Raw genomic sequence first — 112,462 nt, forward strand, 5'->3', positions numbered from 1 at the left:
TCAGCGGCACCAGGTCGGCCGGGTCGAGGTGGTAGCGCGGGTCGGCCAGGTGGGTCTTGGCCGCGGCGACGGGGTCACCGGCGGCGGCGGGCTCGGCCAGCCCGCTCACCTCGGCGGGGGCCAGGGTGCCGGCCCGTGACTCCACCTGCGGTTGCGGCGGATCGTCGGCCGCCGCGACTCCGGGAACGGCCAGCGCGAGGGATAAGGCTGTGGCCGTGAGAACGAAGGGACGCCAGGACACGACACCTCCAGGTGTGGCGTAGGGGTTCTGGCGTCCACGATCATCACAGCATTTTTGACAATCAGACAAATCACAATTTAATAACCGGAAATTGAAATTCCCGATTACCAATGAAATTTCGGGAATGAATGGCTTCCGTCAGGTGATGTCACGCCGCAGAGTGGTGAACGACGCCACCGCCGAGAACACCAGCGCGTACCCGAGCAGCACCAGCCCGCCCGCCCACGCCGGCAGCAGGTACGTCGTGTCCAGCCCCAGCGTGTTGCCCGTGTTGGTCAGCGCCGAGGCCGCGCCGGCCGGCGTCCACCTGGCCACCGGGTGCAGCACCGGGATCGCGTTGACGACGGAGTCGACGACGTAGACCCAGACCACGACCGCGATGACCGCCGCGACCTGGTTCCTGACCAGTGCCCCGAGCCCCAGCCCGAACAGCGTGTAGAGGGCCAGGGCCACCAGCACCCCGGCGACGATCCGCACGATCGTGCCCGTGAAGATCAGATCGGTGCCCGCCACCACGACGCTGCCGACCACGGCCAGCGCGGTCAGCGCCAGCACCGCCAGCCCGAGCAGCGCGCCCACCACCAGCGTGGCGAGGAGCTTGGCGGCCACCACCCGCACCCGGCGCGGGGTGACGAGGAAGGTCGTCGTGATCGTCTGGTAGCGGTACTCCGCCGTCATCATGACGACGCCGAGCACGGCCGCGAACAGCACGCCGCCCTGGCCCAGGCCCCACATGGTCTCCTGGAACGGCGGGGTGCCACGGTCCGGGAAACCCTGCTGCCCGGCGAAGGCGATGGTGAAGCCGATCGGGAGCGCGGTGTAGGCCAGCATGACGATCAGCATGATCCACCAGAGCCTGGTGGTGGTCACCTTGAGCAGCTCGGCCCGGACGATCGCGATCATGCCTGTCCCTCCCCCGTCAGCTCCAGGAAGACACGCTGCAGGTCACCGCGCTCCTGGGTGATCTCGGTCAGCACGACCCGCTCGTCCAGCGCGATGCCGCCGATGCGGTCGACGTCGAGGCCGCGCACCCGCAGCACCTCGCCGTCGGCCTCCACGACGCCGCCGTGCCGCTCGAGCGCGGGCCGCAGCGCGTCGGGCTTGGCCGTACGGACCCTGATGACCGGGGTCTCCCCGTTGGCGACCAGGTCGGCGAGGCTGCCCTGGCGTACCAGGCGGCCCTTGGCGATGATCACGACGTTGTCGACGATCTGCTCGACCTCGGCCAGCACGTGGCTGGAGACCAGCACCGCGGCCCCCTTGTCGTGGGCGAGGTGGCGCATGAACCCGCGCAGCCACTGGATGCCGGCCGGGTCGAGGCCGTTGGCGGGCTCGTCGAGAATGTACACCCTGGGCTCGCCGATCAGCGCCGTGGCCAGCGCGAGCCGCTGCCGCATGCCGAGCGAGAAGCCCTGTACGCGCTTGCCGGCCACGTCGCTCAGGCCGACGTGCTCCAGCGCCTCGTCGGCGCGGCGGCGGGGCAGGCCGGCGGCCGTGCACAACACGCGCAGGTGGTTGTAGGCCGTACGGCCCGGGTGGAAGTTGGTGGCTTCGAGCACGGCGCCCACCTCGCTGAGCGGGTGGGTGAGCTCGACGTAGCGCCGGCCGTTGACCAGCGCGCTGCCGGAGTCGGCGGTGACCAGCCCTAACAGGCTGCGCAGGGTTGTCGTCTTGCCCGCCCCGTTCGGGCCGAGACAGCCCGTGATCGTGCCGGAATCGACTGTGAAGGACACCCCGTCCACCGCGCGTACCGGACCGAAGGACTTGGAGAGGTCTCGGATCTCGATAGCACTCATGGTGCCGCGATTATCCTCGACGAGACCTGGATCACACCTCCTCCTCGCGGAGGAGATGTCACAGGCGGTACACGCGGCGGGCGTTGCCCGAGCCGATCATGTGGGCGACCCGGGCCGCGTCGGCGGCGCTCCACTCCCCCGCCTCCAGCCTGGCCAGCAGCGCCGCGCCCAGCGCCTGCCGGTAGTACAGGGCGCCGAGGTAGCCGGTCTCGGCCACGCCGTGGCAGTCGGAGCTGAACAACTGCTTGTGGAACGGCGCCAGCTCCAGCAGCTCGTCCATGACGCGGGCCGAGGCGGCGGCCGTGTGCGGGAGGGCGAGGCCGACGTCGACGTAGACGTGGGGGTAGACGCCGGCCAGGTAGGCGGCGGCGCGGTGGTAGGGGTAGCAGTGGAGCAGGATGACCGGCACGCCGAGGGGTTGCAGCGCGTCCATGAGCTCGCTGAGCCGGGCCGGGTCCGTACGGTGCAGGCCGGGGCCGCGGCCGCCGAACCCGGCCTGGAACTGCACCGGCAGCCCCCGCTCGCGGGCCACGTCGATCGCGCTCCACAGCAGGTGGCGCAGCAGCACGGGGTCGGTCAGCGGCGGCTTGGGATCGGACAGGCGGCGGTTGGCCCCGGCGATCACCGAGCCGGTGCTCGGCCTGGCCGGGTCGAAGTCGAGCCCGCAGCGCCCGCCGATGACCGTCTTCAGCCCGACCGCCCTGGCGGCCCTGGCCGACAGCTCCTCGGCCAGGCCGTCGAGGTAGTCGACGGCGATGTGCGCCGTCGCGGCGACGTCCTGCTCGATCTGCTCGATCCGGACGATCTCGTCGGCGGCGGCGCCGCCGTGGCGGCCCATCTCGGCCGCCGACAGCAGGTCGATGTCCTCGTCGCCGGTGTCCACCAGGAACGCCACCACCCCCGCCCCGGCCAGCAGGCGCCGGTTGACCTCGCCCGCGCCCAGCTCGGCCCGCCGGGCGAGGTAGACGGCCGGGGGCGCGTGCGGCTCGAGGTCGAGCAGCGGCGCGCACCAGCGGCGCAGGCCCATGCCGAACGGCGAGTCGAAGTGGGTGGTGCCGGGCGGGGCCGGGACGCCGCCGGCGTTGATCAGCGGCTCGAACTGGGACCGGGTCAGGTCGTCCCGGCGCACCCCGTGACAGTGGTGATCGACGAGCGGGGCGAGCAGCGCGTCACGCACCGTGTCGGGCAGGGCTACGGGGAGCATGCGGAGACTCTAGGGGAGCCCCGCACGCGCCCGCGGACGTTTTAACCTACGACAGGAACACCCTGCCCGTTCCCAGACGAACCCGGCCCCTCAGCGGCGGCGGACTCAGCGGCGGGTCAGGCGAAGCACGTTGGCGATGACCTTCGCGCCCGCGCCGCCCTCCTGGGTGAGGATCGACTCGGGGTGGAACTGCACGGCGAAGCGCCGCCGTTCGACGTCCTCGATGGCCATGACGTTGCCGTCGGGCGTGAGCGCGGTCGGGGTGAAGCCGACCACGCCGGGCCGCTTGGCGTGCAGCGAGTGGTAGCGGGCCGCGGTGAACTCCTCGGGCAGCCCGTCCAGCAGCGCGCCGCCGCCGAGCCGGGCGACCTGGCCGCGCTTGCCGTGCTCGGGGTAGTCGAGCAGCTCCAGCGAGCCGCCGGCGTGCTCGACCATGGCCTGCAGACCCAGGCACACGCCGAAGACCGGCAGGTCGCGGGCGTAGATCTCGTCGATGAGCGCCGCCATGCCGAAGTCGGACGGCCAGCCGGGGCCGGGCGAGAGCACGACGAGGTCGGGGGCGATCTCGTCGATCATCTGGGCCGGGAAGCCGTGGCGCAGCGTCACCACGTCGGCCCCCTCCTGGCGGAAGTAGTCGGCCAGCGTGTTGACGAAGGAGTCCTCGTGGTCGACGAGCAGCACCTTCATGCCCGCGCCCGGCTGCTCCCTGACCACGACGGGCGGGACGGCGTCGGGCTGGTTGACCGCGGCCAGGGCGCCGAGCAGGGCGCTGGCCTTCAGCTCGGTCTCGCGCTCCTCGGCCTCGGGGTCGGAGTCGAACAGCAGGGTCGCCCCGGCCCGGACGGTGGCCACGCCGTTCTTGATCTGGGCGGTACGCAGGGTCAGGCCGGTGTTCATGGAGCCGTCGAAGCCGATGAAGCCGATCGCGCCGCCGTACCAGCGGCGGGTGGTGGCCTCGTGGTCCTCGATGAACTGCATGGCCCACGTCTTGGGCGCGCCGGTGACGGTGACGGCCCACATGTGGGTGAGGAAGGCGTCGAGGGCGTCGAACTCGGGACGCAGGCGGCCCTCGATGTGGTCGACGGTGTGGATCAGGCGGGAGTAGAGCTCGATCTGGCGGCGGCCGATGACCTTGACCGTGCCGGGGACGCAGATGCGCGACTTGTCGTTGCGGTCGACGTCGGTGCACATGGTCAGCTCCGACTCCTCCTTGACGCTGCTCAGGAGGGTGCGGATGGCCTCGGCGTCCTCGACCGGGTTGCTGCCGCGGGCGATGGTGCCGGAGATCGGGCAGGTCTCGACGCGGTCGCCGTTGACCCGGACGTACATCTCCGGCGAGGCGCCCACGAGGTGCTCGCCGTCGCCGAGGCTGATGATGAACTCGTACGGCGCCGGGTTGCTCTGGCGCAGGCCGCGGTAGAAGGCCGACGGGTCGGTGCAGGCGGCGTGGAAGACCTGGCCGGGCACGACCTCGAACAGGTCGCCGCGCTTGAACCGCTCCTTGGCGGCGGCCACGACCTTGGCGTATTCGCCGCGCACGGGGTCCTTCGGCAGCTCGCCCGGGACGACCTGCGGCACGGAGGAGCCGGTGCGCTCGAGGCCGCGAGTGGTGGCGCCATCGACGGTGAACTCGTAGCGGTACTCGATGCTGGACTCGCGCTGGCGGTCGATCACCACGATCCGGTCGGGAAGGTGGAGCACCAGGTCGCGCTGGTCGTCGGGACGGGCCAGCTCCTGCCGGATGGGCTCGAACTGGAAGGCCAGGTCGTAGCCGAAGGAGCCGTAGAGGCCGAGGTGAGGGTCGTCGCCGGCGAAGGCGGCGATGACCTCGCGGATCGCGGTGAACACGGTGGGCCGGCGGCTGCGCAGCTCCTCCGGCAGCAGGTCCGCCGACTCGGCGACGTAGACCTCGACGCGGTCGGGCGTGGGCTCGGTGACCGGCTTGCCCGCGGCCAGCAGGCACGAGGCCACGGCGGGCAGCACGACCCGGCCCCGCTCGTTGAGCGCGGTCGCCGAGATGACCCGCCCCCTGGCGACCAGCTCCAGGCAGGGGTCTACGTAGCCGAACGCCCATCGGCTGTAGCGGCCCGGATAGTCCATGCCGGACGAGAAGGCGCCACCGCGCCGCTCGCCGAGCGCGGTCACGATCTCTTCGAGTGACTCTTCGCCGACCTCGCGCGCCTCGCGCTCGACGCCCACGCCCCCGGCGGTGGTATATCCGCTGCTCTCCACTTGCTGCCCCTTACCCGTCAATCATGAGGCCCCGGGGGCGGACACGCGAAAGGCCGCCATCCGGGGCGGCCGTCCTTTGAGAGGAATGCGAAACACGCGCCGCCTAGAAGCGGCGCCACCACTGGATCTGAGGGCGATTTCGCATGCCCACAGGTTAACCGCCCGTCCAAGATCGCGCAACGCGACACCCCGGTACGGACACATTTCAATACAGTGCTGTACTGTATTGAAATAGAAGGCAGCCCTCAGAAGGAGTCATGACATGGCAGGCAAGGTGTGTCTGGTCACCGGCGCGTCGGCCGGCATCGGCCAGGCCATCGCCCTGGAGCTGCTGCGCGCCGGCCACACCGTGTACGGCCTGGCCCGCCGCGTCGAGCGCATGGACGTCATCGCCCGCGCCGGCGGCCACCCGATCGGCGCGGACGTCACCAGCGAGGCCGACCTCGTCCGGGCCGTGACCACCGTCCTGGACGCCCACGGCCGCCTCGACGTGCTGGTCAACAACGCGGGCGGCGTGGTGCACGGCGCCGCCGAGGACGTGCCGGTCGAGCTGGCCAGGCAGGTGTTCGAGGTCAATCTGTTCGGCCCGGCCCGGCTGGCGCAGCTCGTCCTGCCGGGCATGCGCGAGCGGCGTTCGGGCACGATCGTGAACATCTCCTCCATCGGCGGCGAGATCGCCCTGCCGCTCGGGTCCTGGTACTACGCCTCCAAGCACGCGCTGGAGGCGTACTCCGACAGCCTGCGGCAGGAGACCGGGCCGTTCGGGGTGCGGGTGGTGGTGGTCCAGCCGGGCATCATCAGGACCGGCTTCGAGGACGGCACGCCGGGCGAGCTGCGCGAGATCTCCGGGCACGGCGCGTACGCCGGGACCGCGGAGTGGATGGCGCGGCGGGCCGAGCGGTCGCTCGGCGAGCGGGCCACCGGCTCCGACCCGCTGGTCGTGGCCCGGCTGGTCCGCCGGATCGCCGCGACGCCCGCCCCGAGACCCCGCTACGCCGTCGGCAAGTACGCGCGGCTGCTGCTGTGGCTCAATAGACTCCTGCCCGACCGCCTCTACGACAAGATGGTGACCAGGCAGGCATGACGCAGCGAGCTCCGGCGAGCGCCCGTACGGCGGGCCGCCCGCGCAGCCGGGAGGCCGACACGGCCATCCTCACGGCCGCGCTCGACCTGCTGATCGAGCTGGGCGCCGCGCAGACCAGCATCGAGCAGGTCGCCAGACGCGCCGGGGTGACCAGGGCGACGGTCTACCGCCGGTTCGCCGGCAAGACCGCGCTGCTGGTCGAGGCCCTGGAGTGGGCCAACCACGACCACGACCCCGGTTTCACCGGCTGGCGCGACCTCGGCCACATGTTCGCCGACTGGGCCGCCCACCTGGCCGAGCCGCGCAACCGCCGCCTGCTGCGCCGGGTCAACGCGCTGGTCGACGACTATCCCGAGCTGATCGGCACGTACCGGCGGCTCAACGGCGGGCGGCGGGCGGCCGTGGTGCGCGAGACGCTGGAGCGGGCCGCCGGGCGCGGGGAGCTGCCCGGCGGGCTCGACCTCGGCGTGGTGCAGGAGATGCTCACCGGGGCGGTGCTCAACCACCTCGGCTCCCACCCCGACGACGAGGGCCCGGACGAGATCAAGGCGTACTTCCTGGCCGTCGTGAAACAGATCGGTCACCGGCCGGCGGTGACAGACGGGGGCGGGAGCATCTAGCCTCGGCGTTCATGGAGCGGCCCTGGGCGTGGCGTCCGGTGACGGTGATCGCGGTCCTGACGGCCGGCGCGACGCTCGCGCTGAGCCCCTGGTACGGCTACCACCGCGACGAACTGTACTTCCGTGTCCTGGCCGGCCGTCCGGCCTGGGGTTATGTCGACCAGCCGCCGCTGACGCCGATGCTGGGCAAGGCCGCGCTCTGGCTGTTCGGCGACACGGTGACGGCGCTGCGGGTGTTCCCGGCGCTGGCCATGGCGGTCCTGGTCGTGCTGGCGGCGCTGTTCGCGCGGGAGCTGGGCGGCGACGGCCGCGCCCAGGCGATGGCCGCGGCGGGCGTGGCGACCGGGGCGTACACGCTGATCGCCGGGCACACGCTGCTGACGGTCAGCTTCGACCTGCCGTTCTGGACGGCGGCGATCCTGTTCGCGCTCAGGGCGCTGCTGCGTGATCAGCCGCGCTGGTGGGTCGCGGCGGGCGCGGTGATCGGCCTGGCGACCTACAACAAGCACCTCGTCGTGCTGCTGGTGCTGGGCCTGGCGGCCGGGCTGCTGATCGCTGGGCCGCGGCGGCCGTTCGCCGGCCCGTGGTTGTGGGCCGGGGCGCTGGTGGCGGCGGTGGCGGCCGCGCCGAACCTGCTCTACCAGGCCACCCACGGCTGGCCGCAGCTCACGATGGCCTCGGCGCTCAGCGCGGACGAGGGCGCCGAGCTGCGGGTGTTGTTCGTGCCGATGCAGCTCACGCTGTTCGGGCCGGTGGTGTCGGTGATCGCGGCGTACGGGTTCGCCCGGCTGTGGCGGGACCGGCGGGTGCGGGCGCTGGCGGTGGCCTATCCGGTGACGGCGGCGCTGACGCTGGTCAGCGGCGGGCGGTTCGACTACACCGCGGGGCTGATCGTGGCGCTGTTCGCGGCCGGGTGCGTCGGCCTGTCGCGGGCGCGGGCCGGGCGGGTGCGCCTGGCGTGGGCGTTCCTCGCGGTGAACGCGCTGGTCTCGGTGGTGCTGGCGCTGCCGGTCGTGCCGGTGGGCGAGCTGGCCCGTACGCCGGTGCCGGCGATCAACGAGGTGGCCCGCGAGTCGGTCGGCTGGCCGCGCTTCGCCGCCGCCGTCGGCGGCGTGCTGCGGGCGCTGCCGCCGGACGAGCGGGCCCGCGCGGTGATCGTGACGGGCAACTACGGCGAGTACGGCGCGCTCGACCGGGCGGGCCTGACCCGCGTGTACTCCGGCCACAACCAGCTCTGGGAGTACGGCCCGCCACCGGCGGACGGGACCGTGGCGATCCTGGTGAACGTGGGCCCGCGGGCCCGCGAGCTGTTCGCCGCCTGCGAGGAGAAGGCCCGGGTGGACAACGGCGTGGACATCGGCAACGAGGAGCAGGGCATGCCGGTGTGGGTCTGCCGGGACCCGGTGCGGCCCTGGTCCGCCACCTGGCCAATGTGGCGACATTTCAGCTGACCACATTACATTTCGGGATTTGTCAGGGCTTGTTAGCGTCAGCACCCTTGCTTTCCCGACAGGATCTCTTCACCCTTCTCGACAGAGGCGGAAAGATCACCTCTTCCTCACCGTCGTGAACGTCGTGAAGGAGAGCACGTGCGCAACACCCTCACCTGGCGTGCGATCCTGACCGGGATCGTCACCGCCGCCGCCCTGGCCGTACCCCAGGCCCCGGCACAGGCGGCGCCCGATCCCGGCAAGATCTCCCAGACTGTCCGGGCCGAGCTGGACAAGGACGGCAAGGCCACCTTCTGGGTCCGGATGAAGGGCACGGCCGACCTGGCCGCCGCCCGCCGGGCCGCCACCAAGCGGGCCAAGTCCGAGCTGGTCTACGAGGCCAAGACCGAACGGGCCAGGACGTCCCAGGCCGGGCTGGTCAAGCTGCTGGACTCCCAGGACGCCGACTACTCCTCCTACTGGATCGTCAACGCCGTACGGGTGACTGCCGACGCCAAGCTGGCGGCCGCGATCAGCGAACTGCCCGAGGTGGACCGGATCGACCCGGTCTCCGTCGTCTCGCTGCCCAAGCCCGTGGCCGGACGGGCCGAGGCCAAGGCCGGCGCCGTCGAGTGGAACGTCGACCGGATCGGCGCCCCGCGCGTGTGGAGCGAGCTGGGCGACCGGGGCGAGGGCATCGTGGTCGCCTCGATCGACTCCGGCGTCCAGTACGACCACCCGGACCTGGCCGCGAGCTACCGGGGCAGGAACCCCGACGGCTCCTACACCCACGACTACAACTGGTTCGACCCGGCGCGCGTCTGCCCGTCGGCGGCGCCGTGCGACAACAACGGCCACGGCACGCACGTCATGGGCACGATGGCGGGCGCGAACGGCATCGGCGTCGCGCCGGGCGTACGCTGGATCGCCGCCAAGGGCTGCGAGGTCAACACCTGCACGGACGCCTCGCTGCTGGCCGCGGGCCAGTGGGTGCTGGCCCCGACCGACCTGAACGGCCGCAACCCGCGCCCCGACCTCGCACCGGACATCGTCAACAACTCCTGGGGCGGCAACGGCTACGACCCCTGGTACGTCGAGACCGTCCAGGCGTGGATCGCCGCCGGCATCTTCCCCGCCTTCGCCAACGGCAACGAGGGCCCGGCCTGCCGGACGAGCGGTTCGCCCGGCCAGTACGCGATCAGCTACAGCGCCGGCGGCTTCGACGTGAACAACGTGCTGTACGCCAGGTCGAGCAAGGGCGAGGGCCAGGACGGCGAGATCAAGCCGAACATCGCGGCCCCCGCCGTGAACGTGCGCTCCTCGGTCCCCGGCGACGGCTACGACTCCTACACCGGCACCTCGATGGCCTCGCCGCACGTGGCGGCCACGGTGGCGCTGATCTGGTCGGCCGCGCCGCGGCTGCAGGGCGACGTGGCCGCCACCCGGCCGCTGCTGGACAGCACGGCGATCGACGTGTCCGACACGAGCTGCGGCGGCACCGCGGCCGACAACAACGTCTGGGGCGAGGGCCGGCTCGACGCCTACGCCGCCGTCCAGGCCGCGCCGGACGAGGGGCTGGGCGAGCTGCGCGGCACGGTCACCGCGGCGGGCGCGCCGGTGCCGGGCGTGACGGTCAAGGTCACCGGGCCGCTCGCGCGCTCGGTCGTCACCGGCCAGGACGGCACGTACACGATCCCGCGCCTGCTGCCCGGCGAGTACGCGCTCACGGCCGAGAAGTTCGGCTACGACCGGGCCACCGCCACGGCGGCCGTCACCGCCGAGCAGGTCACGACCGCCGACGTGACGCTCACCAGGCAACCGGCGGGAACGGTGTCGGGCACGGTCACCACGGCGGGCACGCCCGAGCCCGGCGCGACGGTGGCCGCCACGGGCACGCCGGTGAGCGCGGTCACCGACGCCGCCGGCCGGTACACGATGACGCTCCCGGCCGGGACGTACACGCTGACGGTCACCCCGGTCTCGCGCTGCTCCAGCGGGTCGAGCGTCCAGGTCACCGTGGACGGGGACGTGGTCAGGGACGTCGAGCTGCCGCTGCGCGGCGACGGCTTCGGCTACACCTGCCGGTCGGGCGCGCAGCCGTACGTGGCCGGCACCGAGAAGCTGGCGCTGACCGGCGACGACGAGGCCGTGCAGGTGACGCTGCCGTTCGCGGTCCCGTTCTACGGCACCGGGCAGGCCAAGGCGTGGATCAGCACGAACGGGTTCGTCAGCTTCGCCACCGACCGGATCGTCACCGGCAGCAACGGCGGCCTGCCCACCACCGGCACGCCGAACAACGCGGTCTACCCGTACTGGGACGACCTGAAGGTGGACGCCGAGGCGGGGGTCTACACCGGCGTGGTGGGCGCCGCCCCGCACCGCCAGTACGTCGTGGAGTGGCGCAACGTGAACTTCTACAGCGACACCGGCCAGCGGGTGTCGTTCTCGGCGCTGCTGGGCGAGGACGGCTCGGTCTCCTTCCGCTACAAGGACATCGAGAGCGAGCGCGACCAGGGCTCCAGCGCCACGGTCGGCATCGAGAACGCCGCCGGCACCGACGCGCTGCTCTACTCCTACGAGGAGGCGGCGCTCTCGACCGGGCAGGGCCTGACGTTCACCGCGAGCCGGCACGGGCTGGTGACCGGTGTGGTCACCGACGCCAACGACGGCCAGCCGCTGGCCGGGGCGTCGGTGAAGCTGGGCGACGTGGCCTCGTTCACGACCGGCGCGGACGGGTCGTTCTTCGGGCAGGTCCCGGCGGGCGACCACGACGTGGTGGTGTCCAAGGAGCACTACGGGACGTTCACCAGCCGGTCACGGTCGCGCCCGGCACGCTGACCAGGATCGACACCGCCCTGATCACCGGACGGGTGAGCGCCTCGGCCGGCGAGCTGACGGTCGTCCTGCCGGCCGAGTCCAGCCGGACGCGGACGCTGGAGCTGACGAACCTGGGCTCGCCGACGGCCTACACCGTGACCAGCGACGCGGCCTGGGCATCGGTCACGCCGCAGGCGGGCGAGCTGGCCAAGGGCCAGAAGGCCACGCTGCGGGTGACGCTCTCCAGCGCCGGGGTCACCGCCGGCGGGACGCGCACCGGCAAGCTGGTCGTCAAGTCCGCCAGCGGGCGGCAGCCGGCCATCGAGGTCAAGGTGACCGTGGTGGTGCCCAAGCTCCAGGTGGCGATCGACGCCGGCGGCTCCAAGGCGCTGACCGACGCCGACGGCGACGCCTGGACGCCGGACCGCCGCTACACCCAGGGCGGCTACGGCTACGTGGCGACCTCCAGCAAGACGCAGAGCACGTCCAGGACCATCGCGGGCACCGCCGACCAGGCGCTGTTCAGGACGGCCAGGGAGGGCATGCTGGAGTACCGGTTCGACGGCGTGCCGGCCGGGACGTACACGGTGGAGCTGGACTTCGCCGAGGTGAAGAGCACCCAGATGGGCAAGCGGGTGTTCGACGTGCTCGTCGAGGGGCAGCTCGCGATCCCGGCGCTGGACCTGGCGCTGGAGGCGGGCACGTACACGGCCGTGGCCAGGCAGTACACGGTGAAGGTGAGCGACGGTCAGCTCAACGTGCGCTTCGCCGCCCGGCAGGGGGCCACGCTGGTCAGCGGCGTGCGCATCTCCGAGCGCCCCGACAAGGCGCTGCCGTGACCACCCGGGGTCCCGCCGTCCCTGGTGCGGCGGGACCCCGGGTCATCCCGTACGGCGGGCCCCCGGCTCAGTGGTCGGCGGCCGTCAGCGGGGCGAGGTTCGGGCGTTTGGGCAGCGCCCCGTCGCCCGAGGAACGCCCGTTGATGCGCCTGCCGATCCACGGGCCGAGGTAGGTCCTGGCCCAGCGCAGGTCCTCGCGGCGGGCGGCCGTCCACACCGGCGGCCGCCTGACCGGGTACGGCTCCCGCCAGTCCGCGTCCACCGGAACGCCGAGCACCTCGGCGGCCCGCAGTGCCACCCTTCGGTGGCCGTCGGGGCTGAGGTGCAGGCGGTCGGCGTTCCAGGCGCGCGCGTCGCGGAAGACCGTCATCGGCCACAGGTCGACCAGCAGCGCGTCGTAGCGGCGGGCGATGTCGTGGATGTGCAGGTTGTAGACCTCGATCTTGGAGTGGGCCAGCCGCATGACCGGCACGTGCCGAAGGTCGAACCCGGTGAACATGAGCACCCTGGCGCCCGCCTCGGTCAGCGTCCTGACGCCCTGCTCCAGCCGCTTGGCCACGGACGCGGGCCCGCTGCCCGGCCGCAGGATGTCGTTGCCCCCGGCGCACAGCGAGACCAGGTCGGCGCCGAGCTCGACCGCCTTCGGCACCTGCTCGGACACGATGTCGTCGATCAGGCGGCCGCGGACGGCGAGGTTGGCGTACCGCAGGCCGGGTTGTCCGGCCTGGAGGCGGTCGGCCTCGATGTGCTCGGCCAGCCGGTCGGCCCAGCCGCGGAACCCGTACGCGGCCGGGTCCTCCAGTCCTTCGGTGAAACTGTCCCCTAGGGCGACGTAAGTAGTGATTCGTCCCATGACCGGATAGTTTGCCAAGGGGAATTCTCCTTACGCGACCGTAACCCCGGCTATCACCCGTCCCGTCGCATCTGTTACTGGTTAGGACATGAGACGCGTGCGGCTCCGGCGGAACATCCCCGTCCCCATGCCCGACGGCGTGACGCTGCTGGCCGACCACTACGCCCCGCCCCACGGGCGGCCGGCCCCGGCGGTCCTGATCCGCTCGCCGTACGGCCGGCGCGGCCTGTTCGGCTGGATGTACGGCCGCGGGTTCGCCAGGAACGGCTTCCACGTGCTGATCCAGAGCTGCCGCGGCGGCTTCGGCTCGGGCGGCAGCCTCGACCCGCTCGGCGACGAGCACGACGACGGCCTGGCCACGATCGCCTGGCTGCGCAAACAGCCCTGGTACGGCGGCTCGTTCGCCATGTTCGGCCCCTCCTACCTCGGCTACGCCCAGTGGGCCGTGGCGTCCGAGGCCGGGCCCGACCTCAAGGCCATGGCCACGCAGATCACCGCCTCCCAGTTCAGGGACGCCGCGTACGTGGGCGGCGCGTTCGCGCTGGAGTCGGCGCTGAGCTGGACCACGCTGACCGAGACCATGACGCGCCGGTTCGTGGGCGGGGCGGCGATGCTGACCGCGCCCAGGTCGACCCGGCGGGCGGTGTTGTCGGGGCGGCCGGTGGCCGAGCTGGACCTGGCCTCCGCGGGGCGGCCGCTGCGCTTCTTCCGCGACCTGCTGGCCCACCATGCCGACCCGGCCGTGCCGTACTGGGCCAAGCGTGACTTCTCCCCCAAGGTCGGCGAGGTGGAGGCCGCGGTCACCATGCTCGGCGGCTGGTACGACGTCTTCCTGCCCTGGCAGCTCAAGGACTACGCGGCGATGCGGGCGGCGGGACGGCGGCCGTACCTGACGATCGGGCCCTGGTACCACGTCGACTCCCGGCACGGGCGGCCCTCGATGACCGAGGCGCTGGCCTGGTTCCGCGCCCACCTGATGGGCGACCCGTCCGGGCTGCGTCCCGACCCGGTGCGGCTCTACGTGACCGGGGCCGGCGAGTGGCGCGACTACCCCGACTGGCCGGTGCCGGGCATGCGGGAGCAGCGCTGGCACCTCCAGGAGGGTGGCGGGCTGACGCCGGAGGTGCCGGCCGAGGCCGGGTCCGGCCGGTTCCGCTACCACCCCGCCCACCCGACGCCGGTGATCGGCGGGCCGGTGCTGCTGGCCGACTCCAGACCGCGTGACCAGCGGCGCCTGGAGGCCCGGCGCGACGTGCTGGTCCACAGCTCCGCGACGCTGGAGTCGGACATGGAGATGATCGGCCCGGTGCACGCCGACGTCTACCTGCGCTCCAGCACGCCGTACGTGGACGTGGTGGTCCGGGTGTGCGACGTGCACCCCGACGGGCGCTCGCTCAACCTGTGCGAGGGGGTGCGCCGGCTGGGCCCGGTGACCGGCGACGGCGACGGCGTGCGCCGCGTACGGGTGGAGTTGTGGCCGATCGGGCACCGGTTCCGCCGCGGCCACCGGATCCGGGTGCACGTGGCGGCCGGGGCGTACCCGACGATCGCCCGCAACCCGGGCACCGGCGAGCCGGTGGACGCGGCGGGCGGCCCGATGGTGCCCGCCGACGTCGAGGTGTTCCACTCCCCCGACCGCCCCTCGGCCGTGGTGTTGCCGCTGTGCGCGCCGCGCGGCTGATGTCCCTGGTCCTGCTGCTGCAGGGCCGGGGCGGGATGACGGCGGCCGAGCTGGCCAAGGAGCTGGAGGTCTCCGAGCGCACGGTGCACCGCGACGTGCTGGCGCTGTCGGAGGCGGGCGTGCCGGTCTACGCCGACCGCGGGCGCGGCGGCGGCTACCGGCTGCTGGACGGCTACCGCACCCGGCTGACCGGGCTGGACCGGGCCGAGGCCGAGGCGCTGTTCCTGTCGGGGGTGCCCGGGGCGCTGCGCGAGATGGGACTGCAGGAGGTGGCGGCGACGGCCCGGCTCAAGGCCGCCGCGGCGCTGTCCCCCGCGCTGCGCGACGCGCCCGCGACCGCCGCGCAGCGCTTCCACCTGGACGCGCCCGGCTGGTTCGCCGGCGACGTGCCGCCGCCCGCGGCGCTGGCCCCGCTGGCCAGGGCCGTGTGGAACGACCTGCCGGTCACGCTGGACTACAAGGAGCGCAGGCGGGACCTGGAGCCGTACGGGCTGGTGCTGAAGGCGGGCAACTGGTACCTGGCGGCCCGGCTGGGCACCCGGTTCCTGATCTTCCGGGTGGACCGGATCGGGGACGTCCTCCTGCGCGAGCCGCGTTTCGAGCGGGAGGCGGGCTTCGACCTGGCCGGGTTCTGGGCCGGGCAGGCGGCCGCGTTCAGCCGCTCGCTGCTCAGGGACGTGATCACGTTGCGGCTCAGCCCGGCGGGGCGGCGCATGCTGCGGTACGTCGCCGACCCCGCCGCCGTGGACGACGCGCTGGCCTCGCTCACGCCGGACGGGGTCGTACGCCTGGCCGTGGAGTCGGTGGAGGTGGCGTACTCGCAGGTGCTGAGGTTCGGGCCGGAGGCCGAGGTGCTCGAACCGGCGGAGCTGCGTGCCCTGGTCGCCCGCGCCGCCGCCCGCACGGCGGCGCTCTACGCGGGCGAGGAGCCACCCTCCTCCGCGGGTCAGCGATAGGCCTCCCAGCCGCCGTCGCCGCCCTTCTCGCCGGCCTTCTCGCCGACGTCGGCGAGGTAGCGCCACACCTGCGGGCGGCTGCCGTCCACGTCGGTGATCCCGTACGCCTCGGCCAGTTCGCCGCTGGTGACCGAGGCCCCCGACCAGCGCTTGCGGCCGGGGTCCTGGGCGAGGGCGGCCACGCCGCGACCGGCGTAGGCGGGGGTCTCGGAGACCATCCAGGCGCCGTCCGCCTTCGCCTCGCGCCAGTTCTCCTCGGTGACGCCGAAGCCCTCCAGCATCGCCTCCGAACGCAGGAACCCGGGTGTCACGGCCACCGCCGTCCCGCCGTACGGGCGCAGCTCGTGGGACCAGGCGAAGGCCAGCCGGTTGACCGACAGCTTGGCCAGGTCGTAGTAGACGTTCTCGCGGTAGCGGGTCCGGTTGAACTCCCAGGTGCCGTCGGTGACCTCCACGACCAGGCCGCCCTCGTGCCGGATCAGCAGCGGCAGCAGGTGGCGGGCGCTGATCAGGTGGGTGTCGATCGCCAGCCTGAGCAGGCGCAGCCCGTCGTCCAGGTCGTGCTCCCAGACGGGGGTCTCCCACTTCCACAGGCGGTCGGCGCCCCACACGTCGTTGACCAGCACGTCGAGCCGGCCCTGCTCACGTTCGACCCGCGCGGCCAGGTCCGCGACCTGGGCGGGGTCCAGGAAGTCGGCCGCGACCGCGATGCCCGTGCCACCGGCCGCGCTCACCAGCTCAGCGGTCTCCTCGATCGTCTCGGGACGGTCCATCTCCGAACGGCGCTCCCGAGTGCTCCGGCCGGCGCAGTAGACCGTCGCCCCGGCCGCCCCCAGAGCGACCGCCATGCCTCGTCCCGTACCGCGGGTCGCGCCCGCCACCACAACAATCATGGGCCGATCGTGTCCCGAATACCCGTCACCCCATGTCATGTTTTATGCCGAAACCCTGTGATAAGTAGTTGATTACTATGAACAGCGAATTCGAGCTCCGCGGGGTCAACCACATCGCCCTGGTCTGCTCGGACATGAAGCAGACCGTCGACTTCTACTCCGGCGTGCTGGGCATGCCGCTGATCAAGACGATCGAGCTGCCCTTCGGCTGGGGCCAGCACTTCTTCTTCGACTGCGGCGGCGGCAACGCGCTGGCCTTCTTCTGGTTCCCCGACGCGCCCGAGGGGGTGCCCGGGGTGTCGGCGCCGAAGAGCCTGCCCGACCGGGGCGAGCTGCTGTCGGCGGTCGGCTCGATGAACCACCTCGCCTTCGACGTGCCGCCCGAGCGCATCGAGGAGTACCGCGACCGGCTGGTCGCCAAGGGCATCGACGTGGGCGTACTGCTCAACCACGACGACAGCGAGTTCGGCGTGGCGGCGCAGATGCACGACGGCGTGTTCGTCAGGTCCATCTACTTCAAGGACCCCGACGGGATCCTGGTGGAGTTCGCTGCCTGGACGCGGCCCGTCGGGCAGCCCGGCGACGTACGGCACGAGCCCAAGACGGCCGCCGACAGGACCGTCTGATGCCGCGCCTGCGCCGGGTGCCGCCCGAGGAGGTGAGCGACCCGGTCGTCCGGTTCTTCCACGACCGGCTGCTGTCCCCCGACGGCACGGGGACCGCGACCGGCTCGCCGGGCGACTGGTGGACGGTCTTCGCCCTCGACCCCAAGATCTTCCGCCACTGCGTCAAGGGCTTCCAGATCTACCGGGAGTCCCGGCTCGACCCGGTGCTGCGCGAGCTGGGGCAGACCAGGGCGGGCTGGGCGCGGCAGAGCCAGTTCGTCTACTCCCAGCACTGCAAGCAGCTCCGGGCGCTCGGCGTGCCCGAGGAGAAGGTGGCGGCGGTCGCGTCCTGGCAGGTCAGCGACCGGTTCGGCGAGCTGGAACGGGCGGTGCTGGCCTACACCGACGGCCTGGTGCTCGACGGCGGCCGGGTGCACGACGAGGTGTTCGCCGTACTGCGCGCCCATCTGCCCGACGAGCAGATCCTCGAGCTGACCTACATCGTCTGCCTGTACGAGATGCACGCCACGATGGCACGGGCGCTGCGGCTGGAGTTCGACGACCGCCCCGACCCGATCACCGAGGTGCCCGCGCCCGAGGGGTACGGCACGAGGGACATCGCCGACGAGGTGACCGTTCGTCGCGAGTAGCCGACCATTCGCCGATCGGGCGGTTCCGCCCGGCGTGAGGGCGACTTAACGTGCCGGTGACGGAGGGGGCTTCACGTCTCACTTGTTGAGAGTTCATCTCGACATTTAGGCCAAACCGTAATACTCCGGACATTGGGTTCAATACCTCCGGAAAGCTAACCTCCCTCCATTGACGACATTGTCAGGAACCGGTCAACAAGCCGGTCCTGATCCCCAATCGGAGGGTCGATGACTACCGGGGATTCCGGGCAGCCACGTACCGACCGCAGCCCGTGGAACTGGCTGCTGGTCGTGCCGATCGTGCTCCCCCTGCTGACGTTCCTGTTCAACTCCGACGAGCCGCGCGTGCTCGGCTTCCCGCTGTTCTACTGGTTGCAGCTCGCCTTCATCGTGGTCGGCGTCGGCTGCACCACGATCGTCTACCGGATGACCAAATGAGCGGGCACGTGACCGAGCTGGTCGTCTTCGCGCTGCTGTTCATCCTGGTCAGCGGCATGGGCTTCGTGGCGGCCCGCTGGCGGCGGCCCACCGACCTGGCCAGCCTCAACGAGTGGGGGCTCGGCGGGCGCAGCTTCGGCTCCTGGGTCACCTGGTTCCTGGTCGGCGGCGACCTGTACACCGCCTACACGTTCGTGGCCGTGCCGGCGCTGGTGTTCAGCTCCGGCGCGCTCGGGTTCTACGCGCTGCCGTACACCGTGGTGGTCTACCCGCTGGTGTTCCTGGTGCTGGCGCGGATGTGGTCGGTCTCGCACGTGCACGGGTTCGTCACGCCCGCCGACTTCGTCCGGGCGCGCTTCGGGTCGCCGACGCTGGCGCTGCTGATCGCCATCACCGGGCTGGTGGCCACGATGCCGTACATCGCGCTGCAGCTCGTCGGCATCGAGGCGGTGCTGAAGTCGATGGGCATCACCGGGCACCTGCCGATCGTCATCGCCTTCGCGATCCTGGCCGCCTACACCTACCAGTCGGGCCTGCGCGCCCCCGCGCTGATCGCCTTCGTCAAGGACGCGCTGATCTACATCGTGATCCTGGCCGCGGTCATCTACATCCCGGCCAAGCTGGGCGGCTGGAGCCACATCTTCGACATGGCGCAGGCCAAGTTCGACAAGACCCCGGCCCCGGGCGACGGCATCCTGCTCAACGGCGCCAACCAGCTCCAGTACGTCACGCTGGCCTTCGGCTCGGCCCTGGCGCTGTTCCTCTACCCGCACAGCCTCACCGGCGTGCTGGCCTCCAAGAACCGCAACGTCATCAAGCGCAACATGTCGGCGCTGCCGGCCTACAGCTTCGTGCTCGGCCTGATCGCGCTGCTGGGCTTCATGGCCATCGCGGCCGGCACCAAGCCGATCGGCACCGACACGAACACGGTCGTGCCGATGCTCTTCGACCAGCTCTTCCCCGACTGGTTCACCGGTGTGGCGTTCGCGGCCATCGGCATCGGCGCGCTGGTCCCGGCGGCGATCATGTCGATCGCGGCGGCGAACCTGTTCACCCGCAACATCTACCGCGAGTACATCAACAAGCAGGCCACCGACGCCCAGGAGGCCAAGGTCTCCAAGGTGGTCTCGCTCGTGGTCAAGGTCGGCGCGGTGCTGTGCATCCTGCTGCTGGACCCGCAGTTCTCGATCGACCTCCAGCTCATCGGCGGCGTGATCATCCTGCAGACGCTGCCGTCGGTGGCGCTCGGCCTGTACACGCGCTGGTTCCACAAGGGCGGCCTGATGGCGGGCTGGGCGGCGGGCCTGGCGGCGGGCGTGTGGATGCTCTACCTCATCCCCAACCCGGCCAAGGGCAAGGCGCACTTCGGCGGCTCGGCCTTCAGCCTGGAGAACCTCGGCTTCGACACCAAGATGACCATCTACGCGGGCTTCCTCGCGCTGATCGTCAACCTGGTCGTCGCCGTGCTCGGCACGCTGATCTTCCGGGCGGCCAAGGTGGCCGACGGCGCCGACACGACGCAGCGCGGCGACTACTTCGCCGACGAGGGCGACCCCGACGTCAAGGACCTGGACCTGGCCGGCTCCCACTGACGCTCACGGCCGCTGGAGGTAGCCGGGATCGGCCACCTCCAGCTTGGCCCGTACGGCCTGGACCAGGGCCTCGGTGAGCGCGTCGTCGCCGTCGAAGCGGCCCGCGCGGACGGCGGCGGCCAGCTCGGCGTCGTCGGCCACGCCCAGCTCCGCCAGTCGCGCGGCGTGCTCGGCGGCCTGGTCCGGGCCCAGCTCGATCTCCCGCTCGACCATGCCGAGCACGTTGATCGCCACCCGGGTGTGGAAGCGCACCCGCCCCTCGACCGCGGGCAGCACGTCGTCCCGCAGGAACTCCCGTACGGCCGCGACGAGCTGCGCGGCGGTGGGCACGTCATGGGGCTGCGCCATCGGGGGCACTCCCGTCACCTCGCTCCGGAGCCGTACGCGCCGCGCACGGCCTGTCGTGAGCCCAGCCATAAGGATCATCGCCTCCCGTGTCAAGCCTCCGGCGCGCGGATGACCTTTCTCCACCCCGGGACGACAGACACTCGTCCGCGGTCGGCGTGTCTCTACCCGGCCGCCCGATCGCCCGCTGGCGGGCTCGCGGCGGCGATGACAGGCTTCCCGAGCGGCCCGGCCCCCGGGGTCACGCGGACGGCCCGGACGGCTGGGGAAGTCGCCCGGCGCAGCTTCCCGGACCACAGGTCTCCCGGGCCGCTCAGCCGCAGTCGACCCTAGGGAGCGCAGCATGAACGACGACGTACGCGTCAAGGCCTGCCGCATCAACGACCACGTGGAGCTCATCCACGACTCCGCGCCGGACGTGGTCCTGGAGATCCCGCGCCGCGACTGGCAGGACTTCCTGGAGGCGGTCAGGTCCGGCGCGTTCGAGCTGGAGATCCTGCCCCGCAAGGCCGAGGAGAACGCGGCCTGACCCGTTCCACGCCGAAGGGCCCGGCGGCCGCCGCCGGGCCCTTCCCCGTCCCCCGGCGGGTCGGCACGACCCCGGCGGGCGGACGCGGCACGATGGGAGCCGGTTCTGTCGGTCGGCGCGCGTACGGTCGACCCAACCGGACGGTGGGTGACATGTCGGTGACCAGGGAACAGTCCGCGGTGCTCGCCCTGACCAGGGCCACCGCCGGGCCGTGGCATCACACCGCGCGGGCCGTCGAGGCCCGGGGCAGCGCGCTGCGGCTGGCCGGCGGCGACTTCGCCGGGCTCGGCGAGCACGACCGGGCGCACGCGGCGGGGGTGGTCGCCCGGTTGCGGGCGGGCGACCTCGACCGGGCCGGGGAGCTCATCGACGCCTGCCCCGCGACGCTGGTGACCGTGCTCGACGACGACTACCCGGGCAACCTGGCCGGCGCCCACAACCTCCAGCCGTTCCTGTGGGTCTCCGGACGGCTGCGCGAGCAGGACCGGCGTTCGGTCGCGGTCGCGGACGGCGGCGACGCCCCCGCCGCGGCCCGCGCCCTGGCCGCCGCCGGCCTGACGGTCGTGTCCGGCACGCCGGCCGTCGCCGAGGCGGCCCTGACGGCGGGCGGACGGGCGATCGCGGTGACGCCGGGCGGCCTGCCGGAGGAGACACGGGGGCCGGGAGCCGCCGTGGAGGAGTGCCCCTTCCGGCCGGGAGCCGTGCGGGTGTGCCCCTTCTGGCCGGGCACCGCCGTCGGCGGCCGCACCCTGGCGGTGGCCGCCCTCGTGACCAGCGGGCTCGCCGCCGCCCTCTACGTCACGGGCGCCGCCGACGGCGACCGGGCGGCGATGGCGCTGTCCCAGGGCAGGCACGTCTTCGTCCCCTGCGGCCTGCCCTGGACGCCCCGGCTGGCCTACCGGGGAGGAGTCACTGTCGTACCGGGCATTGACGAGCTCGTAAGCCAGGCCGTCAATCTGGTAGATGTGACCCGGCCGACGACCGTCTTCTGACCATGGGCGACGCCCGTGCGGTGACCGAGCCCTACCTCCAGATCCTGCGCGAGGTCCCGCCCGCCGGCCCCGGCGTCTGCCGGATCTGCCACACCGGCACCGACGGGCCGTTCGAGCTCTGCGCCACCTGCCGGATCACCACCCAGGGCCTGCACCGCCACACCGAGCACGTCGTGCCCGTCTCGCTGTGCGTGCGCGACGGCGACGGCGCCCAGTTGCACGCGATCGTGACCCGCCGCAGGGACCCGCCGGGCAGCCTGCGGCGGGTGCCGTTCCTGGCCGCCACCTTGGCGCGCTTCCACCAGGCGCACGCCGCCTGCCTGACCCGGCTGGCCGGCGGGCCCTTCACGATGGTGACCACGCTGCCCGGCACCAGCCTCGACCGGCCCGTCGAGGTGTTCGCCCCGATGCCGCGGGTCGTCGACCTGGTGGGCGACCTGCGGCGGCTGCACCGGCCGGTGCTGTTGCCCGGGTCGGCCGCGGCGGCCGAGAACCTCGCCCGGCGGCGTCCGGACGAGCGGGCCTTCCAGGTGATGGGCCGGGTGGACGGCGCGCGGGTGCTGCTGGTGGACGACCTGTTCGTCTCGGGCGCGCACGTCCAGAGCGCGGCCTCGGCGCTCCACCTGGCCGGGGCGCGGTCCGTGGTCGCGCTGGTGATCGCGCGGCTGGTCTTCCCACGCGCCAACGGCAACACCGCCCGCATCTGGGGACGGGCCTCGGCCGAGCGGTTCAGCTTCGACCGCTGCTGCTGCTCCGGCGCGCCGACCGTTGACCGCGCAACGGATTTCGGTTGAGATCACCCCATGAGCTTCGCCGTACCCGACCAAGTCCGGCCGATCCGTGACGCCGTGCGCGCGTTCATGACCGAGCGCGTCGAACCGGCGGAGGAGATCCTGCACGAGGGCGGCCCGGAGGCCGCCGCCACCATGGCCCGGCTGCGGGACGAGGCCAGGAAGGAGGGCCTGTGGGCCCTCGGCCACCCCCGCGAGCTGGGCGGCGGCGGGCTGCCGTTCCTCGACTACGTCTACGTCAACGAGGTCCAGGGCCGCAGCGAGTACGGGCAGCTCGCCCTCGGCACGTTCACCCTCCAGGACTCGCTCATGCTGCACGAGCACGCCTCCCCCGAGCAGCGCGAACGCTACCTGGAGCCGCTGGTGCGCGGTGACATCTCGCCCAGCTTCGCGATGACCGAGCCGGCGGTCTCCAGCAGCGACCCCACCCAGATCACCACCGCCGCCGTGCTCGACGGCGACGAATGGGTGATCAACGGGCACAAGTGGTTCACCACGGGGGCGTCGGTGGCGGCGTACACGACCGTGATGTGCCGTACGGAGCCGGACGCGCCGACCCACCGGGCCTTCTCCATGATCCTCGTGCCGACGGACACGCCCGGCTACACGATCGTGCGCGAGACGCCCGTGCTGGGGCTCGACGGCGCGCACTGCGAGGTGCGCTACGAGGACGTACGGGTGCCCGCCGGGAACCTGCTCGGCGAGCGCGGGCACGGCTTCGTCATCGCCCAGCGGCGTCTCGGGCCCGGCCGGATCTTCCACTGCATGCGCTGGCTCGGACAGGCGCAGCGGGCCTTCGACCTGATGTGCCGCAGGCTGCACGCGCGCACCGCCTTCGGCGAGCCCCTGGCGGCCAAGCAGCTCATGCGCCAACACGTCTTCGACTCCTACACCGAGATCCAGGCCGCCCGCCTGCTCACGCTCCAGGCCGCCGAGGCCGTGGACGCGGGCTCGCAGGCCCGCGTCGAGATCGGCGCGATCAAGGTGGTCGGCGCGCGCATGCTGCACAACGTCATCGACCGCGCCATCCAGGTGTACGGCGCGGCCGGCCTGACCCCCGACACCCCGCTGGACCGCATGTACCGCCACGCCCGCGCCGCCCGCGTCTACGACGGGCCCGACGAGGTGCACATCGACGCCGTGGGCCGCCGCGTCCTCGGCGAGTACGCGGCCGGCGGCGCCTGGGAGTTCGGCCTGCGATGAACCGTCCCGAGTCGATCGCCCGCGAGGTGTACGGCCCCGGCGCGGCCGTCCCGTACGCGGTCAGGCTGCCCGGCGGGGCCTCCAGGGAGACCTGGGCCCTGGACGTGGTCGTCCCCGGCGGCGACCGGCACGAGCTGGTGCTCCGGCTCGACGGTCCGGGAGCCGCCCTGGAGGCGGGCCCTGGTCTGGCGGCCGAGGCGCGGCTGATGCGGGCGGCCGGCGACGCCGGGGTGCCGGTGCCGCGCGTGGTGGCCGCCGGCGCCTCCTACGTCCTGATGACCCGGATCCCCGGCCAGACCATCCCGCGCCGGATCCTGCGCGACGACGCCTACGAGCGGGCCCGGCCCAGGCTGGCCGCCCAGTGCGGCCGGGCGCTCGCGGCGGTGCACCACATGCCGCTGTCGTGCCTGCCGGAGAGCGAGCCGGCCGATCCGCTGCGCCGCTGGCGTGACGTGCTCGACCTGACCGGCGAGCCGCATCCGGTGTTCGAGCTGGCCCTGCGCAGACTGGAGGCCGACCGGCCGCCCGCCTCCCGGACGAGCGTGGTGCACGGCGACTTCCGCAACGGCAACCTGATCGTCGGCCCCGAGGGCATCAGGGCCGTGCTCGACTGGGAGCTGGCCCACGCCGGCGACCCGCTGGAGGACCTGGGCTGGTTGTGCGTCAAGGCGTGGCGGTTCGGCTCGCCGCTGCCCGTGGGCGGGTTCGGCGGCTACGCCGAGCTGGCCGCCGCCTACGAGGAGGCCGGCGGGCAGCACGTCGACCTGGACGCGCTGCGCTGGTGGGAGACGTTCGGGGTGCTGAAGTGGGGGGTCATCTGCGTCATGCAGACGATGCGGCACCTGCGCGGCGGCGCGTCCTCGGTGGAGCTGGCCGCCCTCGGCCGCCGCGTCTGCGAGACCGAGTGGGACCTGCTCGGCCTGCTGCGCTGAGCGGCCCTCCGCTCACCGGCGGCCGGGGGCCACGGCCGCCGCGATCACGTCGACCAGCCCCTCCACCACCTGCGAGCGGCCGACCTCCGGATGCTCCAGCCACCAGTCGCCCGTCGTCTGCACCATGCCGACGAAGGCGTGGCCGAGCACCTGCGCGCGCACCGGGTCGGGCACGACCCGCTCGTCGGCCAGCACCCGGCCCAGCTCCTCGCCCAGGCTGCTGACGAGCGAGGTCATGTGGGAGCGGATCCGGGTGTCCTCGCCGCTGGCCCGGTGGAACAGGAAACGGTAGAGGTTGAGGTTGGCCGAGACCAGGTCGAGGTAGACGTCGATGGTGGCGCGGGCGGCGGCGGGCAGGTCGGTGCCGGCCTCGGCGAAGCGGGGGCGCAGCAGGGCGATCACCGTGCGCACGTGGCGGTCGGCCAGCGCCTGGTAGAGGCCGCTGCGGTCGCCGAAGTGGCGGTAGAGGATGGGCTTGGTGATGCCCGCCTCGGCGGCGATGGCCGCCATCGACACCTCGGGGCCCTCGGCCAGGATGGCCCGGTCGGCGGCGTCGAGCAGCGCCCTGCGCCGGTCGGGGTCCCGTCCACTCATCTGCTCAGGATAGATCGCAGACGGCCCGGCAGCAGCGCCGAGAAGATCAATAACGCGCCGGTGTAGGCGTACAGGCCGGTCATCCCGGCCAGCGTGCCGGGCGGCTCGGCCCACGGCGGCTGCCACACCTCCGGCAGCGCCCCCGCCAGGCCGATCGCGGCCCGCAGGTCGAGGGCGAACAGCGCGCCGGCCACCACCAGCGGTAACCCGCAGGCCAGCGCCGCCGCGGGCCAGGCGGTCAGCAGGGCGACCAGCACGGCCGCCGCCGCCAGGAGGCCGGGCCCGGCCGGGGCCGGGGCGAACGCGGCCTGACCCGCCCGCAGCGCCCTGGCGCCCGCCTCGGTCAGGTAGAAGACGGGGGGAACGGCGATCAGGCCCGCGCCGACGCCGATCAGAGCTCGCACCTCACCGGTCACAGGGGCCATCGTCCCCCTTCGCGGGCGGCTCACGCGGCGATTACGTTCAAAAGATGAAGAACAGCGGAACAGGCCCAGGCGCCATCACCCCCGACGGATCCCCCGTGGAGTTCTACACCCTCCTCGAACCCGGCCGCGACGCCGAGCTCGTGATCCAGGAGAGCCCGCCCGGCGGCTCCGTCCTGGAGCTGGGCGCGGGCGTCGGCCGGGTCACCCACGCGCTCGTCGCCGCCGGCCTGGACGTCGTCGCCGTGGACGAGTCCGCCGAGATGCTCGCGCACGTGCGCGGGGCCGGGACCGTGCTGGCGCGGCTCCAGGACCTGCGGCTCGACCGGCGCTTCGACACGGTCACGCTGGGCTCCCAGCTCGTCAACGTCGTCGACGGCGAGGTCAGGCGGGCCTTCCTCGGCGCGTGCGCCCGGCACGTCGCGCCGGGCGGGGCGGTGCTGGTCCAGTGGATCCCCGGCGAGCGGCACGACGTGTGGCAGGCGGGCTCGGGCAGGGCCGACGGCGAGGTCACGATCACCATGGCGGAGGTCGAGGAGATCTCCCCCGGCGTGTACGCGGCGACCATGCGCTACACGCACGGCGAGCGGGTCTGGACGCAGTCGTTCACCTCGCGGCGGCTGAGCGACGAGGACGTGGCCGCCGACCTGGCCGCCGTGGGGTTGCGGTTGGACCGGTTCCTCACCGAGGACCGTACGTGGTTCGCGGCCCGGCCCTTTACAACGTAGATTTCACCATAAATACTGGTAAATACTGGAACTGTTGATACCCTCGCGCCATGAGTGACGGGCTGGACGATCTCGAACGGCGGATCGACGGGCTCCGGGCAGGCGTGCGCAAGGCCATGCGCGCCAGGGACGGCGCCACGGCCCGCGTCCTGCGCGCCGAGCTGCGTGCCGCCGAGCGCGCCTGGGACGCCCTGGTCAGCGGCGAGCAGCCCAAGGCCAGGGCGGAAGGGCCCCGGCTGGTCACCGTGCGCGAGCAGGTGCACCAGGCGCTCGCGCTGCTCGGGGCCGCCGCGCAACCCCGCCTGGTGGTGGCGGTCAGCGGCGCGTTCTTCGCCGGCACCATCCGCAGCGCCCAGCTCACCAGCCTGCGCAGGGACGAGGAACGCTCGTTCCGGTCCACGCCGCACGGCAGGCCGTACTATCTGTGCGCGGCGCTGACCGACCGCCTCTCCCCCGCCCGCGGCCTGCTCACGCTCAGCACGTGGCCGCTGGAGCGGCGCGTGGTCGGCCCGCTCAGCCCCCGCGTCGACTTCCTGACCTGCGCGATCGCCGTGGCCTCGGCAGGCTGCGCGGACGAGGGCGCCCTGCGCCTGCTGGCGCGCATGGCCAGGAACGTGCCCGGCGCCACGGCCGCCGACCTCGGCCCGCCCGACCCGCGGCGGATCGTCGAGGCGGCCACGGCCGAGCTGTCGGTGCACGCGGAACGCGACACGCGCGACCGCGCCGAGCTGGCACGACGCGCCACATCCCAGCTCGGTGACGTCGCCAGGCTGTTCGGCGCCGCTACGCTGGGCACGATCAAGGAGGAGACAGCGACGTGAGCGGCTTGAGACGCGAGGACGGCCCGGCCCACCGGCTTGACGCGCTGCGCGGCACGACACCGCCCAAGCCGCACGACGCCCGCGCGATCGCGGCCCTGGCGGCCAACCCCGGCTGCGCCCGCCGGGCCCTCATGGACGGCGCCGGGGTCGACAAGGACGCCGCCGCCCGCCACCTGGGCTTCCCCGCGCCGTTCGGCCAGTCGCCGTTCGCGATCACCCGCGGGAACGCGTTCGAGGCGCTGGTCAAGGCCGACGGGTGCGCCGAGCTGCTGCGCCTGCTGCGCGAGGTGCTCGGCCTGCCGGTCGCCGAGGTGGCCTACCACGACGTGGAGAACGTCGGCGCCCACCTGCGCCACACCCACACCCGCGCCCTGTTCGACCGGGCCGCGCGCGGCGACCAGGACGCCGGCACGCTGTTCGACCACCCGCTGCTCAGCCTGGAGATCGCCGGCCACGTCGCCTTCCTCGAACCCGACGTGGTGGCCTTCCAGCTCGGCGGCCGTTTCCACGTCGTGGAGATCAAGTCGTTCGCGGTGGTGGACGGGCAGGCCGACCCCGGCGCGGTGGCCGCCGCCGCCCGCCAGGCCGCGGTCTACGTGCTGGCGTTGCGCACGATGCTGGAGGAGCTCGGGCACGACCCGCTCACCGTCTCCCACGACGTGGTGCTGGTGTGCCCGGAGAACTTCGCCAACCGGCCCGTGGCGACCCTGGTCGACGTACGCAGGCAGCTCGCCGTGCTGCGCCGCCAGCTCACCCGGATGACCGGCCTCGACCGGCTGCTCGCGGCGCTGCCCGACGACCTCAGCTTCGACCTGCGCCCCGGCGAGGACGGCCGCCCCACCCGGCCGGTCGCCGAGCTGGCCGACGCGCTGCACCGGACCACCGCCCGCTACGCGCCCGACTGCCTGTCCACGTGCGACCTGTGCTTCTTCTGCCGCGACGAGGCCCGCCAGGAGGGCGCCTCCGACCTGCTCGGCCGCCAGGTGCGCGACGAGCTCGGCGGGGTCGCCTCCGTGGCCGAGGCGCTGGGCCTGGCCGACGGCCTGCGCGACCCGGCCGACGGCCAGGAGGAGATCGCCGGCCTGCTCCGCAACGCCGAACGCCTGCGCAGGGAGTGCCTCAGTTGAGCCTGCTCACCTCGCTCGCCCGGCTGCGCGCCCTGAACGAGGGCATCGCCCAGCCCGTCGCCACGGTCCGCCACTGCCACGTGGGTGACCGGCCGATGGTGTTCATCCCGCTGAAGTTGTCGGGCGAGGCCGCCGCGCCGCTGGCCGCCATGCTCGGCACCGACCGCGAACGGCCCCGCCTGCTCGTCGTCGCCCAGCCGCGCAACCGCGACCTGCGCTTCGCCTGGGCCGCCGAGCTGGCCGGGGTGCTGCTGCCGTACATCGAGTCGTTCACCGGCGACACCGAGACGGTGGAGCGCAAGAACGCCGACCCCTACGAGCGGGCGCTCGACGCGCCGCAGCTCGTCCTGCCGAACCAGGCGGGCATCGCCTTCGCCAGGCTGCTCGGCCGTTCCACGCGCTTCCGCCGGCCCGACGGGCCCTACCCGGTGCCCGCGGAGGTGCCGCTGCTCGGGCGGTGGCTGACCTACTTCGGGGAGCGGGCCGCCTATCCCGGCTCGTCGCTGACGCAGGCCGTGACCGAGGAGCTGGGCCGCCACTGGGCCAGCGGGCAGAGCGCGCTGGAGGACGCCAACCTGGCGGCGCTGCTGGCCTGGATCACCCTGGGCCCCTCCGACGACGCCGAGGACCCGCTGATCTGGCCGCCCGCCGGGCCCGCGACCGATCCGGGCTTCGACGCCGAGGTGCTGGCCCCGGCCATCGAGAGCGAGTCGGCCGAGCGGGTCGCCGAGGCGCTGCGCACCCAGCTCGAACCGACCTGGCGGCTGATGTGGCAGGCCCTCGACCTGCTGGCCGGGCTGGAGCCGGGCGCGAGCGTGGCCCAGCGGTGGGAGCAGGACCGCGGCTCGTTCAGCGCCATGGCCGCCCACCTCGCCGAAGGCGGGCCGCCGCAGGCCAGGCGCGACGGCGCGGTCGCCGCCGCGGCCAGGCTGGCCCGCATGGAACGTGCCCAGGCCGGCTACGACGTGCAGCGCGCCTACGACGACCCGCTGGTGATGGCCGAGTACCGGCTGACCGGCGAGGCGTTCGCCGGCGAGGTGGTCGAGACCGTGCCCGACAACGTCGAGGGCGAGGGCCGCTCGCGCAAGCTGCGCCCCCTGGTGGTGCTCAAGACCGACGACCCCGTACGCCTGCCGCCCGGCGCCTCGCTCGGCACCCCGCAGCGCCGCGGCCAGGGCGCCGAGCTGGTGGAGGCCGGCGACGGCCTGGTCACCCTGAAGATCACCAAGGGCATGGGCCGGGGGAAGACACCCGTTCCCGGCGCCGTGCCGGAGGTCGGCGAGCGGGTCTGCTACACCTCGCTGACCGACGACTTCCAGGGCTCGCCCGCGCTGCCCGACTCCGAGGCCACACCCTGGACACACGGCGGGCCGCCGCAGGAGTACGTACCCGACGACGAGGACGCGCAGGAGGAGTGGTCGTGAGCGAGAGCCCGGAGCAGGTGATCGCGAACGTCCTGGCCGACCTGCCCAGGAACCGCGGCGTCGTGGTCGACTCCCCGCCGGGCGCGGGCAAGTCCACCCTCGTCGTACGCGCCGCCGCGCACATCGCCGCCACCGGCGAGCCGCTGATGATCGTCGCCCAGACGAACGAGCAGGTCGACGACCTGGTCGCGCGCATCTCCGACAAACATCCCCACCTGAAGGTGGGCCGCCTGTCGGCCGGCGGATACGTGCCCCACCCGCGCATGCTGGAGCTGCCCGGCGTCACGATCGGCACCCGGATCCAGGACCTCGGCGACCCCGACATCGTCATCGCCACGGCCGACAAGTGGGCGTGGATCTCCGGCCGGGTGTGGCCGTGGGCGATCGTGGACGAGGCGTACCAGATGCGTTCGGACAAGCTGCTGCGCATCGCGGGGCTGTTCGAACGGGCGCTGTTCGTGGGCGACCCGGGACAGCTCGACCCGTTCTCGATCGTGGACGGCGACCGCTGGTCGGGGTTGTCGTGGGACCCGTTGCAGAGCGCGGTCGCGGTGCTGCTGCGGCACAACCCCGACCTGCCGGTGCACCGGCTGCCGGTGTCCGGGCGGCTGCCGGCCTCGGCCGCGCCGATGGTGTCGCGGGCTTTCTACCCGTTCACCGGGTTCAGGTCGGGCACGTCCGAGGGCGACCGGCGGCTGGAGCTGACGGCCGGCGGGATGGGCACGGTGCACGACCGCGCGCTGGAGGAGGCCGCCCGGTCGGGGTGGGCGCTGCTGGAGCTGCCCAACCGGCACACCGTGCGTACCGACGGCGAGGCCGTGCAGGCGGTGGCGCTGCTGGCGGCGCGGCTGCTGCAGCGCGGGGGCGTGGCCTCCTCCGAGCAGGGCGAACGGCCGGTGACCGCCGACCGGATCGCGGTCGGCGCGGCCCACCGCGACCAGGTGGCGGCGATCCGGAACGCCGGGCTGCCGCCGGAGATCACCGTCGACACCGCCAACCGCCTCCAGGGCCGCGAGTACGACGTGACGATCGTGTTGCACCCGCTGTCGGGCCGCCGGGACGCGACGGCCTTCCACCTGGAGTCGGGGCGGCTGTGCGTCCTGGCCTCGCGGCACCGGCACGCGTGCGTGGTGGTGGCGCGGGCGGGCATCGCCGAGCTGCTGGACGCCCATCCGTCGGCCGAGCCGGTGCAGCTCGGGGTGCCGGTGAAGTTCCCCGACGGCTGGGAGGCCAACCAGTCGGTGCTGGAGCATCTGGCCCGCCACCGGGTGTGAGGCAGGGGGCAGGTCAGAGGCGGCGGCGCCAGACGTCGATGGCCAGCACCCGCCGCATGCCCGCCGATTCGTACAGGCCGAGGGCGGGGGTGGTGTTGTTGGAGTCGACGTGCAGGATCGTGCCCGTACGGCCCCTCGCGGCGTCGGCGGCGAAGGCGTGGCGGAGCAGGAAACGGCCGAGGCCCCGACCGCGGAAGCCCGGGTGCACGGCGAGCGTGGCGACGTAGCCGCAGTTCTCGTCGGAGACGAACTGGTTGTTGCCGAACAGCACCCCGGCGGGCTCGCCGTCGATCCTGGCCAGGGTGAGCTGGCTCCAGTCGGTGATGCTCATGGCCTGGCGGCGCTCGTACCAGTGGTCGTAGTCGACCGGGACGAACCCGAAGTGCTCGGCGAAGCCGATCTGGTGCACGCCGTGCGCCGCGCGCCGGGTCTCCTCGTCCTCTCCCGTGTGCAGGGTGAGGCCGGGCAGCGGGGCCGGCGGTTCGACGGGGGCCGTGTGGTCGGCGCGCATGCGGTGGAAGCTGGTGCCCGGCTCGAAGCCCTGGCCCTTGGCGTAGGACTGTTTGGCCTGGTCCTCGCGGTAGACGCCGATGTCGACGGTGACGCCGTCGTGGCCGCGCTCATCGCCCAGCTCGCGGGCGCGGGCGGTGACGAGGCGCCACAACTCGTCCTGGAGGCCGCCGTCCATGCCGGGGCGGGTGACGACCTCGATGTTGACCAGGTCGCCGTCGCCCACGCGGCACGCCCACGCCCACCCGGTCAGCCGCCCGGTCTCGTCGTGGGCCAGCCAGCCGTCCCTGTCGAGGTCGAAGCCCGGCTCGGACAGCTCGTCGGCGACGTCTTCCGGCGTCATGTCGGGCGATCCGATGATCTCGGTGTCGTAGGCCGCGACCAGCTCGTGGATGGCCGCGGCGTCGTCCACCCGGGGGCGGCTGAAGGTGTGCATGAGCAGGATTGTGCCCATTCCCCCACCCCCGCGCCTCCCATTTTTCCCGCGGTGGCTAAGCTGAACGGGTGCTCGACAGGACGCCGCTGCACATCGAGGTCGCCACGCCCGACGCGACGACCGTCACACTCGCGCTCAGCGGCGACCTCGACTACGACTCCGTGACCCAGCTCGCCGGGCTGACCCTGCCCGCGGGCCACACCGCGATCGACGTCGACCTGTCCCGGCTGACCTTCATCGATTCCTCCGGCCTGGCCGCGCTCGTCCGCCTCCAGCAACAGGCCGCGGACGCCGGCGCCGTGGTACGCGTCGTGGCGCTGACGCCCCACCTGCGCAGCCTGTTCCTGATGACGGCGCTCGACCGGCTGTTCAGCCTGCCGCCGGGCTGACGACCTCCTGCCGGTCGGCGTCCACCGGGGCGCCGCCGCGCAGCGGGATCTCCTTGATGAGGGCCGCGAGCAGCGGCACCACGACGGCGAAGGCGATGGCCCACCAGAAGACGCCGGAGATCGAGGTCGCCAGCGACTCCAGGATCCCGGTGCGCATCTGCGGCGCCAGCTGTTCGAGCTGCTTGGGGTCCATCCTGGCGCCGCCGCCCGAGGTCATCCGCTCGGCCGCCTGGGCGCCGAACCGGTCGGTCAGCTCCGACAGGTAGTGGTTGTTGAAGATCGCGCCGAACAGCGAGACGCCGAACGAGCCGCCGATCGACCGGAAGAACGTGGTCGCGCTGCTGGAGACGCCGAGGTCCTTCTGCTCGACGCTGTTCTGCGCGATGAGCATGGTGGTCTGCATGAGGAAGCCCATGCCGAGGCCGAGCACCGCGATGTAGATGCCGGTCTGCCAGGACGCCGTGTGCACGTCCATGGTGGACAGCAGCCACATGCCGGCGGCCATGCCGGCGCCGCCGACGATCGGGTAGATCTTGTACTTGCCGGTGCTGGTGATGGCCTTGCCGACGAACAGCGACACGACCATGGCCGAGGCCATCATGGGCAGCAGCAGCAGGCCGGAGTTCGTGGCCGTGGCGCCCTGGACGGTCTGCTGGAACAGCGGCAGGAAGTTGATCGCGCCGAACATGGCGAAGCCGAGCAGGAAGCCGATGCCCGAGATCAGGGTGAAGTTGCGGTTGCGGAAGAGCTGCAGCGGCATGATGGGCTCGGCGACGCGGCGCTCGACCACGATGAAGCCGGCCAGGAACACCACGGCGACCGCGATCAGGGTGAGGATCTGCCAGGAGCCCCAGGCGTACTCGTTGCCGCCCCAGGTGGTGATGAGCACCATCGCGGTGATGCTGACCGACAGCAGGACCGCGCCCGCCCAGTCGATCCGCACCTTGGTGTGCGTCCTGGGGAGGTGGAGGTTCAGCACGAGCATGACCAGCGCGACCGCGCCGACCGGCAGGTTGACGTAGAAGGCCCAGCGCCAGTCGAGGTGGTCGGTGATGAAACCGCCGACCAGCGGGCCGGCGATCATCGCCAGCGACATGACGCCGGCCATGATGCCCTGGTACTGGCCGCGCTCGCGGGGCGGGACCAGGTCGCCGATGATGGCCATGACGTTGACCATGAGGCCGCCGGCGCCGAGGCCCTGGATCGCGCGGAAGGCGATCAGCTCGGTCATGCCGTCGGCGGGGCCGCCGAGCATCGAGGAGCCGGCCATGCCGCACAGCGCGGAGCCGATCATGAAGATGACGACGGACGTGATGAAGATGGCCTTGCGGCCGTACAGGTCGCCGATCTTGCCCCAGATCGGGGTCGAGACGGTCGTGCCGAGGACGTACGCCGTCACCACCCACGACAGATGGGTCAGCCCGCCTAACTCGCCCACGATGCGTGGCATGGCCGTGCCCACGATCATGTTGTCGAGCATGGCCAGGACCATGGCCAGCATCAGGCCCGGCAGGACGACCATGACCTCGCGGCGCCGTCCGACTGCCTCCGCCACTGCACACCCCCAGTGAGATCTTGCTTACTTGCCGACCGGCAAGCTTAGAATAAGCTAGATACTTACTTGCCGACCGTCAAGTCGAAATAGGTGCGAAGTGCGGGAAGACACGCGGACGCGGATCCAGGAGATCGCGCTGAGGCTCTTCACGGAGCAGGGTTACGAGGCGACCTCGCTGCGCGAGATCGCGGAAGAGCTGGGCGTGACCAAGGCCGCTCTGTACTACCACTTCAAGACGAAGGACGACATCGTCGGCAGCCTCGTCGATCTGCGGGTGGCCGAGGTCCAGGAGCTGCTCGAATGGGCCAAGAGCCGGCCGAAGACCCTGGAGACCCGCCGTGAGCTGCTGGAACGCTACGCCGAGCGGCTCCGGCAGCCCCGCTACCTGGCGGTCGCCCGCTTCCTGGAGAGCAACCAGACGGCGATGCGCAACCATCCGAAGCTCGCCAAGATGCGCGACACGATGATGGAGCTCACCGCCGAGATGAGCGACCCCGACGCCACGCCCACCGAGCGCATCAGCCGGTCGCTGGCGCTGTTCGCGCTGCACGCCGGGAAGTGGCTGACGAGGGCCGGCGAAGGGCTGACCGAGGAGGAAATCGACAAGGCGTGCATGGAGGTGGCGCTGCGGCTCGTCGAGGAGTAGCCGCCTTTTCCGAACTTTGCCGCCGGGACCGACGATTGCCGCAGCGGATCCGGGGCAGGATGCTCGCACGCATCCAGACGGGAGGAGACGCGGTGGAGGCCACGATAGCTCTCCGACTGCCCAGGGATGCGGCGAGCGTCCCGCTGATCAGGCAGATGCTGGACGGCACGCTGCGGTCGCTCGGCGTCGACCCCCAGGTACGCGACGACATCGAGCTCATGCTGACCGAGGCGTGCGCCAACGTCGTCAAGCACGCGACGCCCAGCGACGACTACACCGTCAGCGCCTGCGTACGTGACGACCTGTGCACCATCAAGGTCGTCGACACCGGGGGCGGCTTCGACCCGCACCGCGTGATCGAGCCGGGTCCCGAGGCCGAGCACGGCAGGGGCCTGCAGATCATGCGCGCGCTCGCCGACGACATCCGCTTCACCAACATCCGCGAGAACGGGGCGATGGTCTGCCTGGAGAAGAGACTGCGCTTCGCCCCCGGGGCGGCGGGGCAGCACCTCATCGCCAGGTGATCCGCATCCCACGGCCGGGGCCGCCGCTCACACGGCGGCCCCGGCCGTTCGCCGTTCCCTGAGCCCTTCCGTGACAGCCCTTCCGGGACAGCCCTTCCGGGACAGCCCTTCCGGGTCAGCCCTTCCGGGTCAGGGGACGGCGACACGGGGCGACTCAGTGAGAAGTGAGGCCGGAACGGCCGCGAAGGCGGGCCCGGCGGCCGGGGTGGCGGACGCCGGGACGCCGCTCACCCGATCGGGCGACGGCGGCGAGCCTGAAGCGGCGGCTCACCAGGGGCGTGCTCCCGCTCAGCTCGGCCCGCAGCCGGACCGGCGCCTCAGGGGCGCTGAGCTTCAGCGGCAGCCGCGCCCCACGGCGGGTCAGCCGCCGCCACAACGCGCGCCAGTCCGCCAACGATCCGGCCAGCGCCGCCATCGCGAGCACCGCGAGCACCGCGATGACCAGGACGGCCAGGACGATGAGAACGAAGACCACCACGAGGGAGCCGATCGTACCGATGACTGTCAACATTGGACGAAAAGTGCCCGTTCACCAGCGAACTATGCCAATTTATGGGGATAGATCGACCTTACTCGGTAATCCCGGCGGACTGATCGAGCCGACTGGGCAACATGTCGAGCCGGCGCAGTATCACTCCCTCGCGCAGCGCCCACGGGCACACCTCCAGCCGGTCCACCTCGAACAGGTCCATCGCCGCGTCGTCCACCAGCGCCCCGGCCGCGAGCTGCGCCGCGCGCCCCTCCGACACCCCGGACAACTCGGCCCGCTCGGCCGACCCCATGGTGGTCAGCCGGACCGCCCACTCGGCCATGTCCTCGCGCGAGAGCGCACGCGAGACGTAGGGCCCCTCGTTCGAGGGCGCCGCCCCGGCGATCCTGGCGAGCTGCTTGAAGGTCTTGGAGGTGGCCACGGCCCGGTCGGGCTCGCCGTACCTGGCCACGTCGCCGACGGTGCGGGCGATCTCCGTACGGACGTGCTTGCGCAGCTTGCGCACCTCCTCGGCGGAGGGCGGGTCGCCGGTGAACCAGTCGCGGGTCAGGCGTCCGGCGCCGAGCGGCAGCGACACGGCCACGTCGGGCTCCTCATCCACCCCTGCGGCGACCTCCAGCGAGCCGCCGCCGATGTCGAAGGCCAGCAGCCGCCCGGACGACCATCCGAACCACCGCCGCACCGCCAGGAACGTCAGCCGGGCCTCGTCGCGCCCGGACAACACCGCGATGTGCACGCCGCACCGCTTGTCGATCTCGGCGAGCACCTGCTCACCGTTGGCCGAGTCGCGTACGGCGGAGGTGGCGAAGGCGAGCAGGTCCTCCACGCCCTTGTCCTCGGCCAGGCGCACGGCCTCGTCCACGAACGCGCGCAACCGCTCGATGCCCTCGGGCGCGAGCCTGTTGTCCTGGCCCAGGTACTGGGTGAGGCGCAGCTCCTCCTTGTGGGAGTAGGCGGGCATGGGTCGCGCGCCCCGGTGGGCGTCGACGACGAGTAAATGGACGGTGTTCGAGCCGATGTCCAGCACGCCTAGTCGCATGGGAAAACGCTACCGGTCTGCGGCTTTTCGGGCGAAGCCGGCTCTAACCCTGAGGAGAACACTGGCGGGCTGAGCGGAGCCGGGTGGCCTCCCGGCCGCGGCCCGGGACGGCCGCGTCATCGTACGCATGGTCAGGGGACTACCCTTCCCATGGTGACATGACACGTTTGGGGGGTTTCCGTGAGCGCGTGCTGTGGTCCGAGCAGGGGGGCCGACGCCCCGCCTCGCCAGGTCGAGGTGATCACGCGGCGGACGGCGCCGCGCGGCATGGTGCGCGTCCCCGGCGGCACGTTCCTCATGGGCGGTGACGACCCCGACGGCCGCCCGGAGGACGGCGAGGGCCCGGTGCGCGAGGTGCGGCTCGACCCGTTCCTGATCGACCCGGCGTGCGTGACGAACGCGCAGTTCGCCACGTTCGTCAAGGAGACCGGGTACGTCACCGAGGCCGAGAGCATCGGCTGGTCGTTCGTGTTCCGGCAGTTCGCGGCGGCCGGGATCATGGACGCGAGCGTGCCGCAGGCGCCCTGGTGGGTGGGCGTGGAAGGGGCGACCTGGCGCTCCCCCGAGGGCCCCGGCTCGACGGCCGGCGACCGCCAGAACCACCCGGTCGTGCACGTGTCGTGGAACGACGCGAACGCCTACGCCGCGTGGGCCGGCAAGCGCCTGCCGACCGAGGCCGAATGGGAGATGGCCGCCCGCGGCGGGCTCGAACGCGCCCGCTACCCCTGGGGCGACGAGCTGACCCCCAACGGACGGCAGCGCTGCAACATCTGGCAGGGCCGTTTCCCGAGCGCGCCGAGCAAGGGCACGATGCCGGTCAAGTCGTTCCAGCCCAACGGCTACGGGCTCTACAACGTCTCGGGCAACGTCTGGGAGTGGACGGCCGACTGGTGGGGCACCACGTGGGAGCCCTCGTCCGACAATCCGGCGGGTCCGGCCGACGGCACGGCCAAGGTGATCCGCGGCGGGTCGTACATGTGCCACGATTCCTACTGCAACCGGTACCGGGTGGCCGCGCGTACGTCGAACACGCCGGACTCCTCGACCGGGCACACCGGCTTCCGCTGCGCGGCCATAGTCTGAGCGCATGTCACGAACCCTGCGACTGTTGATCACCGGCGGCGGCACCGGCGGTCACACCTATCCGGCCCTGACGACCCTGACGGCCGTCCAGCGACGTCAGGTGCCGCACGACGTGCTGTGGGTGGGCACGGAGAGCGGCCTGGAGGCCCGGATCACGGCCGAGCACGGCATCCCGTTCAAGGCGATCACCACGGGCAAGCTGCGCCGCCGGCCCAACCTCAAGGAGCTCGGCACCAACATCGCCGACGTGTTCCGCATCCCCGTCGGGGTGTTCCAGGCCGTGGGGCACGCCGCCCGCTACCTGCCCGACGTGGTGCTGTCCACCGGCGGTTACGTGGCCGTGCCGATCGGCGTGGCGGCCAAGCTGATCCGGCGTCCCCTGGTCATGCACGAGCAGACCACCGTGGTGGGCCTGGCCAACCGCATCCTGTCCAGGCTGGCGACCCGGATCGCGTTGTCGCACGAGTCGTCGCTGGAGTACCTGCCGGCCTCGGCACGGGCCAAGGCCGTGGTGACGGGCAACCCGGTGCGGCCGGAGCTGCTGCAGGGCAACCGGGCGGCGGCCTACGACCTGTTCGGGCTGACGTTCGAGGTGCCGCTGATCTACGTGACCGGCGGGGCGCAGGGCAGCAAGCAGATCAACACCCTGATCGCCGAGATCCTGCCGCGGCTGCTCCCGCACGCGCAGATCGTGCACCAGTGCGGGCCGGCGTGGATCGACCAGATGCGGGCGGTCGAGGTGCCGCCGGCCCTGGCCGACCGTTACCACCCGGTGCCGTACGTGGGGGCCGAGCTGCCCGACCTGTTCGCGGCGGCCGACGTGGTGATCTCGCGCAGCGGCGCGGGCACGGTGTCGGAGCTGACCGCGATCGGCAAGCCGTCGCTGCTGATCCCGCTGATCCCGACCGGGGGCGACGAGCAGCGCAAGAACGCCGGCTACCTGGTCTCGGCGGGGGCGGCGCGGGCGCTGCTGGAGCCGCGTCCGACGGCCGAGCAGCTGCTCGGCGAGCTGATGCCGCTGCTGGCCGATCCGGGGCTGCGGGCGGCGATGGGGCAGGCGGCGGGCAGGCTGGGCCGCGTCGACGCCGCCGACGCGCTCTGCGACCTGCTCCTCGAAACCGCCCACACCGGAACACACCCCCCGCACACCCCGCAGGCCCAGGCACCGCACGACCCCCATGCCCCGTACAGCCAGGGTGGCTTGGGAGGCCCGGGAGGCGGCGCTCAGGGTCCGGGCGGGCCGGGCTTCGGGGCCGGTGGAGCCAGCGGGCCGGGCTTCGGGGCCGGTGGGTCCGGTGGGCGGGGTTCCAGGTAGCGGAAGGCCTCGTGGGCGGAGCTGACGCTCCGCCTCAGCGCCTGGTCCAGCCGGTCGGCGTCCTCGGTCAGCCGGGCCAGCTCGCCCGTCATGGCGTCGCCGGCGCCGGCCTCGGCGAGCAGCTCCTCGTACTCGTGCAGCCGTCCGCGCAGCTCGGCGATCTGCTCCCGCGCCCGGTAGGCGCGCTCGGCCTCGGCCACGTTGGCGGCGTACCGTTCCAGGTCCTCCACCCGGCCGAGGACGGCCTGCTCGCTGCTGTCCAGCGCCTTGGCCAGTGGGCGCGCCACGTCCGCCACCTCGGGCGTGCTCTCCCCGGCCAGCGTCCGCCGGTGCCGGGCGCGCAGCCCGGACAGCTTGCCCAGCAGGCGGGCGATCTCCCACTCCTGGGCGGGCAGCATCACCGCGTTGCGCACGTCGTCCAGCAGTCCATGGGTGTTGACGCGGGACTCCGTCACCGCGGCGACGGCCCGCTGGGCCCGGCGCAGCAGCCTGCGCGAGGGCTCGTCGAGGTCGTCGATGAGCACGTAACGGCCCTCGTGCCGGGCCGCCCGCGCGTGGACCTGCCGCTCGTACGCGGCTTCCTCGTCCTCCGGCGTCCCGGTGCGGACGAACGTCCCGATCGCCAGCGGGATGGACAGGAGCAGGAGCAACAACATCCCGAAGCTGCGGCCGAACGCCCCGGCGCCCAGGAGCATGCCGAGGCAGACGGTCGCCCCGCAGATCGCGCCCAGCCGCCAGTACGGCCACGCGGCCCCGCCCCGGCCGGGCCGTTCCGGGACCCAGCCCCCGCGCATCCTGAGCAGCAGCCGCCGGTTGTCCCTGAGCAGGCAGGCGTCGTCCGGCGGCACACCGGGGTCGACGACCACGTCCGCCATGAGGTCGGATCGGATGGGAGTTCACCTCCTGAGGGGCGGAACGCCGTTCGGGCGCCGGCCGGGCGGTCCGCCGATTTGTCCGGGTCAGCTCTCCAGGTACCGGAACGCCTCGTGGGCCGAGCGCACGCTGCGCCGCAACACCCGTTCGAGGTGGTCGGCGACCTCGGCGAGCCGGTCGATCTCCGGCACGGCCAGCGCGTCGGCGCCGGACTCGGCCAGCAGTTCCTCATAGCGCGGCAGGCGGGTGCGCAGCTCCTCGATCTGGCCGCGGGCGTGGAAGGCGCGCTCGGCCTCGGCGACGTGCCCGGCGTAACGTTCCAGGGCCTCGACACGGGCGATCATGGCGGCCTCGCTGGTGGCCAGGGCCCGGTCCAGGGGCTCGATGACCGCGGCCACCTCGGGGGCGATGCCCCGGGACACCAGGTCCCGGTGCTCGGCGCGTAAGGCCGACAGCTTGGCCAGCAGGCGGGCGATCTCCCATTCCTGGCCGGGCAGCATGGCCGCGTTGCGGGCGTCGTCCAGCAGCCCCTCGGCGTTGACGTGGGAGCGCAGCACCGAGCCGATCGCGCCCTGCGCCCTGGTCAGCACGTCCGCGGCGTCCCGGTCGAAGTCCTCGGGGAGCAGGTAGCGGCCTTGGTGGAGGCGGGCCTGCTCGTACACGCCGCGGTCGCGCGACAGGTCCTCCTCCGGCAGCTCGCTCATCGAGGCGATCTTGACCAGGACGACGAGCACGAACGCGCCCAGCAACATGAACCCGACGCCCGGGTGCGACCAGGCCAGGAGCACGGTCATGAGCGCGACCACCGCGGGCGTGGCGGCCAGCAGCGCCACGCTGGAGACGTTCCTGAACCGGGCGGGCCGTTCCCCGGCCGGGGGCACCCAGCCCGACCTGATCCTGGACAGCAGCGGCGCGTTGGCCCGCAGCAACCCCGCGACCTCCGGGGGAACTCCCGGATCGACGACCACTCCCACGTTCTGTCCCGGCACCTTGGCGCCCCCAACGCTCGTGATGCTGTGGATATTACGTATTTTTTCGCAAGGATGTCAGCCTCCGCGGGGTCAGGACGGGAAACCACCAGGCCCGCTCCCCCAGCACCTCCATGACCGCGGGCACCAGCACCAGGCGCACCACCGTGGCGTCGAGCAGCACCGCGACGGCCAGCCCGACCCCCATGATCCGCAGCGCGCGGTCGTCGAAGGCGCCGAACGCGGCGAACACGCAGAACATGATCGAGGCCGCGGCGGTGATCACCCCGGCGGTGCGGGCCAGGCCGGCGGCCACCGCACCGCCCGCGTCGGCGGTCCGCGTGTACTCCTCCCTGACGCGGGAGAGCAGGAACACCTCGTAGTCCATCGACAACCCGAACGTGACGACGAACAACATCATCGGCACCCACGCGTCCACCGGCCCGCCGGTGCCGAGGCCGAGCACGTCCCACTGGAAGACGGCGACGACCACGCCGTAGGCGGCGGCGACGGACAGCAGGTTGACCACGATGGCCTTGACGGGCAGCACCAGACTCCGGAACACCACCGTGAGCAGCACGAACGCGGCCAGCAGCACGCCCCCGACGGTCCACGGCAGGCGTCCGGCGGAGAAGGCGGCATAGTCGGCGGCGGCGGCCGTGGCGCCGGTGACCAGCACCGGGGCGGGCAGCGCGGCCCGCAGGCGGTGGAGGAGATCGGTGGTCCGCTCGTCCTGGGGGCCGGTCCGGGGGATGACGAGCGCCGAGCGCTCGCCCGTGGCGAAGGCGCGTGCCACGCCCGGCGTGCGGCCCGCCAGCGCGGCGGCCTCCTCGGCGCCGATCCGGGCCGGGTCGGCGACGGCCAGCACGAGCGGCCCCGCCCAGCCCGGCCCGAAGGCCCGGCCGAGCAGGTCGTGGGCGCGCCTGGTGGTGTCGGTGACCGGCCGGTTGCCCGCGTCCGACCAGCCCGTACGCAGGTCCGCGGCGGGCAGCGCGAGCACGGCGAGCGCCACCAGGGCGAGCGCGCCCGTAAGCCCGGGACGCCGCCGCACGACCCGGCTCCAGCGCAGGGCGGCCCGCGGACCGCCGGTCGTACGGCGTCCGCGGGCGAACCTGTCGATCCGGTGGCCGATCAGCGCCAGCAGCGCGGGCAGCAGGGTGAGCGAGGCCAGCATCACCATGAGCACGCCGCATCCGGCGGCCAGCGCGATCCCGCCGCCGATCGCCGGGCCGAGGAACAGGATGCCCGAGCCGGTGGCGATCACGATCAGCCCGGCGAACAGCACCGACCGGCCCGCCGTGCGCATGGCCTCGGTGACGGCCCGTTCGACGTCGCCGTGCTCCTGGAGGGCGGCGCGGTGGCGGGTGACGATCAGCAGGGCGTAGTCGACGCCGACGCCGAGCCCCAGCATGATCGTCAGGTAGACGGCGAAGGCGGGGGTGTCCACGAGGTTGCTCAGCACGGTCAGGAGTGCCACTCCGCAGGTCACCCCCGCCACGCCGACGACCAGGGGCAGGGCGGCGGCGATCAGGGAGCGCAGGGCGAGCAGCAGGATCACCGCGGCGGCCAGCAGGCCGACGCCCTCGGTGAGCCCTCCCGGCGCGAAGTCGGCGAAGTCGCCGCCCGACAGTTCGACGTCCGCGCCGGGGACGCGCAGGCCGTCGCGTGCCTGCTTGAGCCGCCGGCCGGTGTCCTCGTCCGGGTAGTCCAGCGGGACGCGAGCGACGGTGCCGTCCCCGGACAGGGCGGCGGGTCCCGTGTGTACGCCGGGCAGGGCGAGGGCGGCGGTCACCCGGCGTACGTGGGCGTCCTGGACGCCCGAGGGGACGGAGACGACGATCGCGCCCTTCGGCTCGGCGGCGGCCGGTCCCAGCAGCGCGGCGGCCCGGCCGCTCTCGGAGTCCGGCAGGCTGAAGTCGTCGTGGGAGGGGCCTGGGGCGAGCGCGGCGGCGGTGACGAGGGCGGCGCACAGGGCGAGCCACATCAGCCCGACCAGGCGCCGGTGGCGTACGCAAAATCGGATCATGGGGCGACGGTAGGGACCGCGACCGCTCGGAGGCATCGGCCCGGCGCGGGCGACCGGCTGCACCCGCCGCGGTACCGCCCACCTCCGGCCGGAGTACGCCGGGGTGCCTCAGCCCGCTCCCGGCCGGGCGAGGCCGCTCTCGTAGGCGAGGACGACGAGCTGGGCCCTGTCGTGCACGGCGAGCTTGGCCATCATGCGGTTGACGTGCGTCTTGACGGTGGCGGGGCTCATCAGGAGGTGTGCGGCGATCTCGGCGTTGGTACGGCCGCGGGCGACCCCGGCCAGGACCTCGCGCTCGCGTCCGGTGAGCGGGGCCAGGCGGCCGGTGTCGAGGACGGCGGGCCGGGCGGTGAACTCCTCGATCAGCCGCCGGGTGACGCCGGGCGACAGGAGCGCGTCGCCACGGGCGGCCACCCGTACGGCGTGCCGGATCTCGGCGGGTTCGGCGTCCTTGACCAGGAAGCCGCTCGCCCCGGCGCGCAGCGCCTCGTAGACGTACTCGTCCAGGTCGAAGGTGGTGACGACGACGACGCGGGTGGGGCCGCCGGCCAGGGTCCTGGTGGCCTGGAGGCCGTCGGTGCCGGGCATGCGGATGTCCATGAGGGCCACGTCGGGCCGCAGGCGTCCGGCCAGCCGTACGGCCTCGGCGCCGTCGGCGGCCTCGCCCACGACGGTCAGGTCGTCCTCGGTCTCCAGCAGCGCCCGCAGCCCGGCCCTGACCAGCGGCTGGTCGTCGGCCAGCAGGACGGCGATCACGCGGGCAGCCGGGCGGCGACCCGGAATCCGCCGCCGGGGCCGTCGCCGGTGTCGAGCCGGCCGCCCGCGGCGGCGACGCGCTCGGCCATGCCGGTCAGGCCGTGGCCGCGCGGGGCCCGGCTGCCCTTCCCGTCGTCGTCCACGCGCACGGTCACGGCTCCCGTCTCGTAGGTGAGGGTCACGCGGGCGCGGGTGGCGGCCGCGTGCCGGATGGTGTTGGTCAGTGCCTCCTGGACCACACGGTAGACGGTCAGGTCGGCGGCGGGCGGCAGGGTACGGGGCTCCCCCTCGACGTCGAGCGTCACGGGCAGCCCGGCGGCGCCGAGCAGGCCGGGCAGCTGCGCGCACCCCGGCGACGGGCTCCTGGGCTCGCCACCGTCCCCGTCTCCGTACCCGTCCCCAGGGGCGTGCGGCGGGCGCAGGACGCCCAGGACGGCCTTCATCTCGGTGAGCGCCTGGCGGCTGGAGGCGCGGATGACCCGCAGCGCCTCGGCTGCCTCCGGCGGGCCGCCCGCGCGGGCGACGGCCTCGGCGGCGACCGCGGCGTGCAGGGCGATGACCGACACCGTGTGCGAGGTGACGTCGTGCAGCTCCCTGGCCACCCGCAGGCGTTCCTCCTGGGCCCGGCGCCGGGCCTCCTCCTCGCGGGTACGTTCGGCCTCGGCGGCCCGCCGCTCGGCCTCGGCGGCACGGGCGCGCCGCGCCCCGGACGCCTCGGCGAGCTGCGCCACGGCCGTCACGATCAGCGCCCACAGGGCCACCCCCGCCGCGTTGTCGGCCTCCGGCGCCGGGATCAGCACGGCGCCGGGCACCGCCACCAGGAAGGCCGCCCCCGCCCACCCGAGCGCCCGCCGCCCGGCCACGACGACCGAGAACAGCGCGACCAGCGCGGGCGCGGGCCACAGGGCCAGGGCGTACCCGAGTGCGAAGAAGGCCGCCGTGGCGGCGGCCGTGGCGGCCAGCACGGCCGGGGCGCGGCCGGGGAGCCAGGCCAGGGCGAGCACGTTCAGGGCCAGGAGCGTCCAGCCGAGCACGTCGAGGGGGCGGGCGTGCGGCTGGTTGGCGTAGGCCATGACGGTGGAGGCGAACACCACCGCCGCCATGCCGCACACCAGCGCGATCGTCCTCATACCGGCACGGTAGTGCGCTCCTTCTCCCCCGCGCGATACCGCCGTCGCCGTACCCCGGCTACGGCCAGCGCGGCAGAGACGCAGGCGAGCGGGATGGCGGGCAGCACGTACCGGTGGTCGAAGTCGAGGGCGGCGACCGGCGCGACGAGCAGGAACGCCGCCATCGCCCACGGCAGCAGCGCGGCCCGCCGGCGGCCGGCCGAGCCCAGCGCGCCCGCCAGGAGCAGCACGCCGAACACGGTCCCGTGCAGGGCCCACGGGTAGGTGTAGGCGGCCAGGACGGAGGCGGCGGGCTCGGCCGAGCTCATGCCGCGGATGCCGGGGTCGTACTCGGCGCGTACCTCGGCTATGAGGGCGTGCTGCTCGGGGAGCGGCCAGGAGCCCTTGGGGAAGGTCGTGGACGGGCTCACCCGCTTGGGGTGGGCGACCGGCTGCCAGGTGAAGGCGAGCGAGGTGTCGCGGACGACCTCGCGCAGGTAGTCCAGCGGCTGGGCGGCGATGGCGCGCACCGCGAACGACCTGGCCAGGTCGTTGTGGGCGAACCGGTCGCCGGGCAGCCGGTTGAGCGAGGCGGCGGGGTCCCAGACGTACTCGGAGGCGGCGTCGAGGACGGTGCCGTTCGGGCAGAGCGGGGCCTCGGCGGGCGGCGGCTTGATGATCGAGCAGTCGGCGAAGGTCATGGTACGGGCCCACAGGGCGACGCCGTCGGAGCCGCTGAGGGCGAACCTGCCGTGGTGCTGGGCGTACCAGCCGGCGTAGGCCACCAGCGGGAGCGTCCCGGCCAGCACCAGCGCGGCCACCCGCCGCCAGGGCGCCCGGCGCAGCACGAGCCAGCCGGCGGCCAGGGCGAGCAGCGGCACGGCGGCCGTCCTGGTCAGCCCGGCGAGCGCGAGCAGCAGCCCGGCCACCGCCGCCGCCCGCCCCGACGGCAGCCCCGGCCACAATCCCCCGGACGGGTCGTTGCGCCACATCAGGACGAGCAGCGCGGCCATGATCAGGAAGATGACCTGAAGGTCCGACAACACGGCGTGCTCCAGCCGGACGAAGGCCGGGTCGAACAGCACCGGCACGGCCGCCAGCGTCGCCCCCCAGCCGGGCAGCGAACGGCGGCGCAGCAGCGCGTAGATCATCACGCCGATGCCGAGGCCCATCACGTGCTGCACCCCGGCGATCAGCTCGACGCTGCGGAAGGGACGCAGCACCCACAGGAACCACGAGTACCCGGCGGGGTGGAAGGCCGCCTGGGGCCGCATGTGCACGGCGGTGTCCAGGTACGTGAAGGAGTCGTACCAGTAGAGCTGCGCGGTGTCGTACCCGAGCATGACCAGCACCCGCAACGCGGCGGCCAGGGCCAGCGCGCCGGCGAACAGTCCGTGGCCGGGCAGGCGGCGCGCGGCGGGCGCGCGCGGGCGCGTCCGCGCCAGTGTGAGTGCCATGGACTTTCTCCCCCGTCGGCGACCGGGCCGATCCCGGTCGTTCGGAGGGCATTCCAGCGATCCGCCGATAACCTTGGCGTCACTTGAAGTGGTTATGCCCGCGTTATGGGGTCTGGTCCAGACTTGCGGCATTTCATGATCTTGTGGGGGGCTAGGGGTGCGGGTATTGGTCGCCGAGGACGAGCGCATGCTCGCCGACTCGATCGCCGAGGGGCTGCGGGGCGAGGTGCTGGCCGCGGCGGTCGCCTACGACGGGGAGGCGGCGCTGGAGCGGCTCGGCGTGCACGACTACGACGTGCTGATCCTGGACAGGGACCTGCCGGGGGTGCACGGCGACGAGGTGTGCCGGACGGTCGTGGAGCGGGAGTGGCTGGTCAGGGTGCTCATGCTGACCGCGTCCGGCGACGTGCGGTCGCGGGTGTCGGGGTTGTCGCTGGGGGCCGACGACTACCTGACGAAGCCGTTCGCGTTCGAGGAACTGGTGGCGCGGGTGCACGCGCTCGGCCGCCGAGCTCGCCGGGCCGACCCGCCGATGCTGGAGCGGGCGGGCGTGCGGCTGGACTGGGCGCACCGCCAGGTGTTCCGCGACGGCGTGTACGTCCCGCTGGCCCGCAAGGAGTTCGGCGTGCTGGCCGAGCTGCTGCGCGCCCAGGGCGCGGTGGTCTCGGCCGAAGACCTGCTGGAGAAGGTCTGGGACGAGCACATCGACCCGTTCACCAACACGGTTCGTACGACGATGATGAAGCTGCGCAAGAAGCTCGGCGAGCCCCCGGTCATCGAGACCGTGCCGGGATCGGGGTACCGCATCCCATGACCGTACGCATGCGTTTCGCCCTGGCCTGCGCCGGGGTGTTCCTCTTCCTCGGCGCCCTGACGGTGACCGGGGTGTACTTCGTCGTCCGATCGCAGCTTGAGTTCCGGGCGGACCTGATCAAGCCCGACTTCCCCCGGGAGTACTCCTACGGCGACTCCTACGAGCGCTCCTACAGCAACGCGATGCGGGTGCGCGCGGCCTACCAGCGCGAGACGCTGAGCGGCGTGCGCACCGTCGGCGGGATCATCGTGCTGGCCGCCACCGCCGTCGCGTTCGGGCTCGGCTGGCGGGCGGCGGGATGGGTGCTGCGGCCGGTCAAGTCGGTGACCGAGACCGCCCGCCGGGTGGCCCAGAGCCACGACCTGACCGAGCGCATCGACTACAAGGGCCCGCGCGACGAGGTCAAGGAGCTGACCGAGATCTACGACACCATGCTCGGCCGGCTGGCGCGCTCCTTCGACGGGCAGCGCCGGTTCGTCGCCAACGCCTCGCACGAGCTGCGCACCCCGCTGACGATCAACCGCACGCTGGTGGACGTGGCGGTGCGCCGTCCCGACGCCACGGACGACGTCAAGCGCCTCGGCGAGTCGCTGCTGCTGGTCAACGCCCGGCACGAACGCCTCATCGACGGCCTGCTGGCCCTGGCCGAGGGCGAGCAGTCAGTGCTCGACCGGCGGCCGTTCGACCTGACCGACGTCGCCGAGCACGTGCTCGACCAGGCCGGCGACGAGGCGGCCGAGCGGGAGGTGACGATCCACCGGCTGCTCGACCAGGCGCCGACCAAGGGTGAGGCGGTGCTGGTCGAGCGGCTGGTGCAGAACCTCGTGGAGAACGCGATCCGGCACAACCACCCCAAGGGCGAGGTCTGGGTGACCACGCGGCGGCGGGCCGAGCAGGTCGAGCTGGTGGTGGCCAACACCGGGCTGCACGTCCCGCCGTACGAGATCGAGACGATCTTCCAGCCGTTCCGGCGGCTGCACGGCGACCGGCTGCGCTCGGAGCGGGGCAGCGGGCTCGGCCTGTCGATCGTCCGGGTCATCGCCGAGGCGCACGACGGCACGGTGTCGGCCAGGCCGCGGGACGAGGGCGGCCTGACGATCACCGTGGAGCTGCCGGTGGATCAGTCGGTCCCCTGACGGATCTGCCAGAGCTCCTCCTCCGGCACACCCGCCCTGACGAGCTGCTCCCAGGTCGCCACACGCTCGGTCGGGTCGGCCAGCACGGTGTGCAGCAGCGCGCGCAGCGCCTCGTGGTCGGCGCCGTCCGCGCGCCACATGGCGCCCAGCGCCCGGTGCACCGCGGGTGACCGTACGGCGGCGGTCTCGACCAGCTCCCGCAGGAGGGCCACCCGGTCGCGGAAGTGCAGGGACCGGCCCTCCCCCACGGCGAGCATCAGCAGGTCGAGCAGCCTGCGGTTGCGCGGCGCGTGGCCGGTGGCGGCGGCGACGATCACGTCCCCCATGGCGGTGCCCTCGGTGCCGCCGAGGATCACCTCCTCCAGCCCGGCGACGCGGTGCGCCGACAGGGCGTTGACCAGGCCCGTCCAGCCCTCCTGCCCGAGCTGGCCCTTCCACAGGTGGCTGAAGGAGGCCCAGCGGTCGAGCGGGTCGGGCCCGCCCAGGATGTGCGAGACGGGTACGGGCTCCTGCGCGGCGGCCACGATGAGCAGCGCCAGGTTGGCCGAGTAGGCGGCCAGGCGGCGGGTGACCGGATGGCGTACCGGCCGGAAGCCGGTGAAGCAGCGGCGGCGGCGCTCGTGCAGGGACCGGCGCAGCAGCCCGGCCAGGTGGGTGACGCACCGGGCGCGTACGGCCGCCGGCACCTCGTCCAGCAGCTCCAGGATGAACCCGATCGTCGGCCCGCGCTCGGCCAGGCAGGAGAACGACGTGACCGCGTACAGCAGGTCGTCGTCCACGCTCTGGGCCAGGGCCAGCGGCTCGTCCCCGGCCAGGCGGCGGCGCCGGTCGAGGTCGCGCAGGGCGTACACGGTCAGCCAGGCCGTCAGGAACTCGCCGAAGGTGGAGTGGAGGAAGGAGTAGCCGTTCCGGCGGATGAAGAAGAAGCGGTCGGTGGCCCTGCGCGCCCAGTCGACCGGCGGGGCCGGCTCGTCGGGCTCGTCGTCGCCGCCCTCGCACAGGGCGGGCAGGTCGCGGGCGAGCGCGTCCTCGGTGATGACCTGGCTGCCGCGGGCCAGCATGGACAGGGCCACCGTGCCGAGCAGGACGAGCTCGCTGTCGATGACCACGCGCCGCGGGGTGGCGGTCTCACGTTCGGTGAAGTCGCGCAGCAGCGCCTCGTACAGGCGGGCGCGGCCGATCGGCCCGTGGTCGCGCTGGAGCGCGTTGCCGCCGGCGTCATAGAGCGCCAGCAGCAGCAGGAGCAGCGGCTGCCTGGCCATCTCGCCCTGGGCCAGCGCGGTCGCCGCGGGCAGGGGCTTCAGGTCGCGCCTGGCCAGCAGGGCGCGGTTGGAGTGGTCCCAGATGTCCAGCCACTGGCGCACCTGGTCGTCCTCGAACGGCTGGAGCTGCAGCGCCAGCAGCCCGTCGGGGAACCTGATCCGGTCGGCCACGACGGTCCGGCTGGTCACGACCACCACGACGGGCCGCCCGAGCGCGGCCTCGCGGCGCTGGAACTCCTGGACGTGCCCGAGGTAGTCGTAGCGGTTGACGCCGCCCTGCAGCAGTTCGTCGAAGCCGTCGAGCAGGATCACCGGCTGCGCGCCGCCGCCCGCGGCGACCAGGTCGGCGTACTCGACCTCCTCCTCCAGCACGGCGGCGACGGCCCGCTCGATCTGCTCGGTGACCGGCGCGCGCGGCGGGACGCGCGGCAGCTCCACCCTGATCGGCAGGAACTCCGACCTGGCCAGGCGGGCGCCCAGCACCTCGGTCAGCTTGGACTTGCCCGAGCCGGGCTCGCCGAGCACCAGCAGCGGCGCCTGGGTGGCGCGCAGCGAGGTGAGGTGGCCGACGAGGAACGCCTCGGCGTCCGGCAGCAGGCGCTGGTCCTGCCACCAGCCCATGGAGGACGGGTCGGACTCGCGGGTCAGCTCGGCCACCCGGCAGCGCGGGCTGAGATAGCCCTCGCCGAGCAGCGGGAGCGAGACGTCCTCGGGCAGCTTGCCCGCGGCCAGCAGCGGCCGGTCGAGCGCGTTGGCCGCCATGCGGGCCTGATGGATCATGGGACGGTCGCCGACCCGCGGCGGGGCCAGCTCGGCCAGCAGCCAGGCCACCCGCGACAGGCCGGTGCCCGGCGTCTGGCGGTCGGTGACCAGGCTGCGCACGCCGAACTCGTGGCTGTCGAGCGACAACGAGCGGAAGTCCTCGTCGTAGATGCGCAGCGCGTGCGGGGGCGGGCCCTCGGCCAGCATGCGGGGTAACAGGAGCTGGTCGTCGACCGGCAGCTCGTCCCACACGCTCAGACCGCCGACGAACCCGGCCATCGCCTCCGACATACGCAGGTACGCGCGTTCGACGGCCTGGCGGGTCTCGGCGAAGGGCACGTGCGGCTCGGGGGTGGGCAGGCGTTCCATGAGCAGCCCGGCCACCAGGCGGGCGAAGCGCTCGGGGGTGGGCACGCCGTGGGAGATCTTGTCGGCCCGGTCGAGCTGCTCCAGGGTGAAGGGCAGCTTGGCCTCCCCGAGCGCCTCAAACCAGGCCGACACGACGACGACGGCGTGCGCGGCGGCCAGGCGCTGGGTGCGGGTGTAACGGTCCACGCCCCCCTTCAGCTCGGGCATCCTGCGGATGACCTCCTCGCCGTAGCGCACGATGTCGGCACGCAGGTCGGCCAGGCTCATGGTGAGCAGCCCGCCTCCGGCCAGCGCCCATCCCGTACGGGCGGCCGCGGCGGCGAAGCCGACCACCTTGACGAGCCTGCCCTCCTTGCAGCCCAGCACCCTCAGGGCGTCGGCGTAACTCGGCGTCTCGATCATCAGCCTTCTCTCCGGGACCGGGATGTCCCATCATGTGCCAGGCCGCGCCGCGGCGCTCCCCTGATGCCCGCTCCGCTATGGCCCGTTCACGGCGTCGGCGATCTCCGGCAGCACGCCGGGGTCCTCGATGGTGGACGGCGTGGTGTACGGCCTGCCGTCGGCGATGTCACGCATGGTGGCACGCAGGATCTTGCCCGAGCGCGTCTTGGGCAGCCGGGCGACCACGACGGCCCGGCGGAAGGCGGCGACGGGCCCGACGTGCTCGCGTACCAGGGCGGTCAGCTCGCGTTCGACGTCGGCCGGGTCGCGCTCCGAGCCGGACTTGAGCACCACGAAACCGACCGGGAGCTGGCCCTTCAGCTCGGCGGCGACCCCGATCACCGCGCACTCGGCGACGTCGGGGTGGGCGGCGATCACCTCCTCCAGCGTGCCCGTGGACAGGCGGTGGCCGGCCACGTTGATCACGTCGTCGATGCGGCCCATGACGAAGAGGTAGCCGTCGGCGTCGATGTGGCCGCCGTCGCCGGTCAGGTAGTGGCCGGGGTAGCGGGTCAGGTAGGAGGCGGCGAAGCGCTCCTCGTCGCGGTAGAGGGTGGGCAGGCAGCCGGGCGGCAGGGGCAGCCTGACGGTGACGGCGCCCTCCACGCCGGGCGGGCACTCGCGGCCCTCGGCGTCGAGGACGCGTACGTCGTAGCCGGGGACGGGTTTGGTGGGCGAGCCCGGCTTGATCGGCAGGGTCTCGATGCCGACGCAGTTGGCGGCGACGGGCCAGCCGGTCTCGGTCTGCCACCAGTGGTCGATGACCGGGACGCCGAGCAGGTCGCTCGCCCAGTGGTAGGTGTCGGGGTCGAGGCGCTCGCCGGCCAGGAAGAGGTGCCGCAACCCGGACAGATCCCACTTTTTCGCGAAGTTGCCGGATGGGTCCTCTTTTTTGATGGCCCTGATCGCGGTCGGCGCGGTGAACAGCGTGCGCACGCCGTGCTGGGCGGTCACCCGCCAGAACGCGCCGGGGTCGGGCGTGCCGACTGGTTTGCCCTCGTACAGGACGGTCGTGCAGCCGGTCAGCAGGGGCGCGTACACGATGTAGGAGTGGCCGACGACCCAGCCGACGTCGGAGGCGGCCCAGAAGACCTCGCCGGGGGCCGCGCCGTAGACGTTGGTCATGCTCCAGCGCAGCGCGACCGCGTGGCCGCCGTTGTCGCGCACCACGCCCTTGGGCAGGCCGGTGGTGCCGGAGGTGTAGAGCACGTAGAGCGGGTCGGTGGCGGCCACGCTCACGCACGCGGCGGGGGCGGCGGCGCGTACGGAATCGTGCCAGTCGAGGTCGCGGCCCGGCGTGAGCTCGGCCGGGCATTGCGGGCGCTGGAGGATCACACAGTGGGCGGGCCGGTGGGCCGACTGCTCCAGGGCGGCGTCGAGCAGCGGCTTGTAGGCCACCACGCGGGCCGGTTCGATGCCGCAGGAGGCCGAGAGCACCACCTTGGGCTCGGCGTGCTCGATGCGCAGGGCCAGCTCCCTGGCCGCGAAGCCGCCGAACACCACCGAGTGCACCGCGCCGAGCCGGGCGCAGGCCAGCATCGCGACGACCGCCTCGGGCACCATCGGCATGTAGATCACCACGGTGTCGCCGGCCGTCACGCCGAGCCCCTTCAGCATGCCCGCCGTCCGCGCCACCTCGTCGAGCAGCTCCGCGTACGTGATCGTGCGGACCGTGCCGGTGACCGGGCTGTCGTGGATCAGCGCCGCCTGCCCGCCGCGCCCGGCCGCGACGTGCCGGTCGATCGCGTTGTGGCAGGTGTTGAGCCGTCCGCCGGGGAACCAGCGGCCCCCGCCGCTGACCGCGGCGGGCGCGACGTCCCAGTCGATGTCGAGTGCCGCCTCGGCCCAGAACTCCTCCGGCCGCTCGATGCTGCGCCGGTACGCCTCGTCATAGCCGCCCACTTGTCGATCAGATCAGCCGCCGGCCCCCGAACGCAAGACCCGTGGGAGGGTGTCCGGGTGAACGAAGACCTGATCTTGTCCGTCGTGGTGGGCTCGCGGGCGTACGGGCTGGAGACCGAAGGGTCCGACACCGACCGGCGCGGCGTGTTCGTGGCCCCCACCGCGGACTTCTGGCGGCTGACCAAGCCGCCCACCCACCGCGACGGGCCGCTGCCCGAGCAGTTCTCGTGGGAGGTGGAACGTTTCTGCGTGCTGGCGCTGGAGGCCAACCCGACGGTGCTGGAGTGCCTGTGGTCGCCGATCGTGGAGGTGGCCACGCCCGCCGGACGGCGGCTGCTGGAGCTGCGCGGGGCGTTCCTGTCGCGGCGGGCGCACGAGACGTTCGCCGGGTACGCCGGGGCGCAGTTCCGCCGCCTGGACCCGCGGGCGCCCAAGTGGAAGCAGGCCATGCACATGTTGCGGCTGCTGATCAGCGGCCTGCACCTGGTACGGCACGGCGAGCCGCTGGTCGGGGTCGAGGCGTACCGGGAGCGGCTGCTGGCGATCAAGCGCGGCGAGGTGCCGTGGGCCGAGGTGGACGCCTGGCGGGCCGAGCTGACGGCCGAGCTGGCCGCCGCGCCGACCGTCCTGCCCGAGCGGCCGGACCGGGAGCGGGTGGAGGACTTCCTCGTCGGCGTGCGGAAGGAGAACCTGTGAACGGGCTGCCGTCCTTGTTGCCGTCGTGGTTGCCGGAGATCCCGGGCGAGCAGCCGTACCCGGTGGTCTTCGCCACGGTGAGCGGCGCCCACCTGTACGGTTTCCCGTCCGTGGACTCCGACGTCGACCTGCGCGGCACGCATGTGCTGCCGGTCGCGGAGGTGGTCGGGCTGCGCACCGGGCCGCAGACCCTCGACCGGACGTGGACGCGCGACGGCGTCGAGGTGGACCTGGTCACGCACGACCTGGTCAAGTTCTGCCGCCTGCTGCTCAACCGCAACGGCTACGTGCTGGAACAGCTCCTGTCGCCGCTGGTGGTGGCCTCCTCGCCGGTGCACGACGAGCTGGTGTCGCTGGCGCCCGGCTGCCTGACGCGGCATCACGCCCACCACTACCTGGGGTTCGCGCGCACGCAGTGGCGGTTGTTCGGGCGTACGGGTGAGCTGAAGCCGCTGCTGTACACCTTCCGGGTGCTGGCGACGGGCACGCATCTGATGCGTACCGGGGAGCTGGAGGCCGACCTGACGCGGCTGATGGCGTACGGGCCGCCGTACCTGCCGGAGCTGGTGGCGGCCAAACGGGAGGCCGAGCACGGCGCGGCGCCCGCGCTGGACGGTGTGGCGGCCGACGTGGAGCGGATGACGGCCGCGCTGGAGGCGGCGCGCGAGAGCTCGGCGCTGCCCGAGCGCGCCACCGCGGGCGACGCCCTGCACGACCTGGTCGTGCGGGCGCGCCTCGCGGCCCTTGCCTGACGGGCCCCGGGAGGGGCCCGTCAGGCAAGGTCAGGCGGCTCCGGGATCGGCCGACAGGACCAGCCGGATCGCGAAGTTGTCGTAACCGGCGCGTTCGAACGCCCGCGCCATCGGGACGTTGCCCGCGTCGGTGTCGGCCACGATCCGCTGCACGCCGCGCTCGGCGTGGAAGCGGGTGATCTCGCCGAGCAGGTCGTCGACGAGGCCGCGGCCCCGGTGCGAGGGCACCACGCCGAGGTAGCCGACCACGGGCCCGCCGTCGTTGGCCGACGGCAGCGCGATGCCGGCCAGGTCGCCCGCCTCGTCGTAGGCGAGCCGCCACCAGGACCGGTCGCCCTTCATCGACTTGTTGTCGCGCACGTCCTCGCGGGCCTGCTCCACGGGGTCCGTGGTCATCAGGGCCTGGCGGGTGTAGAAGTCGAGCGTGCCCTCGGCGACCTGGCGGAAGGCGTCCACGAACACCTCGTCGTCGTCATCGCCGCGGAAGACCAGCCGCTTGGACGGCTCGGGCACGGGCGATCCGGACGTCCAGGCGTACCGCAGGCGTTCGAGCTCCTCGGTCAGCCCGACGCGGCCGGCGGCCTCCCAGCGCCAGGCGATGGCCGCGGAGCTCTGCGGGTTGTCGCGCCAGCCGTTGGAGACGAAGACGTGGTAGGCCGGCTTCTGGCCGAAGGCGGCGTGGGCGTGGTTGAGCAGCTCGGCGGCCAGGCCCACGCGGTCCTCGACCGAGGGGTGGACGTAGACGCAGTCGAGGGCGAGCGGCCGTTCCTCGCCGGCGAAGCCCCACCAGACGGCGCGGGCCATGATCTCGCCGTTCTCCTCGGCGAGCCAGATACGGTCGAAGCGGTAGTTCCGGCTCTCCAGGAGAGAGAGCAGCCGGTCGGCATGGGCCCAGCTGATGGACTCGTCGACGACGACGCAGCCGAGCAGGCGGTCAAGGTCAGCCTCGGCCGCAGGGCGGAATTGCACGGTTCCTCCGAGAAGTAGTAAGCGCCCTTATATTGACAAACATCTCAGAGCCTCCTTTCTGCCGACATTTCGTGGCACTGTAGTGCATGTCGTCTTCGGTCGCCTCCCGTTTCCCACCGGCGTGATCTTCCTCTCGTGGCCGGGCAGCGACGTGAGTACGCTGGACCGCGTTCAGTTTCCGGCGTTTCCCGATCCGGCGGGACGATTTTCGATCCAGCGGGACGAAGAGGACAGGATGGGCTCGTGAGGTCCTACGACGACGACACGCTGCCGCTGCAACCGCCGATCCGGCTTCCCGCCGCCTCCACGCTGGCCGCCGCGGTGCGCGCCGCGCCGCTCTCCGGCGAGCTGGAGGCGGCGCTCGACCCGGAGCACGACCGAGGGGCCGAGGACGACGCGCGGGTGCTGGAGGCGTGGGCGGAGGTGTGCCGGACGCGGCTGGCCACCGACGAGGGGCTGCTGCTGGAGCTCATCCGCATGTTCCTGTCCCGCGAGCCGGTCGCCGGGCGGGTGCCCCAGACGCTGACGGACCTGGGGCTGGTACGGCAGGCGGAGCCGTACACGCTGAGCTGGCTGGGGTTGTGGGTGGCGCGGCTGATCATCGCCGAGACCGCCGGGCAGGAGATCCCCGTCATGGGCTCCCTCGCCGACGCCGGCGCCGCCGCGCTGCTGCACGGCCTGCGTTCCTATCCCGAGGCCGAACGGGCCGAGGAGCTGGCAGGCTGGCTGACCGGCCGCGACGCCGGGCAGGGGGCGGCCGAGATCGCCGCCGCGCTGGCCGGCGTGAGCCCGCTCAGCAGGGCGGTCGGCGTGGAGCTGCTGGCGACGGGCCTCGGCGACGAGGGCCGCCGGGCGCTGAACGGGCTGCTGGAGGAGCCGAGGCTGGGCGCGGTGGTCGCGGCCAGGACGGGCCGCGAGGAGCGGCGGACGGCTCCCGACGAGATCGCCTGGGTGCTGGTGGACATGGCGGCGGCGCTGCTGGAGTTCGGCGGCGAGGCGGGTGAGGTGATCGAGTCGATCGCCATGGGGATGGACGCGGAGGAGCAGGCGGGCACGATCGCCATCCTCGCCTTCGGCGACCACCCGTGGACGGGCCGGGTGTTGCGGGTGCTCATCGACCACCACCCGGACGAACGGGTCTCGGCCGCGGCCCGCAAGGCCCTGCGCCGCCTGCACGGCCTGGCCGACACCCGCGGCTGACACGACCGGCCGCCCGGACGGGCCGCCGGGGGCGCCGGTCCCGGCCGGTAGAGTCAGCTCGATGACGAAGCATACGATCTCGCCGCAGAGCGGCATCCTGGGTGACGGCTTCGGCTGCGACTGCGGCGCCGTACTGGCCGGACGGATGGCGGCCGAGCTGCACGCCGCCGAGAACGGCCGATGCTCGGCCTGTCTCGGCTCGGCGGTCGAGCAGGTGGCCCCCGGACTGACGCGGGGCTGCACGGTCTGCGCGGCGACCGGGGGGCGCAAGGAGCAGATCACCTGGCAGCTCGCCCACACCGAGGCCGAGGAGCTGATCACGATGACCGTCGTACGCGGGATCGTGGCCGGGTACGACGGGCCGTTCCATCTGTCGGAGATCGCCGACACGGTACGGGCGGGGTTCGGGTTGCCGGCCGGACGGCTGCCGGTGGGGCCACGGGTGCGCGACCTGCTGCTGCAGCTCCAGGCCGCGGGCGAGATCGCCATGTTGTCCGCGCCCGACGAGCTGCTGGGCACCGACCAGGTGCTCTACCGCGACCCGCAGTGGCAGCGCACCCGCACGCTGGGCCTCTGACCCTTTCACCCCCTTCCCCCTCCTCGCCCGCTCGCCCCCTCGCCCCCTCGCCCTCTTCGCCCCCGGCCGCCGGGCCCGCTGGGGCCCGGCGGGCGTCAGGCGCGGCAGATGATCTCGCCGTGCAGGACCGACAGCCAGCCGTCGCCGTCGGCGGCCCACTCCAGCCAGCCGTCGGCCATGCGCCGCAGGTCCCGTTCGGTGGCCGCGCCCGTGGCGAGCGCCTGCCGGGCCAGGGCCGACTCCTGGACGCGTTCGGCCCACATGCCGCCCCACCAGGCGCGGTCTTCGGGGGTGGCGAAACACCAGGTGGAGGAGGTGGCGGTGACGTCCTCGAAGCCGGCGGCGCGGGCCCAGGACAGCAGGCGGCGGCCGTCGTCCGGCTCGCCGCCGTTCGCGCGGGCGAGTCGCTGGTAGAGGGCCATCCACTCGTCCAGCGCGGGCAGGTGCGGGTACCAGGTGAAGGCGGAGTAGTCGCTGTCCCTGACCGCGACGTACCCCGTCGGTTTGGTCACCCGGCGCATCTCGCGCAGCGCCCGTACCGGGTCGCCCACGTGCTGGAGCACCTGGTGGGCGTGCACCACGCAGAAGGAGTCGTCGGGGAAGTCGAGGGCGTGCACGTCGGCGACGGCGAAGTCGACGTTGCGCAGCCCCCGCGCGGCGACCTCGGTCCTGGCCAGTTCCAGGGCCTCCTCGGTGACCTCCGACGCCGTCAGGTGGCCGACCCGCGCGGCCAGGTCCGCGGTGATCGTGCCCGGCCCGCTGCCCACGTCGAGGACCTTCATGTGCGGCAGGAGGTGCGGCAGCAGGTACGCGGCCGAGTTCTCCGCGGTACGCCACCGGTGCGAGCGCAGCACGGACTCGTGATGACCATGGGTGTAGACGGCGTCCATCGCAAGACTCCTTCACGACGATGTGTACTCGTACCCTAGCGTCAGTCTCACTATTCAAGAGGATGTGTCTTGTCATATGAGAATGGTTCGACCGTGCGTGACCCGCTCCTAGACTGGTCACGGCAACGTTCCGGCAAAGAGGAAGGCGTGGTCGTGGGAGAGGTCCGGCCGATCGTGCACGTGGGCGACCCGGTGCTGCATCATCCGTGCGAGCCGGTCACCCGGTTCGACGGCGAGCTCGCGGCGCTGGTCGACGACATGTTCGCGAGCATGTACGCGGCCAACGGCGTGGGCCTGGCCGCCAACCAGATCGGCGTGCCGCTGCGCGTGTTCATCTACGACTGCCCCGACGCCGAGGGCGTCAACCACAAGGGCGTCGTCGTCAACCCCACCCTGGAGCTGCCCGGTCTCGGCGAGCGCCGCCTCGATCCCGACGAGGAGGGTTGCCTGTCGGTCCCCGGCCAGTTCGCCCCGCTCCCCCGTCCCGACCACGCGACCGTCCACGGCTTCGACGCGGCGGGCGAGCCCGTCACCGTCTCGGGCACCGGCCTGCTGGCGCGCTGCCTGCAACACGAGACCGACCATCTCGACGGCTACCTGTACATCGACCGGCTGCCCACCAAACGCCGCAAGCAGGTGCTGGCCGCCTACGAGCAAACTAAGGCCGCTAAAGAGGACATTTATCCGCTATAGTGGATAAATGCAAGGTGAAGGCGTACTGTCCAGCGGCCTGTCCCTGGCCGAGCTGGGCGGGCGCATCCGGGCCGAGCGGCGCGGGCGCGGGCTCTCGGTCGAGCGCCTGGCCGAGCTGAGCGGCATCAGCAGGAGCATGGTCTCCGACGTCGAGCGCGGCGCCAAGTCGCCGACCGTGCTGGTGCTCGACCGGCTGGCCACGGCCCTCGGCACGTCGATCTCCCGGCTCCTCGACGAGCCGGCGGGCGAGGCGGTGCGGGTGCTTCGCCACGACCGCCAGCGCGTGCTGCGCGACCCGTCGGGCTGGGAGCGGCGGGTGTTGTCGCCGGTGCTGGCCGACGTCGAGTTCGAGTTCATGCGCACCACGATCGGCCCCGGCGTGGACGCGGGCGAGTTCGCGCCGCACGCCCGGGGCTCGCGCGAGTACCTGGCCGTGGAGCGCGGCACGCTGCGCCTGACGATCGACGACCGCCCGTACGAGCTGGCGGCCGGCGACTCGGCGAGCTACCCCGGCGACCACCGCCACGCCTTCGCCAACGACGGCGCCGCCGACTGCGTCTTCTACCTGGCCATGGAGCTGGGTGGCGGCGGCCACCACGAGACCTGGAGGGAATCGCCACATGGATGAGCTGCGCCGGGCCGGCGTCAGGGCGGCCGAGATCGTGGCCGGCCATCTGGAGGGTGTGCCCGCCGGGCCGGTCTGGCAGCCGGTGCCCGAGGCCGGGCGCGCCTGGCTGGGCGGGCTGCGGCTGCCCGAGGCCGGGCGTCCCCTCGACGCGCTGCTCGACGACGTACGCGCCCATGTGCTGCCGTACCCGATGGGCAACGGGCACCCGCGTTTCTTCGGCTGGGTGAACTCGCCGCCCTCCCCCGCGGGCGTGCTGATCGAGCCGCTGGCCGCCGCGCTCAACCCGAGCGTCGCCGGCGGTGACCACGCGGGCCCCCTGCTGGAGCGTACGGTGGTGCGCTGGCTGGCCGAGCTGGTCGGCTTCCCCCACCCGCCCGGCGGCGGCCTGCTGACCAGCGGCGCGTCCATGGCCACCATCGTCTGCCTGGCCACGGCCCGGCAGCAGGCGGCGCTCGCCGACGGCTGGGACGCCCGCGAGGAGGGCCTGCACGGCCGCCCGCCCATGGTCCTCTACGTCACCGAGGAGGGCCACAGCTGCCTGCACAAGGCGGCCCAGCTCCTCGGTCTCGGCGCGCGCAACGTCCGGAAGGTACCGGTCGACGCCTCCTTCCGGATGGACGTCGGCGCGCTGCGTACGATGATCGCCGAGGACCTGGCGGCGGGCCTGCGGCCGTTCTGCGTGGCGGGCAGCGCGGGCACGGTCAACTCCGGCGCGGTCGACCCGCTCGACGCCATCGCCGACGTGGCCGCCGAGCACGGCCTCTGGTTCCATGTGGACGGCGCGTACGGCGCGCTCGGCGTGCTCGACGCGCGCTCGGCGCCGGCCTACGCCGGGCTGGACCGGGCCGACTCCCTGGCCCTCGACCCGCACAAGTGGCTCGGCGTCCCGGTCGGCTGCGGCTGCGCGCTGCTGCGCGACCCGGCCGCCGCGCGGGCCGCCTTCAGCCTGGTGCCGTCGTACCTGGTCGACGACAACGCCGACGACCTGGGCTGGTTCTCCGAGTACGGCCCCGAGCAGACCCGCCCGTTCCGGGCGCTGAAGACCTGGGCCACGATGTCGTACCTGGGCAGGGAGGGCATCACGCGCCTGGTGGAGCACACCTCCGGCCTGGCCCGCACGCTGGCCGCCATGGTCGAGCGGGCCGAGGACTTCGAGCTGCTCGCGCCGGTCGCCACCTCCATCACGGCCTTCCGCCACACGCCGCGGGACGGCGGGCTCGACGCGCTCAACCGGGCCGTACCGGGCGCGGTGCAGGCGCGCGGCAACACCTTCATCACCGGCACCCGCCTCGGCGGCCGGGACGCGCTGCGCGCCTGCTTCCTGCACCCCGACACCACCGAGGACGACCTCGTGCTCCTGCTGGAGGAGATCCGCCTGGCGGCCAAGACGCTCTGAGGCCCGGCAGCCCTGAAGCCCGGTAAAGGGTTCCTCCAGGGACGTACCGGACACGCATGGCCGGACGCCGGGATCCGACAAAGCCCTGTGAGTGCCCCATGGGCCCGGGTAGGAGGCCGCCTGGACAGAGCAATCAGGAGGATCCCATGGCACAGACCGTGGCAGACGTGATGACCACGCACCCGGCGACGGTCGAGAGCGACCAGCCGGTGTCGGTCGCCGCGTCACTCATGCGCGACCACGACGTCGGCGCGGTGATCGTCAACGACAACGGGCGCATGAAGGGCATCGTCACCGACCGCGACATCACGATCCGCGTGGTGGCCGACGAGCGGGGACCGGACACGCCGGTGAGCGAGGCGTGCAGCCCGTCCGTCGAGGCCGTCGGGCCGGACACGAGCATCGACCAGGCCGTGCAGATCATGCGCTCGCACGCCGTACGCCGCCTCCCGGTCGTCGAGGACGGCCGTCCCGTCGGGATCGTGAGCCTGGGCGACCTGGCGCTGGAGCGGGACCCGAACTCGGCGCTCGCCGACATTTCGGCCGCGGAGGGCAACCGCTAACGTGGCCGTGTGGTCACAGTCGAGGACGTACGGCGCTTCGCGCACACCCTTCCACGCTCGTCCGAGCACCTGATCCGGGACCGGGTCAAGTTCCGCGTGGGGAAGATCGTCTACGTGGCGTTCTCGCGCGACGAGACGCAGATGGGCTTCGGGTTCCCGAAGGAGGAACGCGAGGCCCTGGTGGCGGCCGAACCGGACAAGTTCCTCATGCCCGGGGAGTCCGACCTGCGCTTCCACTGGGTGGTCGCCCGCATGGACGCCCTCGACGTGGCGGAGATGCGGGAGCTGGTGCTGGAGGCGTGGCGGATGTGCGTACCGAAGAAGGTACGCCTGGAACAGCAACTCCTGACCGGCCCCTGAGGCCCCTCTACCGGCCGAGCGACATATCCCCCAGGCCCGCCGAAGCCCTCGGCCCGCATTCCCCCTCCTCCCCGAACGCCGTGGGCTGACTTCCGCGTGCGCGCGATGGCCTCGTCGGCGTGCGCGCGTGGCGGCGGGCTCGCGCCTCACCCGTACCGCCTGAGCGCGATGGCCGAGCTGCCGCCCGACGGATCACGCGAAGGCGGCGCCGGGCCGGCCGGCCTGCCGGGGCCAAGGCGGACGATCAGAGCCGGCTGGACAGCCAAGAGCGGCTAACCCGAGTCCACCCGCGCCCGCACCTCGGCCCGCACCTCCGCCTGGGCCCGCGCCTCCACCTCCGCCTCCGCCCGCACCCGCACCTCCGCCTCCGCCCGCACCCGCACCGCCGCCCGCGCCCGCGCCCCCGCCCGTGCCTGTGCCTGTGCCTGTGCCCCCGGCGAGCGGGCTTGTGTCGGGTGGTTGCGAAGCCTCATATGTGGCTAATTCCGGTTAAATCGCCCTGCAGTAGCGAACTCCACAAATCTCCGTATATTTCAATTTATGTCGGCAGCAGCATGCGGAAACACGACTTGCTGAATTCGGATTTTACGCATCGCATGTCACAACCGTCACTCAGGCACCACCGGCAACACATCCGATCGCGGCCGAATCTGTCCGGTTCGCCTCATACGCCGCTTACCCGCATCACTGCGGGTTGGCAGGTCACGACATGCGCCAGCATTCCAGGCGCGACCCGCACCCCGAGCCGGATTCACATTACCGACATTTCGGACAATGTCCGCAAAAAGGTAACGCCCATTCGGTGAATTCGACTTGGATCACAGTGAAGTAACAATTCCCCCTAAATGCGATCTAATTCGGTCAGCATGGACCCTAAGAAATGAAGAGCGGCGCGTCTCGAACGGGGCGAGGCGAATTCGCGCCCTCGTAACGCCTTTCATCGAAGGACTCGGGATATGACTTCAGCTTTGCGCTGCCGGGCGACGCGCGCTCTCATCGTGGCGGGGGCACTGGTGCTCGCGCTGCCGGCACCGCTGAACGCCCTCACCGCCCGCCCGGCCGCCGCCGCGCCGGAGACGTTGCCCCTGGACATGGTGGTCGCGGTCGACGAGTCGGGGAGCCTGTCCGCCGGCGCCGTGTCGCGGGAGATCGAGGCCACCTCCACGATCGCCCAGAGCGTGCTGAACCCGCAGAGCCGGGTCACCGTGATCGGCTTCGGCAGCAACAACGGCCGGCCCGGCCAGAACGCGGTGAGCCAGGTCTGCCGCCCCACCGTCACGGGCGACGGCGTCAGCCTGCAGTACCTGTCGGAATGCGTGAAGGGCCTGCACCGCCGTACCGACGAGGAGGGGAACGACACCGACCACGTGGCGGCGCTGACGCAGGCGCTGGCGACGCTGCGCGAGGGCTCGCCGGCCGGCGCGCTGAAGGTGGTCTTCCTGCTCACCGACGGCCGGCTCGACGTGCCGCGCAGCCCCGCGTACGGCAGCGGCTCCGACACCGACCCGCAGGTGCGGCAGCGCCGCAACGACGGCGCCACGCAGCAGCTCGGCGAGGTGATCGGGCGGACGCAGCGGGAGGGCGTGCAGGTCTGGCCGCTGGGGTTCGGCGCGGGGGTCACGCAGGAGAACCTGGACAGGTTCGCCGCCGGCGGGTCGCGCGCCGGGTGCGACGACCGGGCCGAGTCCCGGCCCAGGGCGCGCATCGTCCGCGACGACCGGGACGTCACGCGCTCGCTGTTCGAGGCGTACGCGGCGGCGACCTGCACCGGCCTGACCCCGACCGACTCCACCACCGTCGAGGACGGCCAGACCCGCGAGCTGAAGGTGGACATCCCGCTGATCGCCACCGACGGCACCATCACGGTCAGCAAGAGCGACCCCCGGGTGCTGGCCGAGTTCGTCGACCCCGAGGGCCGTACGGTGACGACCGGCACGCTCGGCGACTCCACCTTCGCCCACAGCGGCGCGAACACCGCGACCGAGGCCCTGCGCATCGTCAACCCGCTCAACGGCACCTGGACGGTCCGGCTGAAGGCGCCCGAGCGGCTCAGCCGGCGGCTGGTCAGCGCGACCGCGTTGTGGCAGGGCGCGGTGCAGGCGGCGATCGTGCCGGAACCGCCGTCCGCCCGTGCAGGGCAGGAGGTCAGGATCCGGCTCTCCCTGGTCACCCGCAGGGGCGCGATCACCGACGAGGAGGCGCTGCGCGGCCTGACGTTCTCGGTCACCGCGACCGGCGGCGGCCTGGCGCGGCCGCAGACCGTCCAGGTCAGGGACGACGGCCGCGCGCCGGACGACAAGGAGCACGACGGCCGCTACGCGGGTGTCCTCACCGCGCCGCAGGCGCCCGGCGACGTCACGCTGACGGGAGTCGTCTCGGGCACCGGCATCCGGGCGGAACGGGTGCCGACCACCGTCACGGTGGGCGCGGCGGCGGCCGTCGTCCAGGGCCAGATCGAGTTCGGCGGCGACGGCACCGTACGCCAGGGGGAGGCCGTACACGGCCTGGTGCGGGTGCGCAACGACTCCGCCGCGCCCAAGCGGGTCCGGCTGTCGTTCCAGGGCGTCGCGGGCGTTCCTCCGGCCCTCGAACCCGCCGGCCCGTTCACGGTGCCGCCCGGCGACTCCGCCACCGACTTCAGCGTCCGTTTCGGCAAGGACGCCGCGCTCGGCGGCACGTCCATGGAGGTGCGGCTGGCCGACGACGGCGATCAGGGCGCGGTGTACGCCGCCGGGCTGCTCACCGTATCGGTGGAACGGCCGCCCACCTGGTGGGAGACCTACCGCCGGTACATCGCGGCGGCCGCGATCGTGCTCCTGCTGCTGGCCCTGACGTTGTTGCTGGTCCGCGCCGCCCGCCGCCGCCGGGCGAACGTACGCGGCCTGTCGGTCGCGCTGACGCTCGACGGCGAGCGCACCGGCGCCGACCTGAAGGCGCCCAGCAGCTGGTCGCCGCGCTTCCGGTTCGCCGTACGGGACGGCGACTCCCACGCCCCTCGGCTCGTACCGCCCAGGCCCGACGGCAGCGACCAGGTGTTCACCGCCTTCCGGACCGGCGCGGGCGTCACGGTCGAGACGCCGGACGGCGACCGCCAGGCGCTCGGGTTCGGCGTGGAGAGCGAGCCCCTGCCGAGCGGTCACCGGCTGGTCTTCCGGGACACGGCCAGGCGGCGCGGCCCGGCCCGGCGCGCCCAGCCCCGCCGGACGCCCACCGCAGCGCCCACCGCCATGCCAACCGCCGCCGCGCCGCCCCCCGGACCCGGCGGCGACCCGGTGGAGCGGGAGGACCCCTGGCAGCGGACCGCCCCCGACTACGACAGCCCCTGGCTCTGAGGCCGCGAGGAGACAACACATGAAGCTCTACCAGCCCCTGCTCTTCGTCGGTCTGGGCGGCACCGGCTGCGCGATCGGCGCCGGTCTGGAACGCCGGCTGCGCGAGGAGGTCTGCGGCCCGGACGGCAGCCTCTTCCAGCGCAAACGCGAGGACGCCCAGCGCTACCAGCTCCCGGCCTGCCTGCAGTTCGTCTACGCCGACGTCAACCAGGCCGAGCTGGACCGGCTGCCGCTGAGCGTCGTGCCCGGCCCGAAGCACGTGCGCACGGCGCAGCTCACCGCCCATTACGTACGCGGCCTGGTGCCGCAGGTGGACTCCTATCCCCAGGTGGCGGTGAACCTGCGGCTGGCCGCCGGGGAGGCGGTCCGCGGCTGGCTGCCGCCCAGTCACGGGGAGCCGCGGGTGCTGCCGTTGCAGAAGGGCGCCGGGCAGATGCCGACCGTGGGGCGGGCGGCCCTGTTCGAGACCTTCCGCGACGGCCTCGCCCCCGCGATCCGCGACCTGGACGCGGCCATCGGCAACCTGTCGGGCAACCAGGCGGCCACCGACCTGTTCCGGCTGGCCGACGGCGCCAGGATCAACCCCAGGGCGGTGGACGTCTTCGTGGCGTTCTCCGTCGCAGGGGGCACCGGCGCGGGCATCTTCTACGACTACTTCCACCTGATCAGCAGGCAGTTCCAGGAGACCGACCTCAAGCCGAAGATCTATCCGCTGGTGCTCATGCCCTCCGCCTTCGAGTCGGGCGCGGGTGGCGGGCGGCCGGCCGAGCTCAACGCGGGCCGCGCCCTGCTCGACATGTTCCAGCTCGTGGACCACCAGAACACCGCCGACGCCGTACGGCACCTGCCCGGGTTCGAGGGCGACCAGGCCGATCCGGAGGAGATCGCGGTGCGCTACCCGCTGGAGGGGCGGGTGGCGATGCGGCCGGGCGTCGCCCAGACCGCGTTCCTGTTCTCCCGCCCGACCGGCGCCAAGCCCGGCGACCTGCGGCGTTCGGTCGTGTCGCTGGTGATGTCGCTGATCGGCACCGAGCTGAGCCCGAAGGTCCGCAGCGACGGCGAGCAGCACCAGTCCTTCGCCGACAGTTTCATCAACTCCGTCGGCCAGCGGCAGACCATGGCCGAGAACGGGGTGGGCAACCGCGGGGTGTCCACGGCGCTGGTGACGTCGCTGACCACGCCGGTGGAGGAGCTGGCCGACGTCGTGGCTGGCCGGCTGCTGCGGGCCGGCATCGAGGAGCTGCGCGAGCCGGTCCCGGGCGCGGAGACCAACCGGGCGCTGATCGAGGAGTTCTTCACGCTCTCGCACATCCACCAGATCTTCGCCCGCCAGCAGGTGGAGTACGCCGAGCCGGGACCGGCCACCGGGGCCCGCGAGGTGCTGGCGGTGCTGGCCGACCGCCTGGCCGCGATGCGGATCGGGCTGAACGAGCTGCGCGCCCAGCTCGACCGGTCCGTACCCGCCATGGTGAGCCAGTTCGACCCGGGCGGCGCGGTGCTCGGGCTGCTCGGCAAGATCGACCCGTTCCGGGTGCGGCGGGTGCTCTTCGGGCACGGCTCGCTGGCCGACCCGGTGGACCAGCTCGGCGTCAAGGGGCTGATGCAGCGCCGCAGCATGCCTCCGCCGCCGCCGCCGGGCTTCCGCGAGATCCCGCCCGCGCTGCCGCAGCTGCGTGACCGTTCGCTCGGCATGGTCAAGGTCAAGTGGACCGACGACGCCCCCGCGGAGGCGCGCCAGGATCAGGACCTCTGGTACAGCTGGCGCAGCCGGGTGTTGTGGACCGAGCCGTGGGCGTCCCAGCACCAGCGGTGGGAGCGGGCCCTCGGCGTGGCCGAGGACCACCTGCGCGCGCTCAACCAGGCGCTGCACGACCTGGCCAGGCAGGATCCCGACCAGTTCAGGGAACGCTCGGAACATCTCTACCGGCCCAGGGTGGGGGTGGTCTTCCACCTGCCGACGGGCAGCCTGGAGCAGTTCTGCCGCAACGCCGTCGTCCGCATCAGGGAACGGCTCATGATCGAGCCGACCGCGGACGACGCCGAGGTGCTGCGACGGCTGATGGGCCAGGACGGCTGGCGGCGGATCTACCGCCAGTCGATCGAGGCCACGCCGGAACGCGCGGTCCACGAGCTGCGCGAGCGGATCAAGACCGACGTCAAGACGTACCTCCAGGAGGAGACCCAGGGCCGGACGACGCTGCTGCCCAAGCTGCGCGACCTGCTCGACCAGGCGGCCGGGCTGGGCTCGGACCGGCCGCGGTTCGGCGAGGCGGAGCTGGAGGAGTTCCGCAGCCGGCTCACCGGGCTGGTGCCGGCCAACTTCACCCCGCAGGGCACCGGGCCGCTGAAGGTGCTGGTGTCCTACCCGGGCGCCGAGAGCCCGGCCATCGCCTCCTACCTGCGTACGTCGCTGCAGCTTCCCGAGGGGCCCGGCATCACCTTCGAGTTCAGCGGCACCACCGCGGAGTCCGTCTCGGTCGTGCTGTTCCGCTCCTCGATGGGCATCACGGACGTCAAGGAGGTCCGGCAGGTGCTGCGGACCTGGGCGGACGCGGTGCACCGGCCGCGCCGGGACGACTTCCTGCCCTGGCGGCAGCGCACCGGCTACGACTTCGGCTACCTGGCCACCCGCGAGGAGCACCGGGTGCAAATCCTGCACCGGCTGCTGTGCGCGATGTGGAACGGCGACGTGCGGGTGCTGGGCGACCCGGCCTCGCCGTCCCAGGCGGAGGTGCGGCTCAACGAGGTGGCCATGTCGCTCGGCCTGAAGGCGCTGGAGGACGCCTCCTCGTGGGGCAGCCTGCTCCAGGCGTACGAGTTGTGGACGCTGGCCGACAACGACGACGCCGCGCGGGTGTTCTGCGCGCAGCTCATGCAGGCGGCGCCGTACAAGCTGGACGAGGGCACGCATCCGCCGTCGAAGTTGTTCGAGCTGGTCGTCGGCATGGCCGCGGAGCAGGTCGACTGCCTGGACCGGATGCTGGTCGAGATCGCCCCGGCGAACCGGGCGCGGGCCCGGATGTTGCGCCGGTTCTGGCACGAGACCCTGCCCGCGGCGATGGCCTTCTCGTTCGAGTTGCCGGGCGCCACGCGGGAGAACCTGCACGCCCTGTACGAGGCGTACAAGCGGCGGACGGGAGGCGGCGCGTGAGCGGGCGGGTCGTCCGGCTGAGCCTGCGTGGTCTCGGCGAGGGCGCGGTCGGCGAGGTGGCGGCGCTGCTGTCGGCCGCCGGCCGGGAGGACCTGACGTCGCTGCTGGTGGTGGACGACGTCGCGGCCCTGGCCCGGCACCGCAGCGCCTACGAGATGTTGTTGTCCTCCCGCTACACCGACGAGGTGTTGTGCGTGGTGGTGGGCAGGGCACGGGACGAACCGGGGCGGATCGCGCTGCCGGGCAGCCTGGCGCAGGCGGCCGGGGTGTTGTGGGTGCCCGATCCGTACGGGATCGACTGGCGGGCGGCCGCGGCGGCGCCCGCGGTGCGGCGGGACCGGGCGGAGGGCGCCGAGGCGGGCCTGCTGCGCCTGCTCGACGTGTTGTCGCTGGGCGAGGTGTTCCGCGAGACCCTGCGCGTGGTCGAGCGCATGCCCGGCCTGGTCGCCAACCCGGGTATCAGGCTGGCCTGGACGGGTGAGGGCGGCGGCGACTTCCGCCAGGCGCTCGCCGCCGCCGGCGCCCGCCTGCTGGCCGCCGACGCGCGCCTGCCGGCCGCCGACGCCGCCGACGTCCCCGAGCCCGCCGCCGCGGCGGCCGGGGAGCCGCCGGCGCGGCCGCTGCGGCCGGTCCCCGACGGTGTGCTGGCGGGCCTGGTGGCCCAGGCGCGGGCGGCCGTGGACGAGGCCGCCACCCTGGGCGACGAGCTGGGCGACGACGTGTCCCTCATGGCCGGGCCGGTGCCCGCCGCGACGGCGGCGACCGTCGCCGGGCAGGCGCTCGGGCTGCTGCGGGAGCGGCTGGAGGAGCTGTTCACGGCGGCCCACAGCGCGGCCAGGCTCGACGCCGGGCATCGGGCGGCCGTCGCCGCGGCCGGGATCGTGCCCGGCGAGCCGGAGGAGTTCGACGCGGGCCGCGTCCGCGCCGCGATCGGCCGGTATCTGGACGCCGGGCTGGAGGCCGACACGCCGCTGCCGCGCCTGATCGAGGGCCTGGACCGGTGGCAGGCGCGGCTCATGCCGCGCGGCAGCCGGTCGCTCGTGCCCAGGTTGCGGGAGGTCTGCCCGGACGCGCTGGTGGCGGGGCTGCGCGAGCCGGAGCCGATGGCGGGCCCGCAGCCGTGGTTGCCGGCCGTGGGCCTGGTGAGCGCGGCGCTGGCCGGGCTCACCCCGTTCGGGGTGGCCAGCGGGCTGGTGATGGCGCTGCTCTGGACGTTGTCGGTCGCGCTGACCGTGCTGCGCGGGCCCGGCGGGCGGTTGCGCGGGCACGTCGGTTCCCTCGCCGCGAACGCCGCCGCGTCCGCCGTGGGCGGTGTCGTGGGCGGTGTCGCCGGCGCGGCACTGGAGGCCGCCGGGGTGCTGCCGCAGCCGATGTGGGCGCTGGTGCTGATCGTGGCGCTGGCCGGCGCGGTGTGGACGGTACGCGGCTCCTGGCGGCGGCGTACGGCGGCCTGGGTGGCGGCGCGCCGGCTCGGCGAGGCCGGGAAGGCGGTCGACGACCTGCTCGCGGTCGCCGGTCTGGCCGTCCGCGAATGGACGCGGGCGGGGGCGCGGGTCGAGTCCGCCGACGCGGCCGCCCGGGTGAGCGCCGCGCTCGCCCAGGTGGGCGCCGTGTCCGCCGAACGCACCCGCCCGCCGGACGGCTCCGCGGACGACGTCGTCCCCGGGCGGCGGGACCGGCGGGTCGAGCACTTCCTGGCCGGACTGGTGCGCGAGGCGGCCGAGCCGGCGCTGCGCGGGCTGGCCTCCGGTTCGGCCGCCGAGCACGCCGGGCGGGCCGGCGACCGGGCCGCGGAGCTGTTCTCGGTGTGGGAGAAGCACGTCGCCGAGCACGGCATGGACGATCCGCCGCCGTTCGCGACGGAGTGGGCGGTCGAGGCCGGGGACGTCGCGCCGGAGGAGGACCTGTCGGAGCTGGCGGCGGCCGCGGCGCAGGATCCGTCGGCCGTCATGTGGCAGCTCTGCCTGGCCCGCGACCTGTCGCTGCTGGACGTCGGCGGCGGGCCGCCCGGCGTGGTGCGCTTCGCCCCGCGCCGCTGCCGCGCCGCCATGCGGGAGTCGCTGCCCGCCGGGACGGTGTGGGTGCCCTCGGCGCGGCACGCCGGGACGCTGCGCCTGCTCCCGGTACGGCCGGGCGTCGCCTGCCGGACGTGGGCGGACGAGCCGGAGACCGGACGGGAGGGCGACTGATGACCATCCTTCCGGAACCGCCGACGACCCGGCCGGGAACGGTGTTGCGCTTCCGCGACCGCCACGGCGTCCCCGTCGAGGCCACCGTGACCGACCGCCGCGAGGACCCCCTCCAGCCCGCGCCGCCGCTGCGTTCCTGCCTGCTCACCCTGTCCTACGCCGACGGCGGGCGGCACGAGGCCCGTCATGTCGGCCCGGCGGCTCCGGGGCCGGGCGCCGGGTACGACGCGCTCGACAACGAGATCCTGGCGGGGCTGCGGCTGAGCAGGCTCTGCGGGGCGGGGCCGTACCCCGCGAAGGTCTCCCGGCTGATCGGCTACGAGGCGGACGGCGAGCTGCCGTTCGTCCTGCTCGCGCCCTACCGCGGCCGGCCGGTCGGCGGCACGCTGGGCCGGATCCTGCCCAGCGAGAGCCTGCCCTTCCAGCGGAGCCTGCTGACCGGGCTGCGCTGGACGAGCGCCGCCGGGATCGCCCACCGGGCGCTGTCGCCCGAGACGGTCCACTGGGACACCGTCTGCGCGCAGATCACCGGCTTCACCGAGGCCGCGCCGGCCGGGACGCCCCGGTCGGTGGCGGGCGCGCCGCCGTGGTGGGCGCCCGAGCAGCGGCCCGGCCAGGCCGGTGGCGTGGTGACCGGCGACGACGACGTCTGGGCGGCGGGACGGCTCATCTTCTGCGTGGCGACCGGCCGCGCCCCCGAACGGGCCGACCTGGCCGACGCCCCGCCCGACCTGGCGCGCCTGCTCCAGGGCGTCTTCGGCCCACCGGAGGGGCGTCCGTCGGTGCGCGAGCTGCTGCGGCGGCTGGACGCGGCCGATCCGGTGCCGCGCGGGTTGTCGCCCGACGTCGCGCTGGAGCGGGGCCGGGCCGACTTCTTCGCGCTGCGGGCCCGTAAGCATCCGCAGACCGTGCCCGCGGCCGAGCCGGAGCCCGCCTGGCCGGCCCCCGCGGGCCCCACCACCCCTGATGAGCCGTCCCGGCGCGGACGGCCGTGGAGGCGGCGCAGATGAGCATCCTGCACCAGGTCACCTACGGGTGGCAGCGCTTGGCGACGGGCCCGGCCTTCGGCCCCACGGCCTCCACGCTGGCGCCGGACGAGCTCAGACGGCTCCACCGCCGGGTCGAGCACTGGCTGCGCACCGACCCCGGCGGCTCGTGCGAGGTCAGCCACTTCTACGGCGTCTTCGGCCGGCACGCGGTGCTGGTGCGGCGCGAGCAGCCGCACGGGGGGCACAGCGCGCTCGCCCGGCTGCTGGTGAGCGCGCCCGCGCTGCTCACGCCCCGGCTCGCGCTGGAGGTGCGCGACTGGCAGTGGCTGGGCGTGCAAGGGGAGCGGCTGCTGCCGCTCACGCGGCGCGGCATCGAGCCGTACCGGGTCGGGCTGGCGGCCGAGTCCCGCTCGCCGGAGGCGTTGGCGCAGCTCGTGCCGCTGCTGTCGCACGTGCTGGCCGGTGAGGAGGACCTGATCGAGCTGCCTCCGTCGGAGTGCGCGTACCCGCTGCTGTGGGGGCTGGACGCGATCGTCGGCGGGCTCGTGTCCGACGAGCCGGTACGGACCGACCGGCCGCCGGCCTTCGAGACCTTCGACGACCGGGCCAGGCCGCCCGGCCATCCGGGGCTGTTCATCCGCTTCAGCGAGCGCGCGGGCACGCTTGCCGCGCATCCCGTCTACGACAGCGTCGCGGGCCGGTTGGTCGCCGACTACGCCCGCAGAGCCAACGGAGCGCCCATGCCCTCTTCCCCACCGGCCCGGCCGGCCGCCCCGGCCCCGGCGGGCCCCTTGGTGCCGTGCCCGATCTGCGCCGCCACCCTGACGTGGGACGAGCGCGAGCTCTACCGCTACGACCGCGGCGAGGGCGCGTACGTCACGCTGACGATCCCCGACAGCGCCAGCCCGGCCCAGCGGGCGGTGCTGCGGCGTACGGCCTTCGTCCGCTGCGCGGGACCGGAGGAGGCCGGGCCCGGGGCGGCGCACTATCTCCCGCTCGCCTACGGGCAGCACGGCACGCCGTCGGTCTACGGGTTCGTCGGCGCGACCAACTCCGGCAAGACCCACCTGCTGATCTCCATGATCGCGCAGCTGGAGAAGCACGGCCTCGGCCCCGGCCTGAGCCACCAGGCGATCAGCCTGGCGGGCCACCAGAGCCTGGTCGACGAGCAGGTCAGCCCGTTCCTCAACGACTCGCGGGTGGTCGAGCACACCCGGCCGGGTGCCGTCGGCCTGGTGGACATCTTCATGGTGCGCGAGGCGGGCGGCGGTGGGCGCCCGGTCGCGCTGTTCGACGTGGCGGGCGGCGACCTGCTGGAGATCGAGTCGGCGCGCCGCTTCCTCGACGTGGCCGACGGGCTGATCTTCGTGGTGAACGCCGCCGACCTCGGCCGGGACGAGCTCGGCGACCGCACCTTCGCCACCGTGCTGGAACTGCTGCAGGCATCGGGCCGCCTGGCGGAGCTGAGCACGGCGATCGTGCTGGGCAAGGCGGACCTGCTGCGCTTCGAGGACCCGATCGCGTCGTGGTTGCGGCAGCCGGACCGGGTGCTGGACCCGGACTCCTCGCTGCGGGAGAGCGCCGACGTCTACGCCTACCTCCAGGCCAGGCACGCCGACGCCTGGACGCGGCCCTACCGGGAATGCCGCCGGGCCACCTTCCACGTGGCCTCGGCGGCCGGCTCGGACACCGTGGCGGACAAGACGTTCGTCCGCGGCGTGCGGCCCTGCCGCGTGCTCAATCCGCTGATCGCCCTCATGGCGATGACCGGCGTGCTCACCTCACCGGAAGCCCGGAGGATCGGAATCTGATGAACGCGACGTCAGTCGACCAGGTCGAGTTCCGCTGGCAGCCGGGCAAGGACTTCGGGCCGGTCGCGTACTCCACCGAGGATCCGCGTATCCGTCACGCCGCCCACCTGATCCTGCCGATGGCCACGCTGCCCCAGGGGGTGGCGTCCGGGCATCGCAGCCTGGTCTACCTGGTCCTGCCGGGCGACGGGCTGGCCACGATCATCGAGCGTTCGTCCGACCCCGACGCGGTCGCCCTGTCGGCGGGTTCGCCCCGGGCGGGCGGCGGACGCCATCCCCAGGTGGCGCGCGCGCTGATCGGGCCGTACGCGACGGTGGGCATCGACCTGGCGCTCGCGTGCCTGTGGCAGGGCCTGGACGCGTTGCGCCTCGGCGACCCGCCCGGCCAGGTGACCTACGGCCGGACGCTGGCCCGGCTCCCGGCCGGTGAGCACGAGAAGCTGCTCCGGGCCTTCCGCGCGCGGGCCGGCAACCGGCCGCAGCCGGTGCGGGGGCTGTCCGCCCTGGTGGCCGCCGTGCTGAGGCAGCCGGAACGGCCCCTCGCGGCCATGCTCCCGGCCGCCGACCTCCAGGCGCCCGTCCAGGGCGGTTACCTGCGGGGGCTGCGGTTCACCGCTGCCGTGCTGCTGCGCGGGACGGGCTGCGCCTGGCGGCCGTCGTTCTCCACGTACGAGCCCGCGCAGGGCGACGACCGCGGCGGCCTGCAGCCGCACCTGGTCTTCCGCGCCGCGCACGCGCACGCCGGCGCGCCGCCCACCCAGCCGCGGGAGGAGAACAGGATCGCCCTGTGGGAGGAGGCCGAGGCGCCCGCCGACGAGTGCGCCAGGGTCGCCCGCTGCCTGGTCAGGGCCTACAACGAGCTCGGCGGGACGGGCCTGGCCGAGCGGCTGGGCCCGGTCGTGTCGCAGTACCGCACGCTGGAGGCCCGGCTGGAGGCGACGGCCCTGTCGCTGCGGCAGTACGCCGAGCCGTCCGTGTCGGCCTACGTGTTCCCGGTGCAGCGGCCCGCGCCGCCCGCCGTGCACCGCGTGCCCGGCGCGACCGAGCCGGTGAGCGCCCCGCCCGCCGCCGATGACGGCACGGAAGAGACGGACGGCATGGACGGAAAGCTGCTGGCCGAGCTGTACCGGATGTTGCCCACGCAGTACGACGACGGCTTCTTCCAGCTCGTGGAGTGGATCTGCGCCGCCGCCGGCCGCCGGGTGCGGGTGCCGGAGGCGGAGTCGGGGCAGATCGTCGAGTACCTCAACCACGTCGACTGGTACGCCGACCGGCTGACCGGCCACTACCGGGAGCTGGCGGCCTCGCGGCTGGCCGGCCTGCTGCAACCGCTGCTCGGCACGCGGCTGGACAGCGGGCAGCCGATGCGCTGGCTGGCCGGGCGGCTGTCGCGGGAGGACGACGCCGGGGTCTGGGCCCGGGCGGGAGCGTTGATCTACGCGCGGCTGTCCGATCCGCGCGAGGCCGCCGTCCTGGCCGACCGGCTGGTGCCCGAGCTGCTGATCCGGCTGGCCGAGCCGCGTCACGAGACAGCCGCGCGCCCGTCCGCGCCGCAGCCCGTCCAGGCGCCGCCCGGTCTGCTTTCCGACGCCTGGCGGCGGCCCGTACGGGTGCCGCGCTGGCTGCTGGGGGGCCTGGTCCTGGCCGTGGTCGTACTGAGCGCCGCCCTGGCGTGGTGGTGAGCGATGGGCCACGACTTCGAACGCAGGCTGGTGCTCGCGGTGCGGGCGCACGGCTACGGCACGCGTACGGCCAGGATGCAGGAGCTGATCCGGGAGGGGCTGCGCGAGACGCTGGACGTGGCGGCCGGGCGGGCCCGGCTCGACCGGCCGTCCTGGGGCCGGGCCGGGGAGGTCGGGGGCGAACTGGCCGTACTGCCGCCCGGCGAGCCCGAGTCGGTGGTCTGCGACGGCTTCGTCCACCAGGTGCGGGCGGCGGTGCGCGAGCACAACCGGCTGACCGCGGCCGACGGGCGGCTGCGGCTGCGCCTGGCGATCCACTTCGGCATGACGGCCGGGGACGCGGCCGGCGGGTTCGCCGGGCCGGGCCCGGTGGTGGCCAGGGAGCTGGCCGGGTGCGCCGCGGCGCGGGACGTCCTGGAGCGGGGCACGGCCGAGCTGGTCGTGATCATGTCGGCGGGCGTCGTCGAGGACACCGTCGCCGGGCAGCTCACCTCGCTGGAGCAGCGGGACCTGCGCGAGGTGGACGCGGGAGGAGGGCGGCGGGCGTGGTTGTGGCTGCCGGGCGGCGACCCCTGGCCCGAAGCCCCGCCCACTCCCGAGCCCACTCCCGAGCCCGAACCCGCGCCCGAGCCCGGCGCCGCCTCCGGTGGTCGTCCGGCGGGCGGGCCGTTCGCGGACGCGCACATCATCGCCGGCCAGGTGGCCGGCCGCGACATCAACAACCACTTCGGAGACAGGGCATGAGTGACAAGGAACCGCCGAACCCCGAGGAGCCGAAGACCCCGGACCCTCAGGGCTCCGACAACGATCCGGAGCCCGGCGAGCGCGGCGAGCGCAAGCCGCACGACCTGGGCCGCGAGATCTCCGCCAGGGCCGCCACCCCCGGCGTCGTGCAGGACCGGCTGGACACCGAGGCGGACGCCTTCTCCAGCTTCGGCGGCGCGAACGTGCGCGCCGGCCAGGCGGCCGGCCGGGACCTCTACATCAACTACCACGCGGTGTCGGCGGCCAGGGACGCGCCGCGCGTGTGGCAGCTGGGCCCGGCCGACCTGGAGCACGCCGACAAGCGGTTCGTCGCCCCGGCGGACTTCGGCGACCTGGTCGCCGCGGCCGGCGCGCGCCGGGTGTTGTTCATCCGCGCCGACCCCGGCAGCGGCAAGTGCATGGCGGCCACCAGGCTCCTGCTCGGCTGCGCGACCGTCTACCGGCTGCACGCCGGCACCAGGCTGAGCGCGCTCACCTCCGACGTACTGGCCAAGGGGTGCGGCTACATCCTGGCCGACCTGCCGGGCGCCGCCTGCCGTCAGCTCACCGCCGACGACCTCGACCAGCTGGCCGACGTGTTCGAACGCGCCGACGCCCGGCTGATCGTGACCATGTCGGCCGGTGGCCGGATCACCGGGGCCGGGGTCGGCGCGCTGGTCATGGAGCTGGGCGAGGTGACCGACCGGGTGGAGGTCTTCTTCCGCCACCTGAGCCGCGACCTCGACGACGAGGCCGTCGAGCAGGTGTTCGGCGACCGGGCGATGATGGACCTGCTGCGGAGCGAGCTGGCCAGGAACTCCTCCCCAGGGCATGCCGCGCTGATCGCGACGTACGCCGCGGAGGCGTACAAGGCGGGCGAGCCGCTGGCCGAGACCGTGGGCGACCGGCTGGCGATGCTGGACGCGGCCGAGTTCGAGAGGTGGGCCGAGGGGCTGCCGGACCTGCCCACGCAGAGCATGGCCGTGGCCGTCGCGGTGCTGGGCGGCGAGCCGTACGAGACGGTGTCGGCCGCAGCCGAGTTGATGCGCGAGAGCCTGGAGCCGGAACGGCCGCTGCAGAGCGCGGAGCCGGCCAGGGACGCCCCGCTGGTCGCCCGCAAGCGGGCCAGGCTGCGGGCGCTGCGCGCCCACGTGGTCCGCGCGACGGTGGAGACCCGGCACGGCGGCGCGCCCACCGAGGCCGTGCGCTACCGCGACCCGGGCTTCCAGCAGAAGTACCTGGTCTACTTCTGGAACGAGTACGACCAGGCGCGGCCCACCCTGCTGGCCTGGCTGCGCGTGTGCGCGCGGCACGAGCTGGAGTCGGTCCGGGTGCGGGCGGCGGTCGCCACCGGCGTGCTCGGCGCCCGGTCCTTCGACCACGTCCGGGCCCTGGTGATCAGGCCGTGGGCGGAGGGCGACGATCCCGACCTGCGGGACGCCGCGGCCCGGGCCCTGCGCCACGCCGCGATGGCCGACCCGGACCTCGGGCCGCCCGTACGGAACCTGGTGCGGGCCTGGTCGGCGGACGAGTCGCCGCAGTTGCAGGCGACCGCGGCCCGGTGCTGGCGGATCGAGTACGACGCGGCCGGCCCCGCCGCGGCCATGAAGGCCCTGGAGGAGCTGACTTCCTCCGCCGACCTGGGCGTGATGACGGCGATCTGCAACAGCCTCACCGAGATGTGGGAGGTCGACGGCGAACGCCTGGAGGCGCCCGCGCTCCTGCTGGGCTGGCTCGGCAAGAGCTCGCGCAAGCCGATCGCGCGCCTGGCGTTCCTGCTGGCCGCGGCCGACCTGGTGCGCCAGGTCTCCGGCGTCACCTGGCCGGCGCTGCTCTACATCGCCACGCGGAATCCCGTACGGCATCGGGAGATCGCCTCGCTGTGGCGGGACGCCGTCACCGCCCCCCACCTGAACCCGCACGCCAAGGAGATCCTCGCCGAGTGGGCCCACAGCGTGGACGCCCATCCCCTGGCCCGCAGGTCCTTCGCCCGTCTCATGGAGGCGGTCGCGGAGACCCCGCGCAGCGCCACGATCCTGGCCCACGAGGCCGGCAAGTGGGCCAAGGGGTCGCGTCCCGCGCCCGCCGCCGCCGCGGAGGTCCTCCGCCTCGTCCGAGAAGAGAGATGACCGCAGTGAACCAGCCCATGCCTCCCCAGCCCGTGCCTCCCCAGCCGCTGCCCGGGAACGGAGCCGTTCCGCAGCACCAGCCGGTGCAGCCGGGCCCGGTCATCCCGCAGGACTACCCGGCCGGGATGACCGGCCCCCTCCCCCAGGGCCCGCCGGTGCCCCCGCACTCGCGCAGCCCCCGCGAGCACCTGCCCCGGCGCGCCGCCGAGGACATCTGGGGTGCGCCCGCCCCGAAGCCGGTGCCGCTCATCCTCCTCGAACAGCAGACCCAGGTGGCGGGCCGCGCGCCCATCCAGCCCGGACGGGCGTTGCTCTACAGCGACGACTCCGGCCAGGTCTTCCATCTGGCCAAGCCGCCCGGCATCTTCGGCCGCCGTTACCGCTGGCGGTACGAGGTGGACATGGCCGACCATTACAGCGCCCTGTACCTGGAGGTGGCCAGCAGGTCCAGGGCCGCCAGGTTCCGGCTGAGGATCGACGTGGGGTGGCGGGTCAGCGATCCGGTCACGATCGTGACGTCCCGGGTCCAGGACGGCAACGCGCTGGTGCAGTCGCGGATCCGCGAGGCGGTCTCGCCGATCTGCCGGGACTTCGACATCACCCGGGACGCCGACCTGGAACGGCAGCTGATGATCGACTTCGGTCACGACCGGGTGCAGCACTATCCCGTGGAGGGCATCTCGCTGTTCCGCTTCGCCGTGCAGGTCAGCCACGACCGCAAGGCCGCCGGCTGGATGGCGGCCCAGGCGGACGCCCGGATCGAGGGGCAGCTTGAGGCCGAGGGCATCACCGGGCTGCGGCACCAGATCAGCTCCGAGGACGACCTGATGCTGCTGCTGCTCCACCGTGCGCCCGAGCGGGTCGCCGACGTGATCGGCGACATCCGCAAGCGCAAGGAGCTGAGCATGCAGGCCCGGATCGACCTGTTCAACAAGCTCGTGGACAACGACATGATCCAGGAAGCGGAGATGGAGACGATCCGCAAGCTGATCATCGAGCCCATCGAGGGCATCGCCAGTGCGGCGCCGATCGGGGCGTTCGGAATCGAGCAGATCGGCCCGCGGGAGCCGCGGCACGCCCTCCAGCCGCCTCCCCCGGCGGCGGACGTCCCCGGCGGTCGGGACGATGCGGAGGACGTGCACCCGTCGCAGGTCGTGCCCGGGTCGGTGGACAACGTCACCGGCTGGCACCCGGCGCCCTGGCAACGCGGCCGCCACAGCGACGCCCGTCCTGCCGCCAACGGCCACGCCGACGGCTACGGCGACGGTTTCGACGGCGGTCCGCACGTCGTCGGGGAGCCCTGATGCCCTGGCCGTTCCGCGGGTCCCGGCCTCCGGCCTCGGCGCCGAACTCCGCTTCTCCCCACCCGGGGACGGTTGCGGCGGCCCGGGGGCGGGGCCGGGAGAGCGTGCCCGCGGCGCGGCTGCCCTGGCGGTTGCCGGACGAACCGGCCCTGGCCGGGATCGCCGCGGACGCCGTCAGCGTCGGTGACCTGACCGTACGGGCGGTGTCGCTGGTGGGCCCGGGTCATCGGTGCGCGGAGCCCGCCGTGCCCAGGCAGGACGCCTACCGCCTGGGCCGGGACACCGCCAAGCGCCACCTCATCGTGGCCCTCGCGGACGGCATGTCCGACAGCAGGCAGTCGCACCTCGGCGCGAACGTGGCGGTCACCGCCCTGGTCGGCCGGGTCAGGGCGGACCTGGACCGCGGCGAACCCTTGCGCGCCCCCGACGTCTTCCTCGACGCGGCCCGCCAGATGGCCGGGTCGGCCGTACGGCACGGCGTCACCGAGCACGACGTGCGGGCGGCGGCGCTGGTGGCCGTCGTCCCGGTGAGCCCCGGCCCCGGCGGGCGTCGTACGGCCAGGTTGATGGCGCTGGCGGACGTCGGCGGCTGGCTCCGGCTGCCCGGGGGCTGGCGGCGGCTGATCGGCGAGGAGAAGGCGGGGCTCGACGCGGGCCGGCTGACCGAGTTCCTGCCCTTCCACCCCGACCAGGTCACGAGCGTCACCGTCGAGCTCGCGCCGCGCGCGGTGCTGGCGCTGGCCACCGACGGGCTGGGGGACGTGCTGGCGGGCGATCCCCTGGCGCGCTGGTTCGCCGGCCGGTGGAGCGCGCCGCCGCACATCGCCGAGTTCCTGGGGGACGTCGGCTTCGAGTCCCCCGGCCGGCTCGACGACCGCACCGCCGTCGTCGTGTGGTGCGCCTCATGAACGGGACGTCCGAGGAAGGGAGGTGCGGGTCGTGAGGGCGTGGTCGGACAGCCCGTTCGAGGCCGTCACGCCGCTTCGCGAGGTCGCCGCGCGCGGAACGGTGATCGCCGCCGAGAACGGCGAGTCGGAGATCGTCTACGAGTGCGCGGACCATCCGGGCTGGCTGGTGAAGCTCTACCGTCCGGGGCGCCCGGCCGAGGCCGCCGGCGTGCTGGAACGGCTGATCGCGCTGCCGGCCGGGATGCCCGCGGCCGACCGGGCGCTGGTCGACCGGAGTGTCTGCTGGCCGGTCACCCGGGTCGTGGACGGCGCCAGGACGGCCGGGGTCGTCATCGCCAGGGCGCCGGCGGAGTTCAGCGTGCCGATGCGGATGATCTCCGGGTCGACGACGGTCCGGCTCCTTGAGGTCGATCATCTCGTCCAGTCCGATCCGGCGTTCTTCGCCCGGCGCGGCTGGGAGGCGCCCGGCCCGGCCGAGCGGCTGTCGGTCGCGCGCAACCTGGCCGCGGTCGGCGCCCTGCTGGAACGGCACGACGTCGTCTACGGCGACTGGTCCTACGCCAACGCCTTCTGGACGCGCCGCAGCGGCCGGGTGTTCGTCATCGACGTGGACTCGTGCGGGCTGTCCGACCGGCCGTGGGTGGAATCCAAGATGTGGGACGACCCGCGCGTGGCGCCCGGTGACCGGCTGACCGTCCGTACGGATCGGTACAAGCTGGCCGTGCTGATCCTGCGCTGCCTGACCGGGGTGCGGGGGCCGGATCCGGAGGCGGCGCACGCCGCGCTGCCGCCGGCCGTACGCGACGGGCCGCTCGGCCGTGCGCTGCACCGGTCGCTGACCGTACGCGACGGGCCGCTCGGCCGTGCGCTGCACCGGTCGCTGACCGGCTCCGACCCGGCGCTGCGCCCGCCGGTCGCCGACCTGCTGCCGCTGCTGGAGGCGGCGCATCCGGACCAGTTCGTCCGCGTCCCCGCCCCGCGCCCGCCGCACAGCCCCGTCACGGGCACCTCCCGTGAGCGGGCCACCCCACCTGAACACCGGCCACCGCCACCCGAGCACCGGACCGCGCCGCCCATCGGCGGGGCCTTCAGGCCGGAGCGGCTGCTGCCCGTGGTGATCGTGGCCTGCCTCGCCGTCCTGGTCCTGCTCGCCGGCGCCGGGCTCGTGGCGTCCCTGTTCGCCTGAGCCGGTCCGCCGTCCCCAATGTCATCAGATGTGGAGCCACCGTGAACGATCCGAGCCCCGCCAGGGCCCACGCCGGCCCGCAGGGCCTGCCCACCTACCTGGTGCTCGACGTATCGAAGTCCATGAAGCCGCACGAGAGCCTGCTCAACCGCACCCTTGAGGACATCGTCAACACGCTCTACTCCAGCCCCCGCGTGTCCGAGTTCGTCCACCTGTCGATCCTCACCTTCAGCACCAGGCCGCACGTGGTGCTCGCGATGACGGAGATCTCGGGGCTGACCGGCCTGCCGGTCGTGGAGTGCCGCGGGTCCACGTACTTCGGACCGCTGTTCGAGACGCTGCGCGACCGCATCGAGCTCGACCTGTCCGGGCTGACCACGCGGGGGGTGCGTCCGCTGCGGCCGGTGGTGTTCCTGCTGACCGACGGCGCGCCCGCCGACAACCCCGCGCAGCGGTGGGTCGACGCGTTCGAGTCGCTGACCGACCCGCGGTGGCGTCCGCACCCGCACGTCATCACCTACGGGTTCGGCGAGGCGGTCGAGGCGGTGCTCCGGCGTATGGCCACGGTGGCGGCGTTCATCGCCGAGCCCGGCGCGGCGACCGACACCGAGGCGATCACCTCCACGCTGAACACCATGCTCAACTCCCTGGTGGCCACGGCCGCCGGCGACGCGCTGCAGATCCCCGAGCGGGTCGCCGGGTTCCGCGAGGTCCCCCTTGACCACGTCGAGTTCTGATGACGTGGCGTGCTGACGGGCCGTGTCCCCGGCCGGACGGGAGGCTCGCGTGGACGGCGTGTGCGTGACCGCCGAGGTGGACGGGCGTGCCCCCGGGCCGGCCGCCGTACGGGCCCGGCTCGGGACGGCGCTGGCCGCCGCGTTCGGCGCCGCCTCGCGGTTCGGCGGCCGGCCCGTGCACGAGGCCGCCAGCGGCCCTGCGGACGGGGCCGCCGCCCACGGCGTGCATCTGCTGCTGCCCGGCGGCGCCGACTCGGCGGCCGTGCTCCCCCGCCTGCTGCGGGAGGTCAGGGCCGCGCTCGACGAGGCCAACCGCGGCCGCGGGCCCGGGGTCCGGCTCCGGCTGGCGCTGGCCCGCGGGCTGGTCCTGCCGCCGGGGATCGCGGGTCACGCCGTGGCCGAGTGCCTGCGCCTGCTGGACAGCGAGGCGGTCGGGGCCGCGGCGGACGGCGTCCCGGCGACGGACCTGACCGTGGTCGCCTCGGACTCCTTCTTCCAGAACGTGGTGGTCGGGGGACTCCTGGAGCACCGGCCCGAGGACTACCGTCCCGTCCGGCTCGGCCGCGGCGCGCCCTCGGTCGCCTGGCTGCACGCCCCCGGCCGGGGGGCCGCCGCCGCCTCGGGGCCGTCCCGCCCGCCGGCCCGCGAGCTGGCGGCGCGGGCCGGGCTGCTGCTGGGGCGGGGCGAGTACCGGCAGGCGATCCTCGACCTGGAGGAGGCACTGCGGCTGCTGCCCGGCGCGGACGGCCCGGACGCCGAGGAGTCGCTGCTGCGGCTCGGCGACTGCCACCGGCGGCTCGGCGACGTCGAGGCCGCGGCCCAGACGTGGACGTTCCTGCTGGCCCGCAGGCCGCTGTGCGCGGCCGCGTGCCAGCGGCTCGGGCGCCTGGAGCTCGAACGCCGCCGTACGCACCGCGCGCTGGTCTACCTCACCGAGGGGCTGCGCCTGGTCCGGGCCCGTCCCGAGCCGTCGGCGAAGGCGGCCAGGCTGACCTGCGCGCTGCTGCTGGACCTGTCGTGCGTACGCAGCGCGCTGGGCGACCCCGCCGTCGCCGACGCCTTCCTCAACGAGGCGGCCGAGGCCGATCCCCGCAGCGTCCTGCCTCTGGTGTCGCTGGCGTTCCGCGCGGCCCGGCGCAGGGACCTCCAGACGGCCCGGCGGCTGCTGGGCACCGCCCTGATCCGGGTTTCCGGCGAGGACAGAAAGGACTTCCTCCGGGAAGTTTGCACAGGTGCCGCATCCTGGGAGGGCGGCGACGTCATAATCAAGGTTCTCCAGGAGAACGGCCTGGATCCGACGGCATCCCCCTGGACGACGCACGCCCCCCGCCCCCCACCCGCGTGACCCGAGGTGATGCGCATGCCTCCTGACCTGTGGCCCAGGACCTCCTTCCTCGGCGCGCTGGACGGGCCGACCCGCAACGCGCTGTTGCGGCTGGGCCGCGTCAAGACGTACGGCTCGGGGCAGGCCGTGGTCCACCAGGGCGATCCGGGCGAGGCGGTCTTCCTGCTGCTCACCGGCCGGGTCAACGTGCACGCAACGGTCGAGAACGGCGCGGAGACCCTGCTCGCCATCCGCCATCCCGGCGACATCCTGGGCGAGATGGCGGTGTTCGGCGACATGCCGCGTACGGCCACGGTGACCGTACGGGTGCCGGCGACCCTGCTGGTGGTGGCCGGGGAGGCGTTCAAGCACTTCGTCGGCACGCAGCCGAGCGCCGCGGTGGCCCTGACCGCCAACACCGCCGAGCGGCTGCGGCAGGCCAACATCTTCCGCGCGGACGCGGCCGGCTACGAGGTGGACCAGCGGCTCGCCCGCGCCGTGCTCTACCAGGTGCAGCGCTCGGCCAGCGTGGTGGGCGGCCACTGGGCCGCCGACCTGCGCCAGGCCGAGCTGGCCATGCTCATCGGCGCGAAGGAGGGAACGGTGCAGAAGGCCATCGCCGCCATGAAGGAGCTGGTCGTCAGCCGGCGCGGCCGGGTGGTCATCCTGGACGTGGCCGGGCTGGCCGCGCTGGCCGACATGGACGCCCCGGACCACCTCCTCGGCACTCCCCCACGATGAGCGCCGGCGGGGGCGGCCCGGGGCCCGTCCCGCCGGCCCCTGTGCGGCGGGACGGGTTCCCCACCAGGATCGCCGCTGCCCCGGCCGCCTTCCCCGCACCAGTAGGGGTTGGCGGTCGCGGGGCCCCCGGACAATGACCTCGACCGCCGACCGGAGAGGAAGCACATGTCATCGCCGCGAAGGGTGCTCTGCGGAGCCGTCGACATCAAGGGCTGGAGCGGACGGCCCGTGCCCGAGCAGATCCGCGCCCAGCAGAGCCTGGTCACGGTCGTGTACGCGGCCTGCCGGGCCGCCGGGCTGCCCGAGGAGATCGTGCAGAGCAGCGGCGACGGCGTGCTGATCATGCCGCCGAGCGACATCGACGAGACGGCGGTGATCCCCGAGCTGGTGCACGGGCTGACCGTCGCGCTGCGGCAGGAGAACCGGCTGCTGAGCGACGGCGCGCGGATCCGGCTGCGGTTGTCGCTGACCAACGGCGTGGTGTCCACCGGGCCCACGGGGTTCAGCGGCCCGGCGATCATCGAGTGCTTCCGGCTGCTCGACGCCCCCGTGGTCAAGTCCGTGCTGGTGGACCATCCGGTGGCCGAGCTGGCGGTGATCGTCTCCGACCACCTCTACCAGGACGTGATCCGGCACGGCTTCCGTTCCCTGCGTCCCGACGAGTTCTGGAAGGTGGACGGCTCGATCCGGGACCGCGACTTCTCGGCGACCGCGTGGGTGTGGGTGTCGGACCGTACGCCGGCCGGCCGGTCCGGTCCGGCGCAGGAGGGCGGGGCCTCCGGCGGGGTCGCCTCGCTGGAGGAGTTGGTGCGGACCCGGCCGGGCCCCTCGCCCTCCACCCTGCTGCGGCTGGGCCGCGCCCAGGCCGACGCGGGCGAGGCGGAGGCGGCGCGGCTGACGTTCACGTACCTGATCGACCACGCGCCGCAGGAGGCCACGGCCTATGTGGAGCTCGGCCGGCTGGAACGGCTGGCGGGCCGGCCCGCCGCCGCCCGCCACTACCTGGCGGCGGGGGCCGAGCTCCTGGACGACGGCGGGCTGCTGGCCCGGCTGGTACGGGAGCTGCTGGAGCTGCCGCCCGGCCCGGCGGCGGTCAGAGGTTCTGCAGCACCGCGATGACGGCCGTGACGGTGAGCATCGCCAGACCGGCCAGCAGCGCGCCGAGCGCCACACCGGCCCAGCGGTACTTCTTCTCCGCCACCCGGGAGTTGGCCCACACCTGGTGGGCGATGGCGGGCACGAGCGCGTCCGGCCGGCCCACCAGCCCGCCGAGCTCGCCCACGTACGTCTCGGGGCGGGTGCCGAAGCGCGTGGCGACGTGGTGGTAGTGCAGCGGGTTGGTGGGCTCGCTGCGCACTCTGGGGATCAGGGCCAGCGCGGCGGCGACGGCGGCCACGGCGACGGCCAGCGCGCAGGCCCCGGCCGTGAGACCGAAGGCCGCGCTGATGCGGGGCACGCCCCTGATGAGCGTGTAGACGACGCCGCCGACGACCCCCGCCGAGGCCAGGGTGAGTCCCGCCTTGGTCTCGGCGTGCTTGACCAGGTCCATGACGAGCGTGAGCGTCTTCCAGGCGTCGTCGGCGCCCGGCCCGGCCTGCGGTGCGACGGGCAGGAGCGGAGGCTTCCTGACGGGGGCGCGCTTCATGGGCACGTCCCCGAGGAGGAGCGGGAACGGCCGCCGGGGCTTCGAGGGCTCGGCACGGCTCTAGGTCACTTTCCAGCCGGTACGGGCCGCCCAGTCCTCGGCCGTCGCGACGACCAGGTCGACGACCGGGTTCTTCGTCTCGGTGTAGGCCGCGTTGCCGGTCACCGCCTCGGCCAGGGCCCGCTTGAACGCCGCGTAGGCGGGCACGGCGGCCGGATGGGCGCGGAACCAGTCGCGGAACAGCAGGGCGAACCGTTCGCCGGGGCCTCCGGCCTGGCGGATGTGCAGGTTGACGTCGGGACCGGTGTGGCCGCGGCGCATCCAGAGCCGCTTGCGCCACATCTCGGGCGGCCCGGCCGAGCCCGCCGGGACGTGGTCGTGGAAGTAGGTGGTGTCGGCGAAGCCCAGCGGGGGCAGCGCCGCCGCCAGTGCCGCCTCGGCGGCGTCGAGGTCGGGCACGCTCACCTGGAGGTCGAAGATCGGCTTGGCGTCCATGCCGGGGATGGAGGTGCCGCCGATGTGCTCCACCCGGAGCGCCGGCGGCGTCAGCGCGTCGAGCAGCCCGGCGGCGAGCGCTTTTCCGGCGGATTCCCAGTCAGGATTATTCCTCGCGATGTCCACGCTAGGCACAGGGCAATTGTATCGCCATATTCGCGGCCGACCTAGAGGCTCTTTGTCGCGCCATTGATATTTGTCAGCCAATCACGTCCGCACCCTTGCCACCTGGGGTTTCTCTCGCCTTAATGGCCCGGCGGGAGAGCGGCCGACAGCCCGCGGGAACGATTTCCCGGCGGGCCTGTTCGGCGTTGCGAAATCAATTCACGACGGTCATGAGACCGAGCGGTGCAGGGCGGCCGTCAGGTCGGTGACGCGCTTGACGGAAGCGCTCCACGTGCTGCCCGCCGGGTGCGCGGTGAGCACCGCCATGACGAGGCGGTCGCCGGCGCCGGCCAGGCCCGTCGTGTGCAGCACGGGCCGCCCGTAGTCGGGCACGCCCGAGCCGGTGGCGCGCTGCGCGATCCACGAGACGGGCGCGGCCATGGACTTGGCGTCGCATTTGCCCGGCGGCGTCGCGCCGAACCCGGACCAGCCCTGCTTGACCGCCCACGGCCGGGGCACCGCGCGCGGGATGCCGAAGGTCTGGTCGAAGCCGTCGGTGCCGCACGGCGTGGAGGCGCGCAGGTGGCCGAGGATGAGGTCGCGTACCCGGGCGTCGGCGCTGTCGAGTAGGTAGCGGTAGGTGCGCACGACGTCGTACGCGCTGAGCGAGGTGTAGCCCCAGAAGCCGGGCTTGGAGGCGGGCGGCGGGGTGGTGTCGGACAGGCCCAGCTTGCGGGCCGTCCGCACGATGATCTGGCCCTTGCCGCCGCGGTCCCAGAACGCCGAGGCCGCGTCGTCGTCGCTGGAGCGCAGCATGACCTTCAGCAGCCGGGCGTCGGCCGCGGGCACGCTCTTGCGCCGTTCCAGGTAGTCGATGGCGATGAGGATCTTCACGACCGAGGCCGAGCGGAACTTGCGGTGGGCGTACCTGGTGGCGACGATCTTGCCGGCCTTCCTGTCGAACACCACCCATGCCGCCGTGGTGCCCGCGGGGACCGGGACCGCCCGGGCGACCGCGGCGTGGGCGGGCGTGGCCAGGGCGACGAAGGGGACGACCGCCGCCACGGCGGCCATGGGCTTGATTCGCACCCGCCTATAACTACCAGATTGCGCCGTCCGCCTCTTGACCGTCAAACGAAAGCGGGTATAAACACAGGAGAACCCACACAGAAACGGCGGTGAACCAACATCATGTACGCCGAGGAGCGGCAGCAGGAGATCCTCCGCAGAGCGCGGGACGCCGGCCGCGTCGACGTGGTGACGCTGGCCGCGGAGCTCGACGTGACCACCGAGACGATCCGCCGCGACCTGACCGCGCTGGAACGGGCGGGCGTGCTGCGCCGGGTGCACGGCGGCGCGATCCCCGTCGAACGGCTGGGGTTCGAGCCCGCGCTCGCCGCCCGCGACGAGGTGATGACCGCGGAGAAGGAACGCATCGCCAAGGCGGCCCTGGCCGAGCTTCCTGAGGACGGCTCGGTCATCATCGACGCCGGCACCACGACGGGCCGCCTGGTCCAGGCGCTGCCCGCCGACCGCGAGCTCACCGTGATCGTGAACTCGCCGCCGCTGGCCACCGTCCTGGCCTCGCGGGCCAATCTGCAGGTGATCGTGCTGGGCGGACGGCTGCGCGGCAAGACGCTGGCCACGGTCGACGACTGGGCGCTGCGCCCGCTGGCCCACCTCAACGTCGACGTCGCCTTCATGGGCGCCAACGGCTGCTCGCCCGCCCGCGGGCTGACCACGCCCGACCCGGCCGAGGCCGCGATCAAGAGGGCCATGGTCCGGGCCGCGCAGCGCAGCGTGCTGCTGGCCGACCACACCAAGTTCGGCAACACCTACCTGGCCACGTTCGCCGAGCTGGGCGAGATCGACGTGGTGATCACCGACGCGGGGCTCGACCCGGCGCTCGCCGCCGACATCGCCGCCGCCGGGCCGGAGGTGATCCGCGCGTGATCCTCACGCTGACGCTCAACCCGAGCCTGGACCGTACGATCGAGATCGCCGCCCTGGCCAGGGGCGCGGTCATCCGCGCCGCCGGGGCCCGGCTCGACCCGGGTGGGAAGGGTGTCAACGTCTCGCGCGCGCTGCTGGCCAACGGGGTCGCCGCGCGGGCGGTGGTGCCCTTCGCCGGGGACGAGGGGGCGCAGCTCGTCCGCCTGCTGGCCGCCGAGGGGCTGGACATGGTCACCGTGCCCGTGGCGGGCACGACCAGGTCCAACGTCACGCTCGCCGAGCCCGATGGCACCGTGACCAAGATCAACGAGCCGGGCCCGGCTCTGTCGGCGGCCGAGCTCGACACGATCGCCGAGACCGTGCTGGCCGCGGCGCACGAGGCCGACTGGGTGGTGGCCTCGGGCAGCCTGCCGCCCGAGGTGCCCGCCGACGTCTACGCCCGGCTGTGCCGCCGCTTCGCCGCCGCGGGCCTCCACGTCGCCGTCGACACCAGCGGCCCCGCGCTGGCCTGCGTGCTCGCGGCCGGTCCCGCGCTGGTCAAGCCCAACCTCGACGAGCTGGCCGCGGTGACCGGCAGGCCGCTGGCGCGCGTCGGCGACGTCGTCGAGGCGGCGGCCGGGCTGCGGGCCGCGGGCGCCCGTACGGTGCTGGCCAGCCTCGGCGCCGACGGCGCCGTCCTCGTCGAGGACGCCGGCGTCTGGTACGGCGAGGCCGCGGTCACCGAGCCGCGCAGCTCCGTCGGCGCGGGCGACGCCATGCTGGCCGGTTTCCTCGCCGCGGGCGGGCGCGGCGCCCCCGCACTGGCCGAGGCGCTGGCCTGGGGCGCGGCGGCGGTCCGGCTGCCCGGCAGCAGGATGCCCGGCCCCGCCGACATCGACCGCGCGGGAGTGCGGACCGGGCTCCCCGATCCGACCCGGCCGCTCACCGTGCCGCACGCGCCGCCCGTCCCGGAGCCGGTCGCGCCCCCATCCCACGGCTGATCCACTGCTCATCCCCCCGAAGGAGCAAGTCCCATGGCCGACAGCTACACCCCTCCGGTCTACGGCACCGGAGTCAAGGCCACGATCCAGCGCTTAGGCGGCCACCTGGCCGGAATGATCATGCCGAACATCGGCGCGTTCATCGCCTGGGGCCTGATCACCGCGCTGTTCATCCCGACCGGCTGGCTGCCCGACAAGGAGCTGGCCGAGCTGGTCGGCCCGATCATCACGTCCCTGCTGCCGATCCTCATCGCCTACACCGGCGGCCGCATGGTCCACGGGCAGCGCGGCGCGGTCGTCGGCGCGGTGGCGGCGATGGGCGTCGTCGTGGGCTCGGACATCCCGATGTTCCTGGGCGCGATGATCGTCGGCCCGCTCGCCGCCGTAATCCTGAAATATGTGGACAAGTTCACTGAGCAGCGGACCAAGGCCGGGTTCGAGATGCTCGTGGACAACTTCTCGGCCGGCATCGTGGGCGCCGCCATGGCCGTGGCCGGCGTCCTGGGCATCGGGCCGGTCGTCCGGGTCGTCACCACCGCGGCGGGGAACGCCGTGGAGTGGCTGATCACCAACAACCTGCTGCCGGTGGCGTCGGTGCTGATCGAGCCGGCCAAGGTGCTGTTCCTGAACAACGCGGTCAACCACGGCGTGCTCGGGCCGCTGGGGGTGGCCGAGGCGGTCCGGCAGGGCAAGTCGATCCTGTTCATGCTGGAGTCGAACCCGGGGCCGGGGCTGGGGCTGCTGGTGGCGTACCTGCTGTTCGGGCCGCGTCAGCTGCGGCCGAGCACGCCGGCCGCGATGATCATCCACTTCTTCGGCGGCATCCACGAGATCTACTTCCCGTACGTGCTGATGAAGCCGCGGCTCATCCTGTCGGTCATCGCGGGCGGCGCGGCCGGCGTCTTCACCTTCATGATCACCGGCGCCGGACTGGTCGCCACGCCCTCGCCCGGCAGCATCTTCGCCTATCTCGCGGTGACGCCGCGCGGCGGCTGGCTCGGCTCGATCGCCGGGATCGCGGTGGCCGCGGCCGTGTCGTTCGCCGTCGCCGCCGTGCTGCTCGGCTTCGGCCGGGGCGAGAAGGAAGAGGAGCCGGAGCCCGTCCGGACCGAACCCGTCACCAAGGAGGCGTGACCCATGGCCGGCATCGACAGCAAGGACATCCACAAGATCATCGTGGCCTGCGACGCGGGCATGGGCAGCAGCGTCATGCTCGCCTCCCAGCTCCGCAAGCAGCTCAAGGAGAGCGGCGTCACCGTGGAGCACACCCCGGTCAACTCCATCCCCGCCGACGCGGACGTCGTCGTGTGCCACGCCGGGCTGGCCGCCAGGGCCAGGGCCGCCGCGCCGGGCAAGCCGCTGGTGTCGTTCCAGGTCTTCCTCGGCGACCCGGCGGTGACCAGGCTGGTGGAGACCATCAGGAACGGCGGCACCGTCGATGCGTGAGGATCTGCTCGACCCGCGCGCGGTGCTGCTGCACGAGAGCGCCGCCTCGCGGGAGGAGGCCGTCCGCAGGTGCGGGCGGGTGCTGGTGGACGTGGGCGCGGTCGCCGAGCCGTACGTCGAGGCGATGCTCGAACGCGAGCGTACGATCTCCACCTACGTCGGCGAGGGGGTGGCCATCCCCCACGGCACGGCCGCCTCCAAGCAGGACGTCGCGCGCGACGCGATCTGCGTGGTGCGTTTCCCCGGCGGGATCGACTGGGACGGCGAGCGCGTCACACTGTGCGTGGGCATCGCCGCCGCCGGCGACGGGCACGTGCCGCTGCTGGCGGCGCTGGCCGAGATCCTGCTCGACCCCGACCGGGCCAGGACGTTGCGCGAGGCGACGGAGCCGGGCCAGGTGCTGAAGGAGCTGACGTGAAGGTAGCCAGGTTCCACGCCCCGGGCGACATCAGGATCGAGGACGCGCCCGAGCCCCAGGCGGGGCCGGGCGAGCTGAAGATCCGGGTGCGCAACTGCTCGACCTGCGGCACCGACGCCAAGATCTTCAGGTACGGCCACCACCACATCAGGCCGCCGCGCGTCATGGGCCACGAGATCGCCGGCGAGGTCGTGGACACCGGGGCGCGGGTGCAGGTGATCGCCGCGATCCCGTGCGGGACGTGCGCGGAGTGCCGCCGGGGCCGCCTGACCGTCTGCCCTCGGCAGGAGTCGATGGGCTACCACTACGACGGCGGGTTCGCCGAGTACCTGATCGTCCCGGCCAAGGTACTGGCTGTGAACGGTGTCAACGCCGTTCCCGACGGTGTCGGGTTCGCCGAGGCGTCGGTGGCCGAGCCGCTGGCCTGCGTGCTGAACGGCCAGTCGCTGGCCCGGGTGGGCGCGGACGTCACCGTGGTGGTGATGGGCGCGGGCCCGATCGGCTGCCTGCACGTACGGCTGGCGCGGGCGCGCGGCGCGGCACGGGTCTTCCTCGTGGACGTCAACGCCCGGCGGCTGGCGATGGCGGCCGAGCTGGTACGTCCGGACGCGGTGATCGACTCCGACGCCGTCGAGCAGGTGCTCAAGCTGACCGGCGGCCGGGGCGCCGACGTGGTGATCACGGCGGCGGCCTCCGGCGCGGCCCAGGAGCAGGCGGTGCGGATGGCGGCCCGGCAGGGGCGCGTCAGCCTCTTCGGCGGGCTGCCGAAGGACGACCCGGTCATCGCGCTGGACTCCAACCTGGTGCACTACCGGGAGCTGACCCTCGTGGGCGCGAACGGCTCCAGCCCCGCGCACAACGCCGAGGCCCTGCGCCTGGTGGCCGAGGGCGCCGTCGTGGTGTCCGACCTGATCACGCACCGGTTGCCGCTGCCTCGGGTGCTCGACGGGATCGATCTCGTCAGCAGGGGCGAGGCGATCAAGGTGACGATGGAACCCTGAGCGGAGAGGAGGTTCGCCATGGCGAGTCGAACGGTGGTCGTGGCCTCGGCCAGCGGCCTGCACGCACGTCCGGCGAAGGTGTTCGTACGGGAGGCGGCCCGGCTCGGGGTGCCGGTGCGGGTACGGGTCGGGCAGAAGTCGGTGCCCGCCGGCAGCATGCTGGGCGTGTTGTCGCTGGGCGCGGTGCGGGGCACGGAGGTGACGCTGGAGGCCGACGGCCCGGGAGCCGAGGAGGCGCTCGACGCCCTGGCCGCCCTGCTCTCCCTCGACCTCGACGCCGCCCCGCCCACGGCCCCCACGCCGGCCTCCGCGCCGGCCGCCGGGGCGGGGGACGGTGGGGCGTCCGATGCCTGAGCCGGCGTTGAAGGGGCTGGGCGTGAGCCGGGGAAGGGCCGCCGGGCCGTCGGTGCGGATGGCGGCGCCGCCCGTGCTGCCCGCCCCCCGCCGGGTGGCCGACCCCGACGCCGAGGCGGCCGCGGCCGCCAAGGCCCTGGACACCCTCGCCGCCGACCTCGAACACCGCGCCGCCCAGGCCCGCGCGGCAGACGCGGAGGACGCCGCCGAAGGGGCGGAGATCCTGGAGGCGCTGGCGATGATGGCCGGCGACCCCACGCTGCGTGAACAGGCCGAGGCACACGTGCGCGACGACGGCCTGGACGCCGCCCACGCCCTCGACGCGGCCTTCTCCGCGCACAAGGAGGCCCTGGCCGCGCTGGGCGGCTACCTCGCCGAGCGGGCCGCCGACCTCGACGACCTGCGGGCGCGCGCGGTGGCCGCCGTGCTCGGCCTGCCCGTGCCGGGCGTGCCCGACCCGGGCCACCCGTTCGTGCTGGTGGCCGAGGACCTGTCCCCCGCCGACACCGTCGGCCTGGGCCCGCGGGTGCTGGCGCTGGTCACCGAGCGCGGCGGCCCGACCAGCCACACCGCGATCCTGGCCCGGGGCCGCGGCCTGCCCGCCGTCGTCGCCTGCGCGGGCGTCATGGACGTCCCCGACGGGACCATGATCGGCGTGGACGGCCTCACCGGCGAGGTCACGGTCGGCCTCACCGAGGAGGAGGCCGAGCGCGTACGGGACTCCGACCGGCGGGAGCGGGCCAGGCTGGCGGCGAGCACGGGCCCCGGCAGGACCGCCGACGGCCATCCGGTGAAGTTGCTGCACAACATCGGCTCGGCCGCTGACCTGCGTCCGGGCGCGGAGGGCGTGGGCCTGTTCCGCACCGAGTTCCTGTTCCTGGACCGCCGGCAGCCGCCCTCGCACGAGGAGCAGGTGGCCGCGTACGCGCGGGTTTTCGCTGGGGCGGGAACGGTGACCGTGCGCACGCTCGACGCCGGCACCGACAAACCGCTGCCCTTCCTCGGCCTGCCGGACGAGCCCAACCCGGCGCTGGGCGTGCGCGGCCTGCGGGTGGACCGGGTGCTGCCCGGCGTCCTGGACGCCCAGCTCGACGCCATCGCCGAGGCGGCCCGCGCCACGGGCGCCGACGTCCGGGTGATGGCCCCGATGGTGACCACCGCGCGCGAGGCGGCCGACTTCGCCCGCCGCGCCCGCGCGCGCGGCATCGAGCGCGCGGGCGTGATGGTCGAGGTGCCGGCCGCCGCCCTCCAGGCCGACGAACTGCTGGCCGAGGTGGACTTCCTCAGCATCGGCACCAACGACCTGGCCCAGTACACCTTCGCCGCCGACCGGCAACATCCCGGCCTGTCCGACCTCCTCGACCCGGCCCAGCCCGCCCTGCTCCGGTTGATCGGGATGTGCGCCGAGGCCGGGCGGCGGGCGGGCAAGGCGGTCGGGGTGTGCGGCGAGGCGGCCGGCGACCCGGCGGTCGCGCCGCTGCTGGTGGGGCTCGGCGTGTCGAGCCTGTCGATGGCCCCGGTGTGCGTGCCCGTCGTACGTGAGGCGCTGGCGGCCCTCACGCTGCGGGAGTGCCGCGAACGCGCCCGCGCGCCGCTGGGCTAGCGACGGTCAGCCGACCGGCTCTGGGTTGTGGGCCCTGAGCCGGAGCTGGTCGCCCTCGACGTCCACGCTGACCTTGCCGCCCTCGCCCACCTCGCCGGTCAGCAACATCGTGGACAGGCGGTTGTCCAGCTCCCGCTGCACGGTGCGGCGCAGCGGACGGGCGCCGAACTCGGGCTGGTAGCCGCGCCGGGCCAGCCAGTCCTTGGCCTCGCCGGAGACCTCCAGCGAGATGCCCTGACCGCGCAGGCGCTGCCGGGTGCGCTCCAGCAGCAGGTCCACGATCTGGCGCAGCTGCTCGCGCTCCAGGCGCTTGAAGATGATCGTCTCGTCGATGCGGTTGAGCAGCTCGGGGCGCAGGGAGTGGCGCAGCAGGTCCATGAGCTGGTCCTGGAGCTGCGGGGTGTCGCCCTCGGCGTCCAGGATGAGCTGGGCGCCGATGTTGCTGGTCATGATGACGATCGTGTTGGTGAAGTCGACCGTGCGGCCCTGGCCGTCGGTCAGGCGGCCGTCGTCCAGCATCTGGAGCAGGATGTTCATGACGTCGGGGTGGGCCTTCTCGATCTCGTCGAGCAGGATGACGCCGTGCGGGCGGCGGCGTACGGCCTCGGTGAGCTGGCCGGCCTCCTCGTAGCCGACGTACCCGGGGGGCGCGCCGATCAGGCGGGAGACGGTGTGCCGCTCCTGGAACTCGCTCATGTCGATGCGCACCATGTGGTCCTCGCCGCCGAACAGCGCGGCGGCCAGGGCCCTGGCCAGCTCGGTCTTGCCGACGCCGGTCGGGCCGAGGAACAGGAAACTGCCGATGGGCCGGTTCGGGTCGGACAATCCGGCCCTGGCCCTGCGTACCGCCTCGGCGATGGCGACGACGGCCTCGTCCTGGCCGATCACCCGCTCGTGCAGATGCTCCTCCAGCCGCATCAGCCGCTCGCGCTCCTGCTCGGTGAGCTGGGTGACGGGGATGCCGGTACGCCGGGAGACGACCTCGGCGATGTCCTCGACCATGACCTGCGGGACGGTGTCGGCGCCCTGCCGGGCGCGGTCCAGCTCGGGACGGAGCTTGTCGATCTGGACGGTGAGCTCCTTGGCCCGGTCGAAGTCGTCGGAGGTGACCGCCTGGTCCTTGTCGCGGCGCAGCGCCTCCAGGCGTTCCTCCAGCTCGCGCACATCGCTGCCGGGGGTGCGCGAGCGCAGCCGGACCCGGGCCGAGGACTGGTCCATCAGGTCGATGGCCTTGTCGGGCAGGAAACGGTCGGAGATGTAGCGGGCCGAGAGGTTGGCGGCGGCGTCCAGGGCCTCGTCGGTGATGCGCACCTGGTGGTGGGCCTCGTACGCGTCGCGCAGCCCGGCCAGGATCTCGATCGTCTGCTCGACGGTGGGCTCGCTGACCAGGATCGGCTGGAAGCGGCGTTCGAGGGCGGCGTCCTTCTCGATGTTCTTGCGGTACTCGTCGATGGTGGTGGCGGCGATGACGTGCAGCTCGCCGCGGGCCAGGGCGGGCTTGAGGATGTTGGCCGCGTCCATGCCGCCTTCGGCCGAGCCCGCGCCGACCAGCGTGTGCACCTCGTCGATGAAGACGATGATCTCGTCGGCGTGCGCGCGGACCTCGTCGATGACCTTCTTGATGCGTTCCTCGAACTCGCCGCGGTACTTCGACCCGGCCACCATGCCGGTCAGGTCGAGCGCGACGACCCGGCGGTCCTTGAGCGTGTCGGGCACGCTGCCGTTGACGATGCGCTGGGCGATGCCCTCGACGATGGCGGTCTTGCCGACGCCGGGCTCGCCGATCAGGCACGGGTTGTTCTTGGTACGCCGGGACAGCACCTCGATGGCCTGCTCGATCTCGTCCTCGCGGCCGACGACCGGGTCGACCCTGCCCTGCCTGGCCTCCTCGGTCAGGTCCCGGCCGTACTCGTCGAGCGAGGGGGTGTCGGTGGGCTGACGGCCGTCGCCGTGCTGCTGGCGGGAGGCGCCGGACATGATCGCCTGCTGCAGTTCGTTGGCCGAGACGCCCTGCTCGTGCAGCAGGCGGGAGGCGCCGGAGTCGGGGTTGGCGGCCACGGCGAGCAGCAGGTGCTCGGGGCCGATGTAGGACGACTGCAGGGCGCGCGAGATGCGCTGGGCGTCCAGGATGGCGCGTTTGGCCGCCGGTGAGAGCGTGGTCGGCGGCTCACCCGCCTCGCCGGGCCCGGCCAGGGCGTCGATGCGGTCGCGCAGCCTGCCCAGGTCGATGCCCGCCGACTGCATCAGGGGACGGGTGGCGTCGGACTCGGTCAGCGCGTCGAGGATGTCCAGGACGTCCATGTCCGGCGCGCCGCGCTGCCCGGCCATCTCCAGGGCCCGGCTGAGCACCTCCCTGGCCGACGCGCTGAGCAGCTTGCCCACGTCGACGCGCTGCACGCTCGGCCGCGACGGCGGCCAGCCCTCCATCCCGCCGAACACCCGCCCGGTGAGCTCCTCGAACCCCCTGAACGGATCTCCCCCGAAGAACGACCTGAACGGCATGTCGGACATTTGATCTCCCCCTAGTGCATCAGGTGGACATCTAGCCGAAGAAGCCGCAAGTCATAGCCAGCAATCGGCAAAAGGGACGCATTACTCCGTGGCGACGAGGTCGATGATCGGGGTGTCGCCCGAGACGAGCTCCAGCGTCCGGTGGGCGGTGCCCGGGTTGTCCAGGAGCGCGAGGACGACGGCGACCCCGTCGTCGCGGGGCACCGAGCCGGGCGGCACCTCGGGGGCCAGCCGGACCAGGCCCGTGCCGGGCTCGTCGGTCAGGCGGCCGGGCCGCAGGATCGTCCAGGCCAGGCCGTCGCGGGCGCGCAGGTCGTCCTCGGCGGCGGTCTTGGCCTCGATGTAGGCGGCCCAGACCGCGTCGCCGCCGGGCGCGGGCGGACGCCCGGCGCCCATGGAGGAGATCTGGATGAACCGCCGCACACCCGAGCGTTCGGCGGCCTCGGCCATCAGGACGGACGCGCCCCGGTCGACGGTGTCCTTGCGGGCCGCGCCGCCGCCCCGGGCCGCGCCCGCCGCGAAGACCACGGCGTCGCCGCCGCGCAGGATCTCCGCCACCTCTTCGGCGCTCGCCCGCTCCAGGTCGCACAGCACGGCCTCGGCGCCGGTGGCTTCCACGTCGGCCACGTGCGCCGGGTTGCGCACCAGGCCGACCGCCCCGGACCCGAGCCGCTCGGCGAGCCGCAACGCGATCTTCCCGTGGCCCCCCGCGATGACGATGCGCATGCCCCCATGGTGTCATGGACCGCATGAGCGACTTCCCGCAGGCCCCCACCCCCGCGTTCCTGTTCGACCTGGACGGCACGCTGATCGACAGCGTCTACCAGCACGTCATCGCGTGGCGGCAGGCGCTGTCCGGGATGGGGATCGACCTGTCGGTGTGGCGCATCCACCGGCGCATCGGCATGAGCGGCGGCCTGTTCGTCAGCGCCCTGCTGCGCGAGACCGGGCTGAAGCTGACCCAGGAGCAGATCGACGAGTTGCAGGTGACCCACGCCGAGGCGTACGAGCAGCAGGTGGACTCGGTCCGGCCGCTGCCGGGGGCCGCAGAGCTGCTCGGCGAGCTGAGCGCGCGCGGCGTGCCGTGGGCCATCGCCACCAGCGGCTACGCCCGTACGGCGCGGCTCGCGCTCGGCATGCTGGGCCTGCCGGAGGACACCCCGATGGTCACCCGCGACCTGGTGCGGCGGGCCAAGCCCGACCCGGATCTGTTCCTGGCCGGTGCGGCGCTCGTCCAGGTGGACCCGCTGCATGCGATGGTGGTGGGCGACAGCGTCTGGGACCTGCTCGCCGCCCGCCGGGCCGGCGCGCTCGGCATCGGGCTGCTGTCCGGCGGATACGGCAGGGACGAGCTCGAACGAGCCGGCGCGTTCCGGGTGTACGCCGACCCGGCCGACATGCTGGACCGGCTGGACGAGCTCGGCGTGCGCTCGCCTTCCTGAGCGCCGGGAATATCCCGCCGAACCTGCCAGCTTGATCGTGCGTATCCCCCACAGAGGAGCATTGAGATGGATTTGGCAGACATCGGCGTGACCGGCCTGGCGACCATGGGACGCAACCTGGCCAGGAACCTGGCCAGACATGGATACGCGGTCGCCGTGCACAACCGCACGACGGCCCGGACGCAGCAGTTGATCAAGGAGTTCGGCGGCGAGGGCACGTTCGTGCCGGCCGAGGAGCTGTCGGCGTTCGTGGCCTCGTTGAAGCGTCCGCGGCGGGCGATCATCATGGTGAAGGCCGGTCCCGGCACCGACGCGGTGATCGACCAGCTCGCCGACCTGATGGAACCGGGCGACATGATCGTCGACGGCGGCAACGCCCACTTCCAGGACACCCGGCGGCGCGAGGCGGCGTTGCGCGAGCGGGGCATCCATTTCGTGGGCACCGGCATCTCCGGCGGTGAGGAGGGCGCGCTGCTCGGGCCGAGCATCATGCCGGGCGGCTCGACGGAGTCGTGGGAGGCGCTGGGCCCGATCCTCCAGGACATCTCGGCCAAGGTGGACGGGGTGCCGTGTGCGGTGCACGTCGGCCCCGACGGCGCCGGGCATTTCGTGAAGATGGTTCACAACGGCATCGAGTACTCGGACATGCAGCTCATCGCCGAGTCCTACGACCTGCTGCGCCAGGCCCTGGGCGCGACGCCGGCCGAGCTGGCCGAGGTGTTCAGGGAGTGGAACCGCGGGGAGCTGGACTCGTACCTGATCGAGATCACCGCCGAGGTGCTGGAGCAGGTGGACGCGGCCACGGGCAAGCCGTTCGTGGACATCGTGGTGGACCAGGCCGAGCAGAAGGGCACCGGCCGCTGGACCGTGCAGAGCGCGCTCGACCTGGGCGTGCCGGTGACCGGCATCGCCGAGGCGGTCTTCGCCCGCGCGTTGTCGGGCCACCCCGAGCAGCGCGCCGCCGCCGCCTCGCTGGAGGGCCCGGAGCTGTCCGGCGTCGGCGCCGGCGAGCTGGTCGAGGACGTACGCCAGGCCCTGTACGCCTCCAAGATCGTCGCCTATGCCCAGGGCTTCGACCAGATCGCCGCCGCCTCGAAGGAGTACGGCTGGGACGTGGACCTGGGCGCGATGGCCACCATCTGGCGCGGCGGCTGCATCATCAGGGCCAAGTTCCTGGACCGCATCCGCTCCGCGTACGACGCCGACCCGCACCTGCCGACGCTGCTGGCCGACCCGACCTTCGCCGCCGCGCTGAACACCGCGCAGGAGGCGTGGCGGCGCGTGGTCACCACGGCGGTGCGGATCGGCGTGCCGACGCCGGGCTTCTCCTCCGCGCTCGCCTACTACGACGGGCTGCGCCGCGACCGGCTGCCGGCCGCGCTGGTGCAGGGGCTGCGCGACTACTTCGGCGCGCACACCTACCACCGGGTGGACCGGGAGGGCGCCTTCCACACCGACTGGTCGGGCGACCGCGCCGAGCGCCCCGCCTGACCTTCCCACCTCATCCGGGCGCGCGGGTCAGCGGGAGGTCAGGGCGACGCGGTTGGCGACCGCCGTGACCACGCAGAACCCGACCGGGCCGGCGGTGTCGTGCAGCGTGACCTGGCCGGTCGCGACGCCGCCGGCGCTGAGATGGCCGGTGGCCTCGACGCCGAGCAGGTCGCCCTCGGGCAGCCGGGCGAGCGTCAGCGTGTAGTCGGCGTTGATGAAGCTGACGCCCGCCGAGCCGATGTTGCTGAGCGGGCTGGCGAAGTCGGCGGCCAGGGCGGCGCGGGTGAGCGGCGTCAGCGGCTCGTCGTCCACCAGCGGGTGCGTCTCACGCAGCCACACCCGGCCGCGCCCGCCCTGACCCCACTCGGTCAGGCGCCACAGGTCGAACGGCGGCTTCCAGTCCCGCCCCTCCACCGGGTCGCCGGCGGGCGGCGGCTCGTCCCAGGCGGGCGTGTGCGGCAGGCTGCCCTCGGGCTGCTCGCCCTGCCGGAGCAGCACGGCCGAGGCCCGTCCGATCACGCCCTGCCCGGTGGAGAGCACGGCGTCGGCGACCCGGATCCGCCGCCCGTCCCTGACCAGGGTGGTCTCCACCGTGACGGGCACCATCGGGCTGTTGCGGAACAGGTCGACGGTGATCCTGGCGAAGTGCAGGCCGGGCTCGGCGTACCGCTCCTCAAGGGCGTTCTCGGCGAGGCCGCCGAGCAGGCGGCCGTGGAGCATGTCGGGGGACCAGGGGCCGCGCGCGTGCGGGGCGGGCACGAACTCGCCCTCTTTGCGCGTGAAGAACGCTGTCGTCGCCATCACCGAATCATATTCTAGAGGAGAGCAGCCGCCGTCCCAGGGCACGCAGGCGGTCCTTCAGCTCGGCCGGTTCGAGCACCTCGAAGTCGACGTCGAGGAAGGCCACGACCACGGCCATCAGGTGCAGGTCGTCGCCGCGCATGGTGAGCACGCAGGTGGTCTCGTCCACGGGCTCGATCTCGCCGCCGATCCGGCCGGCCAGCCGCTCGGCGGGCGCGTGCATCAGGAAGCGGCCCTGGACGGGCCACATCTGGTGGCCGAGCCGGTGCTGCACCCAGGCGGCCACATCGGCCTCGGGCGGCTCGCGCGGGACGAAGCGCGGGCCGTTCGGCGTGCGCACCTCGATCCGGTCGGCCCGGTACGTGCGCCAGTCCTGGCGGTCGACGTCCCAGCCGACCAGGTACCAGCGGTTCCCCTTGCTGACCAGGCTGTGCGGCTCGGCCTTCCGCGACGAGGAAGCGCCCTCGTGGTCGGTGTAGTCGAAGCGGAGCTGCTCGTGGTCGCGGCAGGCGGCGGCGACGCGGGTGAGCAGCTCGGGATCGACCGTCGGGCCCTGCCGGACGATGGGCACGGTGTGGGTCTGCAGGGCGTTCACGCGGCGGCGCAGGCGGGCGGGCAGCACCTGTTCGAGCTTGGCCAGGGCGCGCAGCGAGGTCTCCTCGATGCCGGTCACCGTGCCGCCCGCGGCCGTACGCAGGCCGACCGCGACCGCCACGGCCTCCTCGTCGTCGAGCAGCAGCGGCGGCAGCTCCGCGCCCGGACCGAGCCGGTAGCCGCCGGCCACGCCCGGCGTGGAGCCCACCGGGTAGCCGAGGCCGCGCAGGCGGTCGACGTCGCGGCGCAGCGTGCGCGGGGCGACGCCGAGCCGGTCCGACAACTCGGCGCCGGGCCAGTCGCGCCGGGACTGCAGGAGCGAGAGCAGGCGCAACAACCGCGCCGAGGTTTCCAGCACGGTGACCATTGTGGCCTGAACCTGGCCGCAATGCTGCCTAGCGTGGGTGGCATGAACCGATTTGTCATCGACATTCCGCAGTCCGCGATCGACGACCTGCGGGCGCGGCTGGATCGTACACGCCGGCCGGACGCCCTGGAGGGGGTCGGCTGGTCGTACGGCGTGCCGCCGCAGGCCGTGCAGGAGCTGGCGGCGTACTGGCGGGACGGCTACGACTGGCGGGCGCACGAGGCGCGGCTCAACGCGCTGCCGCAGTACACGACCGAGATCGACGGCCAGCGGGTGCACTTCGCCCACGTACGCTCGCCGCGTCCCGACGCGCTGCCGCTGCTGCTCACGCACGGCTGGCCGAGCACGTTCGCCGACTTCTCCCGCGTGGCCGGGCAGCTCGGCCGCGACTTCCACCTGGTCATCCCGTCGGTGCCCGGGTTCGCCTTCTCCGGGCCCACCACGCGGACCGGCTGGGGCGTACGCCGCGTCGCCGCCGCCTGGATCGAGCTCATGGACCGCCTCGGCTACACCCGCTACGGCCTCCAGGGCGGCGACTTCGGCTCCCTCGTCTCGCCCGCCGTGGCTCGCGCGGTCCCCGACCGGGTGGTGGGCGTGCACCTGAACGCGCTCACGGCGTTCGTCTCCGACGACCTGGCCGGCCTGACCGAGGCCGAGACCGAGCGGGCGCGGCGCATCGAACGCTGGCACCGCGAGTTCTCCGGGTACGCCGCCATTCAGGGGACCAGGCCGCAGACCCTCGCCTACGCCCTGGCCGACTCGCCCGCGGGCCAGCTCGCCTGGCACCTGGACGCGTTCGCGAGCTGGGGCCAGGACGTCGGCGGGGTCGCCCCCGACGACATCCTGACCAACGTCACCATCACCTGGCTGACCGGCACCGCCGGCTCCTCCGCGCGCCTCTACCGCGAGAGCGGCGGCGACTGGGCGCCGCCCGCCGAACCGGGCAAGACCCCCACGGCCGTGGCCGTCTTCCCGGGCGACAGCACGGTCCGGCGCTACGCCGAACGCACCCACAACGTGGTGCGCTGGACGGAACCGCCACACGGCGGCCACTACGCCGCCCTTCAGGCCCCCGACCTGCTGGCCGAGGACGTCAAGGCGTTCTTCTCGGCCCTCTGACCGGCTTCCGGCCCTCTGACCGGATTCCCGGATCTCTAACCGGCGGCCATCACGCAGAACGGGTGGCCCTCGGGGTCGAGCACCACCGTCCACTCGTCGCCGCCAGGCTGCGGGTCGGGCACGGTGGCACCCAGCGCCACCAGCGCCTTCCTGGCCTCCTCGACGTCGGGGACGGTGAGGTCGAGGTGCAGGTGCTTGGCGCCACCGTCCGGCCAGCCGGGCCCCTGGTAGCCCTCGATCCGCTGGAAGGAGAGCTGCACGGGACCGCCGGTGACGGAGGCGTAATCGGGGTCTGCGTCGGCGACCTGCCACCCGGTGGCCTTGGCGTAGAAGCCCGCCAGGGCGACAGGGTCGGCGCAGTCGATGACTATGGAGGAAATCGTCGTCGTCATGCCGCACAGCCTGCCGAGGCCACCCCACCACGGTCTTGAACATCCTTGCGCCACCGCCGCACTCCGCCCGTCGCGGGATTGTCGGAGGGGCGGCGTAACGTACGGCGGGTGCGATCCTCCAAGCCTCTGGCCCGTGGAAAGGGCTTCTCCCTCGACGTGGTGACCTGCGTGGACGACCACCGCGGCTGGTCACCGGCGGAGGCCGGCCGGCAGCACCGGATGGTGCTGGTGCACCGCGGCGCGTTCCGCCGCATGGCCGACGGCCGTCCCGCCGCCGTCGATCCGACGATGGCCTATCTGGGCACACCCGGCCAGGAGGAACGCTTCGCCCACCCGGCGGGCGGCGACGTGTGCACGTCCCTCTCCCTGTCCCCCGGTCTGTGGCGCAGCCTGGCGGGCGACGACACCCCGCTCGCCCGCTCGACCGTCTACGTCGACGCCCGCCTGGAGCTGGCGCACCGGAGCCTGCTCGCCTCGGCCCGCGCCGGCGACGCCGACTTCGCCCTGGTCGAGTCCCTGCTCTCCCTGGTCTCCACCACCCTCGACCAACTGGCCCTCACCCCCACCCCGGCCACCCCCTCCCACACCACCGGCCGCACCGAGAACGCCCCCTCCCCCGCCACCAACACCGGCGAGAGCACCCCCTTCCTCGCCACCGGCCGCGGCGAGAGCGCCCCTTCCACCCCTCCGGGCTCGGCCGCGCGTCCCGGCGCCGTACCCCGGCACCACGCCCCGGCCGCGCGGTCCCGGCCCGCGGCGCCCCACCCGGGCCGGGTCACCGCCCGCTCGCCCCGGGCCGTCGCCGACGCCGCCCGCGAGGCGATCGCGGCCGATCACCCGGCGGCCGGCGGGCTGTTGCCGCTCGCCGAGCTCCTGTCCGTCTCCCCCTACCAGCTCAGCCGGGCCTTCACCCGCGAGCTGGGCGTCTCGCTGACCCACTACCGCAACCGCGTACGCGTCAGCCGCGCGCTCGACCGCCTGGAGAGCGGCGAGCCAAGCCTGGCCACGCTGGCCGCCGATCTCGGGTTCGCCGACCAGGCCCACCTGACCCGTACGGTCCGCCGCCACCTCGGCCACACCCCGACGGCCCTGCGCCGCCTGCTGGCCTCACCCGTTCTGTGAGGGCGGGTGGATTTCGGGCGCCCTGCCGCCTTAAGCTCCCACAATGCGTGATCTAGGTGAGGACCCCCGGCCCGACCGGGGCGTCGTACGCGAGGTCCACTCGCTCAGCGGGCCCGTCACTCTGGCCTACTCCCCCGACCTCGACGGCCTGGCCGATCCGGGCGAGATCGTGTGGGCGTGGGTGCCGTACGAGGAGGATGCGTCGCGGGGGAAGGACCGGCCGCTGCTGGTCGTGGGCCGTACCGGGCGCAGGCTGCTCGGCATGATGCTCTCCAGCAAGGGCGACGACGGCCCCGACTGGCTGGAGGTCGGCGTGTGGGGCCGCGACGGGCGGGTGTCGTACCTGCGGCTCGACCGGGTCTTCGTGCTGGACGAGGACGACATCCGGCGGGTGGGCGCGGTGCTCGACGGCGACCGGTTCGCGCGGGTGGCGGCCACGCTCATGAGGACGCACGGCTGGGGCGCCGGCTGACCCGGCCGGGGTCGGGCCGCCCGACCGGCGAGGCGGGCCGGTAGCCCCCACGGATGGGCGCGAGGGAGTATCCGGATGGTAAGCGCACGATCCGGTCATCGCCCGGGATGAGCCCGTCCTGCGATCATGGGTGCATGCGTGTTGTGGTGATCGGGAGCGGGATCGTCGGAGCCGGCGCCGCCTACCATCTGAGCGGCCGGGGCGTGGACGTGACCGTGGTGGACCGCGGCTGCCCGGGTCAGGCGACCCAGGCGGGCGCGGGCATCGTGTGCCCGTGGGTGGACCATCCGGAGGACGACGACTGGTACCGCCTGACCCGCGAGGGCGCCCGCCACTACCCGGGGCTGGTCGAGGCCCTGGGCGAGGACTTCGGGTACGCCAAGGTCGGCGCCCTGCTGGTTGCGGAGGACCCGGTCGACCTCGAACCGGTGCGCGCCCTGCTGCGCCGCCGCCACGCGGACGCGCCCGAGATGGGCGAGGTCACCGACGTGCTGACCCCGTCGGACCTGTTCCCGCCGCTGTCCGACGAGCTCAGCGCGCTCCTCGTGCCCGGCGCCGCCCGGGTGGACGGTTGTTCCGTACGTGACGCGCTGCTGCGCGCCGCCGTCGCCCAGGGCGCCGAGGTACGCAGGGGCACCGCCGTCCTCACCCCCGACGGCCAGGTGTTCGTCCACCCCGCGGACGAGGACACACCAGCGGGAACCGGGCGACAGTGGAACCCTCCGGGCGCGGCGACGGGCGCGGCGGGCGGCGGAACCGCCTCCTGGCGCCAGGCCGCCCCCCTCACCTCGCCCCTCGCCGGAACGCCCGTGGAGGAGGCCATCGAACCGGTGGCCGGAGCGCCCTTCGGCGGCCCGCCCGACGGCTCCCCGGAGGGCCCCGGCCTGCCCTCCGCGGAACCCGCCGAAGAACCCGCCGAGGAGCCTGCCGAGGAAGAGCCCCCGTCGCGGGGCCCGGCCGCCCGCGCACCCCGCCCGGCCACCGGCACGCCGCCCGCGAGCGGTACGTGGGCCGAGGAGGGCGTCCCGCTGGAGGCCGACGTCGTGATCGTGGCGGCCGGGGCGTGGACGGGGGAGGTGTGCCGTCCACTCGGGGTGGAGTTGCCGGTGTTCCCCCGGCGCGGGCAGATCCTGCACGCCACCCTCGACGGCGTGGACACCGCGTTCTGGCCCATGGTGCTGCCCAGGAGCGGGCCGTACCTGCTCGGCTTCCCCGACTCGCGGATCGTGATCGGCGCGACCGTGGAGGACGTCGGGTTCGCGCCGCGGGTCACGATGGGCGGGCTCGAAGAGGTGATCGAGGCGGGGCTGCGGGTGGCGCCCGGGCTGTTCGGGGCGACGGTGTCGGAGACCAGGGTCGGCCTGCGCCCGGTGAACGCCCCCGGCCCCGCGCTCATCGGCCCGCTCACGCCCCGGGTGATCGTGGCGACCGGGCTCAGCGCGTACGGCCTCACGGCGGGCCCGCTCACCGGCGAGATCGCCGCCATCCTGGCCCTCGGCGAACGGCCGCCCTTCGACCTCACCCCGTACGCGCTTCCCATCCGCTGACCCCGGCCGACGCCCGCTGACCATGGAGGCGTCCGGCGCCGGTCCGACCCCGGCCTGATCGGTGCATCCCTGGGTGGATATGGTGGATTCCTCCCCGCCGTGATCTCGTGGGGAGGCCGCGTTGCCGCTGCTCGCGCTGCTGATCGTGCTGCTGCTGGCCGTCGGATGCGCCTCCACCCCCGGGGCAGGCCATGAATCCGCGGCGCCCGGCGGGCGGAGCGTGCCCGCCCCTTCCGTCACACCGCCGTCCCACCCCACCACGCCGACGCCGACGCCGACGCCGACGCCGCACCCGCTGGCCGGGGAGCACGCCCGGGTGCCGTACGCCGCCTCGGGCGCGTACGACGTCGTGCGCGGCGGCGCGCCCGCGCGGGCGGGACAGGGCGAGGTGGTGCGCTACCTGGTGGAGGTCGAGCGGGGACTGCCGTTCGACGGCGCGGTGTTCGCGGCGGCGGTCCACCGGACGCTCAACGACCCGCGCGGCTGGGCCCGCTTCCAGCGGGTCGACCACGGCCCGGTACGGGTCCGGGTGGCGCTGTCCAGCCCCGGGCTGACGGTCAGCCAGTGCCTGCCGCTGCGCACCGGGGGCACGCTGTCGTGCTGGAACGGGACCCGCTCGGTCATCAACGCGGTCAGATGGGCCGACGGCGTCCCGCAGTACGAGGGCGACCTGGCCGCCTATCGCGACTACGTCATCAGCCACGAGGTCGGGCACAGCCTGGGGCACGAGCACCGCGCCTGCCCCGGCCCCGGCCTGCCCGCCCCGGTCATGGTCCAGCAGTCCAAGTCGCTGGGCCGCTGCCGCCCGAACCCGTGGCCCCACCCCGAACGCCGCCCGGAGGAACGCCGCGACGCCCTGGTCCGCGACCCCTGACGGACGGCGCCGCTAGGACTCGGCGGCGGGGGTCGTGGCCAGGCCGCGGCCCATGCCGACCCCGCGCAGCAACGTGTCCACCAGGCGGGCGGCCAGCGCGTCGGGGTCGCCGTCGCGGCTCTGCGCGGCCTCGTGGATCAGCGCGTAGTACACCCGCCTGGCCCATTCCGGCTCGACGTCCTCGCGCAGCACCCCGGCGGCCCGCGCCCGGCGGAACAGCGCGTCGCACTTCTCCTGGACCTCGGCGTGCACGCGGGCGACCTCGCCTCCCGCCGACGCCGAGCGGCTCATCGCGAACCCCCAGTCGGTCTTCACCCGCAACACGTTCGCCGTCACCTGGTAGAGCGCGATCAGCGGCGGCGCCTGCTCGGAGTGGCCGGCGTCCACGGCGGCGGCGAACTGCCGGGTCGCCCACGCCGTCATCGCCTCCACCAGCGCCTCCCGCGAGGCGAAGCGCCGGTGCACGGTCGTGCGCGCCACCCCGGCCGCCTCGGCGATCTGCTCCATGCTGGCCGCCGGGTTGGCGCTGAGCACCCGTTCGGCCGCCTCCAGGATCGTCCTGACAGTCCGTTCCGCGTCGGACCGCAGGGCCCGCGTCGTCCCACTCACAGCTCAGAGGTTACAGGATCGTCCCCATTGACGCCGAAGTTGCGTCATCGGTGTTGCAAGTTCTAGAGTCATCGCATCACCACTGACGCAGATGTGAGAGGAAAGACCATGGACATGCGACTGAACGGGAAGACCGCCGTCGTCACCGGGGCGAGCAGGGGGCTGGGGCTGGCGATCGTGGAGGCGCTGACCGCGGAGGGGATGCGGGTCGTGGCGGGGGCCCGTACGGTCACCCCCGAGCTGAAGGGCACCGGCGCGATCCCGGTGAGCGTGGACCTGTCCGCCGCCACAGGCCCCGCCGAGCTGGTGGAGCGGGCGCTGGCCGAGCTGGGCGAGATCGACCTGCTGGTCAACAACGTGGGCGGCGGCGACGGCGGCAACGCGCAGGTCACCGGCTTCCTGGGCACCGACGACGACACCTGGCGCCAGACGTACGACCTGAACCTCCTCAGCGCCGTACGGGCCACCAGGGCCGCGATGCCGAGCCTGCTGCGGCGGGGCGGCACCGTGATCAACATCTCCTCCAACGGCGCCCGCGCGCCGCACATGGGGCCGATCGCCTACGTCACCGCCAAGGCCGCGCTGACGGCGTTCGGCAAGGCCGTGGCCGAGGAGTTCGGGCCGCGCGGGGTGCGGGTCGCCACCGTCTCCCCCGGCGCCGCGCGCACCGCCCTGTGGGAGGCCCCCGACGGGTACGGCGCCGCGCTGGCGGCCTCGCTCGGCATGGAGCACGAACAGTTGCTCGCGGGGCTGCCGTCGGCCACCGGAATGACGACCGGTAGGTTCGTCGAACCGGAAGAAGTCGCCGCGTTGGTGACGTACCTGGCCTCGCCGCGCGCCGCAAGCGTGAACGGCGCCGACTACGTCATCGACGGCGGAGCGATCAAGACGGTATGAACTATCGCGATATATCGTAGAACGGGAACACCGGGGAGTCCCGCCCGGTTGGGCGGGATGGACATCATCTCAGGGGAGTGTGGGCAATGGCAGGATTGCGGACCGCACGGCGGATCCTCGCGGGCGGCGCGCTCGCCGCCGCGGCCGGTTGGGCGTTGCGCGGGATACCCGCCGAGCTGGGCGTGCGGCCCTTGTCGTCGGGGCCGGACCGCGTGGGCAGGATGCGGCGCTCGCCGCAGTTCAGGGGCGGTACGTTCTTCAACCCCATGCCCGAGCCCACCTCCCTGATGACCACCCCGCCCGCGGGCCTGCTGGCCGAGATGGCCAGGAACAAGGAGCAGCGGCACCCCGCCGGGACCATCCCGCTGCGCCTGCCGCCGTCCGCGCCGCCGCCCGCCGACGGCGTACGCGCGGTCTGGTACGGCCACGCCTCCACCCTGGTGGAGATCGAGGGCAAGCGGGTGCTGTTCGACCCGGTGTGGAGCAACCGGGTCTCCCCCTCGCAACTCGCCGGCCCCAAGCGGCACCACCCGCTGCCGGTCGACCTCGGCGAGCTGCCGCAGGTGGACGCCATCGCCATCTCGCACGACCACTACGACCACCTGGACATGGCGACCGTGCGCTCGCTCACGCGCACCCAGAAGGCGCCGTTCCTGGTCCCGCTGGGCATCGGGGCGCACCTGGAGCGGTGGGGCGTGCCGCTGTACCGGATCATCGAGCTCGACTGGGACGAGGAGGCCGAGGTGGCGGGCCTGCGCTTCGTCGCCACGGCCGCCCGGCACTTCTCAGGACGCGCCTTCACCAGGAACGACACCCTGTGGGGCTCGTGGGTGGTCGCCGGGGCGACCAAGCGGGTGTTCTACGCCGGCGACTCCGGCTACTTCCAGGGTTACCGGGGCATCGGGGCCGCGCACGGGCCGTTCGACCTGACGCTGATGCCGATCGGCGCCTACAGCCCGGCCTGGCCGGACATCCACATGAACCCCGAGGAGGCCGTCAACGCCCACCTCGACCTGGGCGGCTCGCTGCTGCTGCCGGTCCACTGGGCGACGTTCACGCTGGCGCTGCACCCGTGGGCCGAGCCGGTGGACCGGCTGTGGCGGGAGGCCAAGGCGCGGGACGTCAAGATCGTGGTGCCCCGGCCGGGCGAGGGCGTGGACGTCTCCGCCGCCCAGGCCGTGGACGGCTGGTGGGAGACCATGGCGTAGTCGCCACGTCCCCCTGAGGGGTCGCGCGGGAGGCCGGACGGAAGCCGCCCGCGCGACGCCTACAGTCGTGGGGTGAGCAACATGGAACGTGACCCCCAGGAACTCCGCTGCGCCGCCGAGACCGGCGGGCGCGGCGAGGTGCTGACCGGACGCGAGGTGCCGCTCGGCGGCCCGCGCGCGATGCGGGTGAGCAGGACGTTGCCCGGCGTGCACCGCCGGATGATCGGCGCCTGGTGCTTCGTGGACGCCTTCGGCCCCGAGCCGGCCCTGATGCGCGTGCCGCCCCACCCCCACACCGGCCTGCAGACGGTGACCTGGCTGGTCGCCGGCGAGGTGCTCCACCGCGACAGCCTGGGCAGCCTGCGGCGGGTGCGCCCCGGGCAGCTCAACCTGATGACGGCCGGGCGCGGCATCTCCCACTCCGAGGAGTCGCCCGGCACGATGCTGCACGGCGTGCAGCTCTGGGTGGCCCTGCCCGACGCCCACCGGCGGACGGCCCCGACCTTCGAGCACCACGCCACCCTGCCCGTGCTGACCGGTCCCGGCTTCGAGGCCACCGTGATCATGGGCTCGCTCGGCGGGGTGACCTCGCCCGCCACCGCCCACAGCCCGCTCGTCGGGGCCGAGGTGGCGGTCGACGGCGCGGCCGAGGTGCCGCTCGACCCGGCGTACGAGCACGGGCTGCTGCTGCTCGACGGGGAGGTCGAGCAGGCCGGGCCGGGCGCGCTGCACTACCTGCCGCCCGGCCCCGGCACGCTACGGCTGTCGGGACGCGGACGGGTGCTGCTGATCGGCGGCGAGCCCTTCGCCGAGGAGATCGTCATGTGGTGGAACTTCGTGGGGCGCTCCCACGAGGAGATCGCCGGGTTCCGCGCGGAGTGGATGGACAGCGTGGGCTCGGGCCTGAGCACGGGGTTCGGCACGGTCGAGGGCTTCGACGGGGAGCCGCTGCCCGCGCCGGTGTTGCCCTCCATCCGGCTCAAGCCCCGGGGGCGCGTACGGTGACCGTGCCGCCCGATCGGGGCTAATAGACGGAGATGTGCGGATGGTCGTAGTGGTTGGCCGTCGTGCCGCCGCGGTTGGACATCGTCCGCCAGGTGCCCGTCCGGGCGTGCCAGATGCGCTGCCGGTAGATGATGTACATGATCCCCAGGCGCTTGGAGTTCTTGATCGCCCAGTCCGCGATCTCGTTGCCGCGCTGGACCTCCCCCGCCGACGGCATCGCGCCGCCGCGGCTGAGCATGAAGTCGCAGGCCCGCCCGAGCGGGTGCTCGCCGCCGTCCTGGATCGTCCGGTAGCAGCCGATCCCGTACGGCACCGCGAACCGTTCCTTGATCAGCGTCTTGACCAGGCGCATGCGGGGGGTGATGTTCTCGGAGCCGTCCGGGAGCTGGGGCACCCACGTGCCGTCCGGGCGTCGCACGCCGGGCGCCGTGTACAGCTTGTCGATCCTGTCCCGGATCTTGACGATCAGCTTCTCGGCCTTCTCCTTGCGCCGTTCGAGGTCGGCCACGGCGGTGCCGAGCTCCTCGGCGCGGGCGGCGGCCTCCTCCTCGGCCTTGCGGCGCTCGTTCCTGACCTTGGCGTAGCCGCGCAGCCGCGCCTCCTGGAGGGCGACGAGGTGCTGGCCGAGGGCCATCCGGGCCAGCAGACCCTGCGGGTCCTGGCTGCCGGTGAACTGGACGACCTGGTTGGGCTCGCCGCCGACGTACTGGGCCACGGCGAGCGTCCTGAGCTGGAGGGACTCCCGGTCGTAGACCTCCTGGGCGGCGGCCAGCCGTTCGCGCGCGCCCTTCTCCGTCCGGTCGGCCTGCTGCTGGGCACGGCGGCTGTTGTAGTACTCCTCGATCAGCCGGTCGGACTCCTTCTGCAGCGCGGCCAGCTCCTTCTTGAGCTGCTTCACCGAGGGTTTCGGAGCGGCACGGCCCGCGGCGGCGTTCCCCGTCATCAGGACCAGCCCGGCGAGTACGGCGATCACGGCCCGCGCTCCATGGCGCACGGCGGGGGAGGCGACCGCCACTGTCCTCCTTAACCCGAGCCGCAGGGCAGGTTCCGGTCAGGAGCTAATCAGGCCCGGGGACGCCCTCTTTCCGACGCTGATAGTAGGGGATCAAGCGTCCGCGTACGCAACTCATGACTTTTCCCGATGACGGGATTTTCGCGCTCTTCTGACTGCGAGACGGCCGCCCAGCAGCGCCGATCCGGGCACCACGAGCATGCCCAGCAGGCTGGACCCGAGTCCCAGGTCGATGTCGGCGTCCAGCAGCCCGCCGCCGTCGCGGCCGAGCAGCGAGCCGCCGAGCGACACCCCGAGCGAGACCGACAGGAGCGGTTTGTGGGTCTTGGCGGGCGGCGGCGTGGCGGGCGGCTTCGTGACCGGGGCGCTCGTGGGCGGGGCGCTCGTGGCGGGTGGCCGGGTCGCGGGCGGGTCATCGGCCGGGCGGGTGGCCGGAGGCTTCGCCGGCGGCCGGGCGGACGGCGGCGACGACCGCGTGGGCGGCGCCTCGGAGGCGGGCGGCCCGCCGGTCGGCCGCGGCGGCCGGGTGCCCGGCCGCGTCGTGGACGGCGGCGCCGTTGCGGGCTGCGTGGGAGGCTGCGTGGGAGGCTGCGTCGGGGGCCGTGTGGAAGGCTGGGCCGGCGGCGCGGACGACGCGGGCGGCGCGGTCGGGTACCCGCTGGGCCCGGCGGTGTACGGCGGCGAGACCGTCCCCGACCCGCTCGGCACCGGGGTCACCAGCTCCGGCGAGGCTGGCGCCGTCGTGAGCGAGGTGCCCTCCGGCACCACGGGCGGCAGCGCCGTGCCGCTGTCGGGCGAGGGCGACCCGCTCCAGATCACGAACGTCGACGCCACCGCCGCCGCGGTCGCCAGCACCAGACCGCCGGTCACCGCGAGCTTGGCCGGCGGCCCGAACGAGCTGCGCACCACGCTCGTGACCGTCCCGGCGCCGCTCTCCGCCACGCTCTCCACGCCGCTCCCGGCCGACGGCAGCAGCGCGGTGAACGGCAACGTCAGCACGGCGAGCCCCGACCGCCCGCGCAGCTCCCACCCCGCGCCGTACGTCCTGCGCGCGACCTCCTCCAGCTCGGCCA

Annotated in this window: 106 protein-coding genes (2 of these 106 only partly in view); 70 read left to right on the forward strand and 36 right to left on the reverse strand. The window is 73.5% G+C overall.

The genetic code is table 11. From position 1 onward, the window contains the following. The 5 genes from DMB42_RS25145 to DMB42_RS25165 all read right to left on the reverse strand — a co-directional run. Window positions 1–241, reverse strand: the 5' portion of a protein-coding gene (locus DMB42_RS25145; RefSeq protein ID WP_125637469.1) for a M4 family metallopeptidase. Its footprint begins 2,399 nt before the window's first position; the window shows 241 of its 2,640 coding nt (coding positions 1–241); it begins with the start codon at window positions 239–241; its stop codon lies off the left edge, out of view. Window positions 242–379: 138 nt separating this feature from the next. Further along, window positions 380–1,144 (reverse strand): ABC transporter permease, encoded by a 765-nt coding sequence (locus DMB42_RS25150; protein ID WP_125637470.1) that lies wholly within the window; start codon window positions 1,142–1,144, stop codon window positions 380–382. Next, a complete protein-coding gene (locus DMB42_RS25155) occupies window positions 1,141–2,037 on the reverse strand; it encodes an ABC transporter ATP-binding protein (RefSeq protein ID WP_125637471.1) in 897 nt (298 codons plus the stop codon). Before DMB42_RS25155 ends, DMB42_RS25150 begins: the two co-directional genes overlap by 4 nt. A 58-nt stretch (window positions 2,038–2,095) precedes the next feature. Continuing rightward, complete coding sequence (locus DMB42_RS25160; protein WP_125637472.1) at window positions 2,096–3,241, reverse strand: amidohydrolase family protein; 1,146 nt, start codon at window positions 3,239–3,241, stop codon at window positions 2,096–2,098. A 105-nt stretch (window positions 3,242–3,346) separates the two neighbouring features. Continuing rightward, window positions 3,347–5,473 carry an anthranilate synthase component I gene (locus DMB42_RS25165; RefSeq protein WP_125637473.1) on the reverse strand — a complete coding sequence of 709 codons (2,127 nt, stop codon included), beginning with the start codon at window positions 5,471–5,473 and terminating at the stop codon, window positions 3,347–3,349. Between the two features lie 262 nt (window positions 5,474–5,735). On the opposite strand from DMB42_RS25165, the gene DMB42_RS25170 reads away from it, so the two are divergent. The 5 genes from DMB42_RS25170 to DMB42_RS55145 all read left to right on the forward strand — a co-directional run bounded on the left by DMB42_RS25170 (window position 5,736) and on the right by DMB42_RS55145 (window position 12,263). After that, the gene (locus DMB42_RS25170; RefSeq protein WP_125637474.1) at window positions 5,736–6,557 is read left to right on the forward strand and encodes an oxidoreductase; all 822 of its coding nucleotides are present in this window, start codon (window positions 5,736–5,738) and stop codon (window positions 6,555–6,557) included. Next, window positions 6,554–7,177 carry a TetR/AcrR family transcriptional regulator gene (locus DMB42_RS25175; RefSeq protein WP_125637475.1) on the forward strand — a complete coding sequence of 208 codons (624 nt, stop codon included), beginning with the start codon at window positions 6,554–6,556 and terminating at the stop codon, window positions 7,175–7,177. Before DMB42_RS25170 ends, DMB42_RS25175 begins: the two co-directional genes overlap by 4 nt. Before the next feature lie 11 nt (window positions 7,178–7,188). After that, complete coding sequence (locus tag DMB42_RS25180) at window positions 7,189–8,628, forward strand: glycosyltransferase family 39 protein (protein WP_125637476.1); 1,440 nt, start codon at window positions 7,189–7,191, stop codon at window positions 8,626–8,628. A 138-nt stretch (window positions 8,629–8,766) separates the two neighbouring features. Then, on the forward strand, window positions 8,767–11,445 hold the full coding sequence (locus tag DMB42_RS25185) for a S8 family serine peptidase (RefSeq protein ID WP_260477921.1): 2,679 nt from the start codon (window positions 8,767–8,769) through the stop codon (window positions 11,443–11,445). Window positions 11,446–11,477: 32 nt separating this feature from the next. Next, complete coding sequence (locus tag DMB42_RS55145) at window positions 11,478–12,263, forward strand: malectin domain-containing carbohydrate-binding protein (protein WP_260477922.1); 786 nt, start codon at window positions 11,478–11,480, stop codon at window positions 12,261–12,263. Window positions 12,264–12,330: 67 nt separating this feature from the next. Here DMB42_RS55145 and DMB42_RS25190 read toward each other — a convergent pair whose 3' ends face one another. Continuing rightward, window positions 12,331–13,116 carry an SGNH/GDSL hydrolase family protein gene (locus tag DMB42_RS25190; RefSeq protein WP_125637477.1) on the reverse strand — a complete coding sequence of 262 codons (786 nt, stop codon included), beginning with the start codon at window positions 13,114–13,116 and terminating at the stop codon, window positions 12,331–12,333. 88 nt (window positions 13,117–13,204) lie between these two features. On the opposite strand from DMB42_RS25190, the gene DMB42_RS25195 reads away from it, so the two are divergent. After that, the gene (locus DMB42_RS25195) at window positions 13,205–14,797 is read left to right on the forward strand and encodes a CocE/NonD family hydrolase (RefSeq protein WP_185844852.1); all 1,593 of its coding nucleotides are present in this window, start codon (window positions 13,205–13,207) and stop codon (window positions 14,795–14,797) included. Beyond that, entirely contained in the window at window positions 14,779–15,753 is a 975-nt protein-coding gene (locus DMB42_RS25200; RefSeq protein ID WP_185844853.1) for a YafY family protein, read from the forward strand. Before DMB42_RS25195 ends, DMB42_RS25200 begins: the two co-directional genes overlap by 19 nt. On the opposite strand, the gene DMB42_RS25205 is transcribed toward DMB42_RS25200, so the two are convergent. Then, on the reverse strand, window positions 15,744–16,646 hold the full coding sequence (locus DMB42_RS25205; protein WP_125637478.1) for an SDR family oxidoreductase: 903 nt from the start codon (window positions 16,644–16,646) through the stop codon (window positions 15,744–15,746). The two genes, DMB42_RS25200 and DMB42_RS25205, sit on opposite strands and share 10 nt — an antisense overlap. Window positions 16,647–16,723: 77 nt before the next feature. On the opposite strand from DMB42_RS25205, the gene DMB42_RS25210 reads away from it, so the two are divergent. The 4 genes from DMB42_RS25210 to mctP all read left to right on the forward strand — a co-directional run bounded on the left by DMB42_RS25210 (window position 16,724) and on the right by mctP (window position 19,931). Continuing rightward, a complete protein-coding gene (locus DMB42_RS25210; protein ID WP_125637479.1) occupies window positions 16,724–17,272 on the forward strand; it encodes a VOC family protein in 549 nt (182 codons plus the stop codon). Continuing rightward, complete coding sequence (locus DMB42_RS25215; RefSeq protein WP_125637480.1) at window positions 17,272–17,901, forward strand: carboxymuconolactone decarboxylase family protein; 630 nt, start codon at window positions 17,272–17,274, stop codon at window positions 17,899–17,901. The genes DMB42_RS25210 and DMB42_RS25215 overlap by 1 nt, the downstream gene beginning before the upstream one ends. Before the next feature lie 228 nt (window positions 17,902–18,129). Then, on the forward strand, window positions 18,130–18,339 hold the full coding sequence (locus tag DMB42_RS25220; protein WP_125637481.1) for a DUF3311 domain-containing protein: 210 nt from the start codon (window positions 18,130–18,132) through the stop codon (window positions 18,337–18,339). Further along, window positions 18,336–19,931 carry a monocarboxylate uptake permease MctP gene (gene mctP, locus DMB42_RS25225; RefSeq protein ID WP_125637482.1) on the forward strand — a complete coding sequence of 532 codons (1,596 nt, stop codon included), beginning with the start codon at window positions 18,336–18,338 and terminating at the stop codon, window positions 19,929–19,931. The genes DMB42_RS25220 and mctP overlap by 4 nt, the downstream gene beginning before the upstream one ends. 3 nt (window positions 19,932–19,934) lie before the next feature. Here the strand turns inward: mctP and DMB42_RS25230 are convergent, their stop codons facing one another. Beyond that, window positions 19,935–20,279 carry a DUF6285 domain-containing protein gene (locus DMB42_RS25230; RefSeq protein WP_125637483.1) on the reverse strand — a complete coding sequence of 115 codons (345 nt, stop codon included), beginning with the start codon at window positions 20,277–20,279 and terminating at the stop codon, window positions 19,935–19,937. 340 nt (window positions 20,280–20,619) lie between these two features. Here DMB42_RS25230 and DMB42_RS25235 point away from each other — a divergent pair, with 340 nt between their 5' ends. From DMB42_RS25235 to DMB42_RS25255, 5 genes are all read left to right on the forward strand, one after another. Next, window positions 20,620–20,805 carry a hypothetical protein gene (locus DMB42_RS25235; RefSeq protein ID WP_125637484.1) on the forward strand — a complete coding sequence of 62 codons (186 nt, stop codon included), beginning with the start codon at window positions 20,620–20,622 and terminating at the stop codon, window positions 20,803–20,805. A 152-nt stretch (window positions 20,806–20,957) separates the two neighbouring features. Next, complete coding sequence (locus tag DMB42_RS25240) at window positions 20,958–21,797, forward strand: DNA-processing protein DprA (protein ID WP_185844854.1); 840 nt, start codon at window positions 20,958–20,960, stop codon at window positions 21,795–21,797. 2 nt (window positions 21,798–21,799) lie between these two features. After that, window positions 21,800–22,591 carry a phosphoribosyltransferase gene (locus tag DMB42_RS25245; RefSeq protein ID WP_125637486.1) on the forward strand — a complete coding sequence of 264 codons (792 nt, stop codon included), beginning with the start codon at window positions 21,800–21,802 and terminating at the stop codon, window positions 22,589–22,591. A gap of 9 nt (window positions 22,592–22,600) precedes the next feature. Further along, entirely contained in the window at window positions 22,601–23,791 is a 1,191-nt protein-coding gene (locus DMB42_RS25250) for an acyl-CoA dehydrogenase family protein (protein ID WP_125637487.1), read from the forward strand. Continuing rightward, window positions 23,788–24,723, forward strand: coding sequence for a phosphotransferase family protein (locus DMB42_RS25255; protein ID WP_125637488.1), 936 nt, complete (start codon window positions 23,788–23,790; stop codon window positions 24,721–24,723). The genes DMB42_RS25250 and DMB42_RS25255 overlap by 4 nt, the downstream gene beginning before the upstream one ends. 12 nt (window positions 24,724–24,735) lie before the next feature. Here the strand turns inward: DMB42_RS25255 and DMB42_RS25260 are convergent, their stop codons facing one another. Continuing rightward, window positions 24,736–25,317 (reverse strand): TetR/AcrR family transcriptional regulator, encoded by a 582-nt coding sequence (locus DMB42_RS25260; protein WP_125637489.1) that lies wholly within the window; start codon window positions 25,315–25,317, stop codon window positions 24,736–24,738. Continuing rightward, window positions 25,314–25,733, reverse strand: coding sequence for a hypothetical protein (locus DMB42_RS25265; protein ID WP_125637490.1), 420 nt, complete (start codon window positions 25,731–25,733; stop codon window positions 25,314–25,316). The genes DMB42_RS25260 and DMB42_RS25265 overlap by 4 nt, the downstream gene beginning before the upstream one ends. Before the next feature lie 53 nt (window positions 25,734–25,786). On the opposite strand from DMB42_RS25265, the gene DMB42_RS25270 reads away from it, so the two are divergent. From DMB42_RS25270 to DMB42_RS25290, 5 genes are read left to right on the forward strand one after another with little or no spacing between them, the layout of a single operon-like run. Next, window positions 25,787–26,467, forward strand: coding sequence for a bifunctional 2-polyprenyl-6-hydroxyphenol methylase/3-demethylubiquinol 3-O-methyltransferase UbiG (locus DMB42_RS25270; RefSeq protein WP_125637491.1), 681 nt, complete (start codon window positions 25,787–25,789; stop codon window positions 26,465–26,467). Between the two features lie 50 nt (window positions 26,468–26,517). Further along, complete coding sequence (locus DMB42_RS25275) at window positions 26,518–27,288, forward strand: hypothetical protein (RefSeq protein ID WP_125637492.1); 771 nt, start codon at window positions 26,518–26,520, stop codon at window positions 27,286–27,288. Next, a complete protein-coding gene (locus DMB42_RS25280) occupies window positions 27,285–28,415 on the forward strand; it encodes a hypothetical protein (RefSeq protein WP_125637493.1) in 1,131 nt (376 codons plus the stop codon). Before DMB42_RS25275 ends, DMB42_RS25280 begins: the two co-directional genes overlap by 4 nt. Further along, the gene (locus tag DMB42_RS25285) at window positions 28,403–29,839 is read left to right on the forward strand and encodes a hypothetical protein (RefSeq protein WP_260477923.1); all 1,437 of its coding nucleotides are present in this window, start codon (window positions 28,403–28,405) and stop codon (window positions 29,837–29,839) included. Before DMB42_RS25280 ends, DMB42_RS25285 begins: the two co-directional genes overlap by 13 nt. Continuing rightward, window positions 29,836–31,113 (forward strand): AAA family ATPase, encoded by a 1,278-nt coding sequence (locus DMB42_RS25290; protein ID WP_125637495.1) that lies wholly within the window; start codon window positions 29,836–29,838, stop codon window positions 31,111–31,113. Before DMB42_RS25285 ends, DMB42_RS25290 begins: the two co-directional genes overlap by 4 nt. 13 nt (window positions 31,114–31,126) lie before the next feature. Here DMB42_RS25290 and DMB42_RS25295 read toward each other — a convergent pair whose 3' ends face one another. Beyond that, window positions 31,127–32,077: a GNAT family N-acetyltransferase gene (locus DMB42_RS25295; RefSeq protein WP_260477924.1), complete on the reverse strand. Its 951-nt coding sequence runs from the start codon at window positions 32,075–32,077 to the stop codon at window positions 31,127–31,129. A 50-nt stretch (window positions 32,078–32,127) separates the two neighbouring features. Here DMB42_RS25295 and DMB42_RS25300 point away from each other — a divergent pair, with 50 nt between their 5' ends. Beyond that, window positions 32,128–32,448 (forward strand): STAS domain-containing protein, encoded by a 321-nt coding sequence (locus tag DMB42_RS25300; protein WP_125637496.1) that lies wholly within the window; start codon window positions 32,128–32,130, stop codon window positions 32,446–32,448. On the opposite strand, the gene DMB42_RS25305 is transcribed toward DMB42_RS25300, so the two are convergent. Further along, a complete protein-coding gene (locus DMB42_RS25305; protein WP_260477925.1) occupies window positions 32,429–34,003 on the reverse strand; it encodes an MDR family MFS transporter in 1,575 nt (524 codons plus the stop codon). The two genes, DMB42_RS25300 and DMB42_RS25305, sit on opposite strands and share 20 nt — an antisense overlap. A gap of 97 nt (window positions 34,004–34,100) precedes the next feature. On the opposite strand from DMB42_RS25305, the gene DMB42_RS25310 reads away from it, so the two are divergent. Continuing rightward, on the forward strand, window positions 34,101–34,649 hold the full coding sequence (locus DMB42_RS25310; protein WP_125637497.1) for a TetR/AcrR family transcriptional regulator: 549 nt from the start codon (window positions 34,101–34,103) through the stop codon (window positions 34,647–34,649). Window positions 34,650–34,741: 92 nt separating this feature from the next. Continuing rightward, window positions 34,742–35,173: an ATP-binding protein gene (locus DMB42_RS25315; RefSeq protein WP_125637498.1), complete on the forward strand. Its 432-nt coding sequence runs from the start codon at window positions 34,742–34,744 to the stop codon at window positions 35,171–35,173. A gap of 154 nt (window positions 35,174–35,327) precedes the next feature. On the opposite strand, the gene DMB42_RS25320 is transcribed toward DMB42_RS25315, so the two are convergent. Together DMB42_RS25320 and DMB42_RS25325 are read right to left on the reverse strand one after the other, a co-directional pair. After that, entirely contained in the window at window positions 35,328–35,684 is a 357-nt protein-coding gene (locus DMB42_RS25320; protein WP_125637499.1) for a hypothetical protein, read from the reverse strand. 58 nt (window positions 35,685–35,742) lie between these two features. Continuing rightward, window positions 35,743–36,702 (reverse strand): Ppx/GppA phosphatase family protein, encoded by a 960-nt coding sequence (locus tag DMB42_RS25325; protein ID WP_125637500.1) that lies wholly within the window; start codon window positions 36,700–36,702, stop codon window positions 35,743–35,745. Between the two features lie 267 nt (window positions 36,703–36,969). Between DMB42_RS25325 and DMB42_RS25330 the strand changes: the two genes are divergently transcribed. After that, window positions 36,970–37,785, forward strand: coding sequence for a formylglycine-generating enzyme family protein (locus DMB42_RS25330; RefSeq protein WP_125637732.1), 816 nt, complete (start codon window positions 36,970–36,972; stop codon window positions 37,783–37,785). 4 nt (window positions 37,786–37,789) lie between these two features. Continuing rightward, the gene (locus tag DMB42_RS25335; RefSeq protein ID WP_260477926.1) at window positions 37,790–39,100 is read left to right on the forward strand and encodes a glycosyltransferase; all 1,311 of its coding nucleotides are present in this window, start codon (window positions 37,790–37,792) and stop codon (window positions 39,098–39,100) included. Here the strand turns inward: DMB42_RS25335 and DMB42_RS25340 are convergent. From DMB42_RS25340 to DMB42_RS25365, 6 genes are all read right to left on the reverse strand, one after another. After that, on the reverse strand, window positions 39,010–39,975 hold the full coding sequence (locus DMB42_RS25340; protein WP_185844856.1) for a hypothetical protein: 966 nt from the start codon (window positions 39,973–39,975) through the stop codon (window positions 39,010–39,012). The two genes, DMB42_RS25335 and DMB42_RS25340, sit on opposite strands and share 91 nt — an antisense overlap. 84 nt (window positions 39,976–40,059) lie before the next feature. After that, entirely contained in the window at window positions 40,060–40,947 is an 888-nt protein-coding gene (locus DMB42_RS25345) for a hypothetical protein (RefSeq protein ID WP_260477927.1), read from the reverse strand. 49 nt (window positions 40,948–40,996) lie between these two features. Beyond that, on the reverse strand, window positions 40,997–42,967 hold the full coding sequence (locus DMB42_RS25350) for an MMPL family transporter (protein ID WP_185844857.1): 1,971 nt from the start codon (window positions 42,965–42,967) through the stop codon (window positions 40,997–40,999). A gap of 108 nt (window positions 42,968–43,075) precedes the next feature. Next, window positions 43,076–43,723: a response regulator transcription factor gene (locus DMB42_RS25355; protein WP_125637502.1), complete on the reverse strand. Its 648-nt coding sequence runs from the start codon at window positions 43,721–43,723 to the stop codon at window positions 43,076–43,078. Then, window positions 43,720–44,853, reverse strand: coding sequence for a sensor histidine kinase (locus DMB42_RS25360; RefSeq protein ID WP_125637503.1), 1,134 nt, complete (start codon window positions 44,851–44,853; stop codon window positions 43,720–43,722). Before DMB42_RS25360 ends, DMB42_RS25355 begins: the two co-directional genes overlap by 4 nt. Beyond that, the gene (locus tag DMB42_RS25365) at window positions 44,850–46,289 is read right to left on the reverse strand and encodes a hypothetical protein (RefSeq protein ID WP_125637504.1); all 1,440 of its coding nucleotides are present in this window, start codon (window positions 46,287–46,289) and stop codon (window positions 44,850–44,852) included. Before DMB42_RS25365 ends, DMB42_RS25360 begins: the two co-directional genes overlap by 4 nt. Window positions 46,290–46,446: 157 nt before the next feature. On the opposite strand from DMB42_RS25365, the gene DMB42_RS25370 reads away from it, so the two are divergent. Both DMB42_RS25370 and DMB42_RS25375 read left to right on the forward strand, forming a co-directional pair. Continuing rightward, complete coding sequence (locus tag DMB42_RS25370; protein WP_125637505.1) at window positions 46,447–47,103, forward strand: response regulator transcription factor; 657 nt, start codon at window positions 46,447–46,449, stop codon at window positions 47,101–47,103. Beyond that, window positions 47,100–48,239, forward strand: a complete 1,140-nt coding sequence (locus DMB42_RS25375; protein ID WP_125637506.1) for a HAMP domain-containing sensor histidine kinase — start codon at window positions 47,100–47,102, stop codon at window positions 48,237–48,239. The genes DMB42_RS25370 and DMB42_RS25375 overlap by 4 nt, the downstream gene beginning before the upstream one ends. Here DMB42_RS25375 and DMB42_RS25380 read toward each other — a convergent pair. Then, window positions 48,224–51,034: an NACHT domain-containing NTPase gene (locus DMB42_RS25380; RefSeq protein ID WP_125637507.1), complete on the reverse strand. Its 2,811-nt coding sequence runs from the start codon at window positions 51,032–51,034 to the stop codon at window positions 48,224–48,226. The genes DMB42_RS25375 and DMB42_RS25380 overlap by 16 nt on opposite strands. Window positions 51,035–51,109: 75 nt before the next feature. Beyond that, entirely contained in the window at window positions 51,110–52,975 is a 1,866-nt protein-coding gene (locus DMB42_RS25385; RefSeq protein ID WP_125637508.1) for a propionyl-CoA synthetase, read from the reverse strand. A gap of 57 nt (window positions 52,976–53,032) precedes the next feature. Here DMB42_RS25385 and DMB42_RS25390 point away from each other — a divergent pair, with 57 nt between their 5' ends. Together DMB42_RS25390 and DMB42_RS25395 are read left to right on the forward strand one after the other, a co-directional pair. Next, on the forward strand, window positions 53,033–53,671 hold the full coding sequence (locus DMB42_RS25390; protein ID WP_125637509.1) for a DNA polymerase beta superfamily protein: 639 nt from the start codon (window positions 53,033–53,035) through the stop codon (window positions 53,669–53,671). Then, entirely contained in the window at window positions 53,668–54,423 is a 756-nt protein-coding gene (locus DMB42_RS25395; protein ID WP_260477928.1) for a nucleotidyltransferase domain-containing protein, read from the forward strand. The genes DMB42_RS25390 and DMB42_RS25395 overlap by 4 nt, the downstream gene beginning before the upstream one ends. Before the next feature lie 30 nt (window positions 54,424–54,453). Here the strand turns inward: DMB42_RS25395 and DMB42_RS25400 are convergent, their stop codons facing one another. Next, complete coding sequence (locus DMB42_RS25400) at window positions 54,454–55,392, reverse strand: GNAT family N-acetyltransferase (protein WP_125637510.1); 939 nt, start codon at window positions 55,390–55,392, stop codon at window positions 54,454–54,456. 243 nt (window positions 55,393–55,635) lie between these two features. Between DMB42_RS25400 and DMB42_RS25405 the strand changes: the two genes are divergently transcribed. Both DMB42_RS25405 and DMB42_RS25410 read left to right on the forward strand, forming a co-directional pair. After that, window positions 55,636–56,592 (forward strand): hypothetical protein, encoded by a 957-nt coding sequence (locus DMB42_RS25405; RefSeq protein WP_125637511.1) that lies wholly within the window; start codon window positions 55,636–55,638, stop codon window positions 56,590–56,592. 61 nt (window positions 56,593–56,653) lie between these two features. Next, complete coding sequence (locus tag DMB42_RS25410; RefSeq protein ID WP_125637512.1) at window positions 56,654–57,169, forward strand: hypothetical protein; 516 nt, start codon at window positions 56,654–56,656, stop codon at window positions 57,167–57,169. A gap of 95 nt (window positions 57,170–57,264) precedes the next feature. On the opposite strand, the gene DMB42_RS25415 is transcribed toward DMB42_RS25410, so the two are convergent. Beyond that, window positions 57,265–58,059 carry a class I SAM-dependent methyltransferase gene (locus tag DMB42_RS25415; RefSeq protein WP_125637513.1) on the reverse strand — a complete coding sequence of 265 codons (795 nt, stop codon included), beginning with the start codon at window positions 58,057–58,059 and terminating at the stop codon, window positions 57,265–57,267. A 147-nt stretch (window positions 58,060–58,206) separates the two neighbouring features. Here DMB42_RS25415 and def point away from each other — a divergent pair, with 147 nt between their 5' ends. The 5 genes from def (at window position 58,207) to DMB42_RS25440 (ending at window position 61,699) form a co-directional block, all read left to right on the forward strand. Then, a complete protein-coding gene (gene def / locus DMB42_RS25420) occupies window positions 58,207–58,752 on the forward strand; it encodes a peptide deformylase (protein WP_396983493.1) in 546 nt (181 codons plus the stop codon). Between the two features lie 7 nt (window positions 58,753–58,759). Beyond that, complete coding sequence (locus DMB42_RS25425) at window positions 58,760–59,380, forward strand: helix-turn-helix domain-containing protein (RefSeq protein ID WP_125637515.1); 621 nt, start codon at window positions 58,760–58,762, stop codon at window positions 59,378–59,380. Next, window positions 59,373–60,776 (forward strand): aminotransferase class V-fold PLP-dependent enzyme, encoded by a 1,404-nt coding sequence (locus DMB42_RS25430; protein ID WP_125637516.1) that lies wholly within the window; start codon window positions 59,373–59,375, stop codon window positions 60,774–60,776. Before DMB42_RS25425 ends, DMB42_RS25430 begins: the two co-directional genes overlap by 8 nt. Before the next feature lie 146 nt (window positions 60,777–60,922). Continuing rightward, window positions 60,923–61,339 carry a CBS domain-containing protein gene (locus DMB42_RS25435; protein ID WP_125637517.1) on the forward strand — a complete coding sequence of 139 codons (417 nt, stop codon included), beginning with the start codon at window positions 60,923–60,925 and terminating at the stop codon, window positions 61,337–61,339. A gap of 9 nt (window positions 61,340–61,348) precedes the next feature. Then, complete coding sequence (locus tag DMB42_RS25440) at window positions 61,349–61,699, forward strand: MmcQ/YjbR family DNA-binding protein (protein WP_125637518.1); 351 nt, start codon at window positions 61,349–61,351, stop codon at window positions 61,697–61,699. Between the two features lie 272 nt (window positions 61,700–61,971). Here DMB42_RS25440 and DMB42_RS53410 read toward each other — a convergent pair whose 3' ends face one another. Further along, window positions 61,972–62,172, reverse strand: coding sequence for a hypothetical protein (locus DMB42_RS53410; protein ID WP_185844858.1), 201 nt, complete (start codon window positions 62,170–62,172; stop codon window positions 61,972–61,974). 483 nt (window positions 62,173–62,655) lie between these two features. Between DMB42_RS53410 and DMB42_RS25450 the strand changes: the two genes are divergently transcribed. The 15 genes from DMB42_RS25450 to DMB42_RS25520 all read left to right on the forward strand — a co-directional run bounded on the left by DMB42_RS25450 (window position 62,656) and on the right by DMB42_RS25520 (window position 85,045). Beyond that, complete coding sequence (locus tag DMB42_RS25450; protein ID WP_125637519.1) at window positions 62,656–65,031, forward strand: vWA domain-containing protein; 2,376 nt, start codon at window positions 62,656–62,658, stop codon at window positions 65,029–65,031. A 19-nt stretch (window positions 65,032–65,050) separates the two neighbouring features. Next, complete coding sequence (locus DMB42_RS25455; RefSeq protein ID WP_125637520.1) at window positions 65,051–68,182, forward strand: tubulin-like doman-containing protein; 3,132 nt, start codon at window positions 65,051–65,053, stop codon at window positions 68,180–68,182. Beyond that, a complete protein-coding gene (locus tag DMB42_RS25460) occupies window positions 68,179–70,371 on the forward strand; it encodes a hypothetical protein (protein ID WP_125637521.1) in 2,193 nt (730 codons plus the stop codon). The genes DMB42_RS25455 and DMB42_RS25460 overlap by 4 nt, the downstream gene beginning before the upstream one ends. Then, entirely contained in the window at window positions 70,371–71,381 is a 1,011-nt protein-coding gene (locus DMB42_RS25465; protein WP_125637522.1) for a hypothetical protein, read from the forward strand. Before DMB42_RS25460 ends, DMB42_RS25465 begins: the two co-directional genes overlap by 1 nt. After that, window positions 71,378–73,171 carry a GTPase domain-containing protein gene (locus DMB42_RS25470; protein ID WP_125637523.1) on the forward strand — a complete coding sequence of 598 codons (1,794 nt, stop codon included), beginning with the start codon at window positions 71,378–71,380 and terminating at the stop codon, window positions 73,169–73,171. Before DMB42_RS25465 ends, DMB42_RS25470 begins: the two co-directional genes overlap by 4 nt. After that, the gene (locus DMB42_RS25475; protein WP_125637524.1) at window positions 73,171–74,853 is read left to right on the forward strand and encodes a hypothetical protein; all 1,683 of its coding nucleotides are present in this window, start codon (window positions 73,171–73,173) and stop codon (window positions 74,851–74,853) included. Before DMB42_RS25470 ends, DMB42_RS25475 begins: the two co-directional genes overlap by 1 nt. A gap of 3 nt (window positions 74,854–74,856) precedes the next feature. Then, on the forward strand, window positions 74,857–75,597 hold the full coding sequence (locus DMB42_RS25480; RefSeq protein WP_125637525.1) for a hypothetical protein: 741 nt from the start codon (window positions 74,857–74,859) through the stop codon (window positions 75,595–75,597). Continuing rightward, entirely contained in the window at window positions 75,594–77,726 is a 2,133-nt protein-coding gene (locus tag DMB42_RS25485; protein ID WP_125637526.1) for a hypothetical protein, read from the forward strand. The genes DMB42_RS25480 and DMB42_RS25485 overlap by 4 nt, the downstream gene beginning before the upstream one ends. Continuing rightward, entirely contained in the window at window positions 77,723–79,030 is a 1,308-nt protein-coding gene (locus tag DMB42_RS25490; RefSeq protein WP_125637527.1) for a hypothetical protein, read from the forward strand. The genes DMB42_RS25485 and DMB42_RS25490 overlap by 4 nt, the downstream gene beginning before the upstream one ends. Window positions 79,031–79,134: 104 nt before the next feature. Next, a complete protein-coding gene (locus tag DMB42_RS25495) occupies window positions 79,135–79,938 on the forward strand; it encodes a protein phosphatase 2C domain-containing protein (RefSeq protein WP_185844859.1) in 804 nt (267 codons plus the stop codon). A 31-nt stretch (window positions 79,939–79,969) separates the two neighbouring features. Next, window positions 79,970–81,124 carry a hypothetical protein gene (locus DMB42_RS25500; RefSeq protein ID WP_125637529.1) on the forward strand — a complete coding sequence of 385 codons (1,155 nt, stop codon included), beginning with the start codon at window positions 79,970–79,972 and terminating at the stop codon, window positions 81,122–81,124. A 41-nt stretch (window positions 81,125–81,165) separates the two neighbouring features. Further along, a complete protein-coding gene (locus tag DMB42_RS25505; protein WP_125637530.1) occupies window positions 81,166–81,861 on the forward strand; it encodes a VWA domain-containing protein in 696 nt (231 codons plus the stop codon). A gap of 49 nt (window positions 81,862–81,910) precedes the next feature. Then, window positions 81,911–83,206, forward strand: coding sequence for a hypothetical protein (locus DMB42_RS25510; protein WP_125637531.1), 1,296 nt, complete (start codon window positions 81,911–81,913; stop codon window positions 83,204–83,206). Window positions 83,207–83,221: 15 nt separating this feature from the next. Then, window positions 83,222–83,926, forward strand: a complete 705-nt coding sequence (locus DMB42_RS25515) for a Crp/Fnr family transcriptional regulator (RefSeq protein ID WP_185844860.1) — start codon at window positions 83,222–83,224, stop codon at window positions 83,924–83,926. A gap of 165 nt (window positions 83,927–84,091) precedes the next feature. Beyond that, the gene (locus DMB42_RS25520) at window positions 84,092–85,045 is read left to right on the forward strand and encodes a lipopolysaccharide assembly protein LapB (RefSeq protein ID WP_125637533.1); all 954 of its coding nucleotides are present in this window, start codon (window positions 84,092–84,094) and stop codon (window positions 85,043–85,045) included. Here the strand turns inward: DMB42_RS25520 and DMB42_RS25525 are convergent. From DMB42_RS25525 to DMB42_RS25535, 3 genes are all read right to left on the reverse strand, one after another. Beyond that, on the reverse strand, window positions 85,020–85,571 hold the full coding sequence (locus DMB42_RS25525) for a Pycsar system effector family protein (protein ID WP_125637534.1): 552 nt from the start codon (window positions 85,569–85,571) through the stop codon (window positions 85,020–85,022). The two genes, DMB42_RS25520 and DMB42_RS25525, sit on opposite strands and share 26 nt — an antisense overlap. Before the next feature lie 60 nt (window positions 85,572–85,631). Then, window positions 85,632–86,201: a GrpB family protein gene (locus DMB42_RS25530; protein ID WP_221762325.1), complete on the reverse strand. Its 570-nt coding sequence runs from the start codon at window positions 86,199–86,201 to the stop codon at window positions 85,632–85,634. Between the two features lie 198 nt (window positions 86,202–86,399). Then, entirely contained in the window at window positions 86,400–87,260 is an 861-nt protein-coding gene (locus DMB42_RS25535) for a hypothetical protein (RefSeq protein ID WP_125637535.1), read from the reverse strand. Between the two features lie 102 nt (window positions 87,261–87,362). Here DMB42_RS25535 and DMB42_RS25540 point away from each other — a divergent pair, with 102 nt between their 5' ends. From DMB42_RS25540 to ptsP, 8 genes are read left to right on the forward strand one after another with little or no spacing between them, the layout of a single operon-like run. Beyond that, window positions 87,363–88,124: a DeoR/GlpR family DNA-binding transcription regulator gene (locus tag DMB42_RS25540; protein WP_125637536.1), complete on the forward strand. Its 762-nt coding sequence runs from the start codon at window positions 87,363–87,365 to the stop codon at window positions 88,122–88,124. Further along, the gene (gene pfkB / locus DMB42_RS25545; RefSeq protein WP_125637537.1) at window positions 88,121–89,104 is read left to right on the forward strand and encodes a 1-phosphofructokinase; all 984 of its coding nucleotides are present in this window, start codon (window positions 88,121–88,123) and stop codon (window positions 89,102–89,104) included. Before DMB42_RS25540 ends, pfkB begins: the two co-directional genes overlap by 4 nt. 33 nt (window positions 89,105–89,137) lie before the next feature. Beyond that, a complete protein-coding gene (gene mtlA, locus DMB42_RS25550) occupies window positions 89,138–90,238 on the forward strand; it encodes a PTS mannitol transporter subunit IICB (protein WP_125637538.1) in 1,101 nt (366 codons plus the stop codon). Between the two features lie 3 nt (window positions 90,239–90,241). Then, complete coding sequence (locus DMB42_RS25555) at window positions 90,242–90,550, forward strand: PTS lactose transporter subunit IIB (RefSeq protein WP_125637539.1); 309 nt, start codon at window positions 90,242–90,244, stop codon at window positions 90,548–90,550. Further along, window positions 90,543–90,968, forward strand: coding sequence for a PTS sugar transporter subunit IIA (locus DMB42_RS25560; protein WP_125637540.1), 426 nt, complete (start codon window positions 90,543–90,545; stop codon window positions 90,966–90,968). Before DMB42_RS25555 ends, DMB42_RS25560 begins: the two co-directional genes overlap by 8 nt. After that, window positions 90,965–91,969: a zinc-dependent dehydrogenase gene (locus DMB42_RS25565; RefSeq protein ID WP_125637541.1), complete on the forward strand. Its 1,005-nt coding sequence runs from the start codon at window positions 90,965–90,967 to the stop codon at window positions 91,967–91,969. Before DMB42_RS25560 ends, DMB42_RS25565 begins: the two co-directional genes overlap by 4 nt. A gap of 18 nt (window positions 91,970–91,987) precedes the next feature. Further along, window positions 91,988–92,323 carry an HPr family phosphocarrier protein gene (locus DMB42_RS25570; RefSeq protein WP_125637542.1) on the forward strand — a complete coding sequence of 112 codons (336 nt, stop codon included), beginning with the start codon at window positions 91,988–91,990 and terminating at the stop codon, window positions 92,321–92,323. A 22-nt stretch (window positions 92,324–92,345) separates the two neighbouring features. Beyond that, window positions 92,346–93,926, forward strand: coding sequence for a phosphoenolpyruvate--protein phosphotransferase (gene ptsP, locus DMB42_RS25575; protein ID WP_260477929.1), 1,581 nt, complete (start codon window positions 92,346–92,348; stop codon window positions 93,924–93,926). Between the two features lie 6 nt (window positions 93,927–93,932). On the opposite strand, the gene DMB42_RS25580 is transcribed toward ptsP, so the two are convergent. Together DMB42_RS25580 and DMB42_RS25585 are read right to left on the reverse strand one after the other, a co-directional pair. Continuing rightward, window positions 93,933–96,437 (reverse strand): ATP-dependent Clp protease ATP-binding subunit, encoded by a 2,505-nt coding sequence (locus DMB42_RS25580; RefSeq protein ID WP_125637544.1) that lies wholly within the window; start codon window positions 96,435–96,437, stop codon window positions 93,933–93,935. An 81-nt stretch (window positions 96,438–96,518) separates the two neighbouring features. Then, window positions 96,519–97,163 (reverse strand): NAD(P)H-binding protein, encoded by a 645-nt coding sequence (locus DMB42_RS25585; protein WP_125637545.1) that lies wholly within the window; start codon window positions 97,161–97,163, stop codon window positions 96,519–96,521. A gap of 23 nt (window positions 97,164–97,186) precedes the next feature. On the opposite strand from DMB42_RS25585, the gene DMB42_RS25590 reads away from it, so the two are divergent. Together DMB42_RS25590 and gndA are read left to right on the forward strand one after the other, a co-directional pair. Next, window positions 97,187–97,879, forward strand: a complete 693-nt coding sequence (locus DMB42_RS25590; RefSeq protein ID WP_125637546.1) for an HAD family hydrolase — start codon at window positions 97,187–97,189, stop codon at window positions 97,877–97,879. A 66-nt stretch (window positions 97,880–97,945) separates the two neighbouring features. Beyond that, window positions 97,946–99,370 carry an NADP-dependent phosphogluconate dehydrogenase gene (gene gndA / locus DMB42_RS25595; protein WP_125637547.1) on the forward strand — a complete coding sequence of 475 codons (1,425 nt, stop codon included), beginning with the start codon at window positions 97,946–97,948 and terminating at the stop codon, window positions 99,368–99,370. Between the two features lie 27 nt (window positions 99,371–99,397). On the opposite strand, the gene DMB42_RS25600 is transcribed toward gndA, so the two are convergent. Both DMB42_RS25600 and DMB42_RS25605 read right to left on the reverse strand, forming a co-directional pair. Further along, complete coding sequence (locus tag DMB42_RS25600) at window positions 99,398–100,171, reverse strand: thioesterase family protein (RefSeq protein ID WP_125637548.1); 774 nt, start codon at window positions 100,169–100,171, stop codon at window positions 99,398–99,400. A 7-nt stretch (window positions 100,172–100,178) separates the two neighbouring features. Continuing rightward, on the reverse strand, window positions 100,179–101,123 hold the full coding sequence (locus DMB42_RS25605) for a YafY family protein (RefSeq protein WP_125637549.1): 945 nt from the start codon (window positions 101,121–101,123) through the stop codon (window positions 100,179–100,181). A gap of 51 nt (window positions 101,124–101,174) precedes the next feature. On the opposite strand from DMB42_RS25605, the gene DMB42_RS25610 reads away from it, so the two are divergent. Next, entirely contained in the window at window positions 101,175–102,251 is a 1,077-nt protein-coding gene (locus DMB42_RS25610) for an epoxide hydrolase family protein (RefSeq protein ID WP_125637550.1), read from the forward strand. 35 nt (window positions 102,252–102,286) lie between these two features. On the opposite strand, the gene DMB42_RS25615 is transcribed toward DMB42_RS25610, so the two are convergent. Continuing rightward, window positions 102,287–102,643: a VOC family protein gene (locus DMB42_RS25615; RefSeq protein ID WP_125637551.1), complete on the reverse strand. Its 357-nt coding sequence runs from the start codon at window positions 102,641–102,643 to the stop codon at window positions 102,287–102,289. 108 nt (window positions 102,644–102,751) lie between these two features. Between DMB42_RS25615 and DMB42_RS56040 the strand changes: the two genes are divergently transcribed. From DMB42_RS56040 to DMB42_RS25635, 4 genes are all read left to right on the forward strand, one after another. After that, window positions 102,752–103,765, forward strand: a complete 1,014-nt coding sequence (locus DMB42_RS56040) for a helix-turn-helix domain-containing protein (protein WP_312024759.1) — start codon at window positions 102,752–102,754, stop codon at window positions 103,763–103,765. Between the two features lie 43 nt (window positions 103,766–103,808). Next, window positions 103,809–104,237, forward strand: a complete 429-nt coding sequence (locus DMB42_RS25625; RefSeq protein ID WP_125637552.1) for a type II toxin-antitoxin system PemK/MazF family toxin — start codon at window positions 103,809–103,811, stop codon at window positions 104,235–104,237. Between the two features lie 134 nt (window positions 104,238–104,371). Continuing rightward, a complete protein-coding gene (locus tag DMB42_RS56045; RefSeq protein WP_185844861.1) occupies window positions 104,372–105,784 on the forward strand; it encodes an FAD-binding oxidoreductase in 1,413 nt (470 codons plus the stop codon). 121 nt (window positions 105,785–105,905) lie between these two features. Then, window positions 105,906–106,658, forward strand: coding sequence for a DUF3152 domain-containing protein (locus DMB42_RS25635; RefSeq protein ID WP_260477931.1), 753 nt, complete (start codon window positions 105,906–105,908; stop codon window positions 106,656–106,658). A 12-nt stretch (window positions 106,659–106,670) separates the two neighbouring features. On the opposite strand, the gene DMB42_RS25640 is transcribed toward DMB42_RS25635, so the two are convergent. Then, window positions 106,671–107,267, reverse strand: a complete 597-nt coding sequence (locus DMB42_RS25640; protein ID WP_221762327.1) for a TetR/AcrR family transcriptional regulator — start codon at window positions 107,265–107,267, stop codon at window positions 106,671–106,673. Between the two features lie 108 nt (window positions 107,268–107,375). Between DMB42_RS25640 and DMB42_RS25645 the strand changes: the two genes are divergently transcribed. The 3 genes from DMB42_RS25645 (at window position 107,376) to DMB42_RS25655 (ending at window position 110,377) form a co-directional block, all read left to right on the forward strand. Then, a complete protein-coding gene (locus tag DMB42_RS25645; protein WP_125637554.1) occupies window positions 107,376–108,164 on the forward strand; it encodes an SDR family NAD(P)-dependent oxidoreductase in 789 nt (262 codons plus the stop codon). An 86-nt stretch (window positions 108,165–108,250) separates the two neighbouring features. Continuing rightward, window positions 108,251–109,372 carry an MBL fold metallo-hydrolase gene (locus tag DMB42_RS25650; protein ID WP_125637555.1) on the forward strand — a complete coding sequence of 374 codons (1,122 nt, stop codon included), beginning with the start codon at window positions 108,251–108,253 and terminating at the stop codon, window positions 109,370–109,372. A gap of 72 nt (window positions 109,373–109,444) precedes the next feature. Continuing rightward, window positions 109,445–110,377: a pirin family protein gene (locus tag DMB42_RS25655; RefSeq protein WP_125637556.1), complete on the forward strand. Its 933-nt coding sequence runs from the start codon at window positions 109,445–109,447 to the stop codon at window positions 110,375–110,377. Between the two features lie 19 nt (window positions 110,378–110,396). Here the strand turns inward: DMB42_RS25655 and DMB42_RS25660 are convergent, their stop codons facing one another. Both DMB42_RS25660 and DMB42_RS25665 read right to left on the reverse strand, forming a co-directional pair. Further along, window positions 110,397–111,392, reverse strand: coding sequence for a hypothetical protein (locus DMB42_RS25660; RefSeq protein WP_260477932.1), 996 nt, complete (start codon window positions 111,390–111,392; stop codon window positions 110,397–110,399). A gap of 111 nt (window positions 111,393–111,503) precedes the next feature. Continuing rightward, window positions 111,504–112,462: the 3' portion of a serine/threonine-protein kinase gene (locus tag DMB42_RS25665; protein WP_125637557.1), read on the reverse strand. 745 nt of this gene lie beyond the right edge of the window; 959 of the gene's 1,704 nt are visible here — the last part of the coding sequence; its start codon lies off the right edge, out of view; it ends in the stop codon at window positions 111,504–111,506.

Source organism: Nonomuraea sp. WAC 01424, from assembly GCF_003947315.1.
GTDB lineage: Bacteria > Actinomycetota > Actinomycetes > Streptosporangiales > Streptosporangiaceae > Nonomuraea > Nonomuraea spiralis.

What these genes read in the sequence shown, in the direction of transcription:
- DMB42_RS25215 (WP_125637480.1), top strand. Translation starts at nt 17,272, where the DNA reads ATGCCGCGCCTGCGCCGGGTGCCGCCCGAGGAGGTGAGCGACCCGGTC.
- DMB42_RS25625 (WP_125637552.1), top strand. Translation starts at nt 103,809, where the DNA reads ATGCGTGATCTAGGTGAGGACCCCCGGCCCGACCGGGGCGTCGTACGC.
- DMB42_RS25320 (WP_125637499.1), bottom strand. Translation starts at nt 35,684, where the DNA reads ATGTTGACAGTCATCGGTACGATCGGCTCCCTCGTGGTGGTCTTCGTT.
- DMB42_RS25380 (WP_125637507.1), bottom strand. Translation starts at nt 51,034, where the DNA reads ATGATCGAGACGCCGAGTTACGCCGACGCCCTGAGGGTGCTGGGCTGC.
- DMB42_RS25435 (WP_125637517.1), top strand. Translation starts at nt 60,923, where the DNA reads ATGGCACAGACCGTGGCAGACGTGATGACCACGCACCCGGCGACGGTC.
- DMB42_RS25515 (WP_185844860.1), top strand. Translation starts at nt 83,222, where the DNA reads ATGCCTCCTGACCTGTGGCCCAGGACCTCCTTCCTCGGCGCGCTGGAC.
- mctP (WP_125637482.1), top strand. Translation starts at nt 18,336, where the DNA reads ATGAGCGGGCACGTGACCGAGCTGGTCGTCTTCGCGCTGCTGTTCATC.
- DMB42_RS25270 (WP_125637491.1), top strand. Translation starts at nt 25,787, where the DNA reads ATGAAGAACAGCGGAACAGGCCCAGGCGCCATCACCCCCGACGGATCC.
- DMB42_RS25205 (WP_125637478.1), bottom strand. Translation starts at nt 16,646, where the DNA reads ATGATTGTTGTGGTGGCGGGCGCGACCCGCGGTACGGGACGAGGCATG.
- gndA (WP_125637547.1), top strand. Translation starts at nt 97,946, where the DNA reads ATGGATTTGGCAGACATCGGCGTGACCGGCCTGGCGACCATGGGACGC.
- DMB42_RS25220 (WP_125637481.1), top strand. Translation starts at nt 18,130, where the DNA reads ATGACTACCGGGGATTCCGGGCAGCCACGTACCGACCGCAGCCCGTGG.
- DMB42_RS25525 (WP_125637534.1), bottom strand. Translation starts at nt 85,571, where the DNA reads ATGAAGCGCGCCCCCGTCAGGAAGCCTCCGCTCCTGCCCGTCGCACCG.
- mtlA (WP_125637538.1), top strand. Translation starts at nt 89,138, where the DNA reads ATGGCCGACAGCTACACCCCTCCGGTCTACGGCACCGGAGTCAAGGCC.
- DMB42_RS25590 (WP_125637546.1), top strand. Translation starts at nt 97,187, where the DNA reads ATGAGCGACTTCCCGCAGGCCCCCACCCCCGCGTTCCTGTTCGACCTG.
- DMB42_RS25170 (WP_125637474.1), top strand. Translation starts at nt 5,736, where the DNA reads ATGGCAGGCAAGGTGTGTCTGGTCACCGGCGCGTCGGCCGGCATCGGC.
- DMB42_RS25615 (WP_125637551.1), bottom strand. Translation starts at nt 102,643, where the DNA reads ATGACGACGACGATTTCCTCCATAGTCATCGACTGCGCCGACCCTGTC.
- DMB42_RS25580 (WP_125637544.1), bottom strand. Translation starts at nt 96,437, where the DNA reads ATGTCCGACATGCCGTTCAGGTCGTTCTTCGGGGGAGATCCGTTCAGG.
- DMB42_RS25330 (WP_125637732.1), top strand. Translation starts at nt 36,970, where the DNA reads ATGGTGCGCGTCCCCGGCGGCACGTTCCTCATGGGCGGTGACGACCCC.
- DMB42_RS25465 (WP_125637522.1), top strand. Translation starts at nt 70,371, where the DNA reads ATGACCATCCTTCCGGAACCGCCGACGACCCGGCCGGGAACGGTGTTG.
- DMB42_RS25275 (WP_125637492.1), top strand. Translation starts at nt 26,518, where the DNA reads ATGAGTGACGGGCTGGACGATCTCGAACGGCGGATCGACGGGCTCCGG.
- DMB42_RS25555 (WP_125637539.1), top strand. Translation starts at nt 90,242, where the DNA reads ATGGCCGGCATCGACAGCAAGGACATCCACAAGATCATCGTGGCCTGC.
- DMB42_RS25480 (WP_125637525.1), top strand. Translation starts at nt 74,857, where the DNA reads ATGGGCCACGACTTCGAACGCAGGCTGGTGCTCGCGGTGCGGGCGCAC.
- DMB42_RS25650 (WP_125637555.1), top strand. Translation starts at nt 108,251, where the DNA reads ATGGCAGGATTGCGGACCGCACGGCGGATCCTCGCGGGCGGCGCGCTC.
- DMB42_RS25455 (WP_125637520.1), top strand. Translation starts at nt 65,051, where the DNA reads ATGAAGCTCTACCAGCCCCTGCTCTTCGTCGGTCTGGGCGGCACCGGC.
- DMB42_RS25260 (WP_125637489.1), bottom strand. Translation starts at nt 25,317, where the DNA reads ATGAGTGGACGGGACCCCGACCGGCGCAGGGCGCTGCTCGACGCCGCC.
- DMB42_RS56045 (WP_185844861.1), top strand. Translation starts at nt 104,372, where the DNA reads ATGCGTGTTGTGGTGATCGGGAGCGGGATCGTCGGAGCCGGCGCCGCC.
- DMB42_RS25340 (WP_185844856.1), bottom strand. Translation starts at nt 39,975, where the DNA reads ATGGCGGACGTGGTCGTCGACCCCGGTGTGCCGCCGGACGACGCCTGC.
- DMB42_RS25190 (WP_125637477.1), bottom strand. Translation starts at nt 13,116, where the DNA reads ATGGGACGAATCACTACTTACGTCGCCCTAGGGGACAGTTTCACCGAA.
- DMB42_RS25195 (WP_185844852.1), top strand. Translation starts at nt 13,205, where the DNA reads ATGAGACGCGTGCGGCTCCGGCGGAACATCCCCGTCCCCATGCCCGAC.
- DMB42_RS25175 (WP_125637475.1), top strand. Translation starts at nt 6,554, where the DNA reads ATGACGCAGCGAGCTCCGGCGAGCGCCCGTACGGCGGGCCGCCCGCGC.
- DMB42_RS25470 (WP_125637523.1), top strand. Translation starts at nt 71,378, where the DNA reads ATGAGCATCCTGCACCAGGTCACCTACGGGTGGCAGCGCTTGGCGACG.
- DMB42_RS25645 (WP_125637554.1), top strand. Translation starts at nt 107,376, where the DNA reads ATGGACATGCGACTGAACGGGAAGACCGCCGTCGTCACCGGGGCGAGC.
- DMB42_RS25350 (WP_185844857.1), bottom strand. Translation starts at nt 42,967, where the DNA reads ATGATCCGATTTTGCGTACGCCACCGGCGCCTGGTCGGGCTGATGTGG.
- DMB42_RS25360 (WP_125637503.1), bottom strand. Translation starts at nt 44,853, where the DNA reads ATGAGGACGATCGCGCTGGTGTGCGGCATGGCGGCGGTGGTGTTCGCC.
- DMB42_RS25485 (WP_125637526.1), top strand. Translation starts at nt 75,594, where the DNA reads ATGAGTGACAAGGAACCGCCGAACCCCGAGGAGCCGAAGACCCCGGAC.
- DMB42_RS25540 (WP_125637536.1), top strand. Translation starts at nt 87,363, where the DNA reads ATGTACGCCGAGGAGCGGCAGCAGGAGATCCTCCGCAGAGCGCGGGAC.
- DMB42_RS25250 (WP_125637487.1), top strand. Translation starts at nt 22,601, where the DNA reads ATGAGCTTCGCCGTACCCGACCAAGTCCGGCCGATCCGTGACGCCGTG.
- DMB42_RS25570 (WP_125637542.1), top strand. Translation starts at nt 91,988, where the DNA reads ATGGCGAGTCGAACGGTGGTCGTGGCCTCGGCCAGCGGCCTGCACGCA.
- DMB42_RS25600 (WP_125637548.1), bottom strand. Translation starts at nt 100,171, where the DNA reads ATGGCGACGACAGCGTTCTTCACGCGCAAAGAGGGCGAGTTCGTGCCC.
- DMB42_RS25335 (WP_260477926.1), top strand. Translation starts at nt 37,790, where the DNA reads ATGTCACGAACCCTGCGACTGTTGATCACCGGCGGCGGCACCGGCGGT.
- DMB42_RS25430 (WP_125637516.1), top strand. Translation starts at nt 59,373, where the DNA reads ATGGATGAGCTGCGCCGGGCCGGCGTCAGGGCGGCCGAGATCGTGGCC.
- DMB42_RS25245 (WP_125637486.1), top strand. Translation starts at nt 21,800, where the DNA reads ATGGGCGACGCCCGTGCGGTGACCGAGCCCTACCTCCAGATCCTGCGC.
- DMB42_RS25520 (WP_125637533.1), top strand. Translation starts at nt 84,092, where the DNA reads ATGTCATCGCCGCGAAGGGTGCTCTGCGGAGCCGTCGACATCAAGGGC.
- DMB42_RS53410 (WP_185844858.1), bottom strand. Translation starts at nt 62,172, where the DNA reads ATGAGGCTTCGCAACCACCCGACACAAGCCCGCTCGCCGGGGGCACAG.
- DMB42_RS25425 (WP_125637515.1), top strand. Translation starts at nt 58,760, where the DNA reads ATGCAAGGTGAAGGCGTACTGTCCAGCGGCCTGTCCCTGGCCGAGCTG.
- DMB42_RS25255 (WP_125637488.1), top strand. Translation starts at nt 23,788, where the DNA reads ATGAACCGTCCCGAGTCGATCGCCCGCGAGGTGTACGGCCCCGGCGCG.
- DMB42_RS25295 (WP_260477924.1), bottom strand. Translation starts at nt 32,077, where the DNA reads ATGGGCACAATCCTGCTCATGCACACCTTCAGCCGCCCCCGGGTGGAC.
- DMB42_RS25210 (WP_125637479.1), top strand. Translation starts at nt 16,724, where the DNA reads ATGAACAGCGAATTCGAGCTCCGCGGGGTCAACCACATCGCCCTGGTC.
- DMB42_RS25325 (WP_125637500.1), bottom strand. Translation starts at nt 36,702, where the DNA reads ATGCGACTAGGCGTGCTGGACATCGGCTCGAACACCGTCCATTTACTC.
- DMB42_RS25560 (WP_125637540.1), top strand. Translation starts at nt 90,543, where the DNA reads ATGCGTGAGGATCTGCTCGACCCGCGCGCGGTGCTGCTGCACGAGAGC.
- DMB42_RS25375 (WP_125637506.1), top strand. Translation starts at nt 47,100, where the DNA reads ATGACCGTACGCATGCGTTTCGCCCTGGCCTGCGCCGGGGTGTTCCTC.
- DMB42_RS25230 (WP_125637483.1), bottom strand. Translation starts at nt 20,279, where the DNA reads ATGGCGCAGCCCCATGACGTGCCCACCGCCGCGCAGCTCGTCGCGGCC.
- DMB42_RS25240 (WP_185844854.1), top strand. Translation starts at nt 20,958, where the DNA reads ATGTCGGTGACCAGGGAACAGTCCGCGGTGCTCGCCCTGACCAGGGCC.
- DMB42_RS25610 (WP_125637550.1), top strand. Translation starts at nt 101,175, where the DNA reads ATGAACCGATTTGTCATCGACATTCCGCAGTCCGCGATCGACGACCTG.
- DMB42_RS25160 (WP_125637472.1), bottom strand. Translation starts at nt 3,241, where the DNA reads ATGCTCCCCGTAGCCCTGCCCGACACGGTGCGTGACGCGCTGCTCGCC.
- DMB42_RS25475 (WP_125637524.1), top strand. Translation starts at nt 73,171, where the DNA reads ATGAACGCGACGTCAGTCGACCAGGTCGAGTTCCGCTGGCAGCCGGGC.
- DMB42_RS25150 (WP_125637470.1), bottom strand. Translation starts at nt 1,144, where the DNA reads ATGATCGCGATCGTCCGGGCCGAGCTGCTCAAGGTGACCACCACCAGG.
- DMB42_RS25180 (WP_125637476.1), top strand. Translation starts at nt 7,189, where the DNA reads ATGGAGCGGCCCTGGGCGTGGCGTCCGGTGACGGTGATCGCGGTCCTG.
- DMB42_RS25365 (WP_125637504.1), bottom strand. Translation starts at nt 46,289, where the DNA reads ATGGCACTCACACTGGCGCGGACGCGCCCGCGCGCGCCCGCCGCGCGC.
- DMB42_RS25235 (WP_125637484.1), top strand. Translation starts at nt 20,620, where the DNA reads ATGAACGACGACGTACGCGTCAAGGCCTGCCGCATCAACGACCACGTG.
- DMB42_RS25410 (WP_125637512.1), top strand. Translation starts at nt 56,654, where the DNA reads ATGACGAAGCATACGATCTCGCCGCAGAGCGGCATCCTGGGTGACGGC.
- DMB42_RS25415 (WP_125637513.1), bottom strand. Translation starts at nt 58,059, where the DNA reads ATGGACGCCGTCTACACCCATGGTCATCACGAGTCCGTGCTGCGCTCG.
- DMB42_RS25450 (WP_125637519.1), top strand. Translation starts at nt 62,656, where the DNA reads ATGACTTCAGCTTTGCGCTGCCGGGCGACGCGCGCTCTCATCGTGGCG.
- DMB42_RS25155 (WP_125637471.1), bottom strand. Translation starts at nt 2,037, where the DNA reads ATGAGTGCTATCGAGATCCGAGACCTCTCCAAGTCCTTCGGTCCGGTA.
- DMB42_RS25585 (WP_125637545.1), bottom strand. Translation starts at nt 97,163, where the DNA reads ATGCGCATCGTCATCGCGGGGGGCCACGGGAAGATCGCGTTGCGGCTC.
- DMB42_RS25490 (WP_125637527.1), top strand. Translation starts at nt 77,723, where the DNA reads ATGACCGCAGTGAACCAGCCCATGCCTCCCCAGCCCGTGCCTCCCCAG.